This window comes from Mycobacterium sp., assembly GCF_044223235.1.
In the GTDB taxonomy this organism is placed as follows: Bacteria; Actinomycetota; Actinomycetes; order Mycobacteriales; family Mycobacteriaceae; genus Mycobacterium.
Genome location: NZ_JBGAME010000016.1, coordinates 1 through 114,852, shown reverse-complemented (window position 1 = coordinate 114,852; position 114,852 = coordinate 1). Strand labels below are relative to the sequence as shown.

Annotated in this window: 93 protein-coding genes and 4 pseudogenes; 36 read left to right on the top strand and 61 right to left on the bottom strand. The window is 68.2% G+C overall.

The genetic code is table 11. The annotated features are described in order from the left end of the window. Positions 1–230, bottom strand: a pseudogene (locus tag ADBZ6K_RS18415) (carbohydrate ABC transporter substrate-binding protein); the annotation flags it as partial. Between the two features lie 100 nt (positions 231–330). On the opposite strand from ADBZ6K_RS18415, the gene ADBZ6K_RS18410 reads away from it, so the two are divergent. Continuing rightward, the gene (locus ADBZ6K_RS18410; protein WP_526349268.1) at positions 331–1,380 is read left to right on the top strand and encodes a LacI family DNA-binding transcriptional regulator; all 1,050 of its coding nucleotides are present in this window, start codon (positions 331–333) and stop codon (positions 1,378–1,380) included. Positions 1,381–1,623: 243 nt separating this feature from the next. On the opposite strand, the pseudogene ADBZ6K_RS18405 reads toward ADBZ6K_RS18410, so the two are convergent. Next, positions 1,624–2,064: pseudogene (locus ADBZ6K_RS18405) on the bottom strand (hypothetical protein); the annotation flags it as partial. A gap of 37 nt (positions 2,065–2,101) precedes the next feature. Between ADBZ6K_RS18405 and ADBZ6K_RS18400 the strand changes: the two are divergent. After that, complete coding sequence (locus ADBZ6K_RS18400; protein WP_526349266.1) at positions 2,102–3,979, top strand: WD40 repeat domain-containing protein; 1,878 nt, start codon at positions 2,102–2,104, stop codon at positions 3,977–3,979. Between the two features lie 152 nt (positions 3,980–4,131). Beyond that, positions 4,132–4,380: a thioredoxin domain-containing protein gene (locus ADBZ6K_RS18395; protein ID WP_526349264.1), complete on the top strand. Its 249-nt coding sequence runs from the start codon at positions 4,132–4,134 to the stop codon at positions 4,378–4,380. Here the strand turns inward: ADBZ6K_RS18395 and ADBZ6K_RS18390 are convergent. Further along, positions 4,362–4,634: a hypothetical protein gene (locus ADBZ6K_RS18390; RefSeq protein ID WP_526349262.1), complete on the bottom strand. Its 273-nt coding sequence runs from the start codon at positions 4,632–4,634 to the stop codon at positions 4,362–4,364. The genes ADBZ6K_RS18395 and ADBZ6K_RS18390 overlap by 19 nt on opposite strands. Here ADBZ6K_RS18390 and ADBZ6K_RS18385 point away from each other — a divergent pair. Further along, positions 4,516–4,893: pseudogene (locus tag ADBZ6K_RS18385) on the top strand (WD40 repeat domain-containing protein); the annotation flags it as partial. The gene ADBZ6K_RS18390 and the pseudogene ADBZ6K_RS18385 sit on opposite strands and share 119 nt — an antisense overlap. Before the next feature lie 712 nt (positions 4,894–5,605). Here the strand turns inward: ADBZ6K_RS18385 and ADBZ6K_RS18380 are convergent. Then, positions 5,606–5,842, bottom strand: coding sequence for a hypothetical protein (locus ADBZ6K_RS18380; protein ID WP_526349284.1), 237 nt, complete (start codon positions 5,840–5,842; stop codon positions 5,606–5,608). On the opposite strand from ADBZ6K_RS18380, the pseudogene ADBZ6K_RS18375 reads away from it, so the two are divergent. The 3 genes and pseudogenes from ADBZ6K_RS18375 to ADBZ6K_RS18365 all read left to right on the top strand — a co-directional run. Beyond that, positions 5,768–6,112, top strand: a pseudogene (locus ADBZ6K_RS18375) (hypothetical protein); the annotation flags it as partial. The gene ADBZ6K_RS18380 and the pseudogene ADBZ6K_RS18375 overlap by 75 nt on opposite strands. Before the next feature lie 99 nt (positions 6,113–6,211). Beyond that, the gene (locus ADBZ6K_RS18370) at positions 6,212–6,424 is read left to right on the top strand and encodes a WD40 repeat domain-containing protein (RefSeq protein ID WP_526349282.1); all 213 of its coding nucleotides are present in this window, start codon (positions 6,212–6,214) and stop codon (positions 6,422–6,424) included. A 21-nt stretch (positions 6,425–6,445) separates the two neighbouring features. After that, positions 6,446–8,698 (top strand): WD40 repeat domain-containing protein, encoded by a 2,253-nt coding sequence (locus ADBZ6K_RS18365; protein ID WP_526349260.1) that lies wholly within the window; start codon positions 6,446–6,448, stop codon positions 8,696–8,698. An 895-nt stretch (positions 8,699–9,593) separates the two neighbouring features. Here the strand turns inward: ADBZ6K_RS18365 and ADBZ6K_RS18360 are convergent. The 21 genes from ADBZ6K_RS18360 to ADBZ6K_RS18260 all read right to left on the bottom strand — a co-directional run bounded on the left by ADBZ6K_RS18360 (position 9,594) and on the right by ADBZ6K_RS18260 (position 32,735). Then, positions 9,594–11,543: a DUF6519 domain-containing protein gene (locus ADBZ6K_RS18360; protein ID WP_526349258.1), complete on the bottom strand. Its 1,950-nt coding sequence runs from the start codon at positions 11,541–11,543 to the stop codon at positions 9,594–9,596. Between the two features lie 11 nt (positions 11,544–11,554). Then, positions 11,555–15,226, bottom strand: a complete 3,672-nt coding sequence (locus ADBZ6K_RS18355) for a phage tail protein (protein WP_526349256.1) — start codon at positions 15,224–15,226, stop codon at positions 11,555–11,557. After that, on the bottom strand, positions 15,223–16,794 hold the full coding sequence (locus ADBZ6K_RS18350; RefSeq protein WP_526349254.1) for a baseplate J/gp47 family protein: 1,572 nt from the start codon (positions 16,792–16,794) through the stop codon (positions 15,223–15,225). Before ADBZ6K_RS18350 ends, ADBZ6K_RS18355 begins: the two co-directional genes overlap by 4 nt. A 29-nt stretch (positions 16,795–16,823) precedes the next feature. Next, positions 16,824–17,195, bottom strand: a complete 372-nt coding sequence (locus ADBZ6K_RS18345) for a GPW/gp25 family protein (protein ID WP_526349252.1) — start codon at positions 17,193–17,195, stop codon at positions 16,824–16,826. A 46-nt stretch (positions 17,196–17,241) separates the two neighbouring features. Beyond that, positions 17,242–17,601 (bottom strand): hypothetical protein, encoded by a 360-nt coding sequence (locus tag ADBZ6K_RS18340; protein WP_526349250.1) that lies wholly within the window; start codon positions 17,599–17,601, stop codon positions 17,242–17,244. After that, positions 17,598–18,335: a phage baseplate assembly protein V gene (locus ADBZ6K_RS18335; protein ID WP_526349248.1), complete on the bottom strand. Its 738-nt coding sequence runs from the start codon at positions 18,333–18,335 to the stop codon at positions 17,598–17,600. The genes ADBZ6K_RS18340 and ADBZ6K_RS18335 overlap by 4 nt, the downstream gene beginning before the upstream one ends. Positions 18,336–18,344: 9 nt before the next feature. Beyond that, positions 18,345–19,481, bottom strand: coding sequence for a contractile injection system protein, VgrG/Pvc8 family (locus ADBZ6K_RS18330; RefSeq protein ID WP_526349246.1), 1,137 nt, complete (start codon positions 19,479–19,481; stop codon positions 18,345–18,347). Next, positions 19,478–19,789 (bottom strand): hypothetical protein, encoded by a 312-nt coding sequence (locus tag ADBZ6K_RS18325; protein ID WP_526349244.1) that lies wholly within the window; start codon positions 19,787–19,789, stop codon positions 19,478–19,480. Before ADBZ6K_RS18325 ends, ADBZ6K_RS18330 begins: the two co-directional genes overlap by 4 nt. A gap of 15 nt (positions 19,790–19,804) precedes the next feature. Then, positions 19,805–20,554 carry a hypothetical protein gene (locus ADBZ6K_RS18320; protein ID WP_526349242.1) on the bottom strand — a complete coding sequence of 250 codons (750 nt, stop codon included), beginning with the start codon at positions 20,552–20,554 and terminating at the stop codon, positions 19,805–19,807. Positions 20,555–20,562: 8 nt separating this feature from the next. Further along, the gene (locus ADBZ6K_RS18315) at positions 20,563–22,434 is read right to left on the bottom strand and encodes a hypothetical protein (protein ID WP_526349240.1); all 1,872 of its coding nucleotides are present in this window, start codon (positions 22,432–22,434) and stop codon (positions 20,563–20,565) included. 3 nt (positions 22,435–22,437) lie between these two features. Continuing rightward, positions 22,438–24,132, bottom strand: coding sequence for a hypothetical protein (locus ADBZ6K_RS18310; protein WP_526349238.1), 1,695 nt, complete (start codon positions 24,130–24,132; stop codon positions 22,438–22,440). 1 nt (position 24,133) lies between these two features. Next, a complete protein-coding gene (locus tag ADBZ6K_RS18305) occupies positions 24,134–25,840 on the bottom strand; it encodes a hypothetical protein (RefSeq protein ID WP_526349236.1) in 1,707 nt (568 codons plus the stop codon). A 27-nt stretch (positions 25,841–25,867) separates the two neighbouring features. After that, positions 25,868–26,038 carry a DUF6760 family protein gene (locus ADBZ6K_RS18300; RefSeq protein WP_526349234.1) on the bottom strand — a complete coding sequence of 57 codons (171 nt, stop codon included), beginning with the start codon at positions 26,036–26,038 and terminating at the stop codon, positions 25,868–25,870. After that, on the bottom strand, positions 26,035–26,835 hold the full coding sequence (locus ADBZ6K_RS18295) for a T4 family baseplate hub assembly chaperone (RefSeq protein ID WP_526349232.1): 801 nt from the start codon (positions 26,833–26,835) through the stop codon (positions 26,035–26,037). Before ADBZ6K_RS18295 ends, ADBZ6K_RS18300 begins: the two co-directional genes overlap by 4 nt. Positions 26,836–26,868: 33 nt before the next feature. Then, entirely contained in the window at positions 26,869–27,342 is a 474-nt protein-coding gene (locus ADBZ6K_RS18290; protein ID WP_526349230.1) for a phage tail protein, read from the bottom strand. Between the two features lie 29 nt (positions 27,343–27,371). Continuing rightward, positions 27,372–29,480, bottom strand: a complete 2,109-nt coding sequence (locus ADBZ6K_RS18285; protein WP_526349228.1) for a phage tail sheath family protein — start codon at positions 29,478–29,480, stop codon at positions 27,372–27,374. A gap of 10 nt (positions 29,481–29,490) precedes the next feature. Next, positions 29,491–29,736: a hypothetical protein gene (locus ADBZ6K_RS18280; protein WP_526349226.1), complete on the bottom strand. Its 246-nt coding sequence runs from the start codon at positions 29,734–29,736 to the stop codon at positions 29,491–29,493. Further along, a complete protein-coding gene (locus ADBZ6K_RS18275; protein ID WP_526349224.1) occupies positions 29,733–30,752 on the bottom strand; it encodes a hypothetical protein in 1,020 nt (339 codons plus the stop codon). Before ADBZ6K_RS18275 ends, ADBZ6K_RS18280 begins: the two co-directional genes overlap by 4 nt. Positions 30,753–30,899: 147 nt before the next feature. Further along, positions 30,900–31,658: an AfsR/SARP family transcriptional regulator gene (locus ADBZ6K_RS18270; protein ID WP_526349222.1), complete on the bottom strand. Its 759-nt coding sequence runs from the start codon at positions 31,656–31,658 to the stop codon at positions 30,900–30,902. A gap of 53 nt (positions 31,659–31,711) precedes the next feature. Further along, positions 31,712–32,473 carry an AfsR/SARP family transcriptional regulator gene (locus ADBZ6K_RS18265; protein ID WP_526349220.1) on the bottom strand — a complete coding sequence of 254 codons (762 nt, stop codon included), beginning with the start codon at positions 32,471–32,473 and terminating at the stop codon, positions 31,712–31,714. Positions 32,474–32,531: 58 nt separating this feature from the next. Next, positions 32,532–32,735 carry a hypothetical protein gene (locus ADBZ6K_RS18260; RefSeq protein ID WP_526349218.1) on the bottom strand — a complete coding sequence of 68 codons (204 nt, stop codon included), beginning with the start codon at positions 32,733–32,735 and terminating at the stop codon, positions 32,532–32,534. Positions 32,736–33,093: 358 nt separating this feature from the next. On the opposite strand from ADBZ6K_RS18260, the gene ADBZ6K_RS18255 reads away from it, so the two are divergent. The 5 genes from ADBZ6K_RS18255 to ADBZ6K_RS18235 all read left to right on the top strand — a co-directional run bounded on the left by ADBZ6K_RS18255 (position 33,094) and on the right by ADBZ6K_RS18235 (position 44,593). Beyond that, complete coding sequence (locus ADBZ6K_RS18255; protein WP_526349216.1) at positions 33,094–34,158, top strand: phosphodiester glycosidase family protein; 1,065 nt, start codon at positions 33,094–33,096, stop codon at positions 34,156–34,158. Between the two features lie 279 nt (positions 34,159–34,437). Beyond that, complete coding sequence (locus tag ADBZ6K_RS18250) at positions 34,438–37,818, top strand: alpha/beta fold hydrolase (RefSeq protein ID WP_526349214.1); 3,381 nt, start codon at positions 34,438–34,440, stop codon at positions 37,816–37,818. Beyond that, the gene (locus ADBZ6K_RS18245) at positions 37,815–39,386 is read left to right on the top strand and encodes a GMC oxidoreductase (RefSeq protein WP_526349212.1); all 1,572 of its coding nucleotides are present in this window, start codon (positions 37,815–37,817) and stop codon (positions 39,384–39,386) included. Before ADBZ6K_RS18250 ends, ADBZ6K_RS18245 begins: the two co-directional genes overlap by 4 nt. A 118-nt stretch (positions 39,387–39,504) precedes the next feature. Then, positions 39,505–42,675 carry an ATP-binding protein gene (locus ADBZ6K_RS18240; protein WP_526349210.1) on the top strand — a complete coding sequence of 1,057 codons (3,171 nt, stop codon included), beginning with the start codon at positions 39,505–39,507 and terminating at the stop codon, positions 42,673–42,675. A gap of 169 nt (positions 42,676–42,844) precedes the next feature. Then, positions 42,845–44,593, top strand: a complete 1,749-nt coding sequence (locus ADBZ6K_RS18235; RefSeq protein WP_526349208.1) for a hypothetical protein — start codon at positions 42,845–42,847, stop codon at positions 44,591–44,593. On the opposite strand, the gene ADBZ6K_RS18230 is transcribed toward ADBZ6K_RS18235, so the two are convergent. The 18 genes from ADBZ6K_RS18230 to ADBZ6K_RS18145 form a co-directional block, all read right to left on the bottom strand. Beyond that, positions 44,590–45,384 (bottom strand): fructosamine kinase family protein, encoded by a 795-nt coding sequence (locus tag ADBZ6K_RS18230; RefSeq protein ID WP_526349280.1) that lies wholly within the window; start codon positions 45,382–45,384, stop codon positions 44,590–44,592. The genes ADBZ6K_RS18235 and ADBZ6K_RS18230 overlap by 4 nt on opposite strands. Positions 45,385–45,435: 51 nt before the next feature. After that, positions 45,436–46,134 (bottom strand): YoaK family protein, encoded by a 699-nt coding sequence (locus ADBZ6K_RS18225; protein WP_526349206.1) that lies wholly within the window; start codon positions 46,132–46,134, stop codon positions 45,436–45,438. A 17-nt stretch (positions 46,135–46,151) separates the two neighbouring features. Next, the gene (locus ADBZ6K_RS18220) at positions 46,152–47,111 is read right to left on the bottom strand and encodes a mammalian cell entry protein (protein WP_526349278.1); all 960 of its coding nucleotides are present in this window, start codon (positions 47,109–47,111) and stop codon (positions 46,152–46,154) included. Between the two features lie 137 nt (positions 47,112–47,248). Then, complete coding sequence (locus ADBZ6K_RS18215) at positions 47,249–47,806, bottom strand: Rv1363c family protein (protein WP_526349204.1); 558 nt, start codon at positions 47,804–47,806, stop codon at positions 47,249–47,251. Then, positions 47,803–48,786, bottom strand: a complete 984-nt coding sequence (locus ADBZ6K_RS18210; RefSeq protein WP_526349202.1) for an RDD family protein — start codon at positions 48,784–48,786, stop codon at positions 47,803–47,805. Before ADBZ6K_RS18210 ends, ADBZ6K_RS18215 begins: the two co-directional genes overlap by 4 nt. After that, the gene (locus ADBZ6K_RS18205) at positions 48,783–49,502 is read right to left on the bottom strand and encodes an Rv1363c family protein (RefSeq protein ID WP_526349200.1); all 720 of its coding nucleotides are present in this window, start codon (positions 49,500–49,502) and stop codon (positions 48,783–48,785) included. Before ADBZ6K_RS18205 ends, ADBZ6K_RS18210 begins: the two co-directional genes overlap by 4 nt. After that, positions 49,472–51,022, bottom strand: coding sequence for an MCE family protein (locus ADBZ6K_RS18200; protein ID WP_526349198.1), 1,551 nt, complete (start codon positions 51,020–51,022; stop codon positions 49,472–49,474). The genes ADBZ6K_RS18205 and ADBZ6K_RS18200 overlap by 31 nt, the downstream gene beginning before the upstream one ends. 17 nt (positions 51,023–51,039) lie before the next feature. Next, the gene (locus tag ADBZ6K_RS18195; RefSeq protein WP_526349196.1) at positions 51,040–52,194 is read right to left on the bottom strand and encodes a virulence factor Mce family protein; all 1,155 of its coding nucleotides are present in this window, start codon (positions 52,192–52,194) and stop codon (positions 51,040–51,042) included. A gap of 11 nt (positions 52,195–52,205) precedes the next feature. Further along, positions 52,206–53,858: a virulence factor Mce family protein gene (locus ADBZ6K_RS18190; RefSeq protein WP_526349194.1), complete on the bottom strand. Its 1,653-nt coding sequence runs from the start codon at positions 53,856–53,858 to the stop codon at positions 52,206–52,208. Between the two features lie 9 nt (positions 53,859–53,867). Next, positions 53,868–55,454 carry a virulence factor Mce family protein gene (locus ADBZ6K_RS18185; protein WP_526349192.1) on the bottom strand — a complete coding sequence of 529 codons (1,587 nt, stop codon included), beginning with the start codon at positions 55,452–55,454 and terminating at the stop codon, positions 53,868–53,870. Next, positions 55,451–56,482, bottom strand: a complete 1,032-nt coding sequence (locus tag ADBZ6K_RS18180; RefSeq protein ID WP_526349190.1) for a virulence factor Mce family protein — start codon at positions 56,480–56,482, stop codon at positions 55,451–55,453. The genes ADBZ6K_RS18185 and ADBZ6K_RS18180 overlap by 4 nt, the downstream gene beginning before the upstream one ends. Further along, positions 56,479–57,714: an MCE family protein gene (locus ADBZ6K_RS18175; RefSeq protein WP_526349188.1), complete on the bottom strand. Its 1,236-nt coding sequence runs from the start codon at positions 57,712–57,714 to the stop codon at positions 56,479–56,481. The genes ADBZ6K_RS18180 and ADBZ6K_RS18175 overlap by 4 nt, the downstream gene beginning before the upstream one ends. A 1-nt stretch (position 57,715) precedes the next feature. Next, positions 57,716–58,585, bottom strand: coding sequence for an MlaE family ABC transporter permease (locus ADBZ6K_RS18170; RefSeq protein ID WP_526349186.1), 870 nt, complete (start codon positions 58,583–58,585; stop codon positions 57,716–57,718). 1 nt (position 58,586) lies between these two features. Next, positions 58,587–59,384 carry an MlaE family ABC transporter permease gene (locus tag ADBZ6K_RS18165; RefSeq protein ID WP_526349184.1) on the bottom strand — a complete coding sequence of 266 codons (798 nt, stop codon included), beginning with the start codon at positions 59,382–59,384 and terminating at the stop codon, positions 58,587–58,589. A 323-nt stretch (positions 59,385–59,707) separates the two neighbouring features. After that, positions 59,708–60,151 (bottom strand): SRPBCC family protein, encoded by a 444-nt coding sequence (locus tag ADBZ6K_RS18160; protein WP_526349182.1) that lies wholly within the window; start codon positions 60,149–60,151, stop codon positions 59,708–59,710. A gap of 35 nt (positions 60,152–60,186) precedes the next feature. After that, positions 60,187–60,627 (bottom strand): acyl-CoA thioesterase, encoded by a 441-nt coding sequence (locus ADBZ6K_RS18155; RefSeq protein WP_526349180.1) that lies wholly within the window; start codon positions 60,625–60,627, stop codon positions 60,187–60,189. A gap of 2 nt (positions 60,628–60,629) precedes the next feature. After that, positions 60,630–62,441 (bottom strand): acyl-CoA dehydrogenase C-terminal domain-containing protein, encoded by a 1,812-nt coding sequence (locus tag ADBZ6K_RS18150; RefSeq protein ID WP_526349178.1) that lies wholly within the window; start codon positions 62,439–62,441, stop codon positions 60,630–60,632. A gap of 11 nt (positions 62,442–62,452) precedes the next feature. Further along, positions 62,453–63,139, bottom strand: coding sequence for a TetR/AcrR family transcriptional regulator (locus ADBZ6K_RS18145; protein ID WP_526349176.1), 687 nt, complete (start codon positions 63,137–63,139; stop codon positions 62,453–62,455). Positions 63,140–63,278: 139 nt separating this feature from the next. Here ADBZ6K_RS18145 and ADBZ6K_RS18140 point away from each other — a divergent pair, with 139 nt between their 5' ends. Beyond that, positions 63,279–63,407 (top strand): hypothetical protein, encoded by a 129-nt coding sequence (locus ADBZ6K_RS18140; RefSeq protein WP_526349174.1) that lies wholly within the window; start codon positions 63,279–63,281, stop codon positions 63,405–63,407. 118 nt (positions 63,408–63,525) lie between these two features. Here ADBZ6K_RS18140 and ADBZ6K_RS18135 read toward each other — a convergent pair whose 3' ends face one another. The 5 genes from ADBZ6K_RS18135 to ADBZ6K_RS18115 form a co-directional block, all read right to left on the bottom strand. Beyond that, entirely contained in the window at positions 63,526–63,930 is a 405-nt protein-coding gene (locus tag ADBZ6K_RS18135) for a type II toxin-antitoxin system VapC family toxin (RefSeq protein ID WP_526349172.1), read from the bottom strand. Further along, positions 63,927–64,172: an AbrB/MazE/SpoVT family DNA-binding domain-containing protein gene (locus ADBZ6K_RS18130; RefSeq protein WP_526349170.1), complete on the bottom strand. Its 246-nt coding sequence runs from the start codon at positions 64,170–64,172 to the stop codon at positions 63,927–63,929. Before ADBZ6K_RS18130 ends, ADBZ6K_RS18135 begins: the two co-directional genes overlap by 4 nt. Positions 64,173–64,401: 229 nt before the next feature. Continuing rightward, positions 64,402–65,205 carry an ABC transporter ATP-binding protein gene (locus ADBZ6K_RS18125; protein WP_526349276.1) on the bottom strand — a complete coding sequence of 268 codons (804 nt, stop codon included), beginning with the start codon at positions 65,203–65,205 and terminating at the stop codon, positions 64,402–64,404. A gap of 31 nt (positions 65,206–65,236) precedes the next feature. Continuing rightward, positions 65,237–66,277 carry a taurine ABC transporter substrate-binding protein gene (locus ADBZ6K_RS18120; RefSeq protein WP_526349168.1) on the bottom strand — a complete coding sequence of 347 codons (1,041 nt, stop codon included), beginning with the start codon at positions 66,275–66,277 and terminating at the stop codon, positions 65,237–65,239. Continuing rightward, entirely contained in the window at positions 66,274–67,137 is an 864-nt protein-coding gene (locus ADBZ6K_RS18115; protein ID WP_526349166.1) for an ABC transporter permease, read from the bottom strand. The genes ADBZ6K_RS18120 and ADBZ6K_RS18115 overlap by 4 nt, the downstream gene beginning before the upstream one ends. A 211-nt stretch (positions 67,138–67,348) precedes the next feature. Between ADBZ6K_RS18115 and ADBZ6K_RS18110 the strand changes: the two genes are divergently transcribed. Continuing rightward, the gene (locus tag ADBZ6K_RS18110; RefSeq protein ID WP_526349164.1) at positions 67,349–69,973 is read left to right on the top strand and encodes a helix-turn-helix transcriptional regulator; all 2,625 of its coding nucleotides are present in this window, start codon (positions 67,349–67,351) and stop codon (positions 69,971–69,973) included. 33 nt (positions 69,974–70,006) lie between these two features. Here ADBZ6K_RS18110 and ADBZ6K_RS18105 read toward each other — a convergent pair whose 3' ends face one another. Beyond that, on the bottom strand, positions 70,007–70,543 hold the full coding sequence (locus tag ADBZ6K_RS18105) for a nitroreductase/quinone reductase family protein (RefSeq protein WP_526349162.1): 537 nt from the start codon (positions 70,541–70,543) through the stop codon (positions 70,007–70,009). Between the two features lie 209 nt (positions 70,544–70,752). On the opposite strand from ADBZ6K_RS18105, the gene ADBZ6K_RS18100 reads away from it, so the two are divergent. Continuing rightward, positions 70,753–71,889, top strand: a complete 1,137-nt coding sequence (locus ADBZ6K_RS18100; RefSeq protein WP_526349160.1) for an acyl-CoA dehydrogenase family protein — start codon at positions 70,753–70,755, stop codon at positions 71,887–71,889. 15 nt (positions 71,890–71,904) lie between these two features. On the opposite strand, the gene ADBZ6K_RS18095 is transcribed toward ADBZ6K_RS18100, so the two are convergent. Beyond that, entirely contained in the window at positions 71,905–73,083 is a 1,179-nt protein-coding gene (locus ADBZ6K_RS18095) for a sensor histidine kinase (protein ID WP_526349158.1), read from the bottom strand. A gap of 2 nt (positions 73,084–73,085) precedes the next feature. Further along, positions 73,086–73,733 (bottom strand): response regulator transcription factor, encoded by a 648-nt coding sequence (locus tag ADBZ6K_RS18090; protein ID WP_526349156.1) that lies wholly within the window; start codon positions 73,731–73,733, stop codon positions 73,086–73,088. A 178-nt stretch (positions 73,734–73,911) separates the two neighbouring features. Here ADBZ6K_RS18090 and ADBZ6K_RS18085 point away from each other — a divergent pair, with 178 nt between their 5' ends. Continuing rightward, complete coding sequence (locus ADBZ6K_RS18085; RefSeq protein ID WP_526349154.1) at positions 73,912–74,238, top strand: hypothetical protein; 327 nt, start codon at positions 73,912–73,914, stop codon at positions 74,236–74,238. A 156-nt stretch (positions 74,239–74,394) separates the two neighbouring features. Further along, positions 74,395–74,652 carry a hypothetical protein gene (locus ADBZ6K_RS18080; protein WP_526349152.1) on the top strand — a complete coding sequence of 86 codons (258 nt, stop codon included), beginning with the start codon at positions 74,395–74,397 and terminating at the stop codon, positions 74,650–74,652. A 148-nt stretch (positions 74,653–74,800) separates the two neighbouring features. On the opposite strand, the gene ADBZ6K_RS18075 is transcribed toward ADBZ6K_RS18080, so the two are convergent. Then, entirely contained in the window at positions 74,801–75,268 is a 468-nt protein-coding gene (locus tag ADBZ6K_RS18075; protein WP_526349150.1) for a nuclear transport factor 2 family protein, read from the bottom strand. Positions 75,269–75,371: 103 nt separating this feature from the next. On the opposite strand from ADBZ6K_RS18075, the gene ADBZ6K_RS18070 reads away from it, so the two are divergent. Further along, positions 75,372–76,595 carry an acyl-CoA dehydrogenase family protein gene (locus ADBZ6K_RS18070; RefSeq protein ID WP_526349274.1) on the top strand — a complete coding sequence of 408 codons (1,224 nt, stop codon included), beginning with the start codon at positions 75,372–75,374 and terminating at the stop codon, positions 76,593–76,595. Next, entirely contained in the window at positions 76,595–77,419 is an 825-nt protein-coding gene (locus ADBZ6K_RS18065) for a tyrosine-protein phosphatase (protein WP_526349148.1), read from the top strand. Before ADBZ6K_RS18070 ends, ADBZ6K_RS18065 begins: the two co-directional genes overlap by 1 nt. A gap of 54 nt (positions 77,420–77,473) precedes the next feature. On the opposite strand, the gene ADBZ6K_RS18060 is transcribed toward ADBZ6K_RS18065, so the two are convergent. The 3 genes from ADBZ6K_RS18060 to ADBZ6K_RS18050 form a co-directional block, all read right to left on the bottom strand. Further along, positions 77,474–77,956: a DUF456 family protein gene (locus tag ADBZ6K_RS18060; protein WP_526349146.1), complete on the bottom strand. Its 483-nt coding sequence runs from the start codon at positions 77,954–77,956 to the stop codon at positions 77,474–77,476. Between the two features lie 61 nt (positions 77,957–78,017). Then, positions 78,018–78,881: an SDR family NAD(P)-dependent oxidoreductase gene (locus ADBZ6K_RS18055; RefSeq protein ID WP_526349144.1), complete on the bottom strand. Its 864-nt coding sequence runs from the start codon at positions 78,879–78,881 to the stop codon at positions 78,018–78,020. Between the two features lie 63 nt (positions 78,882–78,944). Beyond that, positions 78,945–80,351 carry an aldehyde dehydrogenase family protein gene (locus tag ADBZ6K_RS18050; RefSeq protein ID WP_526349272.1) on the bottom strand — a complete coding sequence of 469 codons (1,407 nt, stop codon included), beginning with the start codon at positions 80,349–80,351 and terminating at the stop codon, positions 78,945–78,947. A 693-nt stretch (positions 80,352–81,044) separates the two neighbouring features. On the opposite strand from ADBZ6K_RS18050, the gene ADBZ6K_RS18045 reads away from it, so the two are divergent. Both ADBZ6K_RS18045 and ADBZ6K_RS18040 read left to right on the top strand, forming a co-directional pair. Next, on the top strand, positions 81,045–81,893 hold the full coding sequence (locus ADBZ6K_RS18045) for a caspase family protein (RefSeq protein WP_526349142.1): 849 nt from the start codon (positions 81,045–81,047) through the stop codon (positions 81,891–81,893). A gap of 7 nt (positions 81,894–81,900) precedes the next feature. Next, positions 81,901–87,546, top strand: coding sequence for a DUF7379 domain-containing protein (locus ADBZ6K_RS18040; protein ID WP_526349140.1), 5,646 nt, complete (start codon positions 81,901–81,903; stop codon positions 87,544–87,546). 69 nt (positions 87,547–87,615) lie between these two features. On the opposite strand, the gene ADBZ6K_RS18035 is transcribed toward ADBZ6K_RS18040, so the two are convergent. Both ADBZ6K_RS18035 and ADBZ6K_RS18030 read right to left on the bottom strand, forming a co-directional pair. After that, complete coding sequence (locus ADBZ6K_RS18035; protein WP_526349138.1) at positions 87,616–89,247, bottom strand: trypsin-like serine peptidase; 1,632 nt, start codon at positions 89,245–89,247, stop codon at positions 87,616–87,618. After that, a complete protein-coding gene (locus ADBZ6K_RS18030) occupies positions 89,244–90,185 on the bottom strand; it encodes a lipase family protein (RefSeq protein ID WP_526349136.1) in 942 nt (313 codons plus the stop codon). The genes ADBZ6K_RS18035 and ADBZ6K_RS18030 overlap by 4 nt, the downstream gene beginning before the upstream one ends. Positions 90,186–90,491: 306 nt before the next feature. Between ADBZ6K_RS18030 and ADBZ6K_RS18025 the strand changes: the two genes are divergently transcribed. Continuing rightward, positions 90,492–91,850: a TRAFs-binding domain-containing protein gene (locus ADBZ6K_RS18025; RefSeq protein WP_526349134.1), complete on the top strand. Its 1,359-nt coding sequence runs from the start codon at positions 90,492–90,494 to the stop codon at positions 91,848–91,850. Between the two features lie 3 nt (positions 91,851–91,853). On the opposite strand, the gene ADBZ6K_RS18020 is transcribed toward ADBZ6K_RS18025, so the two are convergent. After that, on the bottom strand, positions 91,854–92,561 hold the full coding sequence (locus ADBZ6K_RS18020; protein WP_526349132.1) for a hypothetical protein: 708 nt from the start codon (positions 92,559–92,561) through the stop codon (positions 91,854–91,856). Between the two features lie 231 nt (positions 92,562–92,792). On the opposite strand from ADBZ6K_RS18020, the gene ADBZ6K_RS18015 reads away from it, so the two are divergent. Continuing rightward, on the top strand, positions 92,793–95,546 hold the full coding sequence (locus tag ADBZ6K_RS18015) for a TIR domain-containing protein (protein ID WP_526349130.1): 2,754 nt from the start codon (positions 92,793–92,795) through the stop codon (positions 95,544–95,546). Positions 95,547–95,733: 187 nt separating this feature from the next. Here the strand turns inward: ADBZ6K_RS18015 and ADBZ6K_RS18010 are convergent, their stop codons facing one another. Further along, the gene (locus ADBZ6K_RS18010) at positions 95,734–96,369 is read right to left on the bottom strand and encodes a TetR/AcrR family transcriptional regulator (RefSeq protein WP_526349128.1); all 636 of its coding nucleotides are present in this window, start codon (positions 96,367–96,369) and stop codon (positions 95,734–95,736) included. A 165-nt stretch (positions 96,370–96,534) separates the two neighbouring features. Between ADBZ6K_RS18010 and ADBZ6K_RS18005 the strand changes: the two genes are divergently transcribed. Continuing rightward, positions 96,535–97,110, top strand: a complete 576-nt coding sequence (locus tag ADBZ6K_RS18005) for a TetR/AcrR family transcriptional regulator (protein WP_526349126.1) — start codon at positions 96,535–96,537, stop codon at positions 97,108–97,110. A 36-nt stretch (positions 97,111–97,146) separates the two neighbouring features. After that, on the top strand, positions 97,147–99,294 hold the full coding sequence (locus ADBZ6K_RS18000) for an FUSC family protein (RefSeq protein WP_526349124.1): 2,148 nt from the start codon (positions 97,147–97,149) through the stop codon (positions 99,292–99,294). A 6-nt stretch (positions 99,295–99,300) separates the two neighbouring features. Here ADBZ6K_RS18000 and ADBZ6K_RS17995 read toward each other — a convergent pair whose 3' ends face one another. Together ADBZ6K_RS17995 and ptsP are read right to left on the bottom strand one after the other, a co-directional pair. Further along, on the bottom strand, positions 99,301–100,281 hold the full coding sequence (locus ADBZ6K_RS17995; RefSeq protein WP_526349122.1) for a pirin family protein: 981 nt from the start codon (positions 100,279–100,281) through the stop codon (positions 99,301–99,303). A gap of 75 nt (positions 100,282–100,356) precedes the next feature. After that, on the bottom strand, positions 100,357–102,135 hold the full coding sequence (ptsP, locus tag ADBZ6K_RS17990; protein WP_526349120.1) for a phosphoenolpyruvate--protein phosphotransferase: 1,779 nt from the start codon (positions 102,133–102,135) through the stop codon (positions 100,357–100,359). Positions 102,136–102,177: 42 nt separating this feature from the next. On the opposite strand from ptsP, the gene ADBZ6K_RS17985 reads away from it, so the two are divergent. The 11 genes from ADBZ6K_RS17985 to ADBZ6K_RS17935 form a co-directional block, all read left to right on the top strand. After that, positions 102,178–102,945 carry a DeoR/GlpR family DNA-binding transcription regulator gene (locus ADBZ6K_RS17985; RefSeq protein WP_526349118.1) on the top strand — a complete coding sequence of 256 codons (768 nt, stop codon included), beginning with the start codon at positions 102,178–102,180 and terminating at the stop codon, positions 102,943–102,945. After that, the gene (gene pfkB / locus ADBZ6K_RS17980) at positions 102,942–103,919 is read left to right on the top strand and encodes a 1-phosphofructokinase (protein ID WP_526349116.1); all 978 of its coding nucleotides are present in this window, start codon (positions 102,942–102,944) and stop codon (positions 103,917–103,919) included. The genes ADBZ6K_RS17985 and pfkB overlap by 4 nt, the downstream gene beginning before the upstream one ends. A gap of 44 nt (positions 103,920–103,963) precedes the next feature. Further along, positions 103,964–106,024 (top strand): PTS fructose transporter subunit IIABC, encoded by a 2,061-nt coding sequence (locus ADBZ6K_RS17975; RefSeq protein ID WP_526349114.1) that lies wholly within the window; start codon positions 103,964–103,966, stop codon positions 106,022–106,024. Between the two features lie 78 nt (positions 106,025–106,102). Beyond that, positions 106,103–106,360 (top strand): HPr family phosphocarrier protein, encoded by a 258-nt coding sequence (locus ADBZ6K_RS17970; RefSeq protein ID WP_526349112.1) that lies wholly within the window; start codon positions 106,103–106,105, stop codon positions 106,358–106,360. 192 nt (positions 106,361–106,552) lie between these two features. Continuing rightward, positions 106,553–107,899 (top strand): type VII secretion-associated serine protease mycosin, encoded by a 1,347-nt coding sequence (mycP, locus tag ADBZ6K_RS17965; RefSeq protein ID WP_526349110.1) that lies wholly within the window; start codon positions 106,553–106,555, stop codon positions 107,897–107,899. Continuing rightward, positions 107,896–109,293 (top strand): type VII secretion protein EccE, encoded by a 1,398-nt coding sequence (eccE, locus tag ADBZ6K_RS17960; RefSeq protein ID WP_526349108.1) that lies wholly within the window; start codon positions 107,896–107,898, stop codon positions 109,291–109,293. Before mycP ends, eccE begins: the two co-directional genes overlap by 4 nt. 26 nt (positions 109,294–109,319) lie before the next feature. After that, positions 109,320–110,936, top strand: a complete 1,617-nt coding sequence (locus ADBZ6K_RS17955) for a PPE domain-containing protein (protein ID WP_526349106.1) — start codon at positions 109,320–109,322, stop codon at positions 110,934–110,936. Positions 110,937–110,940: 4 nt separating this feature from the next. Further along, positions 110,941–111,258, top strand: a complete 318-nt coding sequence (locus ADBZ6K_RS17950; protein WP_526349270.1) for a YbaB/EbfC family nucleoid-associated protein — start codon at positions 110,941–110,943, stop codon at positions 111,256–111,258. A 10-nt stretch (positions 111,259–111,268) separates the two neighbouring features. Then, complete coding sequence (locus ADBZ6K_RS17945) at positions 111,269–113,017, top strand: alpha/beta hydrolase (RefSeq protein WP_526349104.1); 1,749 nt, start codon at positions 111,269–111,271, stop codon at positions 113,015–113,017. A 112-nt stretch (positions 113,018–113,129) separates the two neighbouring features. Further along, on the top strand, positions 113,130–113,540 hold the full coding sequence (locus ADBZ6K_RS17940; protein ID WP_526349102.1) for a lipoprotein LppJ family protein: 411 nt from the start codon (positions 113,130–113,132) through the stop codon (positions 113,538–113,540). A 401-nt stretch (positions 113,541–113,941) separates the two neighbouring features. Then, positions 113,942–114,852 (top strand): ESX-1 system-associated protein (locus tag ADBZ6K_RS17935; protein ID WP_526349100.1); only part of this gene is annotated, 911 nt, incomplete at its 3' end.

The window sequence follows — 114,852 nt, the reverse complement described above, 5'->3', positions numbered from 1 at the left end:
GTGAACGCGGCGATCAGCGCGTCGTCGACCTTCTTCAACCCCGCACCGTCGTACAGAGTCAGCTCGACCGGCCCGGTACCCAGATCCGCGCTGACCTGCACCGGGGCGTTCTCGGCGGAACTCGTATTACCGCTGCCCGGGGGCGCACAAGCCGCCAGCACAACGATCGCCGCGCACGCTGCTGCAGCGATCCGGGCCCGAGCGGCCCTGAGCGTGTGAGCTGTGCTCATGAACTCCTCCATAGAGATCTGCATCACAATCGGAAGCGCTTCCGAAGCGTAGATCGAAAGCGCTTCCGAAAGCAACCCCCGGGCGCCTAGTATTTCTGCTGTGTCTCAGCGCCCCGCCGCCTTAAGTCTCAGCGACGTGGCCCGCGAAGCGGGCGTGTCCCTGACAACCGCGTCCCGCGCGCTCAACAACGCCTATGGCGTGTCCGCCGCGACGCGGGAGAAGGTACTCGACACTGCTCGACGCCTGGACTATGTCGTATCGCCCGATGCGGTGCGGTTGGCCAGCGGTGGCACCCGGCGCGTGGCTCTGGTGGTCCCCCACATCGAGCGTTGGTTTTTCGGGGCGATGGTCGCCGGCATCGAAAATGTTCTCTCCCAGGCCAACATCGACGTGCTGCTCTATCATGTCGGCGGACCACGGGACCGAGCCGACTTCTTCACCCGGCTACCGGCGCGGCGCAAAGTCGACGCCGTGGTCGTCGTCGCCTTTCCGGTGGACGAGGCCGAACGTGAACGGCTCGCCCTGCTGGGTGTCAGCATCATCGCCGCCGGCGGGCAGAGCGTGGAATACCCGTACGTCTGTATCGATGACTACCGCGCCGGCCGGCAAGCGGTCGATCACCTTGTTGCGCTCGGCCACCGCCGAATCGCCATGATCGCCGCCCACGATCCGGACCAGCCCGGCTGGCCAGCCCGCTCCGGTCGGTCCGAGGCCTACGCTGACGCGCTCACCCAGGCCGGTATCGAGGTGCATGACGACCTAGTGCGTGACGTCGACTGGGGCGGTACTCACGCCGCCGCAGCCATGGACGACATCCTCGACGCCACCGACCCACCGACGGCGGTCTACACACACAGCGACGAACTTGCCCTCGGTGTCATGCGCACCCTGCACCGCCGCGGACTGCAGATACCCGACGACGTCTCCGTCGTCGGCATCGACGACCACCCGTTGGCGGAACTGACCGACCTCACCACCGTGCGGCAAGCGGTCCGTGAACAAGGTGCAATCGCCGCCCGTCTGGTCCTGAACACACTCGACGGCGTCGAGCCGAACGTCGCGAGCCCCACCGCGATCACCGTCCCGACCACACTCGTCGTGCGCTCGACAACGAGCCCGCCCAAGCCGAGGGGCCGCAAGGGGATCTAGTCCGCCGGGTGACCGCGAGGTTCCGCAAACGCCACCTCTCAGCGCTGGGGCACCTGTTCGTTCGGGCGTTGGTGTTGTGCCAGACCGCGGGCAAGGTCCAGATGGACGTACCCGCTCGCAGGCCGGCTGCGAAATCGTTGACTGCGCACAGCGCGGTAGGCGGCGGCGTGGTCTTGAGCAGTCGTTCTGCGGTCTTGCTCCTGCCACGTCGAACGGCCACGGGAGGATCCGCCGGCGTGGAATAGGTTGGCCTGCTACGCGATACGTGTCTGCGAATCCGGCCGCGGGGTCCACTGCGGTGCTCGCGTCGGGTTCTCCGGCGATCACACCCGCGCGCGTGCGTCCGAGCGCGAGCAGGTGTTCGGCAGCGAGCTGCCTGCCCTGGTAGTCGTCACAGGTCACACTGGGGTGAGCGTTCGAGCGTCGGCTGACGCGCACGAAGGGTATCTCGCGGTCCCGCAGGGAGTCGGCCAGTCGGCGTCGAGGGCGGCGAAGTCCTTGAGGTATTCGACGACGCGCTCTGGTGTCGCGTGGACGGAGAACTCCTGCTGACGGTTGGCATGCAAGCGCGTACCCGCATCCGCGGCATTTCACCCACCTGTCGCATCCGGCGCGGTGACGCCCGGGTGACGTCCGCGACGGGACACTCCGGTGTGACGCGCGGGACCGCCGAGCCGTGCCCATCGGGCCGATCGTGCCCAATCCCTGGAGGGAGGTTCCGATGATCTCCACCCACCTCGTATGCGGCGGCGCTGGTCCGACACAGGCCGGCGCGCTGCCCCGGGTCGGGGAACTGTTCGGTGTGCAGCCCGACGGCGGCCTGCAATGGTTCCGCTACGACGGATCGGGCCAGCAGAGCGCTGACGGTTCAAACGGCTGGGCGGGCAACTCCGGCAAGGTTATCGGCTCTGGCTGGACGTCGCCGAAATTCGTCTGCGGGGGCGGCGACGGCGTGTTGTTCTCCGTCAGGGAGAACGCAAATCTGCTGTGGCACCGCTACGTCGGCGAGGGCACCGCCGATCCGACGGGAGCCACCGGCTGGGCGCCCAAGTCCGGCAATGCGATCGGCAGAGGATGGGCCGGTTTCCTGAACCTCGTCTGCACACCGAAGGCGGGCACCAGCCCCGCGAGCACCCTGTACGGAGTGCAGCCCAACGGCGACCTGCTGTGGTATCGCTACGTCGGCGACGGCACCGCAGACCCGACGGGAGGGACCGGCTGGGCACCGAAGTCCGGAAACCCCATCGGCAGAGGGTGGCACGGGTTCAAGATCCTCGCCGCAGCGTCCGACGTGTTGTTCGGCGTCGAGCAGAACGGGGACCTCCGGTGGTACCGGTATCAGGGCAACGGCACCGCCGACGTCACCGGAGGCACCGGCTGGCACCCCAATTCCCGCAACGTCATCGCGAAGGGCTGGCACCGTTTCGAGCGCATCGTGGGCTGCCCCGACGACCGTGGTGGCACGGGAATCGCACTGTACGCGATCGAGCCAAGCGGAAAGATGTTCTGGTACAAGTACCTCGGCAACGGTGAGCCGGACGCCACCGGAACGTCGGGCTGGCATCCCCGGTCGGGATCGCAGATCGGCCGCGGATGGTTCGGGCCGTCGGTCGTCCAGCCCGTGCACCGCCTCTCGCACACCGCAGCGGTCAATGCCGTCACCTTCAGCCCCGACGGGTCCTCAGTGGCCACCGGTGCCGATGACCGGTCCGCACGGGTCTTCGAACTGGCCGGCGGCTCCCAGCGGTCGAGGCTGGATCACGACGGGGCGGTGCGCACGGTGGTGTGGGTCGGCAACGGCCCGCTGGTGGCAACCGGCAGCGCCGACTACAGCGCCCGGCTGTTCGATTCCGTCAGCGGGGCTCAGTCCGCTCGAATCGAGCATGGCGGGGTGGTCAACGCGCTGGCTGCCAGCCCCGACGGTCAGCTGCTTGCCAGTTCGGGCGTCGACGGCGTCGTGCGGCTGACCGAGGTGGCCACTGGAACCGTCGTGCGCAGGCTCATCCACAATGCGGCGGTCACCGCCGCCGCGTTCGGCCCGGACGGCACCCGCCTGGTCACCTCGGCCGACGACGACACCGCGCGGGTCTTCAATACCGCGACCGGGGCGGAGTTGCTCACGTTGCCGCATAGCGGGGAGATCCGGGCAATCTCGGTGAGCCCAGCCGGCAATCGGCTGGGCAGCGCCTCGGCCGACGGCATCGTGCGCCTCTTCGACACCGGCTCGGGCAGCCAGGTGTGGCGGATCGTCATGCCGGCCCCGCTCAACGCGGTCACCATCAGCCCCGACGGAGCCCTGGTGGCGGTGGGGTGTGACGACGGCACCGCCCGCGCGATCGATGCCGCCAGCGGCGCCCAACGCCACCAGTTCAGCCACGGCGCACCGGTACGCGCCGTGCTCTTCGCCCCGGGTGGGGCGCTGCTCGCCACCGCAGGCGCCGACCGCACCGTCCGCCTGTGGGTGCTGGCCACCGCCTCCCAACTCGCCAGCTACCCGCACGACGGCCCCGTCACGGCACTCGCCGTCGACGGCACCGCCACCCTCTTCGCCACGGGCAGCGCCGACAGCACGGTCCGAATCTTCCGTGTTCCCCAGTGATTCCGGGTGACGGCCGGGTGACACACTGACGGCGACCATGCCAACAGTGACCGTCTGCGACGCCGTGCGCCGGCTGCACACACCGGGACCGCCGCCGCGGCGATCGCTGCCCGTTCGCGGGCGAAGCTGAGCGCCAAGATCGGAGCGCGCCAATGGCAGCCACCACAATGGTCACCGACTCGTCGTTCACCGAAGTCGTGCTGTCCTCACCACGCCCCGTCGTAGTCGACTTCTGGGCCCGCTGGTGTGGCCCATGCCGGCCCGTCGCCGCAGCGCTGGAGGAGTGGTTGCGGTTGGCCCATGGTGGCCCGGTGTGTGCGGTGGGTTTCGACACCGACGGCTCCCGGGTGCTGACCGGCAGCGCCGACACCACCGCCCGCATCTACCCCCTGCCCGCATAACAGCGACACCTCAGGATCGAGATGGCCGACAACCCCCAACCCATGCTGAGCTTCACCCACGACGACCAGGTCTCGGCGATCGCGTTCCACCCCAACGGACGCCAACTCGCGGCCATCGCCAAAAAGACCCTGCGGGTGCACACCCTGGCCGCAGGCACCCCATCGGTGAGCACCACCGCCGACTTCGAACTCTCGTCGGTGGCCTTCTCCCCCACCGGAACAACACTGGCCGCTACCGGGTTCGGCGGCTTCAAGCTGCACATGATCGCGGTCGACGCGGCCACCGGCACTGTGCGGTGGAAGAAGACCGCGGCGTCACAACAGTCGATCAAGTGCGCCTTCAACCCGGACGGCACCGCGATCCTGGTCTACGAACCCAAACTCGCGCAGCTGCTCGACCCGGCGACGGGGACACCGCGGTGGAGTTTCGCCGCGAAAGAAGGACAGACGCTGCATCGTGCGGCGTTCAGCCCGGACGGCACCACGGTGGCGATCGGCACGGGAATGGACATCCAAAGCGGAGAGATCGTTCTGCTCGACGCCGCGAATGGCACCGTCCGCAAGCGCACCGCCCGTCCGAACGCGGTCCGCAACCTCTGCTTCTTCTCGCGCACCGGCCGGTTCGTGGCCTTCGGGACCGACCGGGAAATCGGGATACTCGACACCACCAGCGAAGCGCTGAAGGTGCTGCCGCATGCCGAGGACGAACTACGCAATGTGTTGAAAATCGTTGTCAGCGGCGACGACCGGCTGATCGGCTTGATAAGCGAACGTCTGAACGGGATATTCTCGTCGGCCCGCGTGCTCGCGGCCGATGCATTGACGGTCATCCGCGACATCCCCGAGGGCTCCTTCTGGGGTCGGCTGGAGTTCGGCCGCGACTCACGCACCGTGATGACGGTGGAAGGCCAGGGTATCCGGGTGTGGGACGTGACCAGCGGGGCCGACCTGTTCAACTACGTACCCGACGACGGCGCCACCGATACCACGTTGGATCCGGTGGGTCGGTTGATCGCGGTGTCCTCCGATCGCACCGTGCGGGTCTTCGAACTGCCCGCCGCCGAACGGCTGCGGTTGGCTCATGGCGGCCCGGTGTGTGCGGTGGGTTTCGACACCGACGGCTCCCGGGTGCTGACCGGCAGCGCCGACAAACCGCCCGGGTGTTCGACCTGGCCACCGGCACACCACAATCCAGCATCACCCACAACGACGCCGCCTGGTCGCGCTATGCGCCATCCCCAAGGCCGAGCCTGGCTGCCACCGCCAGCACCAACACCACCGCCCGCATCATCGAGACACCACCGGCACCCAACGCGCCACCATCAACCACCCCGGCGCCCTGACCGCCCTTCACCGCCAGCACCGACGGCACCCGCCTGGCCACCGGTTGCACCGACGGCGCCGCACGCCCCATCGACCCCGACACCGCCACCATCGTGCGCCGCTTCGACCTCGACGACACCGTGCACGCCGTCGCATTCAACCCCGCAGGCAATCTGCTCCATCGTCGGCAGCGCCGACGGCACCGCCCGCATCTACAACACCACCACCGGCGCCGAACTGCTCAACCTGGCCCACAACGGCGCCGTCCACGCCGTCGCCTTCAACCGCAGGCACCCGCCTGGCCACCGCCGCCGCCGATGCCACCGCCCGCATCTTCGACACCACCACCGGCACCCAACTGCACACCCTGCCCCACAACGGTCTCGTCACCGCCGTCGCCTTCACCACCGACGCCACCCGCCTGGCCACCGCCGCCGCCGACAACACCGCCCGCATCTTCGACACCACCACCGGCACCCAACTGCACACCCTGCCCCACAACGGCCCCGTGCACGCCGTCGCCTTCACCACCGACGCCACCCGCCTGATCACCGCCGCCGCCGATGCCACCGCCCGCATCTACGACACCACCACCGGCACCGAACTCCGCAAACTCACCCACGACGGCCCCGTCACCGCCCTGGCCATCGACCCCACCAACACCACCCTGGCCACCGCCAGCACCGACACCACCGCCCGCATCTACCCCCTGCCCGCATAACAGCGACACCTCAGGATCGAGATGGCCGACAACCCCCAACCCATACTGAGCTTCACCCACGACGAGCAGGTCTCGGCGATCACGTTCCACCCCAACGGACGCCAACTCGCGGCCATCGCCAACCAAACCCTTTGCATCTACGACCTGACCCCGGGCGCGGCACCGACCGTCGTGGCCACCGACGTCGAATTGTTCGCCGTCGCCTACGCCCCCACCGGAACCACGGTGGCCGTAAGCGGATTCGGTGCCGGCGTCAACGGGCCGAGGCCCGCCATTGCGTTCGACCCGGTAACAGGGTCGCAGCGATGGCGCAAGACCTCGGTGCCGTCGATCATCAGCGGATTCAGCGCCGACGCAAGCTCGATTCTGGTGCGCAGCCAAAAGTCCGCGCAGTTGCTCGATGCCGCGACGGGCACACCACGATGGAATTTCGATGCGCAGCAAGGACAAACACTGTACCGGGGTGAATTCAGCCCCGACGGGTCCACCGTCGCGATCGGCACCGGTCAAGGACTTGACAGCGGCGAGATCGTCTTCGTGGGCACGAGCGACGGCGCTGTTCGCAAGCGCGTCGGGCGCCCGAGTCCGGTTCGTGCCCTTTCATTTTCACGCACCGGACGGTTTGTAGCCTTCGGCGCCGACAGAGAGATCGGGATACTCGACACCACCAGTCAGGCACTGCGGGTGCTGCCCAACCCGGTGGTTCCGCATCACGGTGACCGGCGGGAGGTATTGCGCATCGTCTTCAGCGGCGACGACCGGCTGCTCGGCGTGGTGAGCGTGACTATCAACGGGATCAACCCGACCATCCAAGTGCTGGAGTCGGATACGTTCGCCGTCAAGCGGGAACTGCCCGATGGGTTCGCGGGCTGGCTGGAGTTCGGCCGCGACTCGCGCACGGTCCTGACCGGGGAAACCGGATCCACCGCGCGGATCTGGGATGTGGCTACCGGGGTGGACCTGTTCAGCTACACCCCCACCGACAGCGAGACCGGGATCAGCGATACCACGTTGGATCCGGTGGGTCGGTTGATCGCGGTGTCCTCCGATCGCACCGTGCGGGTCTTCGAACTGCCCGCCGCCGAACGGCTGCGGTTGGCTCATGGCGGCCCGGTGTGTGCGGTGGGTTTCGACACCGACGGCTCCCGGGTGCTGACCGGCAGCGCCGACAAAACCGCCCGGGTGTTCGACCTGGCCACCGGCACACCACAATTCAGCATCACCCACAACGACGCCGTCATCGCCGTGTGCGCCATCCCCAGCCGAGCCTGGTTCGCCACCGCCAGCACCGACGCCACCGCCCGCATCATCGAGACCACCACCGGCACCCAACGCGCCACCATCAACCACCCCGGCGCCCTGACCGCCCTCACCGCCAGCACCGACGGCACCCGCCTGGCCACCGGCTGCACCGACGGCGCCGCACGCCTCATCGACCCCGACACCGCCACCATCGTGCGCCGCCTGACCCTCGACGACACCGTGCACGCCGTCGCATTCAACCCCGCAGGCACCCGCCTGGCCGTCGGCAGCGCCGACGGCACCGCCCGCATCTACAACACCACCACCGGCGCCGAACTGCTCAACCTGGCCCACAACGGCGCCGTCCACGCCGTCGCCTTCAACCCCGCAGGCACCCGCCTGGCCACCGCCGCCGCCGATGCCACCGCCCGCATCTTCGACACCACCACCGGCACCCAACTGCACACCCTGCCCCACAACGGCCCCGTCACCGCCGTCGCCTTCACCACCGACGCCACCCGCCTGGCCACCGCCGCCGCCGACAACACCGCCCGCATCTTCGACACCACCACCGGCACCCAACTGCACACCCTGCCCCACAACGGCCCCGTGCACGCCGTCGCCTTCACCACCGACGCCACCCGCCTGATCACCGCCGCCGCCGATGCCACCGCCCGCATCTACGACACCACCACCGAAACTCACCCACGACGGCCCCGTCACCGCCCTGGCCATCGACCCCACCAACACCACCCTGGCCACCGCCAGCACCGACACCACCGCCCGCATCTACCCCCTGCCCGCATAACAGCGACACCTCAGGATCGAGATGGCCGAGCACGTCAGTGCGTGTACCGCCAGCTGATCGTCGCCTGCGGGGGCACCAGGACGCCCTCTGGCGGGAACTGCGAGACGATTCGCGCCCCGTTCGGATCGCCCTGCAGGTCGAACTTGACCCTGCTCCTGGTGACGGTGAAGAAAAAGTTGCCGAGATCGCGCGGGGTGTTCTTGGTCAAGGCGTCCAGTTGGTGACCGAGAAAATCCAGGCAGTGATCCACACCCTCCAGGTTCACGCAGGACAGCAGGCTGACGACGGCGTCCGCGGACTCCCCGACCAGGTCCGGCATGGCGTTGGCGGGGCGCGGAACCACCGTCAGGGTCTGCGGAGCCGAGGTGGAATTGAGAAAACCGACTGTGCTGCAATCTGTTTCAAACCAGACATCGACGGACAGCGTGCACGGCTGACTGGCGGGCACCGGCGGTGCCTGGAATGTCAGCACCGGACTCGCCGAACACGACGGCAGGGCGGCGACCGGGACGACACCCGTCTTGTTCCAGCGGTAGCTGATGCCGGGCAGCGGTGCCCCGACGACAGTCGGACCCGCAGCCGTTCCGGTTCCCGCGGCGGCGGTGAGCGTCACGGCATCCTTCTCCCGTACCGTCCCGTTGGCCAAAGTCGCCGCACTGATGGCGAATTCGGATAGCGGGTCGCACATCACCCTGGTGATGACGGGGTCGGCGGGATTGTCGTCGTTCTGGCTGAAGCGCCAGGTCTGGGGCTCGGGCGCGTGGGCCCGAACGGACCACACCTCATTCTCCGCGGCGGAGGCGGTCGCCCTGATCTCACAGTCGACGACGATCTGGTCGCCGGCTTTCGAGGTCTGGGCACTCACCCGGCGAGTGGTGACGGTGGTGGTGTCGTTGAGGGCGCTGCCGTTCGTGGTGGGCAGCGCCAGCGATCGGGCACCGCGTTCGAGGGAGACCGTGACACCATTCGCCGCCACCGGGAAGCGCAGCTGCAACGCTGGGAACGGCGGGCTGCTCCCGACGTCGAGCCGAAGATCGACGACAAGCCCGCGTGACGCGGACACCGTGTAGTCGGTGGAGCCGAGGCCCGCGGGGCTGATGGCAGCCATGACCTTCTCCTTCAGATCGCGGTGACCAGACGTTTGTAGTAGATCCTGAACGTGCCGTCCCGGTCGCTACCCCAGAACAACCACACCGTCGTGTCCGACCCGGCGACCGCGAACGGCACCGTGTCGTCCCTGTCCGACGTGACCACCCGATGCGGTATGCCCCACTGCCCCAGGTTGTCACGCCTGCGGGCGAGCAGGTCGCGATTCCCGATCTCGCCGCGGCTCCAGATCAGCCAGAGCGCCCCCTCACCGTCTTCGATCGCGCACGGCTCGCGGTCGTTGAGGTCGGTCCCGTCGATCTTCACCGTGTTCACCTGCGATGGCGCACCGTCGATCCGGTTGACGAAGATGCCGTCGGCCTGCCAGAAGACCCAGGCCCCACCGCTGCGGGGACAGAGCACGAAAGGCGGTGCCGTGCCGCCGGTCGGCGCGTCCCCGATCTTGGTCCGGGTGGGGTCGGCGCCCCCGGCCGGGTCGAGGTTCACCACGTAGAAGCCCCCGCTGGCGCCGGTGGCGTTGACCACCGCCCAGATCTTGCCGGTGCTGTCGGCCGCGGCATGGAAGTCGCGGCGTTTGGTATCGATGTCGGCGAGTTGTTTGGCGTCGGTGTCCACCCAGCCGCTGGCCAGGCTCCAGCGGCGGTAGAACCAGCGTTCGACGGCAGGAGTGTTCGGGTCGCCCGGGATCGACTTGTGGAAGAACACCGTGACCACCTGGCCGGTGGCCACCACGAACGGGCTGTCCTCGCCGACCGGGGCGGGTGTGGCAGCCACCGGCGACGGTGCCGGCGGGCCTCCAGCGGCCAGCTGGGCGAAGGTGGCGCGGACGCTCTGGATGTCCGCGTTGGCCGCGTTCTCCGACTGATACACGATGAACAGCGAGCCGTCGGGCAACTCGGCGACCGACGGACGGGTGTGGCTGACACCGGAGGTCAGCGGTATCGGCGTCGCGAACCCCGCCGAAGTCGAGTCCAGGCCCATCCGCGTGACATAGATCTGCTCGGTGTTGGTCAGCACCTTGGAAAACACCGCGACCAGACCGCGCTGGCTGTCCAGCAGGAACGCCCGCGACATCGCGTCGGTGGCGTTGGCTTCCTGCGCGGCGGTGACCCTCGCGTCGGGGGTCATCGGCAGTTCACCGCGCAGCAGCGCATTCACCGCCTCCCGCAGGCTGATCGGCGGGCGGTGCGATCCGGCCCGGTAGTCGTCGGCGCTGGTGCCCATCACATCCTCGACCAGGGTGGCGGGCGGCAGCCGCAACCGCCGGTGCCGGTGGTCGGCCACGTCGGCATCGCGGACCTGCGGATCGTTGGCGCGGCGGGTGATCACCGCGAGCAGGGTGTAGGAATGCCGGGGGATGTACCCATCGTCGCCGGGCTGCGGGGCCCCGTCGCCCTGGCGGACCCGCACCACCCAGTCGCGGCGGATCCTGGCGCAGGTCTCCACACCGACGCCGGCGTGCAGCAGCGCGGGCTGGTCGTCGGCGGTCACCACCGTCTCCCAGACGTCCAGGTACACCGCGACCGGCGAGTTGCCCCGCGGCACGGCGGTGACGACGCCGACCCCAAGCCGGTCGGCGAGCTGTTGCGCGCCCGGGTTGGACTCGTGCAGAGGCTGTTTCGTGAAGGCGATGTCGGCGTCGATGATCACGTCGAGTCCGTCGGCGATGATGCGGCCGACGTGGCGCAGTCCCCGCTCGTCCGGTCCGGCGTCCGCCGTGCCGGCCTGATCCCCCGCCTTGATCGTGAAATCGTTTGCCGCCCCGGTTCCCTCGATGCGGAACCCGTCGTTGCCGTCGGGCACACCGTCGCCCACGAACCACTTGAGGAAGGCGCGCAGCTCGAACTGGCGGATGTCGTCGAGCTCGTTGATATCGGCGTCGACGATCGGCACGCCTTGCTGCATCCGCACATTGACATACCGCGCGAGCGGGTCGAACGTGCTTGCCGAGATCAGTGCCATGGCTTCACCTTTCAGACATCGGCGATCGGGACGGCCCGCACGTTGGCGGGCAGGAACGGGGATAGCAGCCGGCGCAGACGGTCCGCGTCGCCGGGCTGAAGCGGCCGATCGGCACGGCCCCGGCCGAAGAAGACGGTGATCGCGGCAGGTGTGTGCCGTTCGTCCGGAGCCGGCGTGTCACCGCGCGGGCGCTGCGGTGTGTAGTCCAGCAGGTCGTCGAAGGTGTCCCGGCCCGCGTTGCGCGCCGAGTCCGCCGGTACCGCTGTCGTGCTGCCTGCGTAGCGATGCTGCGAGATCAATTGCACGCCAGCCTCTCCCGTGGCACCGGGAATGGCTGAATGGGCGACGCTGCGGTCGCTGCGGAACAGGAGCAGTGTCTGCGGACCGGCGAAGACGACGGGGTCGGTGTCTGTGCTCGACCCGGTGGTGACCGGTTCGGGCGCCGGGTCCTGCGCGGTCAGGCTCATCCGCCAGATCCTGGCGCCGCCGCCACGATTGGACCGGAAGTACACCCAGGACTGGCCGTTCGGGTCGGCGACCACCGCCGGTTCGCGGTCGACGGCCGCAGCGCCGGTGAGCGCCTCCGCGTCGCTCCACGAGTCGGACCCGGGTTCACGCCGCCGTAGCGTCAGCTGCCAGAGATCACCCCCGGGCTGACGCACCCGCCTACTTGCGGCCAGCAGCACAGCGTCGCCGTCGCGGGCCAGGTGCGGCTCGCGTTCACCCCCGCCGGGACCAGGCACGAACATCGGCGCGGACCACCACCCCGACAGCGCGACGACCGGACCGCCTGACGGCAGTTCACTCCAGCGCCCGTCGATGTCGCGGACGACGGCACCCGAGGCGGTACCGACGTAGATGCGTCCACCCGCGGAAGTGACGGCACGGCAGTCACTGACGGCGATGCTGTCGTCGGTGTGCAGGCGCGTGCCGCCGTCCGCGCCGAGTTCCACGGGACCCGCGGCTGTCGCCAACCACACCGTGGCGCCCTCACAGGCCACGTCACGCACATCGGACGCGGCCGCCGGTAACCCCGCCACCTCCTTGACGACGACGCGACCGTCATCGCCGATCCTGGCGACGCCACCACTGGTCGCCGCCCACACCGAGCCGTCCGCAGCGACCGCCAGCCGCCGCGCTTCGGCCGCAGGCACGGCGAACGTGTGCCAGCCGCCGGCCCGCAACACCGCGACGCCGCTTGCCGTGGCCACCCAAACCGAGCCGTCGAGCAGGGCCAGGACCGCGCGGATATCGTTGCCGGGCAGACCGTCTGAGGTGCCGACCGACCGCCATCGGCCATCGACACTGCGTGTGCCCAGGCCCGCTGCCGTGGCGCACCAGACGGTGCCGTCCGGGCCGACGGCGACACCACGGACGTCGTCGGCGGGCAGACCGCCCGCCGTCGAGGCCGTGGTGAACGTCGTGACCGTCCCGCCCGGCGCGCGCGACGCCGCACCCGCCGCCGTGGCGACCCAGACCGTGCCGTCGGCGTCGGCGACGGCGTGGCGGACATCGTCGGCGGGCAACCCGTCTGGCGCGCCGACGCTGGCAATGCCTTCGTCGGAGAGGATTTTCAGGCCCGATGCGGTTGCGGCCAGGATCTGCCGGACCCACCGCGCGGTGACCAGGCGCCACGCGCTCCCGTCATGGGTGCTCCAGCACATCCGCACCGCACCCCCGGCCTCCGCAACCGCGGTGCATTCGGCGTGGCGCCCAGGTCCGATCTGGCCGACATCGAGGGGTGGACCCCAATCCAGCGCGGCATCCCATCCACCGCGGGCTGTCAGCCCGCGCGCGCCGAACCCCAGCCGGCGGGCCGCCGTCGACCCGGCGAGCGAAACCGCCGCGGTGGCAGCCGGGCCCGCGTCGGCCGTGCTGAGCACCAGCCTCCCGTCGGAGGTGGATCCGGCGGCGATATCGGATCCGAGTTGGTCGTTGAGCGCCGCCACCGCCTCGTCGACCGTGGCGGAGCCGGGATCGTCGTAGTCGGCCGCACGCACCGTGAAGGTGTGGCTGGTGCGCGGCCCGTCGATGACCAGCACGGTGTCGGGAGTCAGGGCGAACGGCCCCGGCGCGTCGCCGGTCAGTCGTGCCGGCGTGGGCGACGACGCCGTTCCGACACGGTAATTCAGCCGCGAACGCTGCGTCGACGGGTCGCTCACCCATGCACACCAGATGTCTTCCGCGACAACGGCGACGGCCGGGTCGGCCTGAGCTCCGGGCTCGCCGCCGATGGGCTGCGCGTCGTAGAACCTTCCGAACCGGCGCGGTTTGATCCGCAGTGCGGGTGCAGCGCCCGGACCGGCGGTCGTGGCATACGCCAGCCACCCGGCATCCGCGTCGCCGCAGGCCACGGACAGACGTCCCCGGGGTGCACCCTCCAGCGCCACCAGCGTGGCCGTCGCCGCCACCACCGCGACGCGGGCGGCGTCGTCGTCTCGTTCGGAACGCAACCGGACCTGTCCGGCCACCGCCGACGCACCGACGCCGCGCAGCTGACCGGCAATCGCCGCGGCCACCTCCGCGGCCGTCGCGGCCGACGGATCGGTGAAATCGCCCGCGGCGAACCGTACGACCGTCGGCGCGGCCCCGTCCACCGCAAGCGACATCGACATGCCGTCGAAAAGGCGGAACGGTTCGCTCGCCGTCCCGGTCAGCTCCACACCCGAGCCGGACAGCCCCAGGACCGCGCCCGCATCGTCGGGAGCGGCCCAGCCGCCGTCCGCGCTCTCGACGGCGGCGAACACATTACGTCGCGGCGCATCGTTGGAGCGGGAGATGCTTTGCGCCGCTTCGCCGATCCGGACCGACCACCCCGTGTAGTGATCGACGATCTCATGCAGCCCGGCTGCGGTGCCGACGTTGCGGTAGCGCGCCGGCGCCGCGGCGATCTCGTTACGGCGCCTGGCGATGTCCTCGCTGGTGAGATTCCAGCCGATCCAGCGCGCGAGCAGCGGCAGATAGCGAGCGTCCGTCAGGTCGGTGTCGCGCAGACCGCGCAGGCCGTCCGCCGAGCTGCGCAGGGCACCCACCGTTGCCCCGAATACATCGATGAGCCGGCGTAACTGGCCGCCGGACGCGTTGGCTTCCGGCATCATGCCGGTGCCGGCATCCGCGGGACGGCTCGTCGTGTCACGACTGCGGTAGACCGCAGGCAACGCGTCGTACAGGACATGGTGATAGCGGTAGGCGGCGGTCGGGCTCGCACTGGCACGCAACGATCCGTTCACATCCGGTCCGCTGTCGAGCCGGTAATAGTAGGTGCAGGAGGGGATCAGTGGGACCTGCCCGGTGCCCGCGTCGAGCAGTTCGACCTCCCGGCGGACCAGGGCGTGATCGCGGCGCCGGACGGTGCGCACCGTGCGCCGCAGCTCTTCGATGGCACGGCCGTTCACGATCCGCGCGACGCTGCACACCTCCTCGGCGAACTGCAGGTCACCGTCAACGCCGATGGCGCCGGCCAAGCGGCGCACTTCGAGGTGGCCGGGCTCGGCCACGGGCGGAAACGAGCCGCTGTCATAGATCACATAGGGGGTCGTGACCGCGGGGAAGTCGAAGTCCCGCTGCTTGCGCAGGACGGTGATCCTCGGATCGGCGCCGTCCTGGTCCGGGAAGATTACCCAGCGCAACAGGATTCGCGGTCCGCACAGGTCGGCCGTCGCGGTCAGTTCGGTGACGCTCATCGCGCCTGGATTCGCACGTCGAGCGCACCGAGCACGGGGATCTCGAACTGCCCCACGTCGATTCGGCCGTCGGCCTGCAGGTCTGCCGAGATCGCCGAGCGGATGAAGTCGGGCATCCGCGCCAGCGGCGGCAGGCCGGACCGGGCGAGCTGCGCGTCGATGTCGGGTTCGGCGCGGTCGGCTCTGCGGAACCGGTGCACCGTGGCGCCGATGACACCGGACACCGACTCGACGGTGGCATAGACCTCACTGAGGTAAAGCGTCTGAGCGAAGTCGACGGTGTCGAACGCCAGCAGGCCCGCGATCGCCGCACGGACGTTGCCGAGGACCGTGGCGGGCGCGAATCGCTCGTCGACCGCTATCGCGCAGCCGATGTCGATCGGCGCCGGGCGTGCGCCGACGACATCGACGGAGGTGCACAGCGGGCGCTTGTCCTCGAAGTAGGCCAACAGGTGGTTACGCAGCGACTCCGACAGCGGGGTGAGGCGATCGCCCGCCGGGGCGACGTAGAGATGCACCCGATTCCACGACGTCGCACACACGCGGACCTTCGCCACCGAACCCGTGGCGCGTGTCAGCGCCGCGTAATCCTCTGCCGTGACGGCTCGCTGCATCGAGCGAAACATCTTCGGCGCGTTGCGAATCGCACTGTCGGGTGCTTCCGCGTCGCTGCCACCCGCGGCGGCGACGGGGTTGGTCAGCGCGACCAGGCCGGGGATCGGCGTGATGGCTTCGCTGATCTGGCCTGCGGCGACGTTGCCGCGGGCGCCGACGCACACCCGGTAGCCGGCGCGGATATTGTCGGTGCCGACCGGTGGTGGCCGGTTGGTGAACACGATGCGGGGCGTGTCGGAGGAGTCGACGGTGAGCCGGAATTCGCGGGCGAGCGGATCGGGTGACGGCAGCCCGGCCGCTGCCCGATACCAACGTACCCATCCCGCTCCCTCGTCGACTTCGATTCCCACCGAATCCAGATCGACCTGTTTCTCCGGCAGCGCGAAGGTCTGGTTCGGCTCGCCGGTGCCCGAGCCGAGGGTCGGAATCGGTGCCGCCTGCACCCCTTGTTCCACCGGCAACGGCTCGTAGTAGACCAGTGCCCTATCCGGATCCGGGTCGGACAGAACCTGATCGGATGCCAGATTGATCGTCAGATCCGCACCGCGGTAGATGAATTCGATCGGGCCGTGCACCGGCACCTCTGCGCGGAACCGGCTGCCCTGCGCGATGGTGACCAGGCCGTTCTGTGCCGCCGCCTTGGCGGGGTCGAATGTCAGTCGCAGGTCGGCACGGGCCGGCGCCGCGGGGGTGAACTCATAGCCGACGAGCCGTAGCAGGTCGACGAGGCCGGCTCGCTCGGTCGCCGTTTCCGGAAACATCTCGCTGGCGATGCGGTCCTGGTAGTACGCGACGATATCGCCGCAGTAGGCGAACAGGTCGATCAGGACCATGACGAGGTCCGACGGTGAGCGATCCGTCCATTCGGGCAGGCGCTGGGTCGCAAGCCGCAGCATCGCCGCCCGCAGGGACGCGAAGTCCTTGTCGGTGTAGTCGATCGCGGGCACGCTCATCGGGTTCGGCTCCTAGTGTGCGGTGAGGGCTAGTGCTCGTTGAGGGCGACGATCATCTGGCCGGTGACCGGTGCGTCGGTGTGGACGTACTGCAGCACCAGCTGAAGCCGGTCGTCGGTGCGGTCGATCTGCGCGCTGGCCACGACGATGCGCGGCTCCCAGCGCAGCAGCGCCTCGTGGGCCTGCCGGCGCAGCAGGTCGGCAGTGATATCGTCATCGGGCTCGTGTACGAGTCCGGCTACGTTGCAGCCATATTCGCGCATCATGGGCCGCTCGCCCTGCCGCGTACCCAGCAGCATCATGACATCCTCACGGATCTTGTCGGCGCCTTCGCTCCACACCGCCGACCCGGTCCGCGGATCGATGCGAAAAGGAATGGAGGGTCCTCGCGGATCGGTCACGTCGGCTCCTCGCGCAAGCGCTCGTCGGTCATCGTCGTGTCTCCCGTCAATCGAGCGGACATGCCGGCAGCGCCGGCAGTTCTGGTAGTTGCGGCAGGTCGGGTATCGCAGGCAACCCGGGAATCGCGGGCAGCGGCAACGTGATCGAGGGAAGCGCGGGCAGTTTGACGCCGGGCACATCGGGCAACCGCAGCGACGGCAACTCCGGAATGTCCGGAATCTTCGGCAACCCGGGCACCGACGGCAACGGCACCGCGATCGACGGCAACGCGGGCAGTTTGACGCCGGGCACATCGGGCAACCGCAGCGACGGCAACTCCGGAATGTCCGGAATCTTCGGCAACCCAGGCACCGACGGCAACGGCACCGTGATGGACGGCAACGGCGGGAAGGCGCATCTGCTCATTTGATGACCACCGAACTGCTCAGGTGCACACCGGGAATGAGCTTGGGGACGGCGAGGAATTGCGGAGACGGAGATGGCGGTCCAAGCGCCGCCGTGGGGTGGGTGTGCGTGGCGAGCAGTGTCCACAGCGCTTCCATCCCGGTGCCGAGCACCGCGGTGTCCGTCGCGCCGGCCCCGAGCGCGACCGTCGTCGCCTCGATAACCACTTTGGCGGCCCGGATGTGCACGGTGTCCTTGGTGACGTTGACGACCGCGCCGTCCTTGTTCCTGATGCTGACCCCGCTCTCACCCATCGCGATGAAGTTGCTGTGGCCCTCGGCGATCGTGGCCGAGTTGTCGACCGCGTCCATGTGCAGGAACGAGCCCGACGAACTCGACAGCAGCACGCTGCCGTTGTCGTCGATCGAGACCATCGCGTTGCCGGTGTGGGTGAACAGCACCTTGGCCGGTTCGACCTTGGTCGGTTCGGATCCGGTGACCGCGACCCCGACCCACAGCGGGCGCCCCGCATCGCCGGCTTCGAATTCGACCCATACGGTGGCACCCTGCGGCGGCGCGAAGTACTGCCCGTAGGGCAGACATGCCTCTGCCATCACCGCCACCCCCGACCCGAAGACGTCGGGCACCTCGACCTTCAGCAGGCCCCGGTGCTCCGCGTCGGCATTGTCGAGTACGGTCGCGCGGAACTTGCCGTAATACCGCCCGACGTGGCGGCTGTGCTCCTCGGCCAGCATCCCCGCTCCTTACCTGGTGGCCATGAACTCGGTGGAGTACACAGCGCCGCCGCCGGTCCCGGCCCGTTCGTAGATGTGGTTGACCCGGCGTACATACCAGTCACCCTCGGCCCAACCCGACACCCCGGTGATGTGCACGCGAGATTTCGCGCGCAACCCCACCGTTCCCGAAGCGACCCCACGCCCGTGGAAACCCAACGCCGTGGTCGGGTCGGCTGGGTTGCTGCTGGCGAGTTCCTCTGCAGTCCTTGCCGCTTCGCCACTGACCCGCTCGACGGGACGTGACAGCTTCGCGGCCGACGCGGCGGCAAGTTCCGACAGCGCCAGAATCGCTGCACGCCTGCCCTCGTCGAGGTCGGGAACGCGGCCGAGGGTGGGCGCACCCAGCGGTGGGGGCGCCGCGGGCGGGGGCGGGGGAGAGCTGCGGGGACCACCGGTGACGGGGTCGATGGTCGTCACGGCCCGAAGGGGGACGGCGGTCGACGTGCTGCGCTCATAGCAGAACTCGGTCAGGTTGCCCCCGCCGCGGCCGTAGTGCAGTTCGCCGACCGGTTCGGCGGCCACGACTTTCGCCAGCGGGACGAAATAGAAGTTGGACGCGTCGGCGCCGTCGAACTCACAGAACGCCAGGCAGCCCTGACGCTGCGCCTGGTCGAGCACGAACTCCCACTCGTTGACGTTCGCCGGGCGGGGCGGCCTGCGCTTGTCCAGCACGGTGTCCGCGGCGGGTTCGATCTGGAATGCGGTGATGTCGTACTCGGGCCTGCCCACGATCCGGGTCAGCACCGAGCGCAGGGTCTCCCCCGGTTTCCATTCCGCCGGATCGTAATCGCGCATGCTCATGCGGTAGGTGAAGTCCAGCGCGGTCACCTCGATCTTCTGGCCGGTCGGGGTGGCCAGCACGGTGGCGCCGATCACCACGCCCTCGAAGATGTATGTGCGCATGTCGTTGTCGCCCAGGGCGATCCGCATCTCCAGTCCCTCGAAGGATGCGTCGGCGAGCATTCCGGTGCTGTCGTCCAGGCGCACCACCGCCTTGTCGGTGAGCCGGTCATCGTCCTCGACGTTGACCTGGTACACCGGGGCGGTCACGTCGCGCCAGTCGGCGCCGTCGGCGCTGACCAGAACCGTGGCAGTGGTCGTCATCGGAACAGCCGGGTTCGGTCGGTGCCGTCGGGCCGCTCACCCACCGGCATGTCCAGGATGTCGCCGGGGCCGACGTCGAGCGGAAACGCCACCGGGTTCGCGTCGGCCAGCGCCCACCACGCCTGGCTGTTGCGCAGGTACCGCCATGCCAGATACTCGACGTCCTCGACCCCCGTGACCCGGTGACGATAGGTCGCCCCGACTTGCGGGGTGCGCCGGATCGGAAGCGTCGCGCGCACCGTGCCGTCGGCCGCGGTGGCGGGGTAGGCGCTGAGCTGCCGATAGCGCGAGTTGATGGAAACCGCCATGTCTCTTCCTGATTCCTAGTCGAAGACGTCTTGGGCGAGCCCGTACCCGGGCAGTTGTTGCGCGACGTCCTCACCGGTGAGCTTGCCGCCGAACAGATACCTGAGCGCCTCGACGTTGCGCGTGATGACGTCGAGCACCGTCGACCAGGATCGGGTGTCCTCGGACAGCGTGATGCTGACCTCGGCACGTTCGGGGGTGAGGTCGGGCTTGAACTTCGTGATCTTGATGTTGAGGTCGTTCATCACGCAGGTCAGGTCGATGTCGCCAAGCCTGAGATTGCAGGTCGGCGGCGCCTTCCAGATCTCCGCGCCACCCGCGAGCGCAGGGATGTCGCGTACCAGGTCGAAGCCGGGGTTCATGAACGACCGCAGCACGGCGAGATCGGGCTCGATGCGGCCCACCGGTGATCCCGCTTCACCGGGCTTCTCGCGCGCGTCCAGGGCGAACTCGAGGGCGAAGCTGCGTGGCCGCCCCGTGGCAGGCTTCAACGACCGGGTCGCCACCAGCTTGGGGCCGAAATGCGGTACGTCACCGAGGAATCCGAACGCGACGGTGGGGGTCTTGAGGGCGGCGGCGCCGAGGCCGGGGGCGCTCTTGACCTTGCCGATCCCCTCCTTGGTCTTGTCGAACTTCCAGCTGCCGTCGTCCTGATCGTTGTTGTAGTCGAAGCTCTTTTTCTCCGAGAGCATTTCAGGGTGGAACTGAAACTTGAAGATCAACGGCGGCGCCACGAGCAGGTTGGCGATATAGCCTTTGCGGGACATCCGGGCTCCTAGGGTGTGAAGTCGAAGATCGGTACGTGCGGACGACGCTGACCGCGGATCCCGCGCACCGCGTCGAGTCGGTCCCGGCGGTCGAGACGCTCCGCGTCGTGGCCACCCAGGATCGGGAATTCAGCTGGCCCTGAGGCATTGCCCTCGGGCTCCCGCGCCGGCACCGGTGCACCTGCCGGGGTGAGATCGATGATCACCTCGCCGATCTCGACGACGGCCGCCGGCTCCGCGCCTCCCGGTGTGGCGGGGGTGGCCTGCGCGGCCGGTGTCGCGAAGTAGGTGGACATCGAGTCGAGGAGTTGGGTGAGTCCCCCGGAGGCCAGCCACTGTCCGTAGGCCGCCGCGATGGGATGGAACGGGGTCTGGGCGCGCAGCCTGTCCCACACGTTCTGCTGTCCCTTGCCCGCCGTTGCGGGCAGTAGCTTCTGCGCCGCCTCCGTCGACTTGTCGCCGATGGTCTTGAGCCGGTCTGCCAGGTTGGTGTCGGTGAGGTGTGCCTCCTTGATCGCCGCTTCGTCCATCGATTTACCGAAGTCGGACAGGCTCTTTCGCAGCGCGGTGGTGGGCTTGTCGACCAGCTCTTTCGACGAACCGGTCAGCTTGTCGGTCGCCGCCTTGGCGTCGGCGGCGGCCTTGGTGATGATCGCGTTCAGATCGGGCGGTGGCGGTGGCGGCGGCGGCACCTTCAACGGCTCCTGCGACGACTGCCCCGTCGCCTCCGCTGCCTTCTGCCCCGCACCGCCCTTCTCGAACACCTTTCCGATCGCGGAGATGCCTTTGATCAGCTGTTCGACCACGTAGAAGAGCCGCAGCTCGCCGAGCTTCCACAACACGTTGTAGACCGTCGGCACCAGCCAGGTCAGCAGCTTGTCGATGGTGTCCTTGAGTGCATTGCCGAGCACCTTCCCGAGTTCCAGTGCCGCGTCGAGGAGTTTGGCCAGCGCGGCGAACAACGCGGCCAGCGCCTCGTTGACAGCCGCGGCCAATAGCCGGACGGCCATCGCCGCGACCCTGGCGACCATCGCGATGGTCTCGAATGCCAGGACGAGCACCGCCCCGCGCAGCACCAGGACGTTGCGGACGATGAACTGCAAGGTCTCGGTGATCGCGTTGCGCAGGTCGGGTAGTCGGTCCAGCAGCCACGACAGCGCTGCGATCGCCGTCGGTATCGCCGCGACCAGACCGCCGACCAGCCGCGTCCCCGTCTCGAGGGCGGCGGTGAGTGAGTCCAGCCAGCCGCGGTACCTGCCGGCGTCGGGGGCGTCGAGCGCGGTTGGCGCGGCACCGGGCCCCGGCGGAGTGCCGTTGGCCGCCTGCAGCAGGGCGGTGACGGTGTCGAACTTGCCCTGAACGCTTTTCAGCATCGCGACGAACTCCATCTGGCCGCCCGCCGCCGCAGGCGTTGCCGCCGCACCCGCGCCAGAGGCCCCGGCGTGCGCGGAAGCCGCCGCCTGTGCCGTGGCCTCCGCCGGTTGCGTCGCGCCCTGGCCGATCCCGAGCTTGGTGATGATCCGTTCGATCCGTTCCACGAGCGTGTTGATCGTGCCGAGAGATTCGGCCAGCGTGATCGAACCGATCGTGCCGCCCACCGCGCCGCCGAAGAGGTTGCCGACGAAACTACCGATCCCCCCGAGCAACCCCGTGATGGTGTCACTGCTGCCAGGCGCGAGGTCGTTGATGTTGACGACGTGCACCCGTAGCGCGCCGTCGAGTAGCGGCGGGGCCGTCAGGCCGGTGCCTGCAGCCCCGACCGCCGCGGTGACCGCGAACGATCCGTAGCGGGCGGTGGCCCGTTCGATGTCCTCGAGCGCGCGGCGGGCGAAGCGGGTCTGTGTCAGGAGGAGACCGAGCTGGGTGACGACGTCATCCATGTGTCACCCGCCCCACCGCTGGGATGCGAGCCGCCGTTGCGCCTGCCGGTAGGCACCGCGGACGGCGTCGGCCAACTCGGCCGCAATCGTGTCGAGGTCGTCGTCGGTCGTCATCCCGCCGGCCCGGACGAGCATCCGCGGCAGCTGGACGCGGGTGGGCGCGGCGTGCCGGCGCAGGATGTGCGGGGAGGTGGGGGCCGGGACGCCGGCCTGCGGTCCGCCCGCCGGGGACTCCTCGGTGTAGCGGGACCGCCACTGCCGCGCCACCTCGCGCGCACTGCCGTGCATGAACGCGATCAGTACGCCGATTCCGGCGCCCGCGACCAGCGATTCCGGTGTGCCGATCCAGGTTTCACTGCGGGATAGCCACGATTCGAAGGACTGTGCCACCCCGTCGTGGCGGCCGCGGGTGGGCTCGGTGGGAAAGAGTTCACCCGCGATCAGATGGGCATCCAGGTGTGGTGCGGCCAGGGGCGGTTCGGCGTTGATCGCGGTCGTCGCCATGCCGGAGAAGTCCACCGCGGCCTTCTGCAGACCGTCCGCGGCCCTGGCGAAGCCGTCGGCGATCGCGGTGCGCATCCCCTCGTCGGCGGTGCGCACGATGTCACCGACCCGGCCGCGCACCTCGGCGCCGCCGAGCGTGGTGCCGATGTCGGGGAACTCGAACCGAACGCCCAGCGCCGGGGCCTCCGGGAGCTCCGACCAGTTGAAGCCCAGGAACGCCAGGATCTCGACGACGACGACGGCCAGAAACACCACAACCTTCAGGAAGTGCGCGACCTGGTACACGAAATCCCCTATGGCGGCGCCGAATTTGGTGCCGAATCCGACATAGAACGACATCGCGGCGGCCACGACACCGCCCACGACCTCTTGGATCGCGCGCACGAGCTGCTCGAGACGGAAGGCGAGGCCGCGCAGCGTCGCGAACACCTTCTGATACACGCCGGCGATCTGCACCCGAACCGCCTTCTCCACCATGGCGAGCGCGTCCAGCGTCATCAGGTGCACACGGATGTCGACGGCGGACAGTATCAGTGAGACGAACCGTGGCGCGGCCGCCGCCAGCAACGCCGCCGCGAGCACCATCGCGTCGGGTTCGTCGCCGAACCCCACCGGCGCCGCCCCCGCGGGGGCGGCGGTATCCGTACCCGGGCCACTGGGACCGGCTGCGACAGGCGGGATGCCACGCAGCGACGCCACCGGCATCATCAGCGCGTCACGCAGCTGGTCGAAGGTTCCGCCCGGCGCGTTGGCCGTCTGCATCGCCGCGTAGAACGCCGCTGCCACACCGGCGATGTCGAATACCGTGCGCCCCGCGGGTGTGAACAGGTCGGGCGTCGGCGTTGCGTACCGGGTGATCGAGACATCCGCGGCGGCCAGCAGCCGGTCGGTCGCCTCCAGAAAGGCGGGCAGGTCGGCGGCGGCGTGCATCGAGCGCCGCCACCCCGTCTCCAGAGCACCCGGACCGTCGAACCGGAGGCCTTGCGCCGCTGCGGCGGTGACCACCCGCACGGCCAGCGCGGCCCCCTCGAACCGCAGCGTGGGCATGTCGCGGGTGGACAATTCCGCGGCGCGGGCGTCCTGCAGGCGCCGGTCGAGCGCGACCTGAATGGACCGGCCCGCGATATTGGCATACCGGTCCTGACCGGCCAGGTCGGCGAATCGGGCCGCGATGGCGGCGAAGTCGATGGGCATCTCAGCCGCCCCAGGTGGCCGGCGCCACCACATAGGTCTGGCGCTGCATTCGGCGAATGAGTCTGTCACGCAACGACTCGGCCTCGGTGGGCGTGGCCTCGGGACAGCGCACCCGCAGTGTGCGGATCTGCGGGTGCACCGGCACCGGCCGATCCGCGCGCAGCACCGGCAATCTGCGCTTCGGTTCCGCCCCGGGGGCATCCTTGCCGTAGACCACGGCCACGAAATCGTCGACGACCGGCGCCAGCTGGGGGGCGACACGACCCCACAGGGCGGGGGTGAGGTACTGGCCGAGCAGCGTGGCGGTCGTGGAGGCCAGCTCGGTGAGCTCGGCCCGGTTCTGCGCCAGCGCTTCGGGGTAGCCGGCGCGTTGCGGCTCGAAGATGCTGGGCCGCTGCGCTATTCCGGCCACCGCCACGTAGGCACGGATCTCGAGCTGCACCCGGTCGATGGTGGTCGGCTGTGGGCGGTTCGCCGCCTTCTCGATCGCCTTCCAGTCCAGCGGTGGAATGGGTTTGCCGGCGGCCTGCTCGAGGATTTTGCCGGGAGACGGCAGCTCGACTTTGGGGATGAGGATGTCGAGGAATCCCGGCTTTCCCGATTTCCGTGCGTCGCGCGCCTCTTCCTCGCCGCTCGAGGTCAGGGCCAGGATGCGCTTACCCACGGGATGCTCGGTGAGCAGTGTCGGCAGGAAGTCCTGGATGTCGTACATGTACATCCGCAGCGCGGCGGTGAGATTGTCCTTGGCCCCCTGGATGGTATCGGCGGCCAAGCCGAAACCGGCGAGCATCGCGTCGCCGGCGATCGACATCACCTCGGTGGCGGTCGATGCGAATCGGGCCAGCAGCGGGGCTATCGCGAGATCGCCGTCCGTGAGCCGACGCCGCTCCGTCTGGAACGTCTCGACCGCCGCACCGAGCACCTCACCGGTGGTGCCCAACGCATTACGGATCGCCAGCACCGTCCGCACGGCGGGCAGCAAGCTCGGTACGACCGCGTCGATGACGAACGCAACGGCGCCGAGTACCTGGGCGCCGAGCGCGCCGACCCGGTCGCCGAACTCGAGGAGCCTGCGTAGCAAGGGGTTACGTACCTGTGCGCGTGGCCCGAGGAGCTGCGGCACCAACGCGGTCGCGGCGTTCATGGTGCGGGCGGCGGCCGCTGCCGTCGCCAGGACGGCGTCGACCTGTTCGCGGAACACGGCGAATGCGAACGCCCCTGCGGCCAGCCCGGCGGCGGCCAGGCCGCCGGCCGTCACGGCGATGGTCGCACCCGGTGCGATGACGACGGCGGCCCAGAACGCCAGGCCCGCCACCGTCAGCAGGATTGTGGTGATGTTGAAGGCACCGAATCGGATCAGCTGCCAGATGCCGACGACCTGGCCCATGGGGCTCAACCACATACCGCCGACCATCCCGGCCAGTGCCGCGATCGGGGTCGACACCGATGCCCCACCCGCTGTCGACGAGCGGAGCACCTCGGCCAGCCTGGCGTCGAGCTGCGTGCGGTTGGCGATCGCGACCAGCACGAACGGCCCGTCGCGCGGCACCGTCCTACCGAACCAGCTGATCAGGAATGCCCCGCGGGCGCGGGCGATGACCGCGATGTCCGCCCGCACGATCTCCATCCACGGCATCAGGGCCTTCGCACCCGCCAGCAGGGTCGGCAGGGTGATGAAGGGCTTCTGCAGCAGCAGGGCGATCGGCACCGGCGGAACCTCCTTTCGCGGCGGGCGCTACCTGGCATGTGCGGATTCGATTCGGGCGTTCTCCTGCTCGATCTGTTCGGCGAGCAGCCGGACGTAGTGGTGACGTTCGCCGACGGCCATGTCCATCAGCTCGGTGTGGGACCAGTGCAGGTGGTAGGCGAGGAAGAAGACCTCGCGGTGCAGCCGGTCCAGGCTCACTCCGGAGCTAAAAAATTGGTCATGTCCAGGCTGGCGCGGATCTCATGCCCGCAGGCCGGGCAATCGAGTTCGCGCACCAGATCGATCCCCGGCGCCGCGTCGTTGAACGCCCGGTCGATCAGGCGCCGGTCCCCGAGAGTCAGGTCGGCGAAGATCTTGGTACCCAACGCGTCGGTGCGGTGCTCGGGAAGGTCGCCCAACCGGCACAGGCAGCGCGCCAGCAGCGCGTTCTTACCCAGCGATGCGTTCTTGCGCATCTGCGGGGCCGCGGCCGACTCGTCGTCACCACGCGCCAGGCGCAGTGTCATCGTCGTGTGCACCGAACCGTCCTTGTCCAGGTACCCGTCCATCAACTCCACCGAAATATGTTCCGGTGGTTCACCTTCGGGCAGGATGGTGGTGGGCAGCTCGTCGAGGTTCTCCACGGTCTCAAAGCGTTCGCCACAGGCCGGACACGTGTAGCTCGCTGCCAGTTCGGCACCGAATGTCAGGCTGCGCAGCTTGATCAGCAGGTAGTTGCGGTCCACCGAGTACATCCCTTCGATGTCCCTGCGGCCGAGGGGAGGCAGGTCGCCGACCGGACGGATGCAGCTGTCCAGCAGGGCGGTCACCAACCTGCCGCCGTTGCGCTGATTCACCGGGTCGGCGAGCAGCGCCTCGTCACGGCCCGTCATCTTGCGCACCATCACACGCTTGTGCTGATGCCCGTCGCCGTCGACATAGCCGATCGGCAGGGTCACCTCGACCTCGCGGGCGCCTGCCCGCGGGACGGGTGCCGCGTCTTCCAGGATGGTCATCGGGGTATCCTTTCGCTTCGGGCGGGTTCGGGGCTAGGCGATCGGTTCACGTTCGAGCCCTTCGTGTTCGAGCACGATCGTCTGGACGAGCAGATTGGTCGACCCCGCCTCGAGATCACTGAATTTCGAGGACTTCACCCACGCGTCCTTGAACGAGAACATCAGCACGGGCTTGCCGAAATGGAACTTGGTGATCACCCCGCTGCGGCGTACGACAGATCCCGACGGTGTGCGCTCCTTGGGCCGGAACGTCTCGGTGAACCAGTCGAGGAACTGCTTGTCCTGATCGCTGCCGTCGACACGGCGCTCGATGGTGAGTGGCTCGTACTTGACCTTCGCGCCGGAGATCTTGTACACGTGCCCGGTGGCACCGTCGGCCTGTTCGATCGTGTCCAACTCACCTTCACTGAGGCCGGAGATCTTGCTGACGCCGGGACTGGGGATGCCGCCGACTTCCAGCACGAACTCGCTGGCCCGGTAACCTTCGTAGAACTCCTGGGTCGCCATATCGATTCACTCCTGCGATCTGCTGGTGCTCACGCCTCGGAAACCGAAGCGCCGCTGGATTTTTGGCCTACCTTGATGACGATCGTCTCGGCCGGCCGCGACGGGTAGAAATAGACCTCGACGGTGAGCATGCCCTGCTCGACCTGATCGGGCGGGTTGTTGGTCTCGTCGACGATGACGGTGAAGGTCTGATCGGGCGAGCCGGTTCCGAACGCGCCCTGCCGCCACAACCCGAGCAGGAACGGCGTCACGGTGGTCACCCTGATCGAGCGCCACAGCGCGTCGCGGTTGGGCTCCTGGCGTGCCCAGCGCAGCCCGTCGCGCAGGCTGGACTTGACGTAGTTGAACAACAGGCGCACGTTGACGTAGCGCCACCGGGGATCGCTGCTCAGCGTCCGCGACGCATCGATGACGACACCGGCCCGCGGCATGGCCCGGATACCGTTGATGGCGCCCTCGGTCACCAGCGCGGTGTGATCGGCGTCGGACAGTTTGGCTTCCGCGTCGAGGACGCCGCGCAGGTTCGCCTCATCGCCTGCAGGTGCCTTCCAGATACCCCGCGTCGTCTCGATCCGGGCGTACACCCCCATCACGTGACCCGTGGGCGGGATCGCGATGCGCGGGCTGCCCCCGGCCCCGATCGGATCCGGCACGATGATCCACGGGCCGTAAAGGGCCCCGTACGCCTTGGCCGCCTGCAATTTCTGGCCGTAGCTGATCGCCGCCGACAGGTTGCTCGCATCGACGAGGCCCTGGGGAGCGGCACCGACGAACATCGCGTCTCCGCGGTTGGCGCAGTATCCGAGTGCGGCGTTGGCCACTTCGAAGTCGTCGCGCTCGCAGCACAGCAGCTGGATGTTGTAGGCGTCGAATGCGCGGAATCCGCTGCGGGACGCCTCGTCTCCGATGAAGTGGCCGGCCGTGGGGGCGCCGTCGGAGCCGTCGTCGTCCAGCGACAGCCACGGTGGATCGTCGGTGGGAGCCGGTCTGCGATCGGCGTTCGTCGAAAGAAGGTCCGTCAGGCGGACGAAGCGCGAACCGGTCAATGGATGGTTGAGCCGGGTGAGCGCGTTGTTGGCACGGCGCGGCTGCATCGTGAGACCCGTGTGGGTTTCGACGGTGTGGTCGTTGTCGCCCACACCGCGCGCGATCACCAGGTCGAACTCCTCGTTGGAGACCGTGATCGCGTGTAGATCGGTGAAGTCGGTGAGTTTGGTCAGCCCGGGACTCCACGTCACCGCGCCGGTGGTGGTGTCAACGGCGGACAGCACGGTGCGTTTGCTGACCGTTCCGTCGCTCACCACGAGTGCGTCGCCGGGCGTGAATTTGCCCGCCTGCGCCAGCGAGGTGCCCGTCGCGGTGAGCGCGGCCACCTCGCCGAGCACGGGGTCGGCCGACTTGACCAGCGACAGGGCCGCGTTGTCCTTGTCGATCTGAAGGCTCGTCGGGCCGCCGGTCAGGATCGCCTGTTCACCCGTCGACACCAGCACCAGCTTGTTGTCGGCGTCGAGCCCGGCGCGCAGCAATCGCGTCTTCGCATTGATGGCGGTCACGACCTGCTGTCGGCTCGCCTCCTTGGGGTTGGGCGGGAAATCCGTTGCCGGGTCGAAGCCGATCGTTTTCGGGACTCCGTCGATCACGACGGAAAGCGCAGGGGCGGCGGACATGTCGATCTTCTCCGGCAGCGTGGCGGTGCCACTCACCGTCGCCGGCGACGTCTCGCGCAGCGGGCTGCCCGCAGACGAACTGTTGACCACCCGGACGAACAGGCCGTGGCCCCAGGAGCCCGGGTCCGCGGCGCCGCGGAACCCCGCCTCCACGGTCAGGGTATTCGCGCCTGCACTGTCCTTGAAGGTCCGTTTGGCGGAGGTGGACGCGGGGTCCGCCACCCGGTTGATGAAGGCGACCTGGCCGCCGTTGTCGAAGAAGCCACGCACCAGATATGCACCCTTGCCGCCGGTGAAGTAGCCACCGAACCGCTCGACGAACTGGGGGAAATTGGTCACGCGCGCAGGATCGTTCGGCACCCCCCGTTCGGTGAGGATGTTGAATCCCGCTACCGAGGTGGCAGCACCGGTGATCGAGGGTGACGTGGCGCCGTCGACCTCGACGACATTGATGCCGATGTCGAATGCCATGGGTGTCTCCTTAGGTGGTGCGGCGAGCGGGGTTGCGGCGCCGGCGGTTCGGTGACGACTGGGATGGCCGCACGGCCGCATCGGGCTGTTGCGGTTGCGGGTGGACGACGAGTACGCCGCGCCGGCACAGCGCGGCGACCTGGCCCAGCGCCGCGTCGTCTTCGGTGCACTCGATGACGTCCAGCGCGCCGAGGACCACCACACCGGAATCGAGGTGCAGCGCGACCGGGGTGGTCGTGGTGTTCGCGAGTTTCATGACATCACCATCGTTTCGGCCGATACGCGGATCACCTGCACCTCACGCACGGGCGGGCCGACCCGCGCCGGCGTCCGCGCGCCGATCCGGTACGTGAGAACCGGCACCTCGGCTGCGGAGCCGCCGAGACGGTCGGCGCCTGGGAGCGCCACCAGCTGGATCGGCGCGGGCTCACCCCCGACGACCAGTTCGCCGTTTGCAGGCAGCCGGTTGAGCACGGCCTCCAGCAGCAGTGCCTGATCGGAGCGGCTTGCCGCCACCGGTGAGATGGCGTAGTCGAGGTCGTACGGCGTGCCTGCGGTCACCTGCCGGAACCCGTCGGCGGTATAGTCCCGCCGCGCGGGCGCGTCGATCAGGCGGTGCGGCGCGTACCGCGCGTCGACATGCCGGATGTTCAATCCGGGTGCACCGGGCAGCGCCTGCTCGGGAGCTCGCACCGTCGCGCTCACCGGGGTGTCGCCCACCTTGATGCCGTTCAGCGCCGCGACGACGGCGTCATCGCAATCGATGAGCAGTTGCGGCCGGGCGGCGACGATGTCGTCGATGTTGACGACGAAAGACGGTTGCAGGCAACGGAACTGGATAGCCGTGACAGCACCGGCGACGCTCGCAGGCAGGTCGTCGATGCTGAAGTGCAGTGTTTCCCACCGCGCTGCGGCGCCGACGGAGATCAACCGGTGCCATCGGTTGGCGGGGTCGCCGAGTGCCACCGCGGCGGAGCCCAGCGTCAGCTCGAGCAGGAACCGCCCTCCAGTGGCGGCCCGAGAACGGGGCATCCGAATGGACAGACGCAACTCGGTGAACTGCGTCAGGTCGACGGCGGCCAGACTTCGCCGCAACGCATGCCCGGTCGCGTCGCCGTCCGCGGTGAGCTGGGTGCTCACCTTGTCGCCGCCCGTCCCGTAGGTTTCGTTGTCGTTCACGACGGTCAGCTGGCCCGACGGACTGGTCCCGTCGGGCCGCACGGTCGTCCATCGGGTCACATCGTCCATCGGGTCGACGACCTGCACGCTCATGGTGTTGCCGGGGAAAGGATCTCGCCGTCCATCTCCATGCGGCGACTATGGCCGCCGAGCTGTCACCGCGGCGTCACCGGCGACGGTCGGCCTCCCGCGCGGGATTCAGCGCACCGGACTCAACGCACCGGACTCAACGAACCGGACTCAGCGAACCAGGGCCAGTTCCACCTTGGCGTTGAAACCCGTGATGAGGGAACGCATGAGGGGTGACAGGGGTGCGCCGAGTTCGCGGTACAGCACGTCGCGGTAGACGTCCCTGGCCCGGTGCGCCTCGATGAGGTTGCCCTCGTCGAGGTGGGCCTCGATGAGGGCCTGCTGTGCGCTCTCCCGCAGAGGGTCGGCGGCGACGGCGATCAGCGCGGCCTCGATTCCCTCGGCGTAGCGTCCGACACGGCAGAGCGCGCCCGCCAGCCGCTCCAGTGCCTGAAGCAGGCTGCTGCGCAGGCGCTCCCGCTCGAGGACAACCCAGTCGTCATACCAGCCGGGTAGCACGCAAAGGCCGTGCTCGATGCCCGGCATCAACCTGAGATCGTCGCCGCGGGTCCGGCCGCTGAGGATCCGGTCCGCCCATGCGGCCAGGATCCGGACGTCGACGGGCAGTCCAGTTCGCAAGGCCAGCGCCTGTCCGTCGCAGTCGACCAGGTCCGTGCCAGTCCGGTGCAGCCGCCACAACGCCGACCGCAGGTTGCCCTCCGCTCGCCGGCCGTCGACGTCGGGCCAGAGCCGTCGTGCGAGATCATGTCGCCCGACGGGGCCGCCGTGCAGGCCCAGCAGCGCCAGAAGTCGCTTGCTGCCGTCCGGCGGGTCGAAGCGGACGGTGTCGAAGGTCAGATACGGGCCCTCGAACAGATGGAGGAAGGCGCCGCGATCGGCGGCGTGCGCCCCTGGCGAACGCGTATCCACAGTCCCATCCCTCGGTAAGGCGGCTGGAGAGACACACGCTAGGCGCCGGCGCGTCACGCGCGCGTCACCGTCCGCCCGGCGATCCACGCCGACAGGGTGCGGCCGAGCAGCGGTGACGGATCGACACCGAACACCCTGCGGTGCAGCACGGTGTAATCCCTTAGCACTCTGCGTGATTCAGCGATGTCACCCGCGCACAGATGGGCCTCGACGAGGGCGCGCTGCGCGCTCTCACGCATCGGGTCGGCGGCCACGACGGTACGCGCGGCAGCGATTGACTCCATGAATTGTCCTGCAGCACCGAGCAGTTGACTGAGCCGCTCGAACGCGTGCAGGGTGCGGTGGCGCAATCGTTCGCGTTCGAAGATCACCCAGTCGTCCCCCCAGCCGGGTAGCAGGTCGGTTGCGGCGGCGAACCAGGGAACGATCCGAAGGTCGCTGTCGCGCTGCTCACCTCCGATGACGCGCCGGGCCCAGTCCGCGGCGATATGGACGTCCACGTCGACGTCGGTACGAAGCGCCAGGCTGGTCTTGTCGGATTCCACCAACTCGATACCGCAACCACGCAGACGCCACAACGCGGTGCGCAGGTTGCCCGCCGCGCGCCGGTCGTCCACGCACGGCCACAGCGTTCCTGCCGTCAGGTTCCGGTCCACCCGACTGCGGCGCAACGCCAGCCACACCATCAGGCGCACTCCGCATTCCGGCACGTCGCTGCGCACGCCGCCGACGGTGAGATAGGGACCCTCATCCGAGGCGCCGGTGAACAGGTGCAGGCACTGGGCGCGGTCGGTGTGCGCCAGTTGTGCGGTCATCGCGCCAGCCGCCGGCCCCGGCCAGACCGGCGACGCGGCTCCGGAGGCGCGGACGGCGCTAGCGCGCATGCGGAGGGTGCCCCCCTTGTGGGAATCGCGCGAGGAACTCCCGGACGGCCCTGACCGCCTCGTCGATGTCGGTGAAGTGCCGCCTGACCGACGGACCGGGATCGTCGTGATGATCGGTGATGACGGTCAGGAGCAAGCCGGATGGCTGCTCCTCGACCCTCACCAGGCACACGCCCGACGCCGCGGCGTCCATTGCGGCAGCGTCCCGCAGTGCGCGTCACCGTCGCGTTACCGCAACGCGCCATGCACCCCACACTCGAGTACCGACCCGATTTCGACATCCGTCCGCGCCTACTTCCGCGTCGTAGGGCTCGCCCGAAGGCCCAGAACCGGACGCGAGCCCGGCACCGTGGCAATCATCGTTCGAGCCGGCCACAGTGCGCATGAGTAAGGCACTACTCGATTTGCCACGTGCGCGGATTCCTCCGCGCGACCGGCTCGGTGCGCAACCGCAATCAGGCTGTTACAGAAGTTGACACTGGGACCACTGAGGTTATTGTTCTTAGCTGGGTGACCTCGATGAAAGGGAGACCGTGCCGGGTCCGGCAACGATGCTTCAGCGAATCGCGGCGGGTGCCGCCGCCGTCGTCATGTGTGCTGGGCTGACCACGGCAGGTGCGCCGGCCGCCGGCGCCGACAGCGACGCGAAATCGTTGTTGCTGGGTGCGATCGCCAACACCAAGGGGTCCTACCTCGTCTACAACTTCGGCGGTCAGTTTGCCGCGCCGTTCCGCAACGCGGCGGGCATCGAGTACACGCTGAACAACGGCGGTCACCTGATGGCCATCAAGAACGCTTCGACCCGGCTCGGTCCGCGCTTGCTGGTCGACTCCCACCGCGGCTATCAGGCCCGCTGCGAACGCGATCCGCGGGCGCGCACCGGGGAGGGCCTGTGGCAGGCGTCGGAGACGTACACCCCGCTGCAGGCCTGGCAGGTGCTGGGGCAGCCGACGATCGCGGTCAACGCCAACTTTTTCGATATCCGGGGACAGCAGGGCGGGTCGTGGCGGGACACCGGCTGCAGCTCCCCGCTGGGCGCATACGTCGACAACACCCGCGGGCAGGGGCGCGCCAACACCGCGGTGACCGGAACCATCGCCTATGCGGGGAAACAGGGCCTCTCCGGGGGCGACGACCGCTGGGCAGCGCTGGCGACGATGATCCTTCCGGTCGGCGGAGCTCCGTACGTGATCATGCCGAAGTCCACCACCGACTACGACGCCGCGTCACCGGAGGTGACCCGGCTGGTCGACGAGGGCGCCCGGTTCGTGGCGGTGGCGGGACTCGGCCTGCTCGCCCCCGGCGAGACCGGCCAGCTCAACGATCCGGGTCCCAGCGCGGCGCGCACCGCCATCGGCTACAACGGCGCCGCCGATGAGCTCTACGTCTTCCAGGGCGGCAACTACACCCCCGACAACATCCAGGACCTGTTCCGCGGGCTGGGTGCCGGCCACGCCGTGCTGCTCGACGGCGGCGGTTCGTCTGCCATCGTGCTGCGCCGGGACACCGGCGGCATGTGGAGCGGTGCCGGCTCGCCCAGGGGCAACTGCGACACGCGGCAGGTGTTGTGCAATTCGCGGGAACGCGCGCTTCCCAGCTGGCTCGCGTTCGGCTGACGGTCCCTGACGTCCGGCGCCCCTGCCCGACCTGACCAAGCCATGAACGGGTGCGGGGCAGAAATGGAGTACCTCACTACTCAGATCGTCCCCTGGCTGCGCCGGAAGAATTGAGGAGGTCACATTCTCATCTCTGGACCGCGGGGGGGTTCCACGATGACCGACCATGTTCCCAGTAATTCCAGTTGCTCTAGTGGCTCTCGTGGCTCCAACAGCTCGGCAGAGCTCGGCCAACCACTGACACGGCTGTCCTCGCCGCTCACCGAACTGTCCGGCCACGTGTCGATTGCGGTGATCGGCTCGGGCTACGGCGGGGCGATCACCGCGTCGCGGCTGGCACGAGCCGGCCGGCAGGTGTGGGTGCTGGAACGGGGCCGTGAACTTCATCCCGGTGAGTTTCCCGACACCCTGCCGGAGGCCTTGACCAACGGGCAGGTGCACATCGGCTCCACGGTTCTCGGCAGCCGGACCGGGCTCTTCGACATGCGCGCTGGAGACGACATGAATGTCCTGGTGGGCTGCGGCCTCGGCGGGACATCGCTGATCAATGCCAACGTCTCGTTGGCCGCCGATCCCGACGTGTTCAAACGGGACTGTTGGCCGAAAGAACTGCAGGAGACAGGGGCACTCGATGCGGGCTACGAGCGAGCCACCGCCATGCTTCGGCCGCAACAGCTGCCCGCGCAGTTCGTCGGTCTACCGAAACTGCGAGCGCTGAGGTCCTCCGCCGAAGCACTGCCCAGCGGGCGCTTCTCGCTGCCACCGCTCAACGTGACATTCGACGATGGCCCCAACGCCGCAGGCATTCAGCAGAAGACATGCAACATGTGCGGTGACTGCATGTCCGGCTGCAACACCGGCGCCAAGAACACCGTTCTGATGAACTACCTGCCCGACGCGGTTGCCAACGGCGCCAAGGTCTTCACCAAAGTGGGCGTGCACCATCTCAGCCACTCGCCGGACGGCCGCTGGACAGTCCACTACGAACTCCTCGACACGGGCGGACAGCTATTCGACGCGCGGATGTCGACGATCACCGCCGACATTGTGGTGCTCGCCGCGGGAACCCTGGGATCCACCGAGATCCTGCTGCGCAGCCGCGCGGAAATCGAGCTGTCCGAGATGCTCGGGAAGAAGTTCAGCGGCAATGGCGACGTGCTGGCCTTCTCGTACAACGGTGACCAGGTGATCAACGGCATGGGGTGGGGTTCCCACCAGCACGAAGACCTACCCCCGGTTGGCCCGTGCATCACCGGACTCATCGACCTTCGGAACGGGCAACTCGACCAGGGGATGGTGATCGAAGAAGGCTCCATCCCAGGAGGTCTCGCTCCGTACCTGTCGGTTGTCTTCTCCGCAGCCGACCAATTGGTCGGTGAGGACACCGACAGCGGGTTACTCGACGAGTTGGGCGAGGCCTGGCGGCAGCTGCACAGTGCGATCGGCGGGGCTCGGGCCGGTGCGATGAACAACACCCTCACCTATCTCGTCATGGCTCACGACGGCGCGGACGGCACCCTCGAACTGACAGACGACCACGTGAAGGTGGTCTGGAACAACGTCGGTGACAAACCCATCTTCGAGGCGATAAACCGCAACCTGCAAGCCGCCGCAAGCAGACAGCAGGGCCAGTACATCATCGATCCCGTGTGGTCAAAAGCGTTGGGCAGGAAGCTCATCACGGTCCATCCGCTGGGCGGATGCCCGATGGGCGACAATGCGGAGTCCGGTGTGGTCAACCACTTGGGCCAAGTCTTCCGCGGCGAGTTCGGCGACGGCATCCACGAGGGCCTGTATGTCGCCGACGGCTCCATCATCCCCACCTCGCTGGGTGTCAACCCGCTGCTGACCATCTGCGCGCTTGCCGAGCGAAACGCGGAACTGCTTGCACAGAACAGGGACTGGGAGATCGACTACCTCAAACCGACCCCGAAGTTGCCGCCGCGTCCCACCATGACCGGCATCCTCTTCACCGAGCGGATGGCGGGACGGGTGGCGACCGGCGGCAGGATTCCGAACGACTACAGAGCTGCCCGGGCGGCCGCGAACAGCGACATGTCCTTCGTGTTCACGATTATCGTCGACGACCTTGAGGCGTTCCTCGACAATCCCTACCGCGAAGCGGCCTTGATCGGCACAGTCAGCATCCCGGCACTCTGCGACGAGCCTATACAGGTGTCGCAGGGCACCTTCAACCTGTTGGTGCCCAACCCCGACGTCGTCGGCACCGTCGACATGCGCTACCGGGCGAAGCTGACCTGCCTCGACGGAAGGACATACTTGCTGAAGGGCCGCAAAGACATTCGCGACGATCGCGGCTTGGACATGTGGGACGACACCACCACCCTCTACACCGATATCCTCGAGGGCGACAAGGCCGACAACGGCGACAATGGCGACAAGGGCGAAGGTCGGCTCGTCGCCCGCGGTGTTCTGACGATCGGCGTCGAGGACTTCACCCGGCAGCTACGCAGCATACGTGTGACGGGCACCCACGACATCGACGAGATCGTCAAGACCAAGGCCCGATTCGCAACGTTCTTCGCCTCCGAACTTGCTCATGTCTACGGCGGAGTCGCCTCGCCGTCCCGGTTGATCGCCACCGGCAGACCCCCACGTAAGAAGCGCGCGCTGCTGGCGCCGCTACCTCGGCTCTACCCGTTCACCACCGACGACGGTATCGACCTGTTGCTCACCCGATTCCAGGGCGGCGGCAAGGGACCCGTCCTGGTATCCCACGGTCTCGGCGTATCCAGCCAGATCTTCACGATCGACACCATTGAGACCAACCTGGTCGAGTACCTGTGCGGCAACGGGTTTGACGTCTGGCTGCTGGACTACCGGTCGAGCGTCAACCTCAAGGCGTCCCAGACCCAGCACACCGCCGACGAGGTCGCCAAGTACGACTATCCCGCAGCGGTTCACATGATCCGTCAGCAGACGAATGCACGGAATGTTCAGGTGGTTGCCCATTGCTTCGGCTCGACGACGTTCATGTGCGCGATGCTGGCAGGACTGCAGGACGTCCGCGCCGCGGTCTGCTCACAGATCGCCACCCATGTCGTCGCGCCCACCATCACGCAGCTGAAGTCGCGACTTCGGGTGCCCGAGGTGCTCGAGCGTCTCGGCCTGTACACGATGACCACGCGCGCCAACGATCGTCAGCCCTGGCAGGACACCTTGTTCGATCGGGCACTGGACTTCTGGCCGATGGGCGACCAAGGCTGCGAAAGCGCGGTGTGCCACCGTATTACGTTCCTCTACTCGCTGCTCTACAAGCATCAGCAGCTGAACACATCCACGCACGACGACGGACTGGCCGAAATGTTCGGCGTGGTCAACACATCGGCCCTCGCCCATCTGGCGACGATCGTCCGTCGCGGCCAGCTCGTTGGCGCCAGCGGTGCGGACTGCTACATGCCGAATCTGCAGCGATTGGCGCTGCCGCTCACCATTGTTCACGGCGAACAGAACGCCTGCTTCCTGCCGGAGAGCACGCAGCGGACCATGGACGTGCTGACGGCCGCCAACGGGCCGTCCTACTACCGCCGACACGTCGTCCCGAGCTACGGCCATATCGACTGCATCTTCGGCAAGAACGCGGTGCGCGATGTCTATCCACTCATCCTGCAGGGTCTAGAGCCCACGGCCACGCCATGAGGACGGCGTCGCCACCGGTGGACGCCGTGGTGGTCGGTTCGGGCTTCGGCGGCTCGATCAGCGCCTGCCGACTCGCGCAGGCCGGCCGCCGGGTGATGGTGCTCGAACGGGGACGTCGTTATGCCCCAGGCGATTTCCCTCGTGACGTCACCGACATCGACGCCCTGTTCTGGCGCAGGCGCCGGGGTGGACAGGCCATCGGACTCTACGACCTTCGGTTCTTCTCTGCTCTCGGATGCGTCGTCGCGTCGGGCGTCGGCGGCGGCTCGTTGGTGTACGCGAACGTCAACGTGCGGCCGCATGCGAACGTCTTCGAAGACCCCCGCTGGCCTCGGGGTACGGACCGCGCCGGACTCGAGCCGTACTACGCACGTGTCGCACATATGCTTGCCGTCGCGCCGTTGCCGCATGATGCACGTCTTCCCAAGAGGGACGTCTTTCACAGCGCCGGTATCAGCATGCGGCGGCTGGTATTCGACCCGGATGAAGCCGTCCAGTGGCCCGGGTACTCCGGCGACTCGGGACATTCGCATCCCCGGTGCCAGTTTCGGGCGGAGTGCGAGTTCGGTTGCCGCGTCGGCGCCAAACGGACCGCCGACACCACCTATCTCGCCGAGGCGGAGCGCCTCGGTGCTACGGTGCGGCCGGGCAGGCTGGTCGTCGGCCTGAACCCCGTGGCAGCCGGATACGCAGTGACGCACCGAGATGTGATCACGGGCGTGGAGGAAGTCACGGTGGCCAAGCGTGTCGTGCTAGCCGCGGGCACCCTTGGAACGAACGAACTGTTGCTGCGCAACCGAGATGTGCACAGGTCGCTTCCGATGCTGAGCTCGAGACTGGGCCTGGGATTCTCGGCCAACGGCGATTTCCTCGGTTCCATCCACAAGGCAAGCTACGACCTGCACCCAGAGCGCGGCCCCGACGTCACCTCCGTCATGCAGTTCTTCGATCGGGAACCGGGATTCACCCTTGCGGCGCCCACCTTCAACGAAGGGGTGATGAAAGCTCTGGCCACCTTCGGCCAGCCGTCGGCGCGAGCGCTTCGGCCGTTTGGTCCGGTGCTGTGGCGGGCACTGCCGAAGGCGGTTCCGCAGATGTTCGCACACGGTCTGCTGTCGTGGCCGCTCAAGTACCTGGCCCCGGGCAAACTGGACTGGCGGCATTCGACGAACCTGTTCGGCATCGGACGCGATAACGCGAACGGCCGGCTGCAACTCACTTCCCACGGCCTCGACGTGGTCTGGGATTACCACCGTGAGAACGCAGACCTTGTCGAGCGCCAACAACAGGCAATGGCCGACGTCGCCACCTACTATCGCGGCAAGTTTGCCCCCATTGTCATCTGGAATGCGTTCCGCCGCATCGTCACCGTGCATCCTCTCGGAGGTTGTGCGATTTCGGTCGGCCCCGGTACGGGTGTGGTGTCACCCGAGGGCGAGGTGCACGGCTATCGCGGCTTGTTCGTCGCCGACGGGTCAGTGGTTCCCACATCGATCGGCTTCCACCCGGTCATGACCATCTCGGCTCTCGCTGAGCGAACTGCCGACGCGGTGGTTGCCAGCTTCTGAAACCCATGTCCCGTCGGGGATGAGCGCAGAATTCGTCGGTAATGAATACGGCGGTTCTCCGCGAAGCCTTATTCTTAGCGAATCGGTAGCCCGATTGGCAGGAACGGCGGGTTTTCGGATGGCGGGGGCCAGCGTGTGCACGATGTGCGGCACGACGTTGCGTGCAGAAGCGCGCTTCTGCGATGCCTGCGGCACTCCCATCCCCCATGAGCCGGATGCCGCCGAGTACAAACAGGTGACCGTCCTGTTCGCCGACCTGGTGCATTCGATGCGGATGGCGGAGTTGCTGGGGGCCGAGCGGCTTCGTGAGGTACTGACCGAGCTCTTCGAGCGCGCGTCCGAGGTCGTTCTGCGCTACGGCGGCACGGTCGACAAGTTCACCGGTGACGGCATCATGGCGCTGTTCGGGGCCCCGGTGGCCCAGGAAGACCACGCGCTCAGGGCGTGCCTGGCGGCACTGGACATTCAGAAGGCAGCGGGCCGGCTCGCTGAAGTGGTGCGCTCCAGTGACCGCGTCGATCTGCGGTTGCGGATCGGACTCAACTCCGGGCAAGTGATCACCGGAGGGCTCGGTTCCCATCCGCTGACCTACACGGCAGTGGGCCAACATGTCGGGATGGCCCAGCGCATGGAGTCGATCGCCCCGCCTGGCGGGGTGACCATCAGCGAGTCGACCGCCAAGCTTGTTGAGCACAAGGCGGTGCTCGGCCCCGCCGAGCTTGTTCACATCAAGGGCAGCGACGTCCCGGTACCCGCTCGCCGTTTGAATCGGATCGACACCGAGTGTCACCCGATCCAGCGCACTGAGTCGAAGTTCGTGGGCAGACGGTGGGAAGTGAGCGCATTGGACGCTCTGCTCGAGCGGTCGGCGGACGGCCACGGAAGTATCGCTCGCATTGTGGGCTCGCCGGGGATCGGCAAGAGTCGGCTCACGCGAGAGGCAGCGGCGTCGGCGGCCGGACGTGGCGTCGACGTGTACTGGGCCTTCTGCGAATCCCATGCCGGCGACGTCCCGTTTCATCTGGCGATCCGGCTGCTTCGGTCCGCGTTCGGCGTGACCGAGCTCGACGACGAGGCGGCGCGAATACAGCTGCGGGCCCGCATCCACGATGCCGACGAGTCGGACGTGGTGTTGTTCGAAGACCTTCTCGGCATCGGCCAACCGGGTGCAGTGCTGCCGAAGATCGATCCCGACGCGCGGCGCCGCCGGTTGACTGCGCTGGTCAAGGCCGCCCAGCTGCACCGAAGACGACCGGCCGTCTACGTCATCGAAGACGTTCACTGGATCGACGACGTCAGCGACTCGATGCTGGCGGACTTCATGGTGGTCGTTCCGCAGACACCGGTGGTCGTGCTCATCACCCACCGGCCGGAATATCGCGGCCGGTTGGCGGCAATAACTACCGCACAGACCATCGTGCTTACGCCGCTGCATGATTCAGACATCTCGGCGATGATCTCCGACATGACCGGGCCGGATCCGTCTGTCGCCGATCTGCAGAAGACGATCATTGCCCGAGCCGCGGGTAACCCCTTCTTCGCCCAGGAGATCCTGCGTGACCTCGTGGAACGCGGCGTACTGCAAGGCCGTCGGGGCGCGTACGTATCAGCGGAAGATGCTGCGGAGGTATCGGTTCCGGCGACCTTGCAGACGACCATCGCCGCCCGCATCGACCGACTTCAACGCGCGGCCAAACGGACGATAAGCGCTGCCTCGGTGATCGGCTTGCGTTTCGACGCCGAGCTCCTCGGCGTACTCGTCGAACGCCCGATGCTTGACGACCTCATCGCGGCCGAGCTCGTCGACCGAGTGCAGATCACCCCGCGCGAGGAGTTCGTGTTCCATCACCCGCTCATCCGGGCTGTTGCATACGAGACGCAGCTGCGTTCGGATCGAGCCGATTTGCACCGGCGCCTTGCCGCCGCAATCGAACACGGGGCGCCAGCGGCGGCCGACAAGAACGCCGCGATGATCGCCGAGCACTTCGAGGCGGCAGGCGATCTGCACGAGGCATACGGGTGGCACATGCGCGCCGGCGGGTGGTCGGGCAATCTCGACATCGCCGCCGCGCGCCTGAGCTGGGAGAGCGCCCGCCGCGTCGCCGACGCGCTGCCTGCCGACGACCCGGCGCGGACAACCATGCGCATCGCCCCGCGCACCCTGCTGTGCGGGAATGCGTGGCGAGTGCACGCCAGTATTTCCGGCGACCTGTTCGACGAGCTGCGGCAACTGTGCGAACAGGCCGGCGACAAGGCGTCGCTGGCGATCGGAATGGCCGGCCTGGTCATGGAGCACGTCAACAGGGCCGAGCTTCGCGAAGCGTCCGCGCTCGCTTCGGAATACATGGGCGTCATCGATTCGATCAGTGAACCGGTGCTCGCCATCGCGCTGTCGTTCGCGGCGATCCATACCAAGGCCGAAACCGACGAGCTGTCCGACGTGATGCGCTGGGCTCAGAACGTCATCGACTTGGCAGCCGGGGATCCCACAAAGGGCAATCTTGTGCTCGGTTCGCCGTTGGCGGTCGCGACCGCTACCCGTGGCTTCGCTCGCTGGGGCCTGGGACAGTCCGTGTGGCGGGAAGATTTCGAGCACGCGCTCGCCATCGCGAGGAGGGCAGACCCGCTGTCGCATGCGGTCGTGATCGGATACATCTATCTCCCCGCGATCCCTGCGGGTGTGCTGCAGCCGACCGACCTCGCCCTGCAACACATCACCGAAGCGCTGCAGACCGTGCAGCTGACGGGCGACGACTTCGGCCTGGCGCTGGTGCAGTGCGCGCTGGGACTGCTGTTGGTGCATCGCGAGGAGGCGCAGGAACGCCGGCGAGGTCTGGAGATACTGGCGGAGATCCGTGAGATGTGCACGCAGGGCCGCTATGCGCTCACCGAATTGCCGGTCGTCGACGTCTTCTCCGCGCGGGAACGGGCGAGGAACGGCGATCTGAACGGCGCCATTCCGATTATCAGGGCGGCTGTCGACGACTTGTTCCGCATCGGCGTACCCGGGTGGTGCAACAACACCACCCGCGTACTTGTGGAAGCTCTCCTTGCGCGCAATGACGAAACCGACAGACGGGAAGCCGAAGAAGCCATCCACCGCCTCGAAGGCGGCAGATCCGATGCCGGGCTGGCGATCCGGCAGGTTACCGTGTTGCTGCTCCGCGCGCTCTTGGCGCGGGCCCGCGGCGATGCAGTCGGATTCCGCAATTCCGTCGACCTGTACCGGACCATGGCCAAAGCGTGCGGATACGAGGGCCACATCGCCACCGCCAACGCGATGGTGTGACGGGCGCATCCTGCCGTTGCTCATCTCGCCCCGCTCATCATGCCCCCGCTCATATGGTGAGTAGTGCCCTACCCCATTCACGAACGATTCCCGCCTGAGTATCCGCGAGACCGCGTGATCCCGATATAAGTGTGTGGGGTACGTCCGAAGCCTTGGGGGAGGTTCCGATATGCCGTTGCCGCCGGCAAGACCGAATAGCAAGGCCGAGTTGGGTTTCGACAAACGTAAGGCGGTGCAATGGTTCAGCCCGCCGAACCTGGCCAGAACCGCTGCGAAGGTCGTCCTGTCGCTGGCGCTGGGAGACTACCTCGACAAACGCGAGTTGCAGCAGTCCCTCGACGCTGATGTTCTGCGGATCGACGCCCTCGATGAGGCGGTATGGATCGACTTCGTCGCCGACACCGCCGACGGGTTCGATGCGACATACACCGTGGCCTGGTCGGTGTCTCAGCGCTGCATCAAACCCGACAACTTCGAGAACGAGCTTCCGCGTGGCGATCTGCTCGTCCTCGGCGGTGATCAGGTCTATCCGTATGCGACAGCCAAGGAGTACGAGGATCGCTTCCGCGGTCCGTACCGGGCCGCCATGCCATGGTGCGAATCACCGGCGAATCGCAGCGAGCGGTTTCACATGTTGGCGATCCCAGGAAACCACGACTGGTATGACGGGCTCACCGGCTTCATGCGGATGTTCGCTCAAGGCGGGTGGATCGGCGGGCGCAGACTCACCCAGACCCGCAGTTATTTCGCGGTAGACCTGCCCGGCCCATACTGGTTGTGGGGCATCGACATTCAAAATGGCGCGTATGTCGACGTCGCTCAAATGGACTACTTTCTACGCGCACGGCGCGATATGGCGCCAGGAGACCGCCTGATCCTGTGCACCGCCAAGCCGAGCTGGGCCGACGTAGCGGACGATCCCCACGCGTACGACAACCTTCGGTTCGTCGAGAAGGTGCTCGTGCCTGACGATGTCACCACGGTGTTGATGATCTCCGGTGACAAACACCACTATGCCCGCTACGACGCCGCCCCGGCTGATTCCCCTGGATTGCAACGAATTCGACTTACGGCGGGCGGTGGTGGCGCGTTCCTCGCGGCGACACACAAACTTGAAGAAGAAGTGCAGGTGCCCACACCACAGCCCGCGTCGGCCGCCACCCCGCTGGCGAACGAAGAACGAGAGCCTTTAGTTCTGCAGAGCCGCTACCCGGACAAGGCGACTTCGCGCGCGCTGACGCCGCGGGCATTGGCCGTAGGCTGGTTCAACCCGGTGTTCATGGTCATTCCCGCCGTGTTCCATGTGCTGCTCTTCCTCGCGAATATGGCATCGCTGCAGGACGACCCGTCACCATCCTATGGTCAGCTGTTGCTCGGCTCCCACAGTCCGGAGAGCATCGTGCTGGCATTGCTGTTGTGGGGCATGCTCGCCGCGTTCTTCGATGTGCCGAAGGGGCTGCCGGCCTCTAAGAGGTGGGCATACCGCGCAGCCATCGGCTTGATACACACGGCGGTGCACATCCTGGTCCAGGGCGGTATTGCGTGGGCAGCGCTATGGGTATGTCGCGAGCTGGGGCTCACCGACCCGGTGGCCACCGTTGCCGCCGCGACTCCCGCCGTCCTCGCGATGGGTGCTGTCATCGGGTCACTGACGTTCGGCGCATACCTGTTCATCACCTTCACGACGTTGGGCTGTCATGAGACAGAAGCCTTTTCGTCATTCAGGTGCGAGAACTACAAGAACTTTCTGCGTATGAAGGTGACCGTCGAGGGCATAACGGTGTACCCGATCGGCATCGACAAGGTCTGCCACGACTGGGATCTCGACACCGGAACGGATCCTGAGGCATCCCACCTGAAGCCGCGGACAGGCTCGATTCCCGCCCGACTGATCGACGGTCCGTTGCTGCTGCACTAGCGCCGGCCACCCGCTGTCAGCGCCCCTCGCGCGGCCGCCTCCGTCGCACCGGCGTAGCCCGCGCCGAACAACGCCACGTGCGCCAGCAGCGGGTAGAGCTGGTGTAGACCGACCCGATCCGGCCAGCCCTTTGCCAACGGGTGCACCGACTGATACCCCGCATACACCTCGGCGAGGTGCGGGCAGCCGAACAGTGCGAGCATGGCCAGATCGGTCTCGCGGTGTCCGCCGTGAGCAGCCGGGTCGATCAGCACCACACCGGCCGGTGTCCACATCACGTTGCCGCTCCACAGGTCACCGTGCAGCCGGGCCGGGCGATCGCCATTGTCACACTCGTCAAAGCCGTCGAAGTCACCTGCACCGCAACGCTCGATCACCGCGTCGACGGCCGCGCGGGCGCTCGCGCCCAACCGGGGCGCCGCACGGTGGGCCATCGGCGTCAGCCTCTCCTCGGCGTAGAACGCGCCCCAGCGATCGTGGCCGGTCAGCGACATCGGCAGCGGGTGGGTCAGCGGGCCGAAATATCCCGCACCCGTCCAGCCTTCGGGCCCGGCGCCGAAGGACGGCGCACCGGCGTCGTGTGTCACCGCCAGGCGGACACCGAAATCGCGGGCGGCGACCCGCGACGGCGCGGCGGTGTCCAGCCGTTCCAGTGTCAGCGCATGCTCTTCGACGGCCAGCACCCGTGCGCAGCGCACGCCCCCGTCGACCGCCAGCCAGCGCAGGCCCTCGGCCTCCAGCGCGAAGAAGCCCGGCGGCGCAGCGGAATTGCGCTTGACGAAGTCCATCAACACCCATTACACCGGGCAGCACCCGGTCCCGACGCCAACACCCGTTTCACGCTAACCGCTCGCGGCCGCATCGTCACGGCGCGGCGGGCCGAAGCGGAAGGCCGCCGCGCTGATCGCCACCACCACGGCGGCCAGCGCGATGACCGGCGCGACGGTGAACCGGGACATCGTCGCGCCCACCGCCGCCCCGGTGCACATCGTGAGAACCACAGATATCCGCAGCTTTTCGCGATGCCCGGTGCCGCCGGCCAGCCGACTGTCCATACCGATACCGACGATCGTCGATGTCAGCACGGTGGTGCTGAGTTCCTGGATGCCGAATTGGCGCGCCGCGGCGTTCTGGCTGCCGAACACCACCGCCAGCCCCGCGACCAGGATCAGTTTGGTGTTGTCGTGGTAGTCCAGTACCCCCGCACCGGCCAGGATCGACAAGCCGAGCAACACAAGCACTTCCGCGCCAAGCGCGATGGTCAGCCAGCGGCGTGCGTCGGCGTCGAGCAGGCGCGACAGCCGTCCCCCCAGCACGGTGCCTGCCACGAAACTGACGAATGCGACCAGCGCCGCGGTCAGATCCACGGTGGTGTGCGGGACCAGCCAGAATCCCAGGAAGATGACGTTACCGGTCATGTTGGCGACGAAGACGTGGCCGAGCACCAGCACGCCGATCGCGTCGACAAGTCCCGTCGCGAACGTCAGCAACAGCAGCGCCACGACCGTCGAGCGGTCGGTAACCGGTGACGTAACGGGCATGCCCTACGGTCTCCCCGCTACAACTGCGGCGTGAGATCCAGTTGCGTGACCGCGTTCATCCGGGTGATCAACCACGTCGCGTCCTCCCGCTGCAGGGTGAGCCGGTAGGACAGGTAGCGCAGTGAGGGAATGTTCTTCGAAACCGGGCTGGTGGACACGGAGTTCGTGTACACGATCGCCGTGGCCTCGGCCGCGCTGAGCGACTCGACCGCCGCACCCAGCACCTGCGTCGAATTGGTCACCTGCGCCTGCTTGTTCGTCTCCACGATGGCGTCGATGTACCTCCGGTACTCGGTCGCGAAGTCCCCGCCGAGGAAATGCGACGCCCGGTCGGCGAGCGTGTCCATATCGTCGGGGGTGTAGCTCCACAGGGTCGTGATCGCCTCGGCGGCCGTACGTGCGACGTCGACCTTCGTGTCCACGGCGGCACGGTCGGCCAGGTAGGGCTGCAGTGTCGCACCCGCGAACGCCCCGCCCGCGACGAACAGGACCGCCGCGGCGGCCACCGCGACCTGCAGCCGGGTGCCCGCGGGCCGGTGGGGCAGCAGCTGCGGTGCGGATGTGTCGGTTTCGCCCGCGTCCCCGTCCGGCTCGGGCGGTTCCGCATCCGATTCCGCGCCGGTGTCGACGACGGAACTCTCGTCGGCGGCGTCCTCGGCGGCTGTGCCCTCGCCGGGCACCTCCCCGAGGCTTTCATCGGCCACCTCCCCGACGCTCTCGGCGGGCACCACGCTCCGCGACGCACGGCCCGCCTTACCCATCGGAGTTCGGGGCGCCGGCGTCACATCCGCCGTCGGTGCCGCATCGTCCGTGGATTGCTGCGCTTCAGAATCATCGTGGAGGCCATCCTGGAGGTTCGATTCCGGTGACACGGCACGCCGCCGGGACAACCGGCGCAAGAATCCCCACCGGCGCCCGTTCTCGGGGGCGGTGGATTCGGTGCCGGCGGATGCTGTTTCGGCGCGCGCGTCCTCAATCGCCTCAACCGCAGGCTCAGGAGCGTCCTCGGAAACGGCCTCCCCCGCTGTTTGCGACCCGTCGTCGCTGGTCTCGGTGGTCAACCGACGCTTCAGCGGCATGCGGTGACGACGCCGCGCCGGGGCGGGCTCGGTGGTCAGATCACCTGAATCAGCTGGCTGATCTTCCACTGCTGTCCTTCCTGAACAGCCGTTGCAACCCAACGGCTTCCGCTCTCGACCGTCGACTTTCCATCGGGCGAGGCGGCGGTGGTCTTCGTCGCCACCAGCACATCGGCGCTGCCGTTGTCGTTCCACCGTTGCACACCGGCCTCCAGGACGGTGCCCGTGGTCGGCTCTGCCCGTGCGACCTGCACGACGATCTCATTCATCTTCTCGTTGAACATCTTGGCGAAATCACCGGTGCCCTGCGCCACGATGCGGTCCGCGTAGTCGTTGGCGTGGAAGGGATCCAGCGTCGTGTACGCCGTCATGAACCCGCGCACGTAACCGAGCACCGAGGCATCCTGCAGCTGGGTCCTGCGGTCGGTCTCGTGCCGAATAAGGATGAACGTGCTCGCGGCCAGCGCCGCCGCCAACACCAACGACGCCGCACCGGCGATGACGGCGAGCCCCCAGCGCCGGGGCGGGCGCGGCGGAAGGGGGGCGTCGAAGAACTCCGACTCGTCCTCGGGGATCCTCCGGCGCGGACTCATTGGCCTGCCCCGTTCAGCCGCGGCTTGGTGAGAACGGTGAGATTGTCGACGAGCCAGCCGCCGTCGCGGCTTCTCACGAAGTCCACCCGTACGGTGGCGGTGATGAACCGCAGATCCGCGGGATCGACGCCCCGCTGGCCCTGCATGGCCATCAGCATCGTGGAGCGGTCTTTCGCCACCGAGAGCACCGCACTACTCACCGCCCAGTACTCGTTGGTTGTCGCGGCCCCCTGCTGAACCGCCTCCTGCTGGGCCGCCAGCTGCGGGCGGTAGGCGTCGGTGGCCAGCGACTGTGCCCTCGCGAAATCCTCGGGCATGGTGTCGATTCCGTAGCTGAGCATCTGCTCGACGATCCTCGGCCCCTGCACGGCGATCTCGTCGCGGGCCTGGTCCAGCGCCCTGTCCTGCCGGTACACCACCTGATAGGTCAGCCCAACCGCAGCCACGCAGGCCAGCGCCGCGGCGACCAGGACGGTGACGGTGAGCCGGCGCGCATCCCGCGCCGGCGGCGGTGCCGAATGTACCTCGGTGTCGACCAGCATGTCGGCGAACGTGCGGCCACGACGGTCCCACAGCGGCCACAACCATCCGAGGAACAGCGCCGCGGTGTCGAGCAGATGTGCCGCGTCGCGGATGAGCAGTCGGCCGATGCCGACGGGCGCACCGTCACTCCGGACCACGCGAAGCCCGAAGATCGCCCTGCCGAGGCTCCATCCCTTCGCGACGGGCAGCAGCACCCGGTTGATGGCGACGAGCACGACGGCGATGACGGCGACGGCGGTTTGCGCCCACCACAGCCATCCCCACTGCGGCGACGCCAACGCGAGCAGCGCCGTCGTCGCGACCACGGCGACGCCGGGCAGCGTGTCCACCGCGAACGCTCCCGCCCTGGCCGGCCAGGCTCCCCGCATGACCGCGGCGGTCGGCTCGTCTGTCGGCGCGTCGGGCGGCTTCACGTCGGCGTCGAGCACCGCCGTCACGACGTGACCTGATCGAGTTTGGAGATCTTGTAGGTCCCGTCTGCGGGCGCCATCTGGACCCGCAGCCGATACCCCTGCTCCTGATCGGCGATCGCCGAATTGGTGACCTTCACGCGGACGGCGACCAGCACGTCGATGGACCCGTCGGTGTTGTGTTTCTCGACGGCCGCGCGCATATCCGAGACTTGGACCCTGACGTCGGCGGCCTGGTAGGCGTCGACCAGGATCCCGCTGTACAGCGCCGCCTGCGCCCCGAACGCACCCGTCGAGCATTCCACGATCTTGGCCTGGCTCGCCGACATCGCCGCGACATCGGGCGCGTGGGTGGCCGCGATGCAGTCCTTGGCCGCCGCGACCGCCGCCGCGTCATCGCGGGCCATCACCTGGCTTTCGCCGTTGGTGCGCAACGCCAGATAGCCGGCCGTCGCCGCACCCGCCGCCAGCAGCACCAACCCGGCGCACACCGCGACGGCCCAGCCGCGGCCCAGCCGCGACGGACGTCGCTGGTCGATGTCGGTCCCGTCGTCCGCTGCGGGGAAATCTTCGCTCGCCTCGTTCAACACGGCCGCGCCGACGGACTCGTCCAGCGATTCCGCCGACGGCGCGTCTGGCATCTCGTCATGCTTCTCGTCGTGAACGGGAGCTTCGACGTCAGGAGCACACATACCATCGGGCTCAGTGGGGTTCAGCCGGCGGGTGCCAGCATCTCCTTCCATCCGTTGTCTCCTGGGTTGTTCGAATTGCTCACGGAGTACTTGACGCCGTCGGGTCCGACGACCTCACCGCTGGCCGGGTTGTAGATCGCGGTCGTCCCTGGTGCCGGAGTGTAGATGCACGGGTTGGGTTGCTGTCCACTGCACGTGACCGTGCCCTGCCCGGGGAAGGTCAACGGGTCGCTGATCGGGGCCGGGCTCGGCGGCAGCCGGTCGGCGGGAAGGGGATTCATCCCGGTGTTGACCGTCGGCGCGGGGATCACCAGGCCCGGTTCGACCGGCTGATCGCAGCGCGCCGCCGGCGCCGGGCAGTTGCGGATCTGGTTGGGGTCGCCGTACCACGGGTTGGTGCCCAGCGGCACATACGGTTCGTCGCTGCGGCACTCCCGCGGGGAGGCCGCCCGCTTACCCGGCACGTCGGCGCACGGATAGTTGCGCGCCCCCCGCACCGCGTTGCCCTGAAAGTCCTGGGGGATCTTGCAGTACAGCCCGGACTCCAGCGGCGCGGTGCTGGTGTCGGCGGGTGAGCGCCACTGCGATGCGGGCAGGAACCCCGTCAGGCAGGACGGGGGTTGTCCCAGCGCTGTGAGGGAGACATGCAGCAGGCCCTCATCGGGGAAGATGGTGCCCATCTCGAGCATCGTGGCACCCTCCGGGAGGGCCACCAGGCCCTGCTCGAGGCCCTTGTTGTAGCGCTTGAGCATGTCCGCGACGACGGCGACGTTGGCCAGGGTCTGCGGCAGCGCCTCGCGCACCCCGCTGAACACCGCGTTGAGCTGGTCGGCGGTGGGGGCGGCCTGCTGCAGTCCGCTGCGCAGCGCCCGGTCCTGTTCGGCGGCTTGGGCGGCCAGGGTGTTCAGGTTGCGTGACCAGCGTTCGATCGCATCGCCGGAGTTGACCTGGCTGTCCAGGATGGGGGCGGCGTTGGCGATGATGTCGTTGACGGGGTCGATGTTGTCCCTGAACCCCTGCGCGATGTTGGTACTCGAATCGACCAGCCGCTGCAGCGCGGGCCCCAGACCACCGACCGCCTGCGACGTCTCGGTCAGCAGCGCATCGATCTTCTCCTTCGGCAACACCGCGAAGCCACGCTCGGCCTGATCGAGCGCGGGTCCGATCTCGCTGGGGATGGTGCCCGCGGCCACCGGCTGGCCGTCGCCGAGGTACTGACCCGACTCGCCCGTGGCCACCAGGTCCAGGTACTGCTCACCGATCGCCGACACCGAGTGCACATCGGCCCTGGCGTCGGCGGGAATCCGGAAGCCGCTGTCGATGCTCATCGTCACCCGCGCACCCGTCGCCGTCGGTTCCACCGCGGTGACCTTGCCGATGGTGGTGCCCCGATAGGTGACGTTGGCCGAGGCGTACAGCCCGCCCGACCGCGGCAGATCGGCGTGCAGCGTGTACTGCCCCACCCCGGCCAGGCTCGGCACCCGCAGGTAGTACACCAACAACGTCGCCAGCGCGATCAACGTCAAGACCGTGAACAGAGCCAACTGCGCCTTGACGAAGCGGGTGAGCATCACCTTCGGATCACTGCTTACTCACCCCTTTCGATCAGGGGGCCGTTCGGCGCATCGGCCGGGTTCGGCGTATAGCGGATGTCCGGGATCATCGTGTTCGGGTCGCGGCCCCAGGCCTGTTCGAGCGCGCGCAGCATGCCCGAAACGCCCGTCCCCGAGAGGAATCCGTTGTCGATCGCACTGAATGTCAGGTCGACCATGAACGAGACGTTGATGTAGTCGCCCCGAACCACCTTGGGAATGTTGTCGATCGCGTACGGGGCGGTGAGCATGATCTTCAGCGCGCCGAGCAGGAACGGTGACGCCCGGCCGAGCTGCTTGAGCGGGCGCTGCAGGTTCTGCAGGTTGGCGTGCAGGTCGCCACTGGACTGACCGAGGTAGGTGTCTGTGGCGGCGCTGATGCGGCCGAGCGCCACCACGGCGTCGGCGAACAGGTCCCTGGTGTCGGCGAAATGCTGGATCAGCGGGGGGAACTCGGTCAGTACCCGGTCCAGGGTGTCGTTGCGGTTCGCCACGATGGTCAACAGCCGATTGGTGGAGTCGATCGCCCGGGTGATGTCCTCGCGCTGCTGATTGAGCTCGTCGGTGAAGGTGTCCAGCCGATTGAGGAATTCGCGGATCTGGTCGGCCCGACCGGTCAGGACATTGTTGAGCTCGGTCTGGATCACCTCGAGGTTCGGGATTCCGCCCCCGCGCAGGATGGTGGCGACGCTGGCCAGCACCCGCTCGGTGGTCGGGAAAGCCGACGAGTTCTGCAGAGGGATGGTGTCGCCGTCCCGCAGCGGCTCCGGCGACGGGTCGGGCGGCAGGTCGAGCTGAACATGCTGGGAACCCAGCAGGCTGGTCTGGCCGATCTTGGCGAGGGTGTTGGTAGGCAGCGTGATCCCGCGTTCGATGTCCAGGGTCAGCGTCGCCACCCAGTTCTTCAGCTCGATCGAGCGCACGCTGCCGACGTAGACGTCGGCGACCCGGACCCTGCTGTTGACGTTGAGCGCCAGCGTGTCCGGCATCTGCACGTAGATCGTCATGCTGCCGGGTCCGCTGCCGGGACCGACCGGGAGTGGCACATTGGCGATGCCGCGCCACGACCCGCAGGACGTCAGCACGACCGCCGCGACCAACAATGCGATGCCGCGGAACGCGATCCGGCGTGCCCGGCGGACACTTCTCATGCAGGCGTTCGTCACGGTGTCGCTCCTGCCTCGGCGGGAAGCGGCGGACCTGCGGGAGCCGGTGCGGCGGGAGCCGCGGGAACAGGCACTCCAGGGGGCGGGACCGTCGGCGCGACCGGCGCCGGCGGCGCGTCCGCCCTGAGTGGATCGCCGGGGATCACACCGGGCGCCGGTGCCGGCGGCGGACCTGGCTGCGGATACCACGGCGGCGGCAACGGGTTTCGCTCGTCGTAAGAGTTGGGCGGGGCGCCGCCGCGGATACCCGGTGTCGGCGGCGCCGGGTCGGGTCCGCCCAGCAACGCGGCCAGGGAGTCCGGGGTGAGCATGTTGGCGGTGAACGGCTGCACGTCGACGCCCTGCATACCTGGCGCGACCTGCCAGCCCGGCTCATGGTTGCCGTGCGAGAACAATGTGTCACGCGCCCAGATCCCGGGCACGGTGGTGTCCTTGTAACCCGGCGGAGGCTGCAGCCTCGGCTCGGAGTAGGCGATCTGCTTGGGTAGCGTCATCGCGGTGCTGACCTGGTTCAAGCCGAACGGCAGGTAGTTGAACTTCATCGCGTCGAGGATGGGTGCGAGGTACTGCGCACACAGCTCCGCCGAATCCTGGTAGCCCAGCCTGCTGCCGGCCTGGATCGCGCTGCACAGGAACTGCATCGGGTTGGCGAAGCTCGTGATGACCGGCACCGTGACGATGCCGCCCGCGTTCATCGATGAGATGTTGAGCAGGTTCGCCGCGAGGTTGGGGAACACATGCAGGCCGGTCTCCAGGCCGTCCAGCGGCTCGGGCTGCAGTGCCGCGTTGGTGACCTCGGCGAGGTTGTCGATGTCGTGCGTGAGCACCTCGCTGTTCTTGTCGAGGAACCCGCGGGTGGTCGACAACAGCTGCTCGAGATCCTGCAAGGCGTTGGCCAACTCCCGGTCGGTGTTCGTGAAGGAGTTGGTGAACTGGGCCAGATCGTTGTTGAGCGCGACGAATTGCTGATCGCTGCGGTACAGCGCATTCACGAACAGCGCGAGGCTCTTCACCACGGCGAAGAAGTCGCCCCGGCCCTCGTTGAGCGTCGTCAGCGCATCGGACAAGCCGTTGAGCGTCCGGTTGATCTCCTGTCCCTTACCCGCCAGACCGTCGGCGAACGATTCGATCACCTCGCCGAACGGGCCGGTCGGCTGCTCCTGGGTGGGCCCCAGGTCGGTCAGGATCCGGTCGATCTGATCGCGGAAGTCGTCGTACTCCACGGGGACCTGCGTGCGATCGACCGGGATGACGGCGCCGTCCTCCATCACCGGTCCGCCCGTGTATGGCGGTGAGAGCTGGATGGTGCGCGACGCGACCAGGCTCGGGTTGAGGATCGACGCCGCCGCGTTGGCGGGCACCTTGTACTTCGACTCGTAGTGGAACGTCACCCGCATCTTGTCGCCGTCGGGTTCGATCTTGTCGATCGACCCCACCCGAACTCCCATGATCTGGACCTTGTCACCGGGATAGAGCGCCAGGGTCTGCGGGAAGTAGGCCACGACGGTATTCGTCGTCACCTTCTTGTAGAGCTGCCAGCCCGCGAACGCCGCGACCAGCGCGGCGATCGCGACGAGCGTCCCGATCACCACCGCGGCCCGGGACATCTTCGGCCACTTCATGTTTCGCACATCGAAAATCGTCGACATCGGGCGGCCCTATCCTTGCGACCCGGGCGGGAGGAATGGCGGATTACCGGGCAGGGGCGGCGTGCCCGCCGGTGGCAGCTGCGGGCCCGGCCCCGGTGGCGGCGGGACGCTGTCGGGCGGGACGAAGGGTACGGTCGGGGCGATCGCCGGCGTGAACTCGGCGGGCGGGCCGGGAGCGGGGCCGACGGGCACGGTGCGCGCCCCCGGCGGTCCTGGTGCCAGCGGCACCGGCTGACCGGGCACCGCGGGCGACGGCGCGCCGGGAAGCGCCGCGGCGGGAATTCCGGGTCCGGCGGGTGGGGCATCCGGGTTGGGCGCCGACGTCGCGACATCCGGCGGACCGTAGTTGGCGCCGAACGGGTTGTCGCCGAACGGGCCGACGCTCAGGTGTGCACACGGCAGCGGGTTGTCGGGCCGGGGCAGGCCGTCAGCCGGTGGCGTGTAGGAGCACGGCGTCCCGGCGGGCACCGCGGGCCCGGGATGCTCCGGGGTCCCTTCCAGCGGCGTCGGAGCCGGTGGCGGTGCGCCGTTGGGCAAGCGCTGCCCGTTGGGGTCGGGGAACCGGAACGCGGGCAGGCCCGCGCTGCGCCAGAAGTCCTCGGGGTCGATGCCCCGTTCCTTGAAGGCGGCGTCGACGAAGGGCTGCAGGATCCAGTACGGCAGCAGGTTGACCACCAGCACCTTGAAGTACGGCCCGGACGCGAGACCCTCGGCCAGCGCCCCGGTGAATTTGGCCAGCGCGGTCAACGTGTCCACCACGTCGTACTTCCGCGCGACCAGCACGTCGCTGATCGTGCGCAACTGCTCGAGCACCTTGTTGAGGTTCGGGTTGTCGTCGATGAAGCCCCGCACCTGGTCGGAGAACGTCGAAATTCGTTCCAGCAGAGCGCTGATCGCACGGCCCCGGTCGTTGACGGCGGCCAGCAGGGTCTGGGCGTTGACCAGCAGCTGGTTGACCTGTTCACTGCGGTCGCCCAGAACGCCCGCGATCTTGTTGGCGTTGGCCAGCAGATCCCTGATCTGCTGGTCACGCTTGCCGATGGTGTCGGAGAACCGGGCGACACCGTCGAGCGCGGCGCTCAGGTGCGGCGACGTCTGGTCGATGGTCTCCGACAGCACGTTCAGCGACTGCTTCACCGACTGGGTGTCCCAGCCCGACGCCGCCTTGGTCACATCGAAGAACGCGTCATAGATCTGATAGGGCGTGGTGGTCTGGCCGAGCGGCAGCACCCCGCTGGCCCCCAACGGGTCCTCGCCGCGCGGCTCGATCTCCATGTTCTTGCGGCCCAGAATGGTGTCGGTGCGAATCGCCGCCCGACTCTCGCTGCCGATGCGCGTGCCGCCCAGCGTGAAGCCGATCAGCACCCTGTCACCCTCGATCTCCGTCGAGCGCACCTGGCCGACGTCCACGCCCGCGATGCGCACCTTGTCGCCCGGGCTCAGGCCGGCGGTGTCATTGAACTGCGCGTAGAACGTCGGCTGGGCGAACAACATCGGCACGCTGGCGAAGCTCTGGCCCACCCCGACTACCAACGCCAGCAGGATGATTCCCATGAGCCCGAGGCGGGCGCGGTTCGATCCCTCCAGTGACCTCATTGCGGCGTGCACCTACCCGAGGGCTGCGACCAGATCTTCACCGTGCGCACCGGGCCACCCGGCTGCAAGCCGTTGAGCTTCAGCGACAGATCGCAGAAGTAGAAGTTGAAGAAGTCGCCGTAGATGCCCCCGCTGCGGCCGATGATCTTCAACGCGTTGGGGAAGTCGATGAGGAACTGGTTCAACTCTTCACGCTGGTCGACCAGTGGCTGCTGGACGCCATCGAGGTAGTTGACGGTGTCCCGCAGCAGCGGGCGGTTGTCGGCGAGCAGGTCGGCGACGGTGCCCGCCGCGTTGCTGATGTCGGCGGTGGCGTCGGCGATCGGATCGGCGCGGTTCTTCAGGCTGGTCACCAGCACCTCGAAGTTCTGCAGCGTCTCGTCGAACTGCTCCTGATGGCGGACGGTGGTGTCCAGCACGGTGTTGAGGTTGCGGATCACCTCGCCGATGGCCTGATCCCGGTCCGCCAGCGTGGAGGTGAGCTGGGCGGTCTGGTCCAGGATGTCGCTGATGGTGCCGCCCTGCCCCTGGAACACCGTGATCAGCGATTGAGCGATGTTGTTGACCTTGTCGGGGTCGAGCGCACGGAACAGCGGGCGGAACCCGCCCACCAACGCGTCCAGGTCGAGCGCGGGTTCGGTCCGTTCGATCGGGATGGTTCCACCGGCGGCCAGCCTGCGGTCGCTGTCGCCACGCTTGAGTTCCAGGTAGCGATCGCCGATGAGGTTGAGGTACCGGATCGACGCGGTGGTCTCGTCGAACAACGGCAGCGATTGATCGACGTTGAAATCCACCCGAACCCTGGAACCACCGTCGATCAGCTCGACATCGGAGACCTTGCCGACCTCGACCCCCGAGGCCCGGACGAACTGTCCGGCGCGCAGGCCGCTGGCATTGGAGAAGATGGCCGAATACCCGGTGGTCCGGTCGAAGCGCATCTGGCCGAACACCACGATGATGATCGCGGTGAACAGCAACAGCACCAGCGCGAAGGCGCCGAGCTTGATCGCGGTTCCGGTGATTTTCATGGGTTGATCGTGTTCTCCCCGATCTGGCGGCCCCACACGTATTCGATAGCGATCGGCTGACCGAGTTCGAGGTGGTTGTACGGCGCGATCGACGCACCGGTGTCCATGACGAGGTACGGGGCGGGCCACAGGTCACGGGTGACGGTCTGCCAGCAGCCGGGCCTGCCACCGGGGCCGCCGCTGGCGTTGACCCGGGGCAGATTGTCCGGATACACGTACGGGTTGCCGGCGCCGACGATCTGGGTGTGGGTCTGCAGGGAGTAGCCGTTGCCGCCCAGCGAGGCGGCCACCTTCGGTCCGACCTCGTGGTAGTGCTTGATGGTGCAGTACAGCGCGGGGCTGTACTCGTCCAGCAACGCCGACGTGGGCAGCAGGTCCTTCAACCCGCGGACGAGGTAGGGCCCGCCGCGCTCGAAGATCTCACCGCCGTTGTTGCCGAAACCGACCGAGGCCATCAGCGCCTGATCCAGGTTTCCCCGCTGGTCGTTCAGTGTGCGCGCGGTGGTCACCGCGTTCTGCAACCCGTCGAACAAATCCGGTGCCGCGTCGGCGTACACCTCGCCAAGATCCGCCAACCGCTGTGTGTCATAACGGATTTGCGGCATCTGGGGGTTGATGTCGGCCAGGATGTCATTGCCGTCGATCAGCGACTGACCGAACCGCTCGCCCAGCCCGTCGAGGGCCTGCGCGGTGGCGGTCAGCGTCTGGTTCAGCTTGACGGGATCGACCTGCTGCGCGACGTCGACCACCGTCTCGAACAGCGTGTTGAATTCGGTGGTGACGCTGGTGACGTCGATCACCTGGCCCGGCCTGATCGGCTCGGGCTGCGGGTTGGCCGGCGAGGAGAACGCCACATACTTGCTTCCGAATACCGTGGTGGCCTTGAGATCGGCTTCCACATTGGCCGGAATGAGGTGCAGGAACTTGGGGTCGACGTCGAGGGTGATCTTCGCCTTGGGCTCACCGCCGACGTCGACGGCCTCGATGCCCTTGACCTTGCCGATCTCCACGCCGTTGAAGGTCACCTTCGAACCGGGGTCCATCGCCAGGCCGGCACGCGACGACAGCAACGTCAAAGGTTCACGTTTGTCCCACGGCACGTCGCCGCGGAACTGGAAACCGACCAGGGCCGCCACCAGCGCGCCGATCAGGAGAAGCACCAGCCCCGCCAGCTTGTACGGCGGCGTTCTGGACTCGTTGGGCGGCAGCTGAACCTGGTCGGGGGCGGTCATCTCATACCGTCAGGTTGAAGTTCGGGTCGGTACCGTACAGCGCCAACGAAGCCAACAGGACGACGACGACGATGGCGATCAGGGACGCACGCATCGACCGGCCCACCGCCTCACCGACGCCGACCGGGCCGCCGCTGGCGTAGTAGCCGTAGTAGCAGTGGTTGAGCATGACGATGACCGAGATGACGATCGCCTGCACGAACGACCATGCGACGTCGTCGGGCCGCAGGAACGTGCGGAAGTAGTGCTCGTAGGTGCCGGTGGACTGGCCGTAGAACAGCGTCGTGGTCACCTGTGCGGACAGGAACGACATGATGATCGCCATCGCGTAGAGAGGGATGATCACCACGAACCCTGCAAGGATCCGGGTCGACACCAGGTAGGAGATGGACTTGATGCCCATCACCTCCAGCGCGTCGATCTCCTCGCTGATCCGCATGGCGCCCAACTCGGCGGTCGCGCCGGCGCCGACGGTGGCCGCCAGGGCCTGACCGGACACCACGGGTGCGGCGATGCGGACGTTGACCAGCGCGGCGAAGAACCCGGTGAACGCTTCGACGCCGATGTTGCCCAGCGAGGCGAACCCCTGGATCGCGATGAGCGACCCGCCGGAGAGGGTGACAAAGCCGACGATCGCGACGGTGCCGCCGATGACGGCCATCGCCCCGGTGCCCATGCCGATTTCGGCGATCAGTCGCAGCACCTCACGGCGGTAGTAGCGCAACGCATGCCCGATGGATCCGACGGCGGTGACGACGAACCAGGCGATGTGCCCAACCGAATCCAGCAGGCGGGCGGGGGCGCCGACCCAGCGTTCGGCGCGGGCATACCCGCGCGGGAAGCGCGAACGCAGGACGGTCGACGTGGCCATGTCAGCGTCCCGTCCCGAAACGAACCCCGATGGTGGTGAGCACGACGTTGACCGCGAACAGCGCGACGACGCAGAGCACCAGGGTCTCGTTGACGGCGGTGCCGACGCCCTTGGCGCCGCCGGCGACGGTCAGGCCGCGGTAGCATCCGACGAGCCCGGCGATCAGGCCGAAGGTCAGCGCCTTGAAGATCGAGATGAGGACTTCGGGAAGGCCGGTGACCAGCGTCAGCGTCGACACGTACGCGCCCGCGGAGACGTTCTGGATGTACACGCCGAAGATGAAGCCGCCGACCAGGCCGATGGTGATGACCGCGCCGTTCAGCAGGAACGCGACGAACGTGGACGCCAGCACACGGGGAACGACGAGCCGGTGGATCGGGTCGATGCCGAGCACCTCGAGCGCGTCGATCTCCTCCCGGATGGTGCGCGCGCCGAGGTCGGCGCAGATCGCCGTCGAGCCGGCGCCTGCGACGACCAGCACCGTGACGAGGGGCCCGAGTTGGGTGACGGCGCCGAGCGCGGCACCCGCGCCGGAGACGTCTGCGGCGCCGAACTCGGCAAGCAGGATGTTGAGCGTGAAGATGATCAGCACCGTCAGCGGCACGGCCACCGCGACGGTGGGCAGGAAGGCTACCCGCATGAGGAACCAGCACTGCAGGATGAACTCCCGCCACTGGAAGGGCGGCCGCAGCAGCGCCTTGCCGGTGAGCACGCACATGCGCACGAAGCCACCGATGGCCTCAAGGCCAGGCCGGACCTGGTCACGAACGTAGCCAGGCAGGCCAGACGAGGCCGTCACGCGTGCGCTCCCGCGGCGGGAGCACGATCGTCGCAGCGCACCGACTGCCCCTCTCGCACGCCTCCTCCTTGCCCCGACCCCGAACCTGTGACGGCCTTCTCCCTACTCATGGGTAAGTGAGATCACAGGACTGTACCCGATGGGAACACGTCCGCGGACCGCATCTGGCGGATTGAGCGCACAACCGTTAGCAAACGCCCGCGCGGCGCCGGACGTCGGTCGGCCCGGTAGAAAGTGTTGGCGCAGAGTAACTTTCGTCGGCGTCAATCCCGGCGCGATCCGCGGCCGCCACCGTGGCGGCGGCCGGCGGCCGGGTGACGGCGCTAGGAGCTGGCGGAGAGCTGCTCGGCGCGGGTCTTGAGGTTGTCGGCCAGATAGTCCAATGTGTCGCCGATCGCCTTCTTGACCATCGGCTTCGGAATGGGCAGCTTCGTCTCGATCTCGAGGTCCACCGTCAGCAGTGACGTCGCACCGATCGGGACCACCGAGAACTTCTGCTCCTGTTTATCCAGGTGATCGCCCTGCTGCAGGATGGTGTAGATCTGGTTGGGCCCCGGGTAGTACACCGCGGTGATGAACGTGCCCGACTGGCCCTGGATCTCGACGTCCAGGCGCAGCTGGCTTGGCCTGCCGTCGTCGTAGCGCGCCAGGATCCAGCAGCCCTTGATCTCCTTGTTCCACTGCGGGTACTGCTCGAAGTCGGCCACGATCGCCATGATCGCCTCCGCGGGTGCGGTGACCTCTACTGTCTTGCTCACTAGCGGCATGGGGCGAGCATATCCACATCGACCGGCGGACCCGGCTACCCGACCCGAGCCGACTCCAACAACGCACGAATCGACTCGGGCATGGCGACCGGCCGCCGGGTCTCACGGTCGATGTAGACGTGCACCCAGTGCCCGACCGCCGCGACCTGGCCCGGCGGATCCGAGAACAGCCCCAGCCGGTAGGTGACGCTGCTACGGCCCAACCGCGCCACGCCCAGCCCCACGACCAGCCGGTCGGGGAACTGCAGCTCGGCGAAGTAGCGGCAGCCCGACTCCGCCACCACGCCCAGCCACGGCGCGGCAAGCGGATCGTTGCCGGTGGTGGTATTGATCCACGCGTTGATCGCGGTGTCGAACAACTCGTAGTACACGGCATTGTTGAGGTGGCCGAACATGTCGTTGTCGGTCCACCGGGTCGGCACCGGCCAGTGCACGGGAAAGTCGGCGCCGGTTAGTTCCCGCTCGTCGGTAGCCATCGCTAGAACCAGTCCGGATTCATCTCCAGGGTGGTGCGGTCGAGGCTGGCCAGCAGTTCCAATTGCGGTGCGGTCTTGGGCAATTCGTAGCGGAAGAAGTATCTTGCCGCCTGACGTTTGCCGTCGTAGAAATCGCCGTCGCCACGCCCGACATCGCCATCCCCACAGACGGCGAACTGTTCCAGCCAGATCCACGCGACCACGATGTGCCCGAACGCCTCGAGATAGACCGCGCTGTTGGCCATCGCCGCCTCGATGTCGCCGGAGCCGAACAACGCGGCGGTGACCTCGACCAGCCGCAGCCATGCCCGGTCGAGCTGCCCGGCCAGTTCGGCGGCCTCGCCCCCGGCCTGCGACGCCGCGGTCACGGTCTTGCCCAGCTGCTCGCCCAACGCGACGAGGCTGGCGCCGTTGCGCTGAGTCACCTTGCGGCCCAACAGATCCAGGCTCTGGATTCCGTGGGTCCCCTCGTGGATGGGGTTGAGCCGGTTGTCGCGGTAGTGCTGTTCGACGTCGTACTCGCGGGTGTACCCGTAACCACCGTGCACCTGGATGGCGAGATTGTTGGCCTCCAGGCACCACTGGGACGGCCAGCTCTTGGCCACCGGGGTGAGGATGTCGACCAGCAGGGTCGCCGCGTCGCGCTCCGCATCGGAATCCGCGCAGCGGGCGACGTCGATCAGGGTGCCGCAGTACAGGGCCAGCGCCAACCCACCTTCGACATACGCCTTCTGCGCCAACAACATTCGCTTGACATCCGGGTGATCGACGATCGGCACCTGCGGCGTCGCCGGATCCCTGACGGTCAACGGACGGCCCTGCGGCCGCTCCTTGGCGTACTTCACCGATTTCAGAAAGCCGGTATAGCCCAGCGCCACGGCGCCCATTCCGACGCCCAACCGCGCCTCGTTCATCATGTGGAACATGTAGACGATGCCGCGATGCGCCTCGCCGACCAGATAGCCCACCGCGCCCGACTCGCCACCGGGCCGGTGGGTTCCGTCGCCGAAGTTGAGCACCGTGTTGGTGATCCCGCGCTGGCCCATCTTGTGATTGAGCCCGGCCAGTGCGACATCGTTGCGTTCCCCGATGACGCCGCCGGCACCCACGAGGTACTTCGGCACGATGAACAGCGATATGCCCTTGGTGCCGGGCGGACCGCCGGGGATCTTGGCCAGCACCAGGTTGACGATGTTGTCGGTGAGCTCGTGCTCGGCGCCCGAGATCCACATCTTCGATCCGAACAGGCGGTACGTGCCGTCGGTCCGGGGTTCGGCGCGGGTGGTGATGTCGGCCAGCGACGAGCCCGCCTGCGTCTCCGAGAGCGCCATCGTGCCGGTGAACCTGCCGGAGATCATCGGCGCAACGAACGTCTCGATGTGATCGTCGCTGCCGAACTCCGCCAGCAGATTGGCTGCGGCCATGGTCAGCATCAGGTATCCCGCGGTGCTGATGTTGGCCGCGGCCAGCCACGCGAACCCGGCCTGGGCGACGGTGACCGGCAGCTGCGCGCCGCCGTGCTCGGCGTCCATCGCCATGCCGAGCAGATCGGCCCTGGCGACGGCATCGAGCGCCTCACGGACCTCGGGGATCACCGTGACCGTCGAGCCGTCGAAGGTGGGCTCGTTGGCGTCGCTCTTCTTGTTGTGCGGGGCGAAGTAGCGGGTGGCGATCTGCTCGCAGAGATCCAGCACGGCGTCAAACGTTTCGCGTGAATGCTCGGCGAACCGGTCCCGCTTGGTGAGCTCGTCCACCCGCAGCCACTCGTACAGCAGGAAGTCGAGGTCGCGTCGGGACAGCAGGGTCGACTTCATCGCGGGTGTCCCTAGTTCGACGGGATGACGTCGATACCCAACGGCGAATCGGTCCGCACGGCCTCTTCGCGGATCAGACCGCGCAGCAGCGCGGTGCTGAACTCCACGGCGATTTCCCGCGCGGTGCGCCTGCCCTGCGGGCGCAGCCAGCGGTAGGAGCCCAGCGTCATCCCGATGTAGCCGAGGGCAAGGACATGGGAATCGCAGTCGTAGAACTCGCCGCTTGCGACGCCGCGGTCGATGACGTCGCGGACGTGCTCGTACACCGTGGCCTCGGACTTTCGGATGTAGGCAACCTGTTCCTCGGTGAACCATTCGGTGATGTACGGGCCCTCCTGGAAGTACACCGCCGCCCGTTCCACGTCGCTGGCGATGCCGACGAGCAGCCGCCGGGTGAAGTGGTAGATGGTCTCGCGGGCCGACGCCGAGGGATCGTCGTGCAGGGCGTCCACGGTGAAGTCCGCGGCACCCTTGTAGATGTCGTAGAGGATCAGCGACTTGCTGGCGTAGTAGTGGTAGACCGTCGCCTTGTTCAGGCCGACGGCATCGGCGATGTCGTCCATCCGGGTGCCGTGGTAGCCGCGGGCGGCGAACAGTTTGGTGGCGACCGCCAGTAGTTCTTCGCGGCGGGACATGCCGTTCTGGCCCGCCCCCGCGCCGCTCGCGCGAAGAGAATCGAATGACGCGTCGGTGGACATGGCGGCTCACTTCATCACGGGCCCGAGCGGGCGTCTATCAACTGGCTGGTCGACCAGTCTAGGCAATCGCCGCGGAGCGCCGCCGTCACCCGGCCGCCTCGGTCTAGACTGCGGGCAGACCACAGCTGGGAGGTGCTCGATGGATCCGAATCCGGACTACGACGCGAGCGACGAGATCGAGTTCTTCATGCAGTATCTCGCGTGGGGGCTGCGTGGGGTGTCCGGTCCCGGCATCGGCTACCCACCCCCGGCGTACCCGCCGGTCTGAAACCTGACCGCGACGCTTGGTGCGGCGCGCCGGGTCCGATTCCGACGCCAACCGACGGCGATGACCGGAGAGCTGCCACCGTCGTGTGAATCAGGCTGTGCGCGAACACTTCTTGCGGTCAGGTCACCAGTTCGTATTCCACGTCCAACAGCTCGTAGATCCTGACTGCGCGCCGGTCGCGGGTCAACAGCGTCGCTCCACGAGCTTTCGCCGTCGATCCGACCAGCGCGTCGTAGGTGGCACCCCCGGTGACGTTGTGCGCAGCGAGGTCATCGATCAAGTCACGATGCGGTCGTGCGTCCAGCGTGAGGTAGTCGGCGGAGGTGACATCGGTCAAGTAGGCGTGAACGACATCAGGCGCTACGCGATGCGGTGGCGGCAGGCGCGTCAGGACGGAGTAGGTTTCTACCACCGTGTGCGCTATCAGATGAACACCTCGGTTCAGAGCACGCACGGCCGATTCATGAGCTTCGTGCCAGGTCGCGAATCCGGCAACGAGAACGCTGGTGTCGGGCGCGATCACCGCCGTACGCGGTCCAGCGTCTCGCGAACGATGTCGTCGGTCAACGGAGGCAGCGCGCGGTCCGGCCGTGCAACGAGGACCGAACCTTCCCGAACCAGTTCGACTTCGGTCGGCGCAGGTTCGATCTCGATTCGTCCATCACGCTCCGTGATCTCCACCTGCGCGTTCCCGTGCAAGCCAAGGCGATCACGAATCCGCTTCGGGATCACCAAACGCCCCGCCGCGTCGATGGTGGTCCTCATGGCAGAAAATCTACCATTCCGCAGATCAGAGCCGTCGAGGTTGACGAGCCGCGCGCCACCGGTTCGAAACCGTATCCGTTCCCCTTGAAATCGACTTTCGCCTCATGCAGGTTGTTTGGGCCGCGGCCGTTTCGACGGCCGCACTTCATCGAGCGACGGTCGGCGACTCGCCAATGGTGGCTACCCCCTGGTGCTGGAGGAGCCGGGCCCCTCCGCCCAGCGGCCGGGTTCAGGCGGCTGCCGCCTTGACCGCCCGGCCCACCTCCGCGCGCACCTGCGCATACTCCGGCGAACGGCGCAGTTCCTCCGGCTCGACCCCGGTACGCGGTAGATCGATCGGCAGATCAAGCGCGATCCGGCCCGGCCGTCGGGTCAACACCAGGACCCGAGACCCCAGGAACGCCGCCTCGTCGGCGCTGTGGGTGACGAATACGGTGGTGCGCCCCGATTCCGCGCTGACCTGACGCACGTCCTCCTGGAGTCGTTCCCGGGTGAGCGCGTCGAGCGCCGCGAACGGTTCGTCGAGCAGGAACAGCGGTGTTTCGGCCGCCAGCGCCCGTGCGATCGCGACCCGCTGCTGCTGACCGCCGCTGATCTCCCAGATCTTGCGGCCCGCTGTGCCGTCCAGACCGACCCGGGTGAGCAGTTCGTCACGGCGCGCGGAGCGTTTGGCGCGCTCCACCTTCGCGTACTTCAGCGCCAGCTCGATGTTCCCGCCGACCGTGCGCCAGGGGAACAGCCGCGGCTGCTGGAACACCACACCGGCGGTCACCCCCGGTGTGGGTGTCGAGCCGGACACCCGCACCGACCCCTGGCTGGGTGACTCGAACCCGGCCAGCAGCCGCAGCAAGGTGGATTTGCCGCAACCCGAAGCCCCGACGAGCACCAGGAAGTCCCCGCGGTCGACGGTCAGGTCGACCGGTCCCAGCGCGGTGACGGCGTCGTCGCCACGGCCGTAGCGGTGCGACACGCCACTAACGCGGATAGCGTCGTCGGTCGCCGCGCGGATAGCGTCGTCGGTCGCCGCGCGGATAGCGTCGTCGGTAGCTGCGCGGATCGCGTCGTCACTGGCTGAGGACACCCGGCAGCCCCTTGACGTAGAGCGCGTCGGCGAAGGTCGACTGCGGGGCGGGCGCGGGAATCTGCTTCTGCTCGGCCAGGAACTGCGACGCGCTCTCGAGGTTGACGGCGAGATTGCCCGGTGCTCCCTCGGTGCCCAGCCACTCCGGCGATGCCACTTCCTCGGGTGTGAGGAATACGGCCTGCTTGAGCTGACCCTCCACTTCCTGCGGGTCCAGCGCGTTCTCGGCGGCGATCGCCTTGGCGGCCTCCTGCGGCTGGTCGTGGATGGTCCGCAGGGCGCGGGCCTGCTGCTGGCGCCACACGTCCACGACATCGGGATGCTGCTGGGCGAACTCGGTGGACACCACGGCAAGGTCGAGGGTCGGTTTACCCGCCGCGGCCAGCTCCTTGCTGCTGATGAGCTGCGTGCCGGACTTGCGCACCTCGTCGAGCGTGGGCAGCCAGGTGTAGACGGCGTCGACGTCGCCGCGGTCGAAGGCCGCCAGCGCCGCCTGCGGCTGCAGGTCCACCAGCTGAACGTCGCTGGGCGACAGGTTGTTCTGCGCGAGCGCGGCCAGCAGGCTGTAGTGCGCGGTAGAGGCGAACGGTGTGCCGACCCGCTTGCCCTTCAGGCCGGCGACCGTGGTGATGCCGCTGCCGTTGCGGGCGACCAGCGCCTCGTTCTCGCCTGCGACGTCGAGGATGAACGCAACCTGGTAGGGGATGTTCAGCGGCGCGGACAGCCCGCGTGCGACCGGGCTGGAGCCCAGCGCCCCGAAATCGACTTCCTTGGCGATGAACGCGGTGTTGACGTCGGCGCCCGAGTCGAATTTGGTCCATTTGATGTTGTAGTCGGGCAGCGCCTCCTCCAGCCATCCGTTGTTCTTCACGATCAGGTCGCCGCTGGGGAAGCTCTGGTAGGCGATGCGGATGGTCGGCTTTTCGGCGTCCTGCGCCGAGCGTTCGACCGAGCAGCCCGTCAGCGCGATCGAACCCGCCATGGCGGCCGCTGCGGCCCCTGCCAGAAGGCGCCTGAACGTCATATCTTTCCTCTCCATGGGACGGCGCGCCGCTCCAGCGCGCGTAGCAGGCCGTCGATGACCAGGCCGGAGATTCCGATGGCGAAAATGCCGACCAGGACAACCGGTGTGTTGTTGTAGTTGCTGGCGTCCTTGACCAGGCCGCCGATCCCGGGGATGCCGTTGAACAATTCCGCGGCGACGACCGACGAGTAGGCCATGCCGACGGCGAGCCGGATGCCGGTGAAGGTCTCCGGCAACGCGGACGGGACGACGACGTCGCGGATCACCTGGGCGCGGCTTGCGCCGAGTGCCCGCGCGGCCTCGGTGAGGCCGACCGGAGCGGCGACGACGGCGGCCGTGGTCGCAACCGCGGCGGGCGGCAACGCCGCCAGCGCAAGCAGCGTGACCTTCGGTGCTTCGTCGATGCCGAGCCAGATGACCAGCAGGAAGAAGTAGGCGAGGGGCGGAAGCGCCCGCAGGAACGTCAACCACGGTTCGAGCACACTGCGCACCCAGCTCACCGAACCCATGACCAGGCCGAGCAGGACACCGGCGCCGACACCGATCACCACACCCGCGAGCACACGCCGCAGGGTCATATAGAGGTGCTCCCACAACAGGTAACCCGCGTAGCCGCGGACGCCGTCGTGGGTGGTCGACACGTCGATGAAGGCCCGCCACACGGTGCTCGGATACGGCACGAACGTCTGGTTCCAGATACCGCTCGCGGCGGCGAGTTGCCAGCCTGCGAAGAAGACGCCCACCGACAGCAACGGCAACGCCGCCCTGGTGAGCCGGCCACCCCAGCTACCCGCACGCCGGGCGACGCGCTCGGGGTCGAGCCGGGCCTCCTCCGGGGCGATATCGACGAACACCGACACGTTGCTTGCAGACTTTCTGTGACCTGGGCGGGAATCGACGGCGTGTCCGCGGCAGCGCGCGCCGGTGGGTGACGACATCTCGGGTATTGGTACCGGCGCCGGACGCCGGACTCAACGGTCTGGATCATCACGAGCGAAACCCTGTCGTCGGGGAGGCGCGAAGTCTGGCAAACCGACTGCGCCGGTCATGCGGCGCTTCTACGCTGTGATCGTGCGTTCGGCGTGTCCGCTCATCGGCCGCTCCCAGGAGATGCGCCTGATCGCCGCTAGCCTCGCCGCCGACGATTCGACGGGCATCGTCGTGAGCGGCCCCACCGGGGTGGGCAAAACCCGCATCGCCAGCGAGGCGCTCGAAGCCGCCAGGCGGCAGGGCTACGAAACCCGTTGGGTGGTAGGCGCATCCTCGACACGATCGTTGCCCTTCGGCGCACTGGCAGACTGGCTGGACACCTCGGACGCGGGCACCTCCAACCTGGTGCGTGACGTGATAGCAGCGCTCACCACGGCCAGTCCGGGCGCGCCGGTGGCGGTGTTCGTCGACGACGCCCACCTGCTCGACGACCTGTCGGCGTTCGTCGTCCGCCAACTTCTCGTCCGCAGAGCGGCCAAGGTGGTGCTCACCGTCCGCAACCACGAATCGGGCGGCTCAGCGGCGCCGCTGTGGACAGATGCCCACTTCAGCCGGCTGGATCTGCAACCCCTGTCGCGGGAGGAGACCACACGGCTGGCCGGCTCGGCCCTCCACGGCGCCGTACACCCCGACGCCGCCGCGCGGCTGTGGGAGCTGACCCGGGGCAACCCGCTGTACCTGGAGACGGTCATCGACCGGGAGACCAGCGACGGGCGCCTGGTCCGGCGCGCCGGGCACGGGGCGTTGACCTCCGGACCGGTGCGCCCGAGCAATCTTGCCGACGCGGTGCAGTCGCGCCTGGCCGGCCTGCCGGAGGCGGTGGCCGAAGTCGTGGACGCGCTGGCCGTCGCCGAGCCTCTGGATGCGCGGCTGCTCTGCAGGCTCGCCAGCCCCGCCGCCGTGGACGGCGCCGACGCGCGCGGTCTGGTCACGTTGAGTCCGCGCCGGGACGGGGTGGATCTGCGACTGGCGCATCCGCTGCTCGGGGAGATCCGCCGCGAACAGGCGGGCGCCGTTCGGCTGCGGCGGATGCGTGCAGTGATCGCCACGGAGCTGGCAACCCGCGCCGACCGGGACGATCCGCTGATGCTCCTCCGGCGGGCGACGCTGCGGCTGGACACCGATCTCGAGCCCGATCCCGACGAACTGATCGCCGCCGCCCGCGCCGCGGTCCGGTTCGTCGATCTGCCGCTGGCCGACGTGTTGTCCGCGGCCGCGCTTGGTGCGGGTGCCGGTGCCGAGGCCCGGGTGCTGCGCGGCTATATCCTCTCGTGGCTCAGTCGGGGCAGCGAGGCCGAGGCCGTGTACGCCGACGCCCCCCTCGACGGGCTCAGCGATGTGCAGCGCGCCGCGATCGTCGGGCAGCGGGTGCTGACCCGGATGTTCACCGTGGCGGATCCGGCAGGCGCGAAGGAACTGATCGATGCCGCGGCGCCGGCCACATCCCCGAGCGGGCGCGCCGTCCTGGACGCCGTCCGCGCCGTCTACTGGGCGGTGATGGGGCAGCCCGCCACCGCCGCCGCGGCGGCGGCCGTCGACGATGCTTGGCGTCGGCTGCCGGACGGGGCTTCGGTGCGGATGACGGCGTGGGCGCTGTCGGTCGCTCACGGCGATGCCGGCCACACGACCAGGGCCGTCTCGGCCGCCGAGGCCGGCTATGTCGATACGCTGCCGGGGTTCGACGTCGACCACATCCGGTTCCTGGCGGCCGACGGGCACGTCGGTGCGCTGCTCCTGGCGGGCCGGGTCTTCGAGGCGCTCGACGCTGCCGAACGCCTCGGCAGGCGGGCGGCCGATGTACCGCCGGCCGGCAGGCTGCACAGCGCTGCGGTTGCGGGCCGCGCAGCGCTCGGCGCGGGACGGCTCGAAACCGCGTCGTCGTTGCTCGATCCAGTCGTCCGGATGCTGTCGGAGGCGGCCGACACCAACGGCTGGGAGTTCCACTGCCGCATCTTCCAGACCATGGCGCTTGCCATGCGAGGTCTCGGCGAAGACGCCACCACCGCATTCGCCGCACTCGAGGCGCACCGGCACCCCGCGTGGCGTTATCTGGACTACGCGCTCGAGTTGGCCCGCGCCTGGGTTCTGGCGTCCTGCGGGGCCGTCAGCGAGGCCATCGCGTCGGCCCGCGCTGCGGCCGGCATCGCCTGCGGCAACGGACAGTTCGCCGCGGAGGTGGTGTGTCTGCAGACCGCGGTCCAATTCGGGGACGGGTCGTGTGCACCCCGGCTGCATGAGTTGACGGCGCTGGTGGAGGGACCGCGGGCCGCCATCGCGGCGCGGTTCGCCGAGGCGTTGCACGACGGCGACGCCGACCGCTTGACCGCCGCCTCGGAGGATTTCAGCCGGATGGGCGACCTCGTCGCCGCCATGGACGCCTGCGCCCACGCGGCGCTGATGTACCGCAGGCACAATGCGCGCGGCTCGGCCCTGCAATGCTCGACGTGGGCGGAGGCGCTGGCCGAGAAGTGCGGCAGCGCAAGCACGCCCGCGTTGTGTGCCGCCGCGACGCGACTACCGCTGACCGCCCGCGAGCGCGAGATCGTGCGCCTGCTCTCTGCGGGGCTGTCCAGTCGCGAGGTGGCCAGAGCGCTGACGGTGTCGGTGCGCACCGTCGAGGGGCATATCTATCGCGCCATGGCCAAGACGGGCTCGGCCAGCCGGCAGGAACTCGTGGAGTTGCTGGCCGTGCACGGCCGCAGGTAGGGGCGCAGACCGCCGGCCGAGCGGGAGCCCTCGCTACCCGTTCGACGCGATATGCACGGGTTCGAAGACGAACACGATGCGCACGCCGGTTCGCCGGTAATAGGTGTTCATCGTGGGCCACATATCGGTCAGCCTTGGTAGGCAGCGGGCGACCTCGTCGTCGGTGGCCAGTCGTGCTCGATAGTCGGCAGCGACACCCGCGATCTCGATCCGTGCGTGCGGGTCGACGAGCAGGTTCTTGGGCCAGTTGGCCGGCGTCTTACGACCGACGTTCGAGGAAACCGCGACCACCTTCTCGCCTTCCCGGATATAGGCGACCGGAATCGTCCGCCGCTTACCGGTTTTCCTGCCGGTGGTGGTGAGCAACATGGTGCTGAACTCTGGACCGGTCATCGACAGTCGGCCTCGGCTTGCCTTGATCACGGCCCGATCTATCGGCGTGACGACATGCACCGCGAGCAGGCCGAACCAAGGGTAGTGGCCGACTCGCCGCAGTACCCGGGCATGAAGCTTCCACAGCTGGTCCCAGATGTAAGCGAACACCCGGGCTCCGTGCGATAGCACTGTCATCGCGTCGACCTACCCGGCGCCACACGCATGTCCCCGCTCGGGGCGCAGCGGGTCTCCGGGGACGTCTCGGGGAACGTCTCGGGGAACACTGCGGCAGCCTATGTCTCCGAGAACATTTCGGCAGCGTATGCGGAGCGCTCGGCTCGGCATGGTCACGAGCCCCGCAAAACCGATACAGTCGGGGGCTGACCCAGCGAGGAGCCGCCACCATGCCCGTCGACCGCATGCTCCCCTCCCGGGAGGCGGCCGACCTGATCGCGCTGACCCGCGAGATCGCCGACAAACTGCTGGATCCGATCGTCGACGCACACGAGAAGGCCGAGACCTATCCCGAGGGCGTCTTCGCCCAGCTCGGCGCGGCGGGGCTGCTCAGCCTGCCGCAGCCCGAGGAGTGGGGCGGCGGCGGACAGCCCTACGAGGTGTACCTGCAGGTGCTCGAGGAGATCGCCGCGCGGTGGGCCGCGGTGGCCGTCGCCGTCAGCGTGCACAGCCTCTCCACGCATCCGCTGCTGGTGTACGGCACCGACGAGCAGCGGCGACGCTGGCTGCCCGGAATGCTCTCCGGTGACCAGATCGGCGCCTACAGCCTCTCCGAGCCGCAGGCGGGTTCGGATGCTGCCGCGTTGCGCTGCGCTGCCACGAAAACCGTTGGCGGATACGTCATCAACGGCGCCAAGTCGTGGATCACCCACGGTGGCCTCGCCGACTTCTACACCGTGTTCGTCCGCACCGGGGAGCGCGCGGTGTCCTGCTTCCTGGTTCCCGGTGATCTGCCCGGGCTGAGCTTCGGAAAACCCGAGGAGAAGATGGGCCTGCACGCGATCCCGACGACCTCGGCGTTCTACGACGACGCCCGCATCGACGAGGACCGCCTCATCGGCGCGGAAGGCCAGGGGCTGCAGATCGCCTTCTCGGCACTGGATTCCGGCCGGCTGGGAATCGCCGCCGTCGCGGTCGGGCTGGCCCAGGCCGCGCTCGGCGAGGCAACCGCCTACGCCAACCAGCGAACGACGTTCGGCCGCAAGATCATCGATCATCAGGGGCTCGGGTTCCTGATGGCGGATATGGCCGCAGCGGTGCACAGCGCGCGGGCGACCTACCTGGACGCCGCGCGCCGCCGTGACGCGGGCCGGCCATACTCGGCACAGGCCAGCGTGGCCAAGCTGGTGGCCACCGACGCGGCGATGAAGGTGACCACCGACGCCGTGCAGGTGTTCGGCGGCGTCGGCTACACCCGCGACTACCGGGTGGAGCGCTACATGCGGGAAGCCAAGATCACCCAGATCTTCGAGGGCACCAACCAGATTCAGCGGCTGGTCATCGCCCGCAGCCTGACGGCGACATAGCCAACCGGACGGCGCTCATCCGCCCGGGGGCGAGGTCACCGTCACCTCGGTGCCGTCGCCCGGGACCGAGCGGACCGATACCGAGCCGCCCATGGCGTCCAACCGCACCGTCAGCGATGCCAGTCCGATGTGGCCGTCGGCGACGCTGCCGTCCAATGCGGCCGGATCGAATCCGGCGCCGTCGTCGGCCACCACGATCACGATCCGGTCCGCGGAGCGCCGCAATGCGATCCGCACCCTGCCGGCGCGGGCGTGCTTGTGCGCGTTGGCCAACAGCTCGGCGACGGCCCGGTACAGCACGGCCTGCGCCGGGGGCCGTCCCACCTCATCCAGGTCCGCCTCGATTGTGAACCGGTGTTCGTACTGTCGCACCAGCTGACGCGTCGCGGCGGTGAGCCCGAGTTCGGCGAGGACGTGGGGGTGCAGCGCGGTGACCGCGGTACGCAGCTGCGTGGTGGTGTCCCGCAACGCGGAGTCGATCCGGTCCAGCTCGGGATCCGGGCGCCGCTCCCGCATGTCGTCGAGTTCCAACCGCGCGGCGAGGAGGTTCTGCAGCGGTCCGTCGTGCAACTGTTCGGCCAGCACGCTGCTGTGACGCTCCTCTGCGCTCATCGACTCGGCAACCAGCTGGCGGCGCACGTCGAGCAGGCTCCGCACCCGCGCGGCCCGCCGGCCCAGCACCAGACACAACGCCGTGGTCGCCGCGGCCAGCCACACGAACAGCCCGAAGTCCACGTACACGCCCGCGGGAAAGCCCAAATTGTCGTCACGTTTGGAATACACGACCCAGACCACGAGATAGCCTGCCGCCGCGGTCAATCCGAGCGCACCGGTCACCAGTGGGCGGCCCTCGAACGCGACGGAGATCGGCAGCAGGAACAGCACCGGCAGCAGATTGCGCGCGTCGGGACCCGCCGCGATGCACAGCACCAGCACCGCGACGATGTCGATCAGGGTGGCCACCGCGGTGGCCCACGCCGGCGCCCGGCCCCGGATCGCGACCGCCACCCACACCACCGCCGAGACGGCGTAGGCGCCGAGCACCCCCCAGTACGCCTCCGGGAACCACGGCGCGATGTCGGCGATCGAGACCAGGGCGACGATGAGCGCCAGGAGCGGCAACCGCAACCACGCCGACACCCGCAACGGTTCGTCGGCGAAGTACTCCACCAGCCGGTCGACGGTGTGCCGCACACCTAGTCCAGGAGTTTGCGCCGCATCGCCTCGGCCACGGCCGCGGCGCGGTCGCTGACGCCGAGTTTCTCGTAGAGCCGCTGCACATGCGTCTTTACCGTCGACGGGGCCAGGTAGAGCTCCTGTGCGATCGACGGAATCGAGCGCCCGCGCGCGATCAGGTCGAGCACCTGCCGCTCACGCGGGCTCAGCGCCGGCGCCGACGGCTCACCCCTCCGCCTGATCTCCCCCGCCAGCCCGGCGGCCAGGCTGGGCGGCAGCACGTCCTTCCCGCGTGCGCATTCCAGGACCGCCGCGACGATCTCGGATTTCGACGATTCCTTGGGCAGGAACCCCGCCGCCCCCTCATGCAGCGCGTGATAGACGATCTCGGCGTCGTCGAACGCCGAGACCAGCAGGACCCGGGTCGGCAACTCGTCGCGGCGCACCGCCGCGGCGACCTGCGCGCCGTCCATGCCCGGCATCCGGTAGTCGAGCACCGCGACGTCGGGCCGATGCTCCTTGATCAGGGTGAGCGCGTCGGCCCCGTTCTCGGCTTCGGCCACCACTTCCACTGTGCCGCTTGATACCAGCGCCCGCACCACGCCGTCGCGGAACATCGGATGGTCGTCGCCGACGAGCACCCGCACCCTGTCCGCGGTGGAACGCATGGATGCAGCTTGGCACATCGGCCGGGCGCACCGCCCCCGATCGGGGGATACGCGATTCCACCTGCGGATGGGCCGGTCACCGGACAGACCTGGCCGCGCTGAAGCGGGACAGTTGTGTCATCGCCGGAACAACCCGGCGCAGAACGCCGAAAACACCACTGATACAGGAGAATTCATCATGAGTACACGCATCAAGCTGGCCGTCGCGAGTCTGGCGGGCTGCGCACTGACCGCGGCCGCGCTCGGGCTGGCAGGCCCAACGAGTGCCGCCCCCACCGGCCCGTCGGCCGTGGAACAGACGGTCGGCCAACTGAAATCGCAGGGATACAACGTCGTGCTGCACAGGACCGGCAACAAGCCGCTGGACCAGTGCACGATCGGCGCCGTCCGGCCGGGCCAGACCCGCACCCGCACCGATCACGGCGTCCCCCGCAACACGGAGTCGGGCAAGGCGCTGACGACGACCATCACCGGACAGACGGTGCACGTCGACGCGCAGTGCTGAGGCCGCTGTCGTCCGATCGGACGACACGGGATTCATCCGCCTCGACCTCCCTTCGCCCGACATACGGCGCGCGCTGGGCGCGGGAGAGTTGACGCATCGCCGGAATCCACCGGCAACGAAGTTCAAAGCAACACTCACACAGGAGGATTCACTGAAATGAAGACCAACGTCGTGCGCCGGATCGCGCTGCCCATCGTGTCGGCCGGCCTCATCGGCGGGGCCGCGGTGGGGCTGGCCGGAGCGGCCAACGCCGCCGCAGTCGTCACCCCGGCACCGTCGCCGGCCATCGTGGCCGTGCCGCAGACGTCCGCACAGCCCGCGACGGACGCCACCCCCGGCTGGTGGTGGCACCGTCACCATCCGTCGCTGCTCGACCCGACCGCCGCCGCCAACTTCACGCCTCCGGGCATGTGAGGGCGGCCCCGGTACCGGGCTCTCCCCCGAGGCCCTCCCCGACTACACGCGGGGAGGGCCTCTTCCGTTCGCTCAGCCGTGCGCCGCGGCCCAGTCGTAGGGGGCTCTGGTCATGCCGTCGGCCATGTCACCACAGATCCCGGCCATGTCACCACAGTGGAATATCCTGTCCGTGTTCGGATTCGGGACGCGGTGCGAAGTAACGCCGCTCCGATTCGTCGATCTTCACGTCGTTGATGCTGGCCTCCCGCCGCGCCATCAACCCCTGGGGATTGAACTCCCACAGCTCGTTTCCGTAGCTGCGGTACCACTGCCCTGCCGCGTCGTGGCATTCGTATTGGAATCGCACGGCGATCCGGTTCTCGGTGAAGTCCCACAGACTCTTGCGCAGCACGTAGTCGAGTTCCCGCTCCCACTTCTGAGTGAGGAACGCGACGATCTGCTCGCGCCCCACCACGTGCAGATCGCGATTTCGCCATTCGGAGTCGACGGTGTAGGCCAGGCTGACGCGGTGCGGATCGCGGGTGTTCCACGCGTCCTCGGCAGCCTGAACTTTCTTCATCGCTGTTTCGCGGGTGAACGGCGGGAAGGGCGGGCGGCTCTCGGGTTCGGTCATGAGACGTTTGTACTACCGCAAAGACGGCCACGCGGGCGCCCGCGACGGCAGTCATATCGTGGACCGCGACGGCTGTCATATCGTGGCCAGCATGGACTTCGCGATGTCGGCAAAGGCGCAGGACTTCCACAAGCGGCTCAGTGCGTTCATGACCGAGTTCGTTTTCCCCGCCGAGGAGCGCTACCACCGCCACCGGGTGGAAGCAGGTCCCGACGATCACGGTGTGCCGCCGGTCATCGAGGAGCTCAAGGCCGCCGCCAGGGAGCGCGGGCTGTGGAATCTCTTTCTGCCCGACATCTCCGGCCTGACGAATCTGGAGTACGCGCCGCTGGCAGAACTGTCCGGCTGGAGCCCCGAACTCGCACCGGAAGCCCTCAACTGCGCGGCGCCGGACACCGGCAACATAGAGACGCTGCACCTGTTCGGATCCGAGGCGCAGCGCACGAAATGGCTGCAACCGCTGCTTGCCGGTGAGATCCGCAGCGCCTTCTCGATGACCGAGCCCGCCGTCGCCTCCAGCGACGCCCGCAACATCGAGACCCGGATCACCCGCGACGGCGACGACCTCGTCATCAACGGGCACAAGTGGTGGACCAGCGGTGCCGCCGATCCGCGCTGCAAGATCCTGATCGTGATGGGCCGCACCGATCCGGACGCGGCCACTCACCGCCAGCAATCGATGGTGCTGGTGCCCATGGATACGCCCGGGGTCACCATCATCCGTTCGACGCCGGTGTTCGGCTGGCAGGATCAGCACGGACATTGCGAGATCGTCTACGACAACGTGCGAGTGCCCATCGAGAATCTGCTCGGCGAGCAGGGAGCCGGCTTCGCGATCGCACAGGCCCGGCTCGGCCCCGGCCGGATCCACCACTGCATGCGTGCCCTCGGCGCGGCCGAGCGGGCACTGGCGCTGATGGTCGACCGTGTGCAGAAGCGGGTCGCCTTCGGCAGGCCGCTCGCCGATCAGGGTGTGGTGAGGGAGGCGATCGCCAAATCACGCAACGAGATCGACCAGGCCCGGCTGCTGTGTGAGAAGGCCGCGTGGACCATCGACCAGTTCGGGAACAGGGAGGCCCACGTGCTGGTCAGCCAGATCAAGGCGGTCGCGCCCAGGGTCGCCTGCGAGGTCATCGACCGGGCCATCCAGGTGCACGGAGCGGCCGGCGTCAGCGACGACTTCCCGTTGGCCCGGCTCTACAGCTGGCACCGCGCGATGCGGTTGTTCGACGGGCCCGACGAGGTCCACATGCGCACCATCGCCCGCGCGGAACTGGACCGCGAGAAGTCGGCATTCGCTGCGGCGGTGACGAAGGCGGCCGGGTAGTGGGCGTGCACGAGAACCAGGACGCGGATGTGGACGCTGACGACCTGTCCGGTGCGTGGAACTTCCGCGACGTCGCCGAGAGCGCCGGTGTGCGGCCGGGCCGGTTCTTCCGGTCCAGCGAACTCACCGGACTTGACGACGGCGGGCGCGCACTGATCCGCCGGCTGGGCATCACCGATGTCGCCGACCTTCGGTCGCCCCGTGAGGTGGAGCGCCGCGGACCCGGCCTGGTTCCCGACGGCGTCGCCGTACATCTGCTGCCGTTCCCCGACGTCGCCGCCGTCGACGGCGAGGCGCCCCACGAGGCGACGTTTCAACGGGTGATGAGCGAGAAACCCGACGACGAGGACGTGGCGGACGCCGCCAAACGCTTCATGCTGCAGGAGTACCTGCACTTCCCGACCCTCGGCGGCGCGCGGCGGGCGGTGCGCGAGGTGACCACGCTGCTCACCGACGGTCGGCCGGTGATCACCCATTGCTTCGCGGGTAAGGACCGCACCGGCTTCACCGTCGCGGTGGTGCTGGAGGCGCTCGGCGTCGAGCGCGATGCGATCATGACGGACTTCCTGCGCAGCAACGTCGCGGTGGCGCAGCTGCGTGCGCGCATCCTCGATTCGGTGCGCAGCCGCGCGGGCGAGACACCGGAGGTGCTGACGTTCGCCGAGGCGCGGCTCACCGACGAGGTGCTCGGTGTCCGCGAGGAGTATCTGGACGCCGCCCGGCGCTCGATCGACGACAACTACGGCTCGCTGGACGCCTACCTGCGGGCGTCGGGCGTGACCGCCGACGACCTCACCCGGCTGCGGGCCGCCCTCCTCACCTGAGCGATTTCGGCGCGCAAACGTGCGCTACGCGACGATAAGCGCGCCGAAATCACGTCAGGACAGGACGACGCCGACCACCCAGGCGACCGTGGCCAGCAGCGCGCCGGTGAGCTCCACCCCGACGGAGAGGGCGACTCCCTTGAGGGCGTGCACGGTCGACGTCCACGCCAGCCGATGGCTGCGCCGGTTGGCCAGCTCGGCGAGGTAAACCCCCACCACGAAGCCGATCAGCAGGCCGATCACCGGCACCACGAAGAACCCGACGATGCCGAGCACCGCGCCCGCCACCAGGCTCCAGCGGCCGACGTCGGCCTGCCTCATCCGCCGCACCGGCCAGGTGTACTTGACGACGGTGCTGACACCGATCAGCGCGGTGACCACCCCCAGCGTCACCCAGGCGACGGGTGTGCCCACAACGACCGCCCACACCGCGATCGCGCCGTATACCAGCAGGGCGCCGGGCAGGATCGGCACGATGATGCCGGTCAGCCCGATGGCGATGGCCAGGCCGACCAGTAAGACCCCGCCGATGCTCACGGACCGACCTTACGGCGCAGTGCGCCGATCGGGCATGAGCCGCGGCGGGGTCTCGCTGCGGTCAGCGCAGCTGGAAGGTCGCGAATTCGGCGGTGCCGAGGTCGTCGATCTTGGCCCAATTGTCGGCGATGTCTTCGACGGTCGGCGGGGTGGCGAACTGCACGCCCTCGTTCTGGAACAGGGCGACCCGCTGGACCCGGCCACCGCCGGCGATGAACACCGACGCCGTATCCGGCACCTCTTCGGTGCACAGGAAGGCCACCACCGGCGCGACGAACTCGGGGTTCAGCCTCTGCAGCGTCTCGGCGGGCAGAATGTCCTCGGTCATGCGGGTCGCGGCCAGCGGGGCGATCGCGTTGGCCTTGATGTTGTACTTCGCGCCCTCCTGGGCCAGCGTGTTGATCAGCCCGACGAGACCCAGCTTGGCGGCGCCGTAGTTGGCCTGGCCGAAGTTGCCGAACAGGCCGCTGGTCGAGGTGGCGACCACCACCCGGCCGTAGCCCTGCTCGCGGAAGTGCGGCCATGCGGCGCGGACGACGTTGTAGCCGCCGTAGAGGTGCACCTTCAGAACGGCGTCGAAGGCGTCGGCCGTCATCTTGTGGAAGGTACCGTCCCGCAGGATGCCCGCGTTGCTGACGATGCCGTGGATGGCGCCGAACTCGTCGAGCGCGGTCTGGATGATGCCCGCGGCGCCGTCGCTCTCCGCCACGCTGTCGTAGTTGGCCACCGCGCGGCCGCCGGCCTCCTTGATCTCAGCGACCACCTTGTCGGCCATCGCCGACCCGCCGCCGCTGCCGTCACGCGCGCCACCGAGATCGTTGACGACCACGCTGGCACCCTCCCGGGCCAGCGTCAGGGCGTACTGACGGCCCAAGCCGCCGCCCGCCCCGGTGACAACGACGACACGATCCTGCACTCCTGGCATCTGTTTCCTCTCCTCATTGGCGGACCGGGCTGTCCAGTCCGCCGTGTTGTTGCCTTCTGGCCGCTAGAAAAGCTTGCGGGCCAGCTTCCACGCCTTGTCTGTGTACGGCGGGTAGACCATGCGCGACACATCGGGTCGCGTGGGTTTGGTGAGCACCGTCTTGCGGTGACTGAACTCTTCGAAGCCCCACTTACCGTGGTAGGCGCCCATTCCCGAGGCGCCGACGCCACCAAAGGGCAGCTTGGCCGTCAGCACCTGGAATCCTATGTGGTTGACCACCATGCCGCCCGCGGACACCTCGCGGATCACCCGGTCCCTGGTGGCCTTGGCCCTGGTGAACAGGTAGGCGGACAGCGGTTTGGGCCGCGAGTTCACGAAAGTGATTGCGTCGTCCAGGGATTGGACCGTCCGGACGGGAAGGATTGGGCCGAAGATCTCGTTCTGCATCATCGGCTCGCCGGGGTCGGGGTCGACGACGACGGTCGGCTCGATCCGCAGCGTCGCCGGATCGGATCCGCCGCCCACCACGACGCGTCCCTCGGTGGCGGACAGGTAGGCGGCCAGCCGATCGAACTGGCGCTGGTTGACGATGCGCTTGCCGTCCGTGGCCCCGAATTCCCGTATGGCATCGGCGATCCCGTCGACCAGCTGGTCGCGGATGGCGGCGTCGGCCAGCACGTAGTCCGGAGCGACGCAGGTCTGACCGGCGTTGATCAGTTTGACCCAGGCGATCCGCTTGGCCGCGACGTCGATATCGGCGTCCGCCGCCACGATGACGGGGCTCTTGCCGCCCAGCTCGAGGGTGACCGGGGTCAGATGCGTCGCCGCACCCTCATAGACCTTGCGGCCGATCTCCGTGCTCCCCGTGAACATCACCCGGTCGAGGCCCTGCGCGATGAGCTCCTGGCTGACCGCACCGTCGCCTTCCACCACCGCGATGGCGTCGGCGTCGAGATAGCGCGGAACCAGGTCGGCCATCAGTCGCGAGGAGGACGGCGCGATCTCGGACGGTTTCAGTACCACCGTGTTGCCTGCGGCGATCGCGCCGACGGCCGGGCCGAGGGTCAGATAGAACGGGTAGTTCCAGGCCCCGATGACCAGGACCGTGCCGTACGGCTCATACTCCACCCAGCCGAGGCCGGGGAGCTGGGCCATCTCGAGCAGCCGGTATCGGCGCCGCATCCACTTGCCGACGTTCTTGGCGGCGTACCGGGCCTCACCCACGGTAGGCGCGCAGTCCACCAGCCACGCCTCGAAAGGGCTTCGGCCGAGGTCTTCGTGCAGCGCGTCGATGAATGCGGGCTCGTTCTCGGCCAGCAGCGCTTCCAGCGCGCTGAGCTGCCGCTTTCGCCACTCCAATGCACGGGTCCGCCCGCTGGCGAAGGTGCGCCGCAGACGAGCGACCGTGCCGGCGACGTCGGGGGCCGAAATCGTGCGCACGGCAGGGTCAACTGCGTCGGTGGTCATGATGATGTCCCTCCTGACGGCAGTGTCTCCGGCATCCTAACCAACCGGTTGGGCCGCCGCGCACCACCGAATGACCGACCTGGGGATATGTGTCCGATTTGGTCGGTAGAGCCGCCTCACGGCCTCGGAATCTGACCTCTGACCTTCCGCCTGGACCGCTGACCGCCGGATCGGTACCTCAAGGCGCTGCGCGGCCAACCAGCCGGTTTGCGGCATCATCGCCCCGCCGAACGAGCGGCCAGGTCGAACAGAGCCCCGATCGCGGGCGGCATCCACTCTTCGTTTGCCAGACAAGGTTGCCAGACAAGAGTGACATCGCACCGGTGGAGCGGGCGATCGAGTCCCTCGCCGGCGCGATCCGACGCCTGCCCGTCCCGCACTCGCCCCGGGCGCCATCTCCGGCCACCCCGCAATGAAACTGGCCTGGAGACCGCGTGATTCGTCGAACCGTCGGGGCCACGCCGCCCTGCCCCGCGCACTAGATTTCCAGTCAGCGATCGTCGTCCTCACCGGTCCTGCCCGCCGGACGGGCCGCGGCCGCCCGCATGCGCCGCCCGTTAGCTGAGTACACGACCTCAGCCAATTCAGGTAGTGCGGTACTCATGTCGCGACGCCGGATCGGCGGCACGATTCGAATCGCACCCTCAGGCGGGATGCGCGGGCCGGGGTGACCACACACATCGAGGGAGTGAGCACATGGCGAAAAAGGCAGTCCTCATCGGCATCAACCGCTACCGCATCCCCGGTGCGGACCTGCGCGGGTGCGTGCCGGACGTGAAGAACATGTCCGACCTGCTGCAGCGGCTGTACGGCTTCGACGCGGCCGACATCCAGATGATCACCGACTTCGACGCCACCAAGAAGGCGATGCAGGATGCGATCACCGGGCTGATCCAGAGCGGCAACCGTGGCGATGTGCTGCTGCTGCACTACTCCGGGCACGGCTCCAACGTCCCCGACGACAACGGCGACGAAGCCGATAACCGCGACGAGATCCTCTGCCCAACGGACCTGGACTGGTATGACCCGTTGCGCGACGACTGGTTGCGCAACGTCTTCGACGGTCTACGGGACGGCGTCAACCTCACGATGATCTCGGACTCCTGCCATTCCGGCACCGTCACCCGCGCCCTCGAGCCGCCTGACGCACCGATCATCGAGCGCTACCTCCCGAGCCCGTGGGATCTGGCCGCCGTCGAATCCGGGCGAAGCCTGGCGGGAGCAACCAGGGGGACCCTGCACAAAGCGCCCGAGGAGGAACGCGCAAAGCGCGACATCGTTCCGGTCGACGACATGCCGGAAGTCCTGATCTCGGGCTGCCGCGCCGACCAGACCTCGGCCGACGCCGCCATCAACGGCGGATACGCGGGCGCGCTCACGTACAACCTCGTCGAGGCGATCGGCGAGGCGACCAAACAGTTGTCCTACCGCGAACTGCACGACGCGACCTGCGCGAAGCTGAAGCGCGGGCGCTACGACCAGATCCCCCAGCTGGAAGGTAACAAGGCACGGCTCGACCAGCCGTTCCTGGCCCCGCTCGATTAATCCAGCCATGACCGTCACGCTGCGGGTTTACGGCCAACGCGACGAAGCCGACGAGCTGCGGGCCAAGACCCGCGGCGGCTCCGACGGCGCGGTGACCGACCTACTTGACGCGGTCGAGGTGGTCCACTCCTTCAACGTCACGCCGGCGGCTCGCGACGCGGCCGCCGGCCCGCAGGACCTCCCGGTCGAGGACGACGACGTACTGGAGATCGAGGTCGAGGGCGGGTTCAAGGCGTGGACCTCGGCCAAGCGGTATTACGAGGTCGTCCCACTGCTCAAGCCGCAGGCCAAGGCAGGCGAAGCCGTCTCGGTCGACACCCTGCCGCAGGTGTCCGAACGCGGCGAGGTCATCGACTGGGTGGCCAGCAAGTTGCGCGTGCTGCGCCTGCGGCCCGACCGCATCACCGCCCTCGGCAACGACCCCCGGCAGTGGCCCGCCGACCTCCTGCAGGAGGCGAAGGACCTCGCGATCGACCTCACCGTGACGATCCCGGCCTGGTTGATCACCAAGGCGCTGATGCGCATCCTCGAGAACAACCTCCGGCCCGGCCCAGGCCTGTACACCTGGGATGACGCCATCCGCGAGCCCTCCGATGAGGCGGCCGCGGTGGGCATCCGGCCCGCGAAGTTCGACGGCTTCGACGCCGAGAAACCGATCCTGGTTTTCATCCACGGCACGGCGTCGTCCACCCGCGGCAGCTTCGGCAGGTTCCTCGACCCAGACGCGCAGGCGCAGTGGCAGGCGCTGCGCCGGCTCTACGACGGGCACATCTATGCCTTCGAACACCGCACGTTGAGCGACAGCCCGATCGACAACGCCATCGACCTGCTCACCGCGCTGCCGCGCAACGCCCGAGTCAGCATGGTGTCGCATTCCCGCGGCGGGCTGGTGGGCGATCTCATCTCACTGAAGTCGATCGGCACCGACCTGCTCGCGCGCTTCAACCGCAACGATCCCGACCTGCACCTGGCCGATGAACGCGATCGAATGCAATTGGAACGGCTGGCGACCCTCATCGGGCAGCGGCAGCTGCGGATCGAACGGTTCGTGCGCTGCGCATCCCCGTCGCGGGGCACGCTGCTCGCGTCGCAGAACATCGACACCTTCCTGTCGGTGCTCACCAACCTCGTCGGGCTGATCCCGGGCGTCGGCGGAAGCCCGCTGTACGAGGTGATCAAGCGGGTCACGCTGGAGATCGTCAAGAATCGGACCAAGCCGGGGCTGGTGCCCGGGCTTGAGGCGATGATGCCGCCGTCACCTCTGGTGGCGCTGTTGAACAACCTGAAGGATCCGGCCGACGGCGCCATCGGCGTCATCGCGGGCGATATCGAGGGCGGGAACTGGGTCAAGCGCCTCGGTGTGTTCGCCAGTGACCACATCGTGTACGAAGGCCGCAACAACGACCTCGTCGTCAACACCGACTCGATGTTCGACGGAGCCCGCCACGGTGTCGCCGGCTACGTATTCGACCAGGGCGCCGACGTAAGCCACTTCAACTACTTCAAGAACGCACGCACGCGTGCCGCGCTGGTCGACTGGCTGGCCGCCGCGCCGGGGCAGCGCCCCAAACCATTCGAAGAGCTCCCCGCCGGCAGGTTCGAGCCGGTGACGATGCTCAGGTCGATGCAGACACGCTCCGGTGCCGACCAGCCGGTGGTGTTCGTGTTGCCGGGGATCATGGGGTCGAACCTCAGCGTCGGCGACCGTGACGTGTGGCTGTGCCATTCCGCCCTGCTGTGGGGCGGCCTCGGCGACCTCGGCATCGATGCACCCAACGTGGAGCCGGTATCCCTGGTCGGGGACGGCTACCGGGGACTGTGCGAGTACCTGCAGACCTCCCATGAGGTCATCCCGTTCGCCTACGACTGGCGCCGTTCGGTCGAACACGCGGCGGCGCTGCTGGCCCGCGAGGTCGAGAAGGTGCTGACCAGGACCTCGCAGCCGGTGCGTTTCGTCGCCCACAGCATGGGCGGGCTGGTGGTGCGGGCGATGATCGCGGCGCGGCCCGACCTGTGGGATCGCATATGCGAACGTGACGGCGCCCGGCTGGTCATGCTGGGCACGCCGAACCGCGGCTCATTCGACATCGTCGAGGCCGTCCTCGGCACCGCCCAAAGCGTCCAGCAACTCGCAATGCTCGACCTCATGCACGACACCGCGCAGGTTGTCGGCATCATCGCGACGTTCCCCGGCGTGCTCGAACTGCTGCCCGACGGGGACGAGTACTTCCAGACCGCCACCTGGCTGTCCCACCGCCGTCAGCTCGACGAATCCGCGGTGCCCGACAAGGACCTGCTCGAGGCCGCTGCGAGAACGCGTAAGCGTCTCGCCGCACAGCTGACACTCTTCCCCCACGCCGATCACGTGCACTACGTGGCCGGAGCCTCGTCGCGCACCGTGGCCGGGGTCGAGGTCGTCGACGGTCGCGTCGTCCTGGAGGCCACCTCCGAGGGCGACGGCCGGGTCACCTATGAATCCGGCCGCCTTGCGGGAGTTCTGACGTGGTACATGGACGCGGTGCACGGCGATCTTGCCTCGCACCGGCCGGGATTCCGTGCGATCGCGGACCTGCTCGACACCGGTAAGACGTCACGGTTGGCCGCCACCCCGGCCAGTGCCACGCGGGGCGGCGCCGTCGTGTACCGGACCCTCCCGGAGCCGGTGCTCTACCCGACCGAGACATCCTTGGCGGCAGGACTTCTCGGCCAGGAGCCGCGCGCGTCGTACGGACGGCGGGGGCGGCCGGGCTTCCGCGTCGAAGTCGTCCACGACGACTTGCGCTTTGCCCACTATCCGATCGTGGTGGGCCACTACGAAGGCGACACGATCGTCGGCGCGGAAGCCGTCATCGACAGGCTGCTGGGCGGTGTGCTCAAGCAGCGCTACGCGCTTGGTCTCTACCCTGCCGAGTTCGGTTCCGTCGCAGTGGTCTTGCGAAAGCCCACGCCCTTGCAGGAAGTGCTTCACCTGCCCCACGGGGCGGTCGTCATCGGGCTGGGCAAATGGGGTGAACTCAGCGCAGAGCAACTCGCCAACCTGCTGCGCCGCGCCGCGCTGCAATACGTGCTGCAGCGGTGCGACGCCATGGACACCTCGGCGGGTGCCGTCGAAGGCCCGCCGAAGTTGGGTCTTTCGGTGCTGCTGGTCGGTGGCAACTCGACATCCAACATCGCCGTCGGTGATTCCGTCGGCGCCATCCTGCGGGCGATCGCACAAGCCAACCGGGAACTCGCGGGCGGCAGGTGTGAGGCATTGACGATCCAGGAAGTGGAGATCATCGAGCTCTACGCCGACCGCGCGACGGAGGCGGCCCACGCGGTCAAAGAGCTTGCGACGCTTATCGGCAACGAACTCGGCGCAACCATCGAGCCGGTACCGCTCCTCAAGCGCGGCCGCGAGGGCCGCAGCCGCCTGAGGTCGACGTCCGACCGCGATGCCTGGCGCCGGTGGGAGGTGAGCGTGGAGACACCAGCCCGCTCGTCGGCCCCCGCGCGGTTACCCAAGCCCCTCGCGGACCGTCTCAAGCGCGCGGTGCTCGAAACCACCGACGCCGACACCGAATTGCTCGAAGCGCTCGCCGAACTGGCGATCGGGCAGCCCGCCGAGACGCCGGAGGTGTACCGCGAGATCAAGTTCCTCACCCTCTCCGCGCGCGCACGCGCCGAGGCCACCTCACAACAGCGACAGCCCGAATTGGTGGAGCGCCTGATCAAGGATTCGATCTGCCAGACGCGCTACCGGGCCGAGGAATCGCGGGTGCTGTTCGAGCTCACCGTGCCCAACGAGCTCAAATCCGGTCTCGCGCAGGTCGACAACCTGGTTCTGGTCCTCGACGCGGAGAGCGCCGCCTACCCGTGGGAGCTCATGAGCCCCGGCGACAAGCCGCTCTGTCTGACCAAAGGCCTTGTGCGACAACTGCAGACCGCCAACTACCGGCCGCAGATCGGCACCAGGGCGGGAACGGCGGCCTACGTCGTCGGCGACCCGAAGGTCAGCGCGCCGTTCAGGCAGCTCAAGGGCGCCGAGGAAGAGGCCGGCGCGGTGTACGACCTGCTGCGCGGGGAATTCGAGGTCGACCCCCCGCTGTCGAAGCCATCGGCGCTTGAGGTGCTGGCCGGACTGTACAAGCGTCCGTACCGGATCGTGCATCTGGCCGGACACGGCTACTACCAGCCGCCGGGCACCGCGGACGGTACCGCGGACGCGAGGAGCATCGGAGGTACCGCGGACGCGAGGAGCATCGTAGGTAAGGCTCGCAGCGGCATGGTGCTCGACAACGGCATCTTCCTCACCGCCGTCGAGGTGAAGCAGATGCAACAGGTTCCCGAGCTGGTGTTCCTCAACTGCTGCCACATCGGCCAGACCGGATCCGGTGCCGCGCCGCAGACCCCCGCCGTCGAGTTCAATCGCCTGGCGGCCAGCGTTTCCCGTGAGTTGATCGAGATGGGGGTGCGCGCGGTGGTCGCCGCCGGCTGGGCGGTCGACGACGCCGCCGCCAAGGTGTTCGCGGTGCGGTTCTACGAATGCATGCTGCGGGGCGAGACCTTCGGCCGTGCGCTCAAGGCGGCGCGCGTGGATACCTTCGCACAGTTTCAGGACAGCAACACCTGGGGTGCGTATCAGGCGTACGGCGACCCCGACTATCGGCTGGATCCCTCCGCGACCGGAGGCGCGGGGGCTGAGCTGGATCAGGTGGACGTCGCCGAGTTCGTCGAGGCGGTCCGCAACATCGGCTGCGCGGCGGAGGACGGCCGGGCACCCGGTTCGTCGATCAACCGGCTCGATGAGCTGGTGAAAACGTGCCCCGCCAGCTGGCAGGCACAGACCGATGTGCAGATGACCATCGGCTACGCGTACGGCAAGCTCGGCCAGTTCGAAAAGGCCATGGAGTACCTCGCGGGAGCTCTCACCGGTGAAGGCGAGAACTCGACCACGACACTCCGCGCGGTCGAGCAGCTCGCGAATTTCGAAGCGCGCCTTGCCGAACGGCACACCAACGGTCAGGCCGCCCGCGGTCTGGCGATGCACAAGTCCGCCATACATCGCCTCGAGCAGCTCATCGCGGTGGCCCCGACGGCGGAGCGGCACAGTCTTCTCGGCGGCGCCTACAAGCGTCGAGCCGCCGCCGAAGCCGACCCGAAGGCCGTCCGAGCCGCGGTCGGCAAGGCCCGCAAGAACTACCGGCTGGCACATCAGCTCAACCTGCAGCGCCAGGAACTCGATCCGTACCCCGCACTGAACTGGCTGACGATGGCACTGGTCCTCGGTGAGCGGATCCCCGGCGCCGATGAACTGATCAATCGGTGCGAGGCGACCGCACGTGAACGCTTCCTCATCGACCGGACGTTCTTCGCCGCCGTCGCGCGGGCCGATGCGGCTCTCGCGCGTGCGCTGTTGACCGGCCTACTCGGCGGGAACGACACCACGGCGGACGCGGAACTGCGACGGCTGAAGTCCGAGTACCGCGATGCCATCGCGCGGGCAGCGCCCAACGTGGGCGAGCTTGATTCGGTGGTCGCGCAGATCCGGCTCACCGAGGCGCTGCTCGGCGCGCTACAACCGGAACGGGCCGCGACGACATCCACCGTGCAACGCCTGTCCGAGTTGAGTCGCGCGCTCACCGGCGATGCCCCAACGCTTCGCCGAATGTGAACTCACGTCGGGAAACTCGCTGGCAGATTCTTCGCCGTGCGTGCACATTCGGTGCTGCTACGTGGAAGTTTAAGGCGGGTCGCGTTCGAAGGCCGTGCCGATCGCGGTGCGGATGGCGTCGATCCTGAGGGCCTCGTTGGCCTCATAGGTGCCCTGCCCGTCCAACCGGGGCATCGTGACGCTGCCCGCGTGGTGCAGGCCGATCACCTTCCACGCGCCGCTTTCGAATACCGGGCTGCCCGAACTGCCACCCTCGGTCGGCGCGCGGTAATGCAGGCGGGTGGTGTCGTGCCCGATCAACAGGTTGTCCTGGATGGAGAACTGCGGCTGGTCGTATCCCCTCGGATGGCCGATGATGTACGCGCGCGATGTGTCGCTGAGCACGGGCAGGTTCTTGACCAGTGGAATGGGTTCGAGCCCGGCCGGGACCGCATCGATCTCCAGCACCGTGGTGTCCAGTCCGGGACTGCTCGACGACGAGTACCACCACACCTTGCGCACCGTGGACGTCGTCGATTGGATCTCGTCGGCATCGAGCCCGTGGAATGCGACCGTGGCGTCCTCCGGTTGGACCGCTTCGGGAACGACGTGTCCGTTGGTCATGACGACGAACTCCGGTAACAACGGATGCAGGTCGCTGCCTTTGACGAGGAAACCCGTCCCGCGCCCGTTGCGCATCGCGTCGTCGATGCGCACCACCGCCCGGCACCGCAACAACCCGGTTCGCCACCACCGCAACGTCTGATACCGGTCGGATCCGAAGACCTTCTCGAGCCGCCCGCCCGGCCCCAGCTCCTCGATGCGCGAGGCCGCCACATCAGCGCTGCCCAGGACGACAGAGCCCCCGCTTCTGCGAACCAAGGCCGCGCGCAGCAGCGGAACCAACGTCGTGCCCAGCGTGGAAGTCGGTGTCACCTGCCACACTTCGAGCACCTGACGCAGGAACGCACCGATCGCGAACGCGTCCGTGGCACTGGCGGCGCAGAACTCCCTGGCCTGCAGAAGCGCCTCGTCGACCTCGCCGAGCGCGAGGTTGGCTTCGCACGCCGTCAGCTTCGCCCACGCGTCATCCGCGTCGGCAACGACGGTAAGGACCTCCTTCGCGAGTTCGATCGCGACGCTGCCGGGGTCGGGGATGCCGGGAATGGTCATCGAGTTCCGGTCCGCGTACGCCAGCAGGGCCACCGCGTTGATCCCATGCCAGTAACGCCGGCGCCGGTCGGTGTTGTAGAGCACGGTGTACACGTCCAGCGCGCGCCGCAGGTAGTCGGCGCGGCGGCTGCCGCTGGTTGCGGTGAGGAACAGCTGCTTGTAGCAGCGGCCGACACCGCCGCTGGCCTCGGCGTGGTCTTCTGCCGAGGCGGCCGGATCCTCCGCCAGCTCCGCGTAGATGCGCAGCGCAGGGGCGGTCCTGCGCTGGTCGACCAACGCCTGCGCATAGTTCTGCCACACCGTCCGGTCGCCGGGGGCGACGGCAAGCGCGGCATCGGCGACATCCATGACGGCCTCGTACTGCAGATTCTTCAGCAGCGTTTTGAGCAGTGCCGTAGTCCGCGGTGTGAGGTCCTCGGCCGCTCGCAGCAGCCGGGAGTAGTCGCCCGCATGCCGCTTGACCGCGGGCCAGTCGAACTGTTGGACCGCTTCGGCGATCAGCGCCTCCAGCTCTCTGAGGGAGCCAACCTCTTTGTGCGTGACGGTCATTCGAAGATGTCCGAGATGACCGAGCGCAGCGGCACCTGGCCGAGGTACTTGCCGATGCTGTGACGCCAGTACCCGTCGTTGGACACCGCGACATCGGCGACACGGGTCTGATCCGAACGCCGATAGTGGGTCGCGATCTTACGATCGCGGAACCCGCACACCGGATCCAGCTCGTCGAAGACGTTGGTCCACGCGCCGTCGCCGAGCCGCTGCGACGGCCACCCATCCGCCGCAGTCCAGGGCGGCGTGAGCCCGTCACGGATCTCCGACATACCCAAGGGACTGCCGATCGTCAGCAGTGCATCCACTGGCGGCGCATCGTCGATTCCGGTCAGCGCGTCGTACGCGATCACAGTGCCCAGGCTGTGGCCGACCAGTAGATGCGGACCCGGCTGCGCGTGGGCCTCGTCGAGCGCCTGGCGGACTCGTGCCCGCACATCGGTGCGGATGCGGTACGACTCCCCCGGCCGGGGCGAGGTCGCCGTGTCGTAGATGAAGTGGTGGACGTCGCGGAGGAACACCCGCATGAGCCGCTTCTTGAGCCATGGCGGCAACGGCACCGCCTCCAGCGGTGTGCCGGCCACGATCGGGTCGGGCGCCTGCTCGTCGGTCGTTGCGGCGACATCGGCCAGTCCGACCTGACGGCCCACCGACTCGACAAACATCCGCTCGTCCTCGGGCACGTCGGCGAGCCAGCTCAGGTCGGCGTCTTCGGCGTCCACCATGCCCGCCACTTCCAAGGGTGACGCCTCCTGCGCGGTCTCCTCGGCGACCGGGTTGGCGTAGAGCATGTCGGCCCAGTACACCATCGACGACGTCACTCCGAGTGCGTCGAGATTGACGCCGTCGTTGTCGGACAAAGCGATCTTCCATTCGCGCAGCAGCTTGTCTGGGGTCAGCTTGTTCCCGATGCCGTGAATGAACGTGATATGTGGCATTTCGCCTTTCCCTTTTGTGAAACATGAGATGACACATGCTTTTCGACGGCGTGCCGACTGATGTGAAACGAATTGTCCCGCATGGGGCGGCGCCATTGTCGTTGGTTCGGGGAATTCGAGCGGAGGGCCCACGTTCTCGGGTTTCTCCGGGCACCAAAACACCGCAGGCCAACCCGCGGCCCGCTACTGTCACTGGCACCACACATGTGCGGGGGTACTGATGACGGGTTCGTTGTCGGCCGTGCGACACGCAGCGGCTCAGTCCAAGGCTCAGTCCAGCATGTCGGCTCCACGAACGGAGCGCTGATGCCCGATCCGATTGCGTTCATGGTCATGCCCTTCGGGACGAAGGCCGTAGCCGATCGAACGGACGCCGGCGTCCCCGCCACCATCAACTTCGACGCCCTGTGGGAGCGGGTGTACGAGCCTGCGCTCGTTCGGCTCGGATACGAGCCCGTTCGTGCGGATCGGGATATCGGAGCCCTGATCATCAACGACATGATTCAGCGGCTCGCGATCGCCGACCTGGTGCTCGCCGACGTCACACTGCCCAACGCCAACGTGTACTACGAGATCGGCGTGCGACACGCGGCTAAACCCCGCGGTTGTGTGCTGCTGTCCGCGGATTGGTCGAAGGCTCCGTTCGACCTGGCCCAGATGCGACAGGACCGCTTCCCACTGCCCGACGGCCAGATCCCCGAGGACTACGCCAAGCAGACCGTCGAGAGGCTCGTCGAGCTGATCCAGCCGCGGATCGGGGGCACCTCACCGGTCTTCGACGCAGTCCCCGGATACCCCGGCGACATCGACGAGACTCGGATGCCGGCATTCCGCTCCATCGTCGGCGAGATCGCGGCCTTCGACGGGGAGGTGCGGGGCGTCTTCCATCTGCCCGAGGCGGACCGGCCGCAGGCCGCCCGCGACATCGTGGAGCGCTACGACAACCAACCGAATGTTCGCGATGTCGTGCGGCTGAGGCTGTCATGGTTGTTGAGGGAGACGGCGTCGTCCACGGACGACTGGCAGTATCTCAAGGACTACATCGACAAGCTGCCGCCACATCTGATGGAGCGGCCCGACGTATTGGAGCGGGCCGCGTTCGCCCTGGGCAAGAAGGGCGAATCAGCCGCCGCCGCAGGTCTTCTCGATGTGCTGATCAAACAGCACGGGCCCACCTCCGAACGCTACGGGCTGCTCGGTGGCCGGTTCAAGGACCTGATGCGCGTCGCCCACCGCGAGGCAGACCGGCGGCAGTACCTCAACAAGGCCATCGACGCCTACGAGAAGGGGATGCAGGTCGATCTGAACGACTATTACCCCGCCTCGAACCTGCCCCGGCTGTACCGCAAGCGTGGTGAGGGCAACGACGCAGTTCGGGCCGACGAGGTTGCCATCATCGCCACCGAGGCGTGCCGGCGCGCCATTGCCATTGGCAGCGAAGGTGAATGGACCCGGGCCACCCTGCTCGGCTTGGCGTTCTACCGCGGCGACGTCGCGGCCGCCAGGGACCTCAAGGCGCGTGTCGAGGCGGACGGACCGAGCGCCTGGAAGCTCAAGTCGACGCTGAGTGACCTGCAGACCGACATCGAGCACCATTCCGATCCGGTGGTGAAGGGTGCGCTGAAGGTCATCGCCAAACAGCTCGAAACGCTGCTGGAGCCCTGACTTCTAGCCGACGTCCAGCGCCGAGGAGATGCCGTCGAGAATGCTGCTCGGATCGGCGGCGTCGACGATTGTGGTCAGCGGCGAGGCGGCGACAATCCTCGCCTGTTCGCCAACTTCACTACCGGCCCGCGCGCTGGCGATCTCGTCGGCGCTGCGGCCCGATCCGGCCAGCACCACCAGGGGCCGCCCGGCGGCGATGCTGGTCTGGGCGTCGCGCAACGCGATCGCTCCCCCGTTCACCATCAGCGTGACCGACCGCTGCGCCCTGGCGATCTCCCCTGCGACGGCTGACAACCAGGGGGTTTCGTCGCCCCAGTTGTCGCCAGGGACGAGCACCACGTGCGTGTGATTCGGCTCGAGGGGTGCACCGTCCCTGACGGGATGCGGCGCGTCGGGCAGTTCGATGGTGCCGATCGCCGCCACCCCGACGAGCGGGAAACGACCACCCGCGCCCATCCTCGCGCGCCCGACCATCCGCATCACGCCGGCATCGGTGCCGCCGTCGACGACCGTCGCCGACCACCGATCCAGCGCGGGCGCAACGAGGTCATGGAAGGCTCCGCTGATCGCCGCGGTGTGCTCCTCGCTCATTCCCGACGCGCCGCCGACGCACACGAGCACGCGTCGATCGACGGCAATGCCGTTGGCGCGCAGGTCTTCCGGCAACTCCTCGCGGCTCTGCACCCGGATCAGCTGCGGCCCGGCGCTCACCTGCCCGCCTTCACTGCCGCGGTGTCCCTGCGCCGCGATCGCCGCGCGATGTCGCGGCGCAGGCGAACCCATTCGCCGATCATGTCGGTCATCGACGCTCCTGCCCGATCTCGCCGGCGCTGGTCTCACGTGCAAGCCACCGTACCGTCCGCACTGCGCGCGCAGCCGGAATTCCCGCTATCCGCAGGCCGGCCATGACGGCGGACGCCAGGCTGCATACTGAGACCGCCGATGGCCACCACAGCACCTCCCACGTCACCTCCCCCGTCCGACGGCTTCCGTTACGACGCGTTCATCAGCTACTCCAGGAGGAACCTGGAGGTGGCCGACACGATCGAGCGGGAACTGCAGAAGTTTCCGCTCACCCGCGAGGTGCGCAAGCAGCTGCGGCGCAGGCACCTCAACATCTTCCGAGACGTCAACGACCTCACTGGAAACCGGCTGGCGCCCGCACTGGAGGACAATCTTCGGCAATCCCGCACACTGATCGTGCTCTGCTCGCCCGCGGCGCGGGCATCCACGTACGTCGGCATGGAGATCAGCCGCTTCGCCGAACTGAGGGACGCCGACCGGATCGTCCCGGTGCTCGTGGACGGAATGCCGAACAACGACGCAGGAACGGATCCCGCCCTGTGGGCGTTCCCCGATGCGCTCAGTGAAGCCCTCGCCGGCGTGCCGCTCGCACCCGACATGCGACAGGCGTGGACGGCAGGCAGCCGCAAGGCCCGGATTGCCCCTGGGTCGCCGTGGATCCAGCTGGTCTCCGGCATCGTCGGGGTAACACCCGACGATCTGACCGAGCGCATCGGCAAGGCCGAGCGCCGTCGCCTGCAGACGTGGATCGGCGTGCTCGCCACCGTTCTCACCGTCGTGACGGTCCTCGCGGGGGTCGCCTTGTTCGCGCGGGAGGAGGCCGTCCGGCAGTCGCTCATCGCAACCACCCGGCAACTCGCGGCCACGGCACAGGTCCGGGCACACACCGACCTGCAGTCGGCGCTGCTGCTCGCCGACACCGCCTACCGGACCCGGGCGGAGCCCCCGACCGTGCAGGCGCTGCACGACGTGCTCAGCACCACGCCACAATTGGTGGGGTTCTACGACTTCGGCGAAACGGTGCCGATGGTCGACGGCACGCCGGACGGAGCCGTCCTGGCCGGTGGCGCCGAGTCGGGCGCGGTGCGCCGCCTCGACCGTACCGCCGGGACGGCCGTCGAGGTGATGCGGCTGGACCTGCCCGTGGACTTCCTCGCGATCAGCGACGACGGCAGGACCATCGCCGCCTCCGGCACCCGCTATGACGAAAACTGGGTCCGATCCTCACATTCCGCGATATGGCGGGACGGGCACGTGACCGATCTGCCCGGCAGGCGGCTGGTGGCTTTGTCCCCGTCCGGACGCACCGCGGCGGCCCAGTCCGACGACGCGCTCGAGATCCTCACCGACGGAACGCAAACCGCCCGGATCGCCACCGGACCCGTCGACGTCGCCGAACTGCCCGACGACGCGACCGTGGTAGCGGTCGGTGGCGGCCGGTTCACCCGCGCGTCGGTGGACGGCAGCGATGTGCGGACCGCGGACATCGGCATGGCCATGCCAAGAGGCGGCCAGGTCATCTCGGCGGACGGCTCCCGATTCGGCTACTCCAGCGGCTACAAGCGGATCGAGGTGTTCGACGTCGGCAGCCCGCTACCACAGGACGTGGTCGACGCACGCCTGGCCGGTGTCACCGGCAACGCCAACATCTCGGCGATCACACTCAATCGCAGCGGAACCCGGCTGGCAACCGCCGCCGACGGTTCGCTGTTCGTCAGTGAGGTCGGGGCAGGCGATGCACCGCCGCAGGGCTACACGGAGTTGCACGGAGCCGGACCGGAACCGCACTCCCTGCGGTTCCTGTCCGACGATGTCCTGTTGAGCGCGTCGGGCAGCAGCGCCGGGCTGTGGAACCTGCGGAAGACGTTCCCGTTGGCCACCGCCGCCGTCCCCGCCGCACTGCCGTGGGGCTGCGGGATATGCGAACCCTCGGTCATCACCTCACCCGATGCCGCCCGGGTGCTCGTCACGTCGGACAGCGGACGGACCGTCGTGAACCTCGCGTCGGGAGGCGTGCGGGTCCTCGGGCACGACCCGCTGTTCGACGGCAGACCGGCCATGGTCTGGCTGGATCCCGACCGCGTCTTCGTGTATTCGACGGCGTCCGGGACGGGCACCATTCTCAGCGGCGACGGACTCGACGTGGTCGACCGGACGTTCCCCGTTCCCCGGATCGACGGCATGGTGATGCGCACCGCGCTGCGCGCCGACGGAACCGTGGCCGTGCTTACCGACCAGGGGCTGGTGCTCGCCGATCCCCAGGCCGGCGGCGCCGAGCTGACGGGGCTTCGCGCGGACGCGTTGACCTCGGACGGGGCGTACGCGGTCGCCCTGCAGCCCGAAGGGCCGTCCACCCGGGTGGAGGTCATCGACGTGTCGGCACGCCGCTCGGTGGCGGCCATCGACGTCGAAGGTGGCCTTGCTCCGTTCGTCGAACACACCGGCGACAAGATCACCCTGCTCAGGATCGAGGGGAAGGACGCAGCCGTGCTGACCGTGCAGCCCAGCGATGGTTCCACCGAAACCCTGCAGCAGCGGGTGACGGTCACCTTGGGGGCCGACGAGCCCGTCCGGGCGGTGTCGTCGTCGGCGGCGCTTTTCGTGAAGGAAACCGGTGAGATCGCCCGCTACTCGCTTCCCGACGCCTCACGACTGGGCCTGTTCCCGATCGAGTCGGAATTCCAGGCCTTCAATGCGCTGGCTCTGAACCGGGACGGCTCGGCCCTGATCGTCGCGAGCCAGCCGCTCAACATGGTCTTTCGGGTTCCCGTCACCGCCGAGACGTGGTCGGCGCTGGCCTGCGACGCCGCCGGCCGGGGGCTCGCGCCCGGTGAACTGGCGGCCGTGGTCGACTCAGCGGACCGACTGGCGGCGGGGTGCCCAGGAACGTGAGGCCCACCGCGTCCCGTCGAATGCGCACCCTCTGTTCGGGAAAGTGCGGGAACTGCCGGGGATCAAGCGGGAATAGCCGAGAATAGCCGGGAATAGCAATGTCCCACAACAATTTAGGCGAGCTATGCGCCGGCACGCTTCGCGCCCGTGGCTCGCGGGGGCTCAACCGTCACGGCGTCGGCCGCGGTCAATCGGGCAGCTGCCAGAGCTTGTTCGCCAGCAGTAGTTCGAGTTTCTCGATGATGGGCCCGAGATCCTCATGCGTGCCCACATACCCCGCATAGAAGCCCATTCCCCACATCACCGCGAGGAGCAGCTCGACGATGGCGGGGACGTCGCCGTCGGCTCGGAGCTCACCGTGCTCGACGGCGTCGTTGACGGCCCACGTCAGGTACCGCCGCGAGGTCTCCAACGGGTCGTGGGTGTCTGTGGACAGATCGGGGTGCCGTTGGGATTCGAGCACCGAGGTGACCAGAAACGCTGCGGCGGACCGATTCTCGGAGCCGATATCCATCGCGGCGGCGAAGAACGCCGACAGCCGGCCCAACAGCGTGGTCTCGCCCTGAGCCCGTGCCACACCGGCACGGACCACCGACTTCCTTGTCTGCTCAAGCACTTCGCGGTACAGAAGGCGCTTGTTGTCGAAGTAGTGGTTGATGGCCGGCCGCGTCAAATCCGCCCGCACCGCGATGGCCTGGAACGTCGCCGCGTCGTATCCGAGTTCACTGAAGACCTCGCGCGCAGCGTTCAGTATCCGTTCCCGGGTTTCGGCGGACTTTGCTGCCGGGGGGCGCCCCGGTCGCCTCGTCGCGGTGTTCGGCATCCGCGTCATTGTGCCACAGGTCACCGGGGGACCACAGGCGCCGATCGCTGCGTCGCGCTGCCAGATCACATCGGGCCAGCTCCAGCAAATCCCACCGCGATTATTCGCGCAGCTAGATTCGGAGGCGGACGTACGCGGCGTAACCGACGAACTATCGTTCCTGCCATGGCTGGGGGAGTTTCGAGGGAGTCGTATTTCGAAACCGGCCTCGATGTCCTCTCTGACCTGGGTTATGGGGGACTCAAGCTCGCCGAGGTTTGCGAGCGGCTCGGTGTGACGACGGGGTCGTTCTATCACTACTTCAGCAGCTGGCCGGCTTACACACGTGAACTGGTGACCCATTGGGTGCAGGCACGGACGGTGCAGGTAATCGAGACGGTGCGCGCCGAGCCGAACCCGCGCACGCGTATCGCCACCCTCATCGGCGAGGCGCTGGCCCTTCCGCACAGCGCGGAAGCGGCCATCCGGGTGTGGGGAGCGCTCGACTCCGAGGTGTACGCGGTCCAGGCGGAAGTCGACCGGCAGCGCTTCGACGTCATCTACGACTCGGCATTCGAGATGCTCAACGACACCCGCCGGGCGCGCTTGTTCGCCGCATGGGCCGTGTACCTGCTCGTCGGATACGAGCAGGCGACCATCCCGCGCGACGTTGAGACGGCAGAGTGGATCGGCCATCAACTGCTTGCGACGCTGGATTCCGGCGGGAGCGCCCCCACCCCCTCCCATGCCACCGACACGTGACCGCACTCCTGCCCGCGCGGGTCTACGATCCGGGTCATGCTGAATCCGGCCGGGCTGTGGCACCGCGCCGGGAACCGGATTCGGAGACGCGACCCCGAGCATGACGCGCTGCGGCGCGCCCTTCGCGCCGCAATCATGCTGCCCGTCGCGGCGGCGATCGGGTTTGCGGTCGGCGGCGGGTCCCAAACACCCCTGTTCACGATCTTCGGTTCCGTCGCGCTCCTGATCATGGTCGATTTCCCGGGCAACCGTCCCGCCCGGGCGCTGGCCTACGCGGGACTGGCCTTCAACGGTGCTGTGCTCATCACTGTCGGGACGCTGGTCGCCCCGCACCCGTGGCTGAGCGTGGCGGCGATGTTCGCCCTCGGGGTGGTGGTGACGTTCTCCGGCGTGTTCAGCGAAACGATCGCGGCAGGCCAACGCTCCACCCTGATGACGTTCGTGCTGCCCGTGTGCACCCCGGTCGGCCCCATCCCGGAGCGGCTGCTGGGCTGGCTGATCGCCCTGGCCGTCTGCGTGCCCGCGGCGCTGTTCGTGCTGCCGCCGCGCCACCATGACGACCTACGCCGGCACGCGGCGCGGGCCTGCCAGGCCCTGGCGGATCGGGTGGAGGGGACCGCGTCGGCCGAGGATGTCGCCGCGGCCATGCTCGCGCTGCGGTCCAACTTCCTCGGCGCGGACTACCGGCCGGTCGCGCTGACCGCGGGCAGCCGCGCGCTGGTTCGGGTCGTGGACGATCTCGACTGGGTGTCTGACCGCATCACCGACGACACCGGCCGAGTGCTCGGCGCGATGTGCGAACCGGTGGCGCGGGTGCTGCGGGGTTCGGCGGCGGTGCTGCTGGTTCCCGATGTGGCCGAGCGCGCCGCCCAGGGCGAAGAACTTCGCGATGCGCTCGAGGAGCTCAAGGCCGCCGCCCAGGGCCGCTACCGCGAGGATCTCGCCGAAATCCTCGCCGAGCCCTCCGACGCCGAGGCCGTCACGGTGGGGCGCACCCTGCTCACCCGCAGGACCATCGGCGCGGCGGTCTCGCTGACCGGACGGGTGGTGGCCGCCGCAGCCGCAGCCGACGCCCGGCCGGTGTGGGCCCGGGTGCTGGGCCGGGGGTTGCCCGAGACCGGCAACGCTGACTGGGTGATGCCCGAGACCGTCGCCCTGCGCCGCATCACGAGCGGCTTCCTGACCATGCGCGCGGTGGTGTTGCGCCACAGCCTGCGCACCGGCCTCGGACTGGCCTGCGCCGTCGCCGTCACCCATGTCTTCCCCGTCCAGCATGGGTTCTGGGTGGTGCTCGGTGCTCTGTCGGTGTTGCGCAGCAGCGCCCTGACGACGGGGACGCGCGTGGTGCGCGCCGTCGCGGGCACCACCGCGGGCTTCGTGCTCGGCGCGCTGGTCATCGAGCTGGTCGGGGTGCAGCCGGTGGTCATGTGGACGCTGCTACCGATCGTGGCGTTCGGTTCGGCGTTCGTCCCCGAGGTCGCCTCGTTCATCGCCGGTCAGGCGGCGTTCACGATGATGGTGCTGATCATCTTCAACCTCATCGTGCCGACGGGTTGGCAGGTGGGATTGATCCGGGTCGAGGATGTCCTGGTCGGGGCGCTTGTCGGGGTGATCGTGTCGACTCTGCTGTGGCCCCGCGGTGCGACCACGTCGGTACGCACGGCGACCCAGGACGCCTCGGTGATCGGCGCGGCCCTGCTCAAGGCCGCGGTGCAGCGGGTGACCCGCGGCGCGTCCGAAGCCGCCAACGACCGCGTGATCACCCTCAGCCGCGAAGCCCTCGAATCGTCAAGGACGGTCGACGCCGCGGTTCGCCAGTACCTGTCGGAGAACGGCGGCGCGACGGTGCTGCGCGCACCGTTGATCCGGGCGGCAAACCGGGCGATCCGGCTGCGGGCGGCGGCGGAGCTGATCGCGGACGTCGTCCCGCCGCCGCTGGGCGTCTACCAACGCGCCCGTGAAGTGCTCGAAGCGCATACCGACGCCGTCTGCGCCCACCTGCTCGACAGCACGTCGGGTCTGCCCGGCGCGCCGGTCAGCGACGACTTGGTGCTGGCCCTGCGCGCCGAGGTCACCGACAGCGAGCTGCTCATCTCCGCGGCGCTGCCGTTGGTCACCGTGGCCGCCCACATCGGCGAACTCGAACTGCTGTATCCGAAGATCGACGAGACGGTCCGCGGCTGACAGCGACTACACCCGGTGCGGCATGAGGGCATCCGGCGGGATGGTCCCGAACTTGCCCGCCTGGTAGTCCTCGACCGCCTGGATCAGCTCGGACTTGGAGTTCATCACGAACGGCCCGTACTGGAACACCGGCTCGCGGATGGGCCGGCCGCCGAGGATGAGCACCTCCAGCGCGGGCCGGTGGGAGTCCTGGGTCGATTCGGCGGCCACCGTGATCCGGTCGCCGGGGCCCAGCACCGCCAGCTGCCCCTGGTGGATGGGATGGCCGACGGGTCCGATGGCACCACGTCCGGACAGCACGTACACCAGCGCGTTGAAATCACGGTTCCAGGGGATGTTCAGCCGGGCGCCGGGTTCGACCGTCGCATGGGCCAGAGTGATCGGCGTATGTGTTTGTCCTGGTCCGTGCCCGGGTCCGGCTGTGCTGTCCATGTCACCCGCGATGATCCGGACCAGCGCGCCACCGTCCTCGGAGGACAGCAGCCGCACCTGGTCGCCTTCGATCGCCTGGTAGCGCGGGGCGGCGAACTTGTCCTTGCGGGGCAGGTTGACCCACAGCTGGATGCCGTGAAACACACCGCCGCTTTCGACCAGCTCAGCGGGCGGTGTCTCGATGTGCAGGATGCCCGAGCCGGCGGTCATCCATTGGGTGGCGCCGTCGGTGATCAGGCCGCCGCCGCCGTGTGAATCCTGGTGGGCGAATCGCCCGTCGATCATGTAGGTGACGGTCTCGAATCCGCGGTGCGGGTGCCAGTCGGTGCCCTTGGGTTGGCCGGGCTCGTACTCGACCTCGCCCATCTGGTCCATGTGCACGAACGGGTCGAGGTCGGCGGCGCTGACTCCGGCGAAGGCCCGGACGACCGGGAATCCTTCGCCTTCGTAGCCGCGTGGGCCCGTGGTGATCGCCCGAACCGGCCGTTCGGTATCCGCCGGGGCGGGTGCGATCACCCGGGGCAATGTCAACGTGTCAGCAGTGATAGCAGGCATGCCATGCTTAACCGGACCGCGGTCCGATTAATTCCGTCTCACCCCTTCGGCATGGGCTTTTGCGTCCATGCGCCGTCAGGATAGGGCGGCCAGCGCAGCGGCGCGCGCCTCGGCGGCCGACGCGGTGACCAGCACGGCCTCCGCTGCGTCGCGGCACTGCTGCAACGTCGCACTCGCCAGCTTGGCGCCGACGCCCGTCACCGCTGTGGCGGCCGACGACAACGACGTCACCCCGAGGCCGACGAGCACGCACGCCAGCACCGGGTCGGCCGCGGCTTCGCCGCACACACCGACGGGCTTGCCGACCGCGGCCCCCGCCCGCGCCGTCATCGCGACGAGCGCCAACACAGCCGGTTGCCACGGATCGGTCAGGGTGGCCAGATCGGCCGACATGCGGTCGGCGGCCATCGTGTACTGCGCGAGGTCGTTGGTGCCGATCGACAGGAAGTCGACGTGTTCGAGAACCCGATCGGCCAACAGGGCCGCGGCGGGCACCTCGATCATCACGCCCGGGGTCAGCCCGTAGGCCCGGGTCCGCTCGGCGAAGTTCTTGGCCTCGTCGGCGGTGGCGATCATCGGGGCCATCACCCACGGCTTGTTTCCGGTCTGCTCGGCCGCCGCGGCGATCGCCTCCAGCTGCCGGTCCAGCAGCCCGGGGTTGCCGTGCTGTGCGATCCGGATGCCGCGCACGCCGAGCGCGGGATTGGCCTCGTCGGGGTGCCCGGCGAACTTCAGCGGTTTGTCCGAACCGGCGTCGAGGGTCCTGATCACCACCTTCTTGCCGGCGAACGCGTCGAGTACCTCCGCATAGATGGCGGCCTGCTCCTCGACGGTGGGCTCGGTGTCGGTGTTGAGGAAGCACATCTCCGTACGGAACAGCCCGATACCCTCGGCCGGGGTCTGGCTCGCCGTCCTTGCCGCGGCGCCGTCTTGGACGTTGGCCAGCACCCCGACCTCGTGACCGTCGGCGGTGCGTCCCGGCCCGGACCAGCCGGCGGCGAGGTCGGCCTCGCGCCGCGCCGCCGCGACACTCTCCGCGGCGGCGGCCTCGTCGGGCGACACGGTGACCGTGCCCTGCGTCCCGTCGACGAGGACCAGGGCGCCGGCCGGCACCTCGTCGAGACCCTCGACGGCCACCACACAGGGGATCCCAAGCTGGCGCGCGATGATCGCGGTGTGGCTGGTCGGGCCGCCGAGCGTGGTCGCCAGCGCCAACACCCGGGTCGGATCCAAGCCGGCGGTGTCGGCGGGCGCGAGGTCCTCGGCGCACAGGATGGACGGGACGTCGGGCAGCGGAACGCCCGGCTCGGGCAGGCCGCTAAGCTCAGCGATCACCCTGTCACGGATGTCCTGCAAGTCGGTGACCCGCTCGGCCATCAGACCGCCGAGCTGTGTGAACATCGCGACGAACTGTGCGGCCGCCTGGTTGACCGCGGCCACCGGGCCGGTCCCGCCCTTGATGCGCTTCTCGGCTGCGCCGATCCATGCCCGGTCCTGGGCCAGCGTCGCGGTCGCGGCGAGTACCTCGGCGGCGGCCCCGGTGGCGTGCGTGGCCCGGTCCCGCAATCGCGTGGCCACGGCCGTCACCGCCACCCCGAACCGTGCCACCTCGGCAGGGCGGTCGGCCTCTGCGACGTCGGCCACTGCGGATTCGTCGACTACCGGCATTCGGCCGGGCCGGATCACCGGCGCGTACTGAACGCCGCCGACGACGGGCACGCCGCGCAAAATTGTGCCCGGCTCGTAGCCGGAATCGACAGACAGATGTGAGACAGGCGCAGAGGATGCAGTCATGTGAATCAGGTTACAAGAAAAGATTGACAAGTCAACACGAACGGGAGTAAAACCAATCATATCCACAGATAATCACAGTGATTCCCACATATACGGAGGGACATGTACGCGGAAGAGCGCCAGCAGGCGATCGCCACGGAGGTGATGACGAAAGGGCGCGCATCCGTCGCGGAGCTCGCGCAGGCCTACGAGGTCACCACGGAGACGGTCCGCCGCGACCTGGCCGTCCTGGACAAAGCCGGATTGGTGCGGCGGGTGCATGGGGGCGCCGTCCCGGCACGGGCACTGCACCTGGTCGAACCCGGCGTCGGCGAGCGTGAGACCACCCGGGCGGACTACAAGGACGCGATCGCCGTGGCCGCCGCCGATTTCTTCCCGCTCAGTGGCGCCAGCGTGCTCCTGGACGCGGGTACCACCACATCGCGGATCGCGGCCCATCTGCCCACCGACCGCGAACTGCTGGTGGTGACGAACTCGGTGCCGATCGCGGCTCGGCTGGCGGGCATGCCGACGGTGAACCTGCAACTGCTGGGCGGACGGGTCCGCGGCCTCACCCAGGCGTCGGTCGGCGAGCAGGTGCTGCGGGTACTCGACAGCATGCGTGTGGACATCGCCTTCATCGGCACCAACGCCATCAGCCTGCGCCACGGCCTGTCCACGCCGGACACCGACGAGGCCGCCGTGAAACGCGCGATGATCAAAGCCGCGAATTTCGTCGTGGTAACGGCAGATTCGTCAAAGATCGGCCGCGAGGACTTCGTCAGCTTCGCACCCATCTCCAGGGTCGACGCGCTGATCACCGATGCGGAGATCACCGAAAACGACCGCAAACAGTTCACCGCTCAAGGCATCGAGGTAGTTGTCGCATGATTGTCACCGTCACCCCGAACCCGAGTATCGACCGCACGGTCACCCTTTCCAGCCCGCTCGCCCGTGGTGCGGTGCAACGCGTCAGCTCGGTGACCAGCGAGCCGGGCGGCAAGGGCGTCAACGTTGCGCGCGCACTGACCCTCGCCGGGCTCGACGCCGTCGCCGTCCTGCCGGCGCCCGGCACCGACCCGCTGGTCAGCGCCCTGCACGAGGCCGGCGTCCCGTTCCGCTGCGTGCCCGTCACCGAACCGGTGCGGACGAACCTGGCGATCACCGAACCCGACGGCACCACAACCAAACTCAACGAACGGGGTGCCACCGTGGACGCCGCCACCCTCGACGCCTTCACCCGGTCGGTGGTGGGCAGCGCCGCGGACGCCCAGTGGGTGATCCTGTCCGGCTCGCTGCCGCCGGGCATCCCCGACGGCTGGTACGCCGAGATCGTTGCCCTACTCGCATCGCACGACTGCCTGGTTGCCGTCGACACCTCCGAGGGCCCGCTGTCCGCCCTCGCGGCGTCGTTCGAGAAGGGGGCGCCCGACCTGATCAAACCGAACGCCGAAGAGCTGGCCGGCCTGGTCGGCGAATCCGGCGAAGCGCTGGAAACCGCTGCGGCCAACGGAGATCCCGAACCGGTCGTATCCGCCGCCCGCCAACTGGTGGACCGCGGGGTTGGGGCGGTGCTGGCCACGCTGGGCGCCGCAGGCGCAGTCCTGGTCGACCGCACCGGCAGCTGGATGGCCACCCCGCCACCGATCGTCCCGCGCAGCACGGTGGGTGCGGGTGACAGCTCGCTGTCGGGCTACATCCGCGCTCACGTCAGCGGCGCCGAACCGGCCGACCGGCTGCGCATGGCCGTCGCGTATGGCAGCGCCGCCGCGGCACTGCCGGGCTCGGCCCTACCCACCCCCGATCAGATCGATCTCGATGCCGTTCGGGTGACATCGACGTCACCCAGCCCGGCAAGCTCCTGACAAGCTGCTGACAAGCTCCCGACAAGCGACCACGAAAGAGTCAGATGACCAGTTCCACTGCACCACTACCGATCATCAACACAGACCTGGTGATGCTCGACGTCGACGCCGGCGCCGACAAGGAGGCCGTGATCAGCCGCCTGGCAAGCCGCCTCGCCGACGCCGGACGCTCCAGCGATGCTGACGGGTTGATCTCCGCTGCGATGGCACGCGAAGCCCAGTCCGCGACCGGGCTTCCCGGCGGCATCGCGATCCCGCATTGCCGTTCGCCCTACGTCGATTCGGCCACCATCGGATTCGCCCGTCTGAACCCCGCCGTCGATTTCGGCGCGCCCGACGGCCCCGCCGACCTGGCGTTCCTGATCGCCGCTCCGGACGGCGCGGGCTCCGAGCACATGAAGCTGCTGTCCAGCCTGGCGCGCGCCCTGGTGCGCAAGGACTTCGTGGAGTCCCTGCGCAACGCGTCCTCGCCTGCGGAGGTCGTCGGTCTCGTCGACGGTGTGCTCAACCCCCAGCCCGCCACGCCCGCCTCGGCGGCCGCCGCACCAGCCGCCGCTGCCTCCGCACTGGCGCCGTCGCCGGCCGCCGCGCCCGCGAAAACCAAGTCGCTGGTGGCGATCACGGCCTGCCCGACGGGTATCGCGCACACCTACATGGCAGCCGACTCGTTGGTCAATGCCGCCAAAGAGGCCGGGGTCACGCTCACCGTCGAGACACAGGGCTCGTCGGGCAGCACTCCCCTGCCACCCGAGACGATCGCCAACGCCGACGCGGTCATCTTCGCCACCGACGTCGGGGTCAAGGACCGGGGCCGGTTCGCCGGCAAACCCGTCATCGCCTCGGGCGTGAAACGCGCGATCAACGAACCGGCCAAGATGGTCGCCGAGGCGCTGGCCGCCGCCGACAACCCCAACGCCGCACGGGTCGAGGGGGGCGGGGCCGACGCCGCGGCAAGTTCGGCGCCGTCGGGCAACGTCGGCTGGGGTACCCGCACCCGTCAGATCCTGCTCACCGGTGTGAGTTACATGATCCCGTTCGTCGCGGCGGGCGGTCTGTTGATCGCGCTGGGCTTCCTGTTCGCCGGCTATGACATCGCCAATACCCCTGAAGGCGAGTCGGATTCGCTGGCGCACCTTATCGTGCTCAACAACACCCTGACGAATCTGCCGTCCGGTGGCTTCGCCCAGTATCTCGGCGCCTGCTTCTTCACCCTCGGCGCACTGGCGTTCAGCTTCCTGGTCCCCGCGCTGGCCGGTTACATCTCCTTCGCCATCGCCGACCGGCCCGGCCTCGCACCGGGATTCACCGCGGGCGCGGTCGCGGTGTTCATCGGCGGCGGGTTCATCGGCGGCATTGTCGGCGGTGTCATCGCCGGCTTCGCGGCGCTGTGGATCAGTCAGATCAAGGTGCCGCAATGGTTCCGGGGTCTGATGCCGGTGGTTATCATCCCGCTGTTCGCCTCCATGATCGTCGGTCTGCTGATGTTCTTCCTCGTCGGTAAGCCTCTTGCCGCACTCAACACCGGGTTGACCAACTGGCTCAACGGCATGTCCGGGACGTCGGCGGTCGTGCTCGGCATCATCCTCGGCCTGATGATGTGCTTCGACCTGGGCGGCCCGGTCAACAAGGCGGCATACGCGTTCGCCACCGCCGGACTCGCGGCCGGGACAACGGCATCCTTCGCGATCATGGCCGCCGTCATGGCAGCGGGCATGGTGCCGCCGCTGGCGATGGCGCTGGCCACCACCATCCGGCCCAAGCTGTTCAGCGAGCCGGAGAAGGAGAACGGCCGCGCGGCGTGGCTGCTGGGTGCCTCGTTCATCTCCGAGGGCGCCATCCCGTTCGCGGCGGCCGATCCGCTGCGGGTTATCCCCTCGATGATGCTGGGCGGCGCCCTCACCGGCGCGCTCACCATGGCGCTCGGCGTGACCCTGCGGGCTCCGCACGGCGGCATCTTCGTCCTCTTCGCGATGGAGAACAAGCTCGGCTTTTTGATCGCGCTGGCGGCCGGGACCGTGGTGAGCGCCATCGCTGTGGTCCTCGCCAAGCAATTCACCGAGACGAAGGCGGAGAAGGAGGCCGACGCGGCCTTCGCCGCCGCCTAATCCGCCCAAACCCGACATCTCGAACCAACAGACCGGTTAGATCTCAGTCTGGACATTAGATTGCAAAGGAGAATCCCCATGCCCTCGAAGACCGTCATCGTCGGCTCCGCCATCGGTCTGCACGCCCGTCCCGCGGCCATCATCGCCGAGGCCGTCGTCAACTCCGGCGTCCCGGTTACCCTGTCGGTGGACGGCGGCGAAGCCGTCGACGCCGGTTCCGCGCTGATGATCATGACCCTGGGCGCCGGCAACGGCGCGCAGGTGACCGTCGCCTCCGACGACGAGGCGGCGCTGAACACCATCGCGGGTCTGGTGGAGCAAGACCTCGACGCTTAGCTCGGCCTCACCCGCGCTAAGCCCGCAGAAAAACTGAAACCGACCTCTCCCGCGGCCACTTACGATTGCCATCGAGCCATCGGCCGCATGACCTGACGTGAGGGGATGGGCCGCCCAATGGGCGGCCCATGGTTTGCTAAGCACCCCCCGTCGCCATGTACGCTGTGGTGGCTTCAACGGGGGTGAGCAACTATGCAACGTGTCGCGGCAGTACTTGCTGCGCTGGTCCTCGCGGTGTTGGGCGCACCGCCGGCGGCCGCGATCGAGCCGCCCACGATCGACGCCGCTGCGCTGCCGCCCGACGCAACAGGCCCTGATCAGCCCACTGAGCAGCGGCGCGTCTGCTCGGCACCGACCGCGTTCGCGAACTCGAACTTCGCCGACCGTCCGTGGCCGAACGACTACCTGCGGCTCGCCGAAGCGCAAAGGTTCGCAACCGGTGCCGGAGTGACCGTAGCGGTCATCGACACCGGCGTGAACGGTTCGCCACGGGTGCCCGCCGAGCCCGGCGGCGACTTCGTCGATCAGGCCGGTAACGGCATGTCCGACTGCGACTCCCACGGCACCTTGACCGCCTCGATCATCGCCGGGCGCCCGGTACCCACCGACGGGTTCGTCGGCGTTGCTCCGGCGGCGCGGATCCTGTCGCTGAGGCAGACCTCGGAGGCCTTCCAGCCGGTCGGCACACGCACCGATCCCAACGATCCCAACACCACCCAGACGGCGGGCTCCCTGCGCAGCCTGGCCCGGGCCGTCGTCCACGCCGCGAATATGGGCGCCCAGGTGATCAACATCAGCGAGGCCGCCTGCTACCGGGCGACCCGGCCGATCGACGAAGGCGGCCTGGGTGCGGCGATCAACTACGCGGTCAACGTCAAGGGCGCGGTCGTGGTGGCCGCGGCGGGCAACACCGGGCAGGACTGCACGCAGAATCCGCCGCCCGACCCCGCCGTGCCTGCCGACCCGCGCGGCTGGAAGCAGGTCCAGACCATCGTCAGCCCGGCGTGGTACTCCCCGCTGGTGCTGACCGTCGCGGGCGTCGGCCAGAACGGGCAGCCCAGCAACTTCTCGATGTCCGGACCGTGGGTCGCCGCGGCCGCACCCGCCGAGAACATCATCGCGCTGGGCTATGACGGCGCCCCGGTCAACGCGCTGCAGGGCCAGGACGGTCCCATCCCGATCAACGGCACCTCGTTCGCGGCGGCATACGTGTCGGGCCTGGCCGCGCTGCTCAAGGAGCAGTTCCCCGACCTGACCCCGGCGCAGATCATCAACCGGATCACCGCCACCGCCCGGCATCCCGGCGGAGGGGTGGACAACTACGTCGGCGCCGGCGTGATCGACCCCGTAGCGGCGCTGACCTGGGATGTCCCCGCCGGCCCCGAGAACATTCCGTTCCGGGTCAAGGAGGTGCCGCCCCCGGTGCACATTCCGCCGCCCGACCGCGGACCCATCACATGGGTGGTGGCCACCGGCGCCGGGCTCGCCTTCGTCCTCGGCATCGGTGCGCTGACTCGACGTGCGCTGAGGCGCCGATGAGCACGCTCCTCGGCCTGTTCGGTTTGCGCTTCACCACCGGCCACGCGTTGTGGGCGGCGGCGCTGATCCCCGCCTGCGTCGCGTTGTTCCTGCAGCTCGACCTGTTGTGGCTCGGGATCACCCTCGGCGTGCTCATCGCGCTGGGGTCGGTAGTGACGATCCGCGGGCGGCGCGTCACCGGCTGGGTCGCCGCGCTGTTCGCGTGGCGCCGTAGGCACCGCACCACCCCCGAGCTGCCGTCCGAACCGGCGGTGGGGGCGACGGTGATGCCCGCCGATCGCGTGGCCGTGCGCTGGCAGGGTGACCATCTGGTCTCGGTCATCGAGTTGGTGCCGCGGCCGTTCACGCCGACGGTCCTGGTCAACGGCCGGGCGTTCACCGATGACGTATTGGACACCCGGCTGGTGGAGCGCCTCGTCGAGGCCCACTGCCCGGATCTGGAGGTCGACGTGGTCTCCGCGGGCTACCGGGTGGGGAAGACGGCGCCCGCGAGCCTGGTCGCCCTCTACGACCAGGTCGTCGGGCCGTACCCGGCACCCGCCAACCGGCGGACCTGGATCGTGCTGCGCGCCGACCCAGAACTGACGCAGCGCTCGTCCCAGCGGCGCGATGTCGGGGTCTCCGGACTGGCGAGCTATCTGGTCGCCGCGACGACGCGCCTCGCGGATCAGCTGGCCGGCAACGGGATCGACGCGCGGTGTTCCCGCAGCTTCGATGATTACGACCGCGCGACGGAGATCAGCTTCGAACGCGAGACGTGGTCATCGATCAAGGGCCGCAGCACCTTCACCGCCGCCTACAGCGCACCGGGCGGGCCGGACGCGTGGTGGTCAGCGCGCGCGGACCACACCATCAGCCGGACCCGGATCCGGCCGGGTGCGGCGCCGTCGACCACGGTGCTGCTGACGACGCTGGCCAATCCGACCACACCGCGCGGGTTTTCGTGCCTGTTCGGCGGCCAGCGAGCCGCGTTGCAGGGCCTCACCCCGGTGGCCGACAAGCATCACGAGCTGCCGATCGGTTCGGCGGGGGTGCTGGTCGGGGAGACCGCCGACCGCTATCCGGTGTACATGCCGTTCGACAACGTCGACGTCAGCATCAATCTCGGTGACGCGCGGTTGTTCACCCAGTTCGTGGTGCGCTCCGCGGCCGCGGGCGCGGTGGTGACGCTGGGCCCGCAGTTCGGCGAGTTCGCCGGACTGCTCAACGGCCGCGTCGCGCATGGCGCCAAGGTGTCCTGGCCGAACGCGACAACGTACCTCAGTCCGCACCCCGGCATCGGCCGGGTCGTGCTGCGCCACAACTTCATCGACACGCCCCGACACCGGCGGCTCCCGATCCGGTTGATCAATCCGCGTGAGGAGAGCCGCTACCAGATGGCGTTGGAACAATGACCGCGCGGGTTTGGGAGGAAGGGTAGATGGAGGAACTGCGTGTCGTCGCGGAGAATCTGCGGGGCAAGGCCGCAGCGATCCGCGGTCTGACGTTTCCGGACTTTCTCGGCGACCGGATCCAGGCCCCGTCGGGCCTGCCATTCAGTGACGTTGCCGCGGAGAACATCTCGCAGAACCAACGCGGCCTCGTGCAGTACATGACGGTGGCCACGAATGAAAAGCTGCGTCTGGCAGAGACTCTCGAGTCGGTCGCCAATGCGTACGACCAGGTCGACCAGCAGTGGCAGCAACAGCTGGATGCCGACGGCCGGGCGGCACCCGAGCCGGTCGTGCCCCGGCCGCCGTCCACACCTGCGCTGCCGCCGCCGTTTCCGATTTCGAAGCCGGCGCCGGTGCACGATGACGGCGGCTTCCGCACACCTCCGGACACCGAGGCGGCGCTGGGCGCGGGTGACCAGGGCGCGTCGCTGACGGCGGCAGTCGAATCATGGCTGGCGAAATCCGGCGAGCTCACCCTGGGCGCCGAGGAATTCCAGGCGATCCCGCCGGGATGGGACGGTTCAGCGGCCGAATCCGCCGATGTGCGTTTCGGAGCGTTCAAGGCGTGGCTGGACGACCTCGCGCTGACCTGGCAAGACCTGGCCGCCGAGGCAGCGAAGGTCGCACTGGCTCACACGACCGCCCGCGCGCAGCACACCCCGGTGGCCGAGGAGTATGTGCAGCTCGAGCGGGTGCGCCTCAACGCGATGCTGAACGGCAATTCGGGGGTGGCCGTCCTGGCCGCCAGTCAGATGCAGACGCTGCAGAACGAGTCCGAGGACATCCGCGATGTCTACTCGCGCAATTCGTCCACGGATCCGGCCGTGCCCGGCGACGTGCCCCCGGCGACGGGTTCGTCGATACCGGTGTCGGCGACCGACGGGCCGATCGGGCGGGCGCGCGAGACGAAGGCCGACTACCTGAACCCAACGGGTGGCGGTGGGCCGCAGGGATCCGGGGGTGGCGGTGGCGCCCCGCCGTCGCCCGCCGGTGGCGGAGGCGGCGCTCCGCCATTGCCGCAGTCGCCGGGACTCCCCCACAGCCCTGCGCCGGGATCCACCGGTGGTCCGGCCTCCTCCGGCGGTACACCATCGGGCGGGACACCGCCCGGTGGCGGGTTGCCTTCTGGGGGTGGTGCACCGGGTGGTGGCATGCCGGGTGGTCTGCCCGGGGGCCTGCCGGGCGGCGGGTCCACAGCAAAGCCGAAGCTCTCTGGTGAACCCAGCGTCAAACCGGCTGCCGCCGGCGGTGGCGGCGTCGTCGGCGGCGCGGGTGGCGGCGGCGGTGGACGTCCTGGTTCACCGATGGGGCCCGCGATCGGTGCGGAAACGGTGGCCAGTGCGCCTGGCGCCGCGCGCGTCAGCGCCCCCGTCGGTGCAGGCCCGGGCACCGCGGGGGCGATGGGCGGAATGGGTGGCATGGCCCCGATGGGCGGCCACGGTGGGCGCAACGGCCAGGGACAGGAGCGTAAGCGAACGCCTGGCCTGTCACCCGACGACGACCTCTATACCGAGGAACGGCCGTGGACGGAAGCGGTGATCGGCAATCGCCGGCGTAAGGAAGTCCAGGACGGCTCGCGGACGGTACGGAGCCCAGGTGAGTGACGACATGCATCCACAGGTCGCAGCCGTTCTCGCGCAGGCGCAGCGCCTGCAATCGATCATGGACGACCAACTGCACAAGATGAGCAGCGAGGTCTTCACCGCCACCGACGAATCCCAAACCGTCGAGGTGACCCTCAACGGGCACCAGCACCTGACCGGGGTCTTCATCGAGGACGGCCTGCTGCGCACTGGTGCGCACACCGTCGAGCAGCGCCTCAACGAAGCCTTGCAGCATGCGACGGCGGCGGCCACCGAATCCATCGAGGCCGACCGCGAGCGGATCGACAACCTGGTGGCCGAGCTGACTGCCGACTGGAACTGATCGAGGTGTTATGAGCACGACGATCTCGGAAGTGGCCGGATCCGATCCCGACCGCCTGGCGGCCGCTGCGGGTCGACTGCAGGCGTCGATGACCCGACTGCAGGCACAGATCTCTGCCCAGCAGCAGGCCCTGGCCCAGTTGGCGGGCGGCTGGCAGGGCGCCGGGGCCAGCGCAGCGCTGGAGCACGCCGGTGAGGACCTGATCCGCCAGGTGGAGCTGATGGTGCGGCTGCAGCGGATGCAGGCAGCGCTGAGCACCGGCGGTTCTCAGCTGTCCGCGCTGCGCACGCAGATCCTCAGCTTGGCGGCGCAGGCAGTGTCGCTGGGCGGGCTGGTCGGCGACGACGGGACGGTGCTCCCGACGGGGTTCGGGCAGCTGATGACGCCCGCCGTCGCTGCGGCCTACACCGCGATCTTGCAGGCACTGCTTCGGACGTTCGACGACGTCGACCAGGCGACCGCCGGCGCTTTGGACGGCGCCGGCGCGACGTCTGGGTCGTCGTCCGATCCCTCGGCGCAGATCCCGCCCGACGGGACGAGTGCGGAAGCAGTTGACCGGTGGTGGGATTCGCTGTCCAAGGAGCAGCGGGATCGGCTCATCGCAGAGCACCCCGACCGCATCGGCAACCTCAACGGCGTTCCGGTTGAAGTTCGCGACGCAGCGAATCAGGCGGTGATGCAGCGCGATCTGGACCGGGTAGAGCAGGGGGCGAGGGAGGCCGGCGTTGCGCCGGAGGCGGTCGTCGCCGATCCGGCGGCATACGGACTCACCCAAACGGACGTCACCCGCTACACCAATGCCCGCAAGGTCAGGGAGGGTCTCGACTACAACGCCGAGTACGACGCGAACGGCAAGGCGAGAAACAAGGTGTTCCTGCACGCGTACCAACCCGAGGCGTTCGGCGGCCAGGGTCGCGCCGCGATCGCGATCGGCAATCCCGATGCGGCGGACAACACGACGGTGATGGTGCCGGGGACGGGGAACAGTGTCCGTGACGGGTACTTCACCCGCCCTGACGGTTTGGACGTCTATAAGGAGACGCAGAAGGCCGATCGAGCGAAGAGCAACGCCGTGGTGATGTGGATGGGGTACGACGCGCCGGACAGCCCGGTCGATCCGCGGATCGCGCAAACCGATCTCGCGCGCCAGGGTGGGACGCTGCTCGCCGCGGACGTCAACGCGTTCGAGGTCACCGGCGACCGCGATTCACACGTGACGGTGATCGGGCACTCCTACGGCTCGACCACGGCCGCCGACGGAGCCGTCTACGGGATGCGCGCCGATGACGTGGTGTTGGTGGGCTCGCCCGGTACGGATCTTGCCAAGAGCGCGGCGGACTTCAACCTGCCCGAGGGCGGTCACGTATATGTCGGTTCCGCATCGACGGATCCGGTGACGCACCTTGGTGGGACGCAGGTGCCGCTCAATCCGCTGCCGCTGCCGACCGGACCATTCGATTCGCCGATACCCAACGCCGGCATTCCGGTCGGGTTGGGCGCCGATCCGGCGGTCGACGGATTCGGCTCGACGCGGTTCAAGGCCGAAGTGCCGGGATTCAATGTCAATCCGTTCCACGATCACTCGCAGTACTTCATGCCAGGAAGCGAATCGCTCTATGCGATCACTGACATCGCCTCCGGAAACGGCGCGCTGCTGGAACAACACGGCATGACGGCCCGTCATCGCGGCGAGTTCATCTTCTCCGATTCGGTGGACCCCGAATTGTTCCGCACACCGACAACCGGCCACTATCACTGACGACATGAGATGTAAGGCAAACGGAATGCGATTGGTTATGGCGTTGGCGGTCCTGGTGGCCGTCGCGGGATGTGGAACGGTGAGTTCCTTGAGCAATGGAGTGTCCAATCCGATGACCCCCGAAGAATCCAAGGCGCAGGTTGTCGACGCGGCACGCCAGATCGTCCAGACCCTGGGTCTGCAGGACGCGTCCGCGACGTTCAAACGCAGAGCGTGCAACGACCAGGCCGAGCCGCCCTTCCGTGGGGAGGTGCGCGTCGACTATGCGCACCCGTCGACGTTCGAGGCGTCGGAAGCCGACGTCGCGACGATGCTGGACAAACTGCAGGCCAGTGGCTGGAGTTCGGACACCGACTTTGCAAGCCACGGGCGAGTCGTACGCAAGGACGGCGTCGACGCGGAGTTCGTGCCGTATCACCCGAACGACACCGTCGGGGGGATCACGCTCTACGGGGAGTGCCGGGATATGACGTCGTCCGACAACACCATGCCGGAGCCGGTCTCGCTGGGCGGGGCACAGTAGGTGGCGAGCTTGGGTGTTCGGTTCGGCGTTGTTCAGTTCGGCGCGCGGGACGGGCGCGCGGCGGGCATAAGCTGGGACGATCTGCCATCCGACGCGTGCGGCGGGTGGGGTGTGCGTGTTTGGAGGGGCTACGCAATGCAGCGGCGCGACGCGGGACGGCGAGAATGACCTTGCCACCCCCGCCCTCCGGACCCGGCCAGCCCTATCCCGAACCGCGGCCCGGCCCGCACCGTCAGCCTGCGTGGGGCCCGCCTGGCGGTGCACCCTGGGGACCGCCAACGGGTGGAGCACCTTGGGGCCCGCCACCGGGTGGAGCACCTTGGGGACCGCCGTCGCAGGGGTCTCCCGCGCCGCCTGCAGGCGGCGATCCCCCGCCGAGTCGCAGCGGGTCGAAATGGCTATTGCTCGGCGTCGCACTGCTTTTGGTCATCGCCATCACCGTGGGTGTGACACTGCTCTTTACCCGCGACGGTGATGAAGACAACCCGCCCATTGCCGGCCCGACGACTTCTGCCGCGGCGAGCGATATCGCCAGCGCGAATGACACGGGGCCGGTGTCAATCATTACGGAAGATCCGACGTGCGATGCGTGGACGCCGATCGCAAGGACGTTAGGCGACGTTCAGCGAGGTGGCTGGGATCGGCGGGATGCCTCGATTCCGGCGAGTGATTGGACCGATCAGCAACGTGCGCAGTTCGGCGCCGTGCGCCAGGCAATGCTCACCGCCGCGGATGAGACAATTCGGATCGCCAAAATGACGCCCCATCGTGTTATGCGCGAGCTATACGAGCAATCCATCGCCTATTGGCGCGCGTATGCCGATGCGCTCGCCACCTACACCAGTGCAGATGACGCGCTGGCTCTAGTTGCCAACACGACCGCTGCTGCGATCGTCGATATCTGCGGAGCTATTCGCTCCGGCTCAGCAGCGGCGCGAGCACCGCTTGTCGATGTACCTGCCGCGCCACATCGGGTGCCCACAGTCGGCAATATCGCCAATCCACAGCGCTTTATCGCCCCACCAGGGAATCCCATCTGTCCCGACTGGGCGGCCGCTACCAAGAAATTTCTCGACGACACGGCCAGCTGGCGCGATATCGATCCGAATTTGCCTGCAAGCCAATGGTCCCCTGAAGAGCGCGCAATAAATGGCGCCGCGGCGCCTGTGATGCTGACTTTTGCAAACGAGATTTGGGATCTATCGATTCAGAGTGGCAACGCCACTGTGGAAGATTTCGGCGCACTAGCTGTTCAGTACCGCCGCGCGTTCGCCCTGTCGATCCCAACTTATACGCCTGCCGATAACTATCT

Excerpts from the sequence above, each read along its gene's own strand:
- ADBZ6K_RS18180 (WP_526349190.1), bottom strand. The coding sequence starts at position 56,482 with ATGAAAATCACCGGAACCGCGATCAAGCTCGGCGCCTTCGCGCTGGTG.
- ADBZ6K_RS18285 (WP_526349228.1), bottom strand. The coding sequence starts at position 29,480 with ATGGCATTCGACATCGGCATCAATGTCGTCGAGGTCGACGGCGCCACG.
- ADBZ6K_RS18190 (WP_526349194.1), bottom strand. The coding sequence starts at position 53,858 with ATGTCGACGATTTTCGATGTGCGAAACATGAAGTGGCCGAAGATGTCC.
- ADBZ6K_RS18240 (WP_526349210.1), top strand. The coding sequence starts at position 39,505 with ATGGCGGGGGCCAGCGTGTGCACGATGTGCGGCACGACGTTGCGTGCA.
- ADBZ6K_RS18200 (WP_526349198.1), bottom strand. The coding sequence starts at position 51,022 with ATGCTCACCCGCTTCGTCAAGGCGCAGTTGGCTCTGTTCACGGTCTTG.
- ADBZ6K_RS18080 (WP_526349152.1), top strand. The coding sequence starts at position 74,395 with ATGAAGACCAACGTCGTGCGCCGGATCGCGCTGCCCATCGTGTCGGCC.
- ADBZ6K_RS18335 (WP_526349248.1), bottom strand. The coding sequence starts at position 18,335 with ATGCTGGCCGAGGAGCACAGCCGCCACGTCGGGCGGTATTACGGCAAG.
- ADBZ6K_RS18235 (WP_526349208.1), top strand. The coding sequence starts at position 42,845 with ATGCCGTTGCCGCCGGCAAGACCGAATAGCAAGGCCGAGTTGGGTTTC.
- ADBZ6K_RS18185 (WP_526349192.1), bottom strand. The coding sequence starts at position 55,454 with ATGAGGTCACTGGAGGGATCGAACCGCGCCCGCCTCGGGCTCATGGGA.
- ADBZ6K_RS18400 (WP_526349266.1), top strand. The coding sequence starts at position 2,102 with ATGATCTCCACCCACCTCGTATGCGGCGGCGCTGGTCCGACACAGGCC.
- ADBZ6K_RS18040 (WP_526349140.1), top strand. The coding sequence starts at position 81,901 with ATGACCGTCACGCTGCGGGTTTACGGCCAACGCGACGAAGCCGACGAG.
- ADBZ6K_RS18350 (WP_526349254.1), bottom strand. The coding sequence starts at position 16,794 with ATGAGCGTGCCCGCGATCGACTACACCGACAAGGACTTCGCGTCCCTG.
- ptsP (WP_526349120.1), bottom strand. The coding sequence starts at position 102,135 with ATGATTGGTTTTACTCCCGTTCGTGTTGACTTGTCAATCTTTTCTTGT.
- ADBZ6K_RS17995 (WP_526349122.1), bottom strand. The coding sequence starts at position 100,281 with ATGCCTGCTATCACTGCTGACACGTTGACATTGCCCCGGGTGATCGCA.
- ADBZ6K_RS18120 (WP_526349168.1), bottom strand. The coding sequence starts at position 66,277 with ATGACGTTCAGGCGCCTTCTGGCAGGGGCCGCAGCGGCCGCCATGGCG.
- mycP (WP_526349110.1), top strand. The coding sequence starts at position 106,553 with ATGCAACGTGTCGCGGCAGTACTTGCTGCGCTGGTCCTCGCGGTGTTG.
- ADBZ6K_RS18160 (WP_526349182.1), bottom strand. The coding sequence starts at position 60,151 with ATGCCGCTAGTGAGCAAGACAGTAGAGGTCACCGCACCCGCGGAGGCG.
- ADBZ6K_RS18140 (WP_526349174.1), top strand. The coding sequence starts at position 63,279 with ATGGATCCGAATCCGGACTACGACGCGAGCGACGAGATCGAGTTCTTC.
- ADBZ6K_RS18035 (WP_526349138.1), bottom strand. The coding sequence starts at position 89,247 with ATGACCGTCACGCACAAAGAGGTTGGCTCCCTCAGAGAGCTGGAGGCG.
- ADBZ6K_RS18150 (WP_526349178.1), bottom strand. The coding sequence starts at position 62,441 with ATGAAGTCGACCCTGCTGTCCCGACGCGACCTCGACTTCCTGCTGTAC.
- ADBZ6K_RS18055 (WP_526349144.1), bottom strand. The coding sequence starts at position 78,881 with ATGCCAGGAGTGCAGGATCGTGTCGTCGTTGTCACCGGGGCGGGCGGC.
- ADBZ6K_RS18245 (WP_526349212.1), top strand. The coding sequence starts at position 37,815 with ATGAGGACGGCGTCGCCACCGGTGGACGCCGTGGTGGTCGGTTCGGGC.
- ADBZ6K_RS18290 (WP_526349230.1), bottom strand. The coding sequence starts at position 27,342 with ATGGCGACCCAGGAGTTCTACGAAGGTTACCGGGCCAGCGAGTTCGTG.
- ADBZ6K_RS18260 (WP_526349218.1), bottom strand. The coding sequence starts at position 32,735 with ATGGACGCCGCGGCGTCGGGCGTGTGCCTGGTGAGGGTCGAGGAGCAG.
- ADBZ6K_RS18330 (WP_526349246.1), bottom strand. The coding sequence starts at position 19,481 with ATGACGACCACTGCCACGGTTCTGGTCAGCGCCGACGGCGCCGACTGG.
- ADBZ6K_RS18215 (WP_526349204.1), bottom strand. The coding sequence starts at position 47,806 with ATGAGTCCGCGCCGGAGGATCCCCGAGGACGAGTCGGAGTTCTTCGAC.
- pfkB (WP_526349116.1), top strand. The coding sequence starts at position 102,942 with ATGATTGTCACCGTCACCCCGAACCCGAGTATCGACCGCACGGTCACC.
- ADBZ6K_RS18145 (WP_526349176.1), bottom strand. The coding sequence starts at position 63,139 with ATGTCCACCGACGCGTCATTCGATTCTCTTCGCGCGAGCGGCGCGGGG.
- ADBZ6K_RS18000 (WP_526349124.1), top strand. The coding sequence starts at position 97,147 with ATGCTGAATCCGGCCGGGCTGTGGCACCGCGCCGGGAACCGGATTCGG.
- ADBZ6K_RS18045 (WP_526349142.1), top strand. The coding sequence starts at position 81,045 with ATGGCGAAAAAGGCAGTCCTCATCGGCATCAACCGCTACCGCATCCCC.
- ADBZ6K_RS18325 (WP_526349244.1), bottom strand. The coding sequence starts at position 19,789 with ATGGCGGTTTCCATCAACTCGCGCTATCGGCAGCTCAGCGCCTACCCC.
- ADBZ6K_RS18085 (WP_526349154.1), top strand. The coding sequence starts at position 73,912 with ATGAGTACACGCATCAAGCTGGCCGTCGCGAGTCTGGCGGGCTGCGCA.
- ADBZ6K_RS18100 (WP_526349160.1), top strand. The coding sequence starts at position 70,753 with ATGCCCGTCGACCGCATGCTCCCCTCCCGGGAGGCGGCCGACCTGATC.
- ADBZ6K_RS17975 (WP_526349114.1), top strand. The coding sequence starts at position 103,964 with ATGACCAGTTCCACTGCACCACTACCGATCATCAACACAGACCTGGTG.
- ADBZ6K_RS18075 (WP_526349150.1), bottom strand. The coding sequence starts at position 75,268 with ATGACCGAACCCGAGAGCCGCCCGCCCTTCCCGCCGTTCACCCGCGAA.
- ADBZ6K_RS17985 (WP_526349118.1), top strand. The coding sequence starts at position 102,178 with ATGTACGCGGAAGAGCGCCAGCAGGCGATCGCCACGGAGGTGATGACG.
- ADBZ6K_RS18340 (WP_526349250.1), bottom strand. The coding sequence starts at position 17,601 with ATGAGCAGATGCGCCTTCCCGCCGTTGCCGTCCATCACGGTGCCGTTG.
- ADBZ6K_RS18155 (WP_526349180.1), bottom strand. The coding sequence starts at position 60,627 with ATGGCTACCGACGAGCGGGAACTAACCGGCGCCGACTTTCCCGTGCAC.
- ADBZ6K_RS17945 (WP_526349104.1), top strand. The coding sequence starts at position 111,269 with ATGAGCACGACGATCTCGGAAGTGGCCGGATCCGATCCCGACCGCCTG.
- ADBZ6K_RS18280 (WP_526349226.1), bottom strand. The coding sequence starts at position 29,736 with ATGAAACTCGCGAACACCACGACCACCCCGGTCGCGCTGCACCTCGAT.
- ADBZ6K_RS18005 (WP_526349126.1), top strand. The coding sequence starts at position 96,535 with ATGGCTGGGGGAGTTTCGAGGGAGTCGTATTTCGAAACCGGCCTCGAT.
- ADBZ6K_RS18295 (WP_526349232.1), bottom strand. The coding sequence starts at position 26,835 with ATGACCATCCTGGAAGACGCGGCACCCGTCCCGCGGGCAGGCGCCCGC.
- ADBZ6K_RS17955 (WP_526349106.1), top strand. The coding sequence starts at position 109,320 with ATGGAGGAACTGCGTGTCGTCGCGGAGAATCTGCGGGGCAAGGCCGCA.
- ADBZ6K_RS18030 (WP_526349136.1), bottom strand. The coding sequence starts at position 90,185 with ATGCCACATATCACGTTCATTCACGGCATCGGGAACAAGCTGACCCCA.
- ADBZ6K_RS18105 (WP_526349162.1), bottom strand. The coding sequence starts at position 70,543 with ATGACAGTGCTATCGCACGGAGCCCGGGTGTTCGCTTACATCTGGGAC.
- ADBZ6K_RS18265 (WP_526349220.1), bottom strand. The coding sequence starts at position 32,473 with ATGACCGCACAACTGGCGCACACCGACCGCGCCCAGTGCCTGCACCTG.
- ADBZ6K_RS18255 (WP_526349216.1), top strand. The coding sequence starts at position 33,094 with ATGCTTCAGCGAATCGCGGCGGGTGCCGCCGCCGTCGTCATGTGTGCT.
- ADBZ6K_RS18010 (WP_526349128.1), bottom strand. The coding sequence starts at position 96,369 with ATGCCGAACACCGCGACGAGGCGACCGGGGCGCCCCCCGGCAGCAAAG.
- ADBZ6K_RS18275 (WP_526349224.1), bottom strand. The coding sequence starts at position 30,752 with ATGAGCGTGCAGGTCGTCGACCCGATGGACGATGTGACCCGATGGACG.
- ADBZ6K_RS18070 (WP_526349274.1), top strand. The coding sequence starts at position 75,372 with ATGTCGGCAAAGGCGCAGGACTTCCACAAGCGGCTCAGTGCGTTCATG.
- ADBZ6K_RS18015 (WP_526349130.1), top strand. The coding sequence starts at position 92,793 with ATGGCCACCACAGCACCTCCCACGTCACCTCCCCCGTCCGACGGCTTC.
- ADBZ6K_RS18195 (WP_526349196.1), bottom strand. The coding sequence starts at position 52,194 with ATGAGAAGTGTCCGCCGGGCACGCCGGATCGCGTTCCGCGGCATCGCA.
- ADBZ6K_RS18205 (WP_526349200.1), bottom strand. The coding sequence starts at position 49,502 with ATGGAAGGAGATGCTGGCACCCGCCGGCTGAACCCCACTGAGCCCGAT.
- ADBZ6K_RS18310 (WP_526349238.1), bottom strand. The coding sequence starts at position 24,132 with ATGCCCATCGACTTCGCCGCCATCGCGGCCCGATTCGCCGACCTGGCC.
- eccE (WP_526349108.1), top strand. The coding sequence starts at position 107,896 with ATGAGCACGCTCCTCGGCCTGTTCGGTTTGCGCTTCACCACCGGCCAC.
- ADBZ6K_RS18170 (WP_526349186.1), bottom strand. The coding sequence starts at position 58,585 with ATGGCCACGTCGACCGTCCTGCGTTCGCGCTTCCCGCGCGGGTATGCC.
- ADBZ6K_RS18225 (WP_526349206.1), bottom strand. The coding sequence starts at position 46,134 with ATGCCCGTTACGTCACCGGTTACCGACCGCTCGACGGTCGTGGCGCTG.
- ADBZ6K_RS18360 (WP_526349258.1), bottom strand. The coding sequence starts at position 11,543 with ATGGCACTGATCTCGGCAAGCACGTTCGACCCGCTCGCGCGGTATGTC.
- ADBZ6K_RS18395 (WP_526349264.1), top strand. The coding sequence starts at position 4,132 with ATGGCAGCCACCACAATGGTCACCGACTCGTCGTTCACCGAAGTCGTG.
- ADBZ6K_RS18025 (WP_526349134.1), top strand. The coding sequence starts at position 90,492 with ATGCCCGATCCGATTGCGTTCATGGTCATGCCCTTCGGGACGAAGGCC.
- ADBZ6K_RS18320 (WP_526349242.1), bottom strand. The coding sequence starts at position 20,554 with ATGTCCCGCAAAGGCTATATCGCCAACCTGCTCGTGGCGCCGCCGTTG.
- ADBZ6K_RS17970 (WP_526349112.1), top strand. The coding sequence starts at position 106,103 with ATGCCCTCGAAGACCGTCATCGTCGGCTCCGCCATCGGTCTGCACGCC.
- ADBZ6K_RS17950 (WP_526349270.1), top strand. The coding sequence starts at position 110,941 with ATGCATCCACAGGTCGCAGCCGTTCTCGCGCAGGCGCAGCGCCTGCAA.
- ADBZ6K_RS18090 (WP_526349156.1), bottom strand. The coding sequence starts at position 73,733 with ATGCGTTCCACCGCGGACAGGGTGCGGGTGCTCGTCGGCGACGACCAT.
- ADBZ6K_RS18315 (WP_526349240.1), bottom strand. The coding sequence starts at position 22,434 with ATGGATGACGTCGTCACCCAGCTCGGTCTCCTCCTGACACAGACCCGC.
- ADBZ6K_RS18365 (WP_526349260.1), top strand. The coding sequence starts at position 6,446 with ATGGCCGACAACCCCCAACCCATACTGAGCTTCACCCACGACGAGCAG.
- ADBZ6K_RS18130 (WP_526349170.1), bottom strand. The coding sequence starts at position 64,172 with ATGAGGACCACCATCGACGCGGCGGGGCGTTTGGTGATCCCGAAGCGG.
- ADBZ6K_RS18355 (WP_526349256.1), bottom strand. The coding sequence starts at position 15,226 with ATGAGCGTCACCGAACTGACCGCGACGGCCGACCTGTGCGGACCGCGA.
- ADBZ6K_RS18175 (WP_526349188.1), bottom strand. The coding sequence starts at position 57,714 with ATGACCGCCCCCGACCAGGTTCAGCTGCCGCCCAACGAGTCCAGAACG.
- ADBZ6K_RS17940 (WP_526349102.1), top strand. The coding sequence starts at position 113,130 with ATGACCCCCGAAGAATCCAAGGCGCAGGTTGTCGACGCGGCACGCCAG.